Source organism: Patescibacteria group bacterium (assembly GCA_028716045.1).
Lineage (GTDB): Bacteria > Patescibacteriota > Patescibacteriia > JAQUQO01 > JAQUQO01 > JAQUQO01.
In genome coordinates this window covers 342,647-457,989 of sequence record JAQUQO010000001.1, presented here as the reverse complement: position 1 = coordinate 457,989, position 115,343 = coordinate 342,647, and the positions used below count along the sequence as shown (strand labels likewise).

The window sequence follows — 115,343 nt, the reverse complement described above, 5'->3', positions numbered from 1 at the left end:
CCCAAAGAAGCGCGCGAGCTTGCGGCGCTTATAAAAAAACCTTTACATCTCGTTAATCTTATCCCTTGTAATAAGACAGGAATGTTTAAACCGCCGACTAAAGAAAGGATTAGAAAATTTCGCGAAATTTTGGAAAAGAGCGGGGTGGCAGTCACCGAGCGATGGCGTTTCGGCCGGGAGATTGACGCCGCTTGCGGACAATTGGCAATAAAAAAATTAAACAATAAATTAAAATAAAATTATGGATTTTCAAGAATATCAGAAAAAATCAAGAGCCACGGCTTTTTATCCTAAAGTCGGCGAGAATTTTGTTTACCCGACGTTAGGGCTTTGCGGGGAAACCGGTGAAGTGGCTGAAAAGGTTAAAAAAATTTTTCGTGACAATGGCGGAGTCCTTGATGATAATCGCCGCCGGGAAATTGAAAAAGAGCTGGGAGATATCTTATGGTATATGGCGCAGGTGGCCACGGAAATGGGACTGGATTTGGGAAAAATCGCCGAGGATAATATCCAAAAATTATCATCCAGAAAAGAGAGAGGAACCTTGGGGGGCGATGGAGATGATAGATAAGGGCGCTTTACTTGGGGTTTTATCGGAGCTATTTCTGTGTTATAATTTACGTAGAGACAGAATTTTAATAAAGAGAATTTAGTTGAATTATGGCGCCAGCCAAAGAACAAAAATTATTTGACGATGCCTGGGTGGTTTCGGTTAATATGGGTTATGGTCATGACCGGGCCGCTTATCCTCTCAAGGATTTTGCCCGTGGCGGAATTATTATTGCCAACAATTACAAGGGTATCCCTAAAAAAGACGAAAAGATTTGGCGGGAAAGCCGGAAATTTTATGAGTTCATTTCCCGTTTCCGACATGTGCCCATAGTGGGGGAATATGCTTTCAGCTTATTTGATAAATGGCAGTCCATCCCGCCATTTTATCCCAGACGGGATTTGTCAGCTGCGAATTTCCAGACCAAACAAACATATTCTCTGATTCGCCGAAAAAAATGGGGTGAGGATTTGATTAAATTATTAAACAGGGAAAACGGCAGCCGGCCGCTGATTACTACTTTTTTTGTGGTGGCTTTTATGGCCGAATACTTTAATTACGGCGGAGATATTTATTGCCAGATTTGCGACGCGGACATCAGCCGCAATTGGGCGCCGCTTTATCCGCAAAAGAGCCGAATAAATTACCTGGCGCCAAATCGAAGAGTGGTGGAGAGATTAAAACTCTACGGAGTAAAAGAAGAACAAATTCATCTCACGGGTTTTCCTTTGCCCAAGGAAAATATCGGCGGTCCGGGGCTGGCGACGCTTAAAGAAGACATTGGTTATCGCATCTATAATCTGGACCCCCAAAAAAGATATGTCAGCCAGTTTCGCCATACTATAAAATTTCATTTAGGCGAGGATAATTTTCCCCAAAAATCCTCGCATCCGTTGACCGTTACCTTTGCCGTCGGCGGCGCTGGCGCTCAGCGCGAATTGGGTGCGGAAATTTTAGACAGTTTGAAAAATGACATAAAAAAAGAAAGAGTTAAGGTAAATCTAGTGGCGGGCATCCGCAACGAAGTTTTTCTTTATTTTAAAAAGGCGATTGCTTCCTGCGGTTTGGAAAAATGTTTTGGGGAATGCGTGGACATTATTTTTGACGTGGATAAATTTAAATATTTTCAGAAATTCAACGAGTCCTTGCGGAGCACTGATGTTCTGTGGACAAAGCCGTCGGAGCTTTCATTCTATACTGGTCTCGGCTTGCCGATTATTATGGCTCCGTCGGTCGGTTCGCAGGAGGATTTCAACAGAATTTGGCTTAAAAGCGTCGGCGGGGGAATTACGCAAAATAATCCTCGCTATGCCAATGAATGGCTCTTTGATTGGATTGAAAGCGGTTGGTTGGCTAGGGCGGCGATGGAAGGTTTTACGGACGCGCCCAAACTCGGAGCTTATAAAGTAGAGGAAACGGTTTTAAGAAAAACCGACAATTTAAAAGAGCCGCCCTTAGCCATTTAATAATTAAAATTAAATTATTATGATTGGAATTCGTTGCGAGGCCTGCGGTCTGCCCATGGATGATGAGACGCGTCGTTACTGCGAACATTGCGCTAAGGATGAGGCCGGGCAGGAACTTGGGGTTACCAAGGAGCAAGCCTTTGAAGGGATAAAAAACCATTATTTTATGGAAACGCTTGGTTTGTCCGAAGAGGAAGCGCGCGCTAAGACAGAGGAATTTATAAACACCCTGCCGGCTTGGCAGGAAGAATAGCCGAAGCCGCTCCCACAGCGGCTTTTGTAAATTCCCTTAAAATAGGTTATAATATTATTGTAATAAATAACGTCAAAGTTTATGAAAGCTAAAAATTTTTTAAAACTCGCCCTAGTGGGCGCGGCGCTCGCGGCCGGCACGGCCATGGTCGTTAATAAAAAACTTTCTCCGCAAACAAAAGCCCGGGCCAAAAAAACAGTCACCGAGCTTACCGGAAAAATTTTAAAGAGATTGCATCTCTTGAAGAGCGTCAGTAAAGCCAATTATGAAAAAGTGGTGGAAGCGGTGTTAGGCGAATATCAGGCCAGTAAAAAACTTTCCCGCGATACGGTCAAAGAGTTGCGCCAGGATTTAAAGTCGCAATGGAAAAATATCAGCAAAGAGCTGGGCGGTTCTAAAAAATAACAAAGAAAAATATTTTTTATGGTGATTAATTTTCGCTATAAGAATTTTACTCCCGAAGAAAAAGAGAGGTTTGAAAAATATTTTAATGAAAAATTACCGCGTTTAGAAGAGTGGTTAGGGGGGTTTGAAAGCAATGAAGCAAAATTGCGGGTGGCAGCGGAAAAATTTTCCAAAAAGGCGGCCTATAACCTGATTTTAGAGCTTAATCTCCCCAAAGATCATTTACGTTCATCGGAGGATGACCATACTATTACTGAAGTTATTGATTTGGCGCTGGACAAGCTAATTATTCAGTTAAGAAAACTTAATGACAGGGCCCCCCATCGCGTTAAAAATAAAAACGAGAAACGCAAATAAAATGGGAAAGCTAAATCGGAAAGAATTTTCGGCTTAGCTTTTTCTTATATAAACAGATGTTTAATTTTAACGGCAAAGCAAATAATGTCACGGTGGCGGCGATTATTGTTGGTGTCTCCGGACTGCTCAGCAGATTTCTCGGCATTTTTCGCGACCATATTTTAGCCGGACAATTCGGAGCAGGGGATACTTTAGATATTTATTATGCCGCTTTTCGCATCCCGGATTTAATTTATAATCTGCTTGTTTTGGGCGCGCTTTCCGCCGGTTTTATTCCCGTTTTTACTAAGTATTTAGGGTGGTTTAGCGAGAGGAGAGAAAAAATAAGCGGGGAGGCTGGGCATTTTATTAATTCTCTTTTTAACATAGTTTCCGTTGCGCTGATATTCATTTGTTCTTTGTTGGTGATTTTTTCTTCCCGGATTGTCCCTTGGATAACCCCGGGATTCTCCGGAGAAAAACTTGAGTTCACCATTGCTCTCACTCGCATTATGTTTCTTTCGCCGATTTTTTTGGGGCTGTCAAGTATTTTAGGTGGTATTTTACAAAGTTTTCGCCGGTTTTTTATCTATTCTTTGGCGCCGATAATGTATAATATCGGAATTATTTTTGGCGCTTTATTCTTCGTGCCCAAATTAGGGATTAGCGGCTTGGCTTGGGGTGTGGTGTTGGGCGCGGGCTTGCATTTTATCATCCAAATCCCAGCGGTGGCTTCGCTGGGCTGGAGTTATCGATGGGCTTTTGACATCTATCATTCCGGCGTGCGCCTCCTTGGCAAATTAATGATACCGCGGACTTTAGCGTTGGCCGTTACGCAAATTAATTTAGTCATCATTACTATTATCGCTTCCACTTTGGAAGAGGGGAGTTTGACGGTATTTAATTTAGCCAATAATTTACAAAGTTTTCCCATTGGCATTTTCGGCATTTCTTATGCCATTGCTGTTTTTCCTTTTCTTTCCGAATACGCGGTTAAAGATAAAAAAGAAGAATTGGTTAAAAGTTTTTCTTCCGCTTTGCGCCAGATAATATTTTTTGTGGTACCGGCGTCTGTTTTGTTTTTGCTTTTGCGTGCCCAGATCGTCCGTGTAATTTTGGGCAGCGGACAATTTGACTGGAATGACACCATCAGTACTGCTGACACTTTGGCTTTTTTCAGTTTCAGTTTATTTGCCCAAGCGATAATCCCGCTTTTGGCGCGCGTTTTTTACGCTTTTGAAAATACTTTTTATCCTTTTGTCATCGGTCTGATGAGCGCGGTTTTAAATATCTTCGCGAGTTTGCTGCTCGCGCCCCAGTATGGCGTGGCCGGTCTGGCCATGGCCTTTTCCGTGGCCAATATCTTTAATTTTGTTCTTTTGTGGGTGGCTTTGCGCATTAAAGTCGGCAATTTGGACGAAATCAATATCTTATATTCTTTGGTAAAAATCAGCGCCGCCGCCTTGGCTATGGCGGTAGTTGTGCAGTCAGCCAAATTTGTCGTGGCTCCGTTCGTCAATATGGATAAATTTTGGGGAATATTTTCACAAGGATTTATCGCGGGTGCGGGCGGGCTTATAATTTATCTTGGAATTTGTCTAGTTGTTAAATCTCCGGAGATGATTTCTTTTAAAGATTCTTTAGTTCGTAAATTATTTAAATCAAAATTGCCGCCGTCCAGCGCTGATGAGAGCAGGGGGATATAAATAAAATCAAAATTCAAAATTAAAATTGAAAAAAAGTAAAATTAAGAAGGTAAAAGCTAATTCAAATAACATTAAATAAAATACCCACGGGATTTACCCCGCGGGTTTGTTGTTTTGATTATTACTGGGCCTTAGGCCGGATAAATATCGCGCCAACGCAGATGACGACAAATATTACCAGCGCTGGGAGGGCCATTGCGCAAGCTATTACTCCTTCCATCTCTACTCCTTTTATCTTTGCTGCTCGACGTTGGAGAAACAATTACCGGTTGTTCCGGTATTATCGCGAAATTATCGCGACAGACGATAGGGGGTTGTTCGTTATTAATTTTTTGTTCTTTTTCTTCTCCTGCCCCCAAAATTATTCCCACTAGCGCCGCCAAGATTATTAACCATTTCATTCTTTGGTTCCTCCTTTTGGTTTATTTTTAGTATTTTTTCAATATAAAAAGTATATCATATTTCTACGGGGTTGTCAAGACGCTTATTGACAACAGCTTACCGACTACGGCCATTTCCCCCTTTTGGAATATAAAAATTTTGTAAGAGGCTGGATTTTAGTATGTTTTTTGAATTTTCAGAGGAATCAGTTGTTTTATTTTCCCTTGTTTGCCTTGATTTTTTGTGTTAATCTTAATCTAATATGGATAATTCGGATAATAAAATCCGCAATTTTTGCATCATTGCGCATATAGACCATGGGAAATCCACGCTGGCGGACCGGCTTTTGGAAATCACGGGAACCGTGAGTAAACGCGAAATGCGCGAACAAATTTTAGACCAAATGGATTTGGAGCAGGAAAGGGGCATTACCATCAAGCTGACGCCGGCGAGAATGGAGTGGCGGGGGTATGAATTAAACCTGATTGATACCCCGGGTCACGTTGATTTTAATTACGAAGTTTCCCGCTCGCTCGCCGCCGTGGAAGGAGCTTTGCTGTTAGTTGACGCCACTCAGGGAGTGCAGGCGCAGACCATCGGCAATTTGTATCTGGCATTAGAGCAGAACCTTACTATTATTCCGGTGGTTAATAAAATTGATTTGCCCGCAGCGCGCGTGGAAGAAGTGAGCCAGGAAATAATCGGACTGATGGGCTGCAAGAAGGAGGATATTTACTTAGCTTCGGGTAAGACGGGTGAAGGCGTGACGGAAATACTGGAGGCGATTATTAAGAAAGTGCCTTCTCCGACAGTCAGGGTCGGAGCGCCTTTGCGCGCGTTGATTTTTGATTCCAAATACGACGACTATCGCGGAGTGGTGGCTTACGTGAGAATTATTGACGGGCAGGTGAAGAAAGGCGATAAGATTTTTATGATTGGGGCGGAGAGCGAGAGCGAAGTTTTGGAGGTCGGATTTTTTAATCCCAAAATGCAGGAGAAAAAAGATCTGCTGGCTGGCGAGATCGGTTACGTTGTTACCGGGCTTAAAAATATTGCCAAGTGCCGCGTGGGCGATACCATCACTTTGGCGGGTTCCGGCGCCCGGCCGCTCACTGGCTATAAAGCAGTGAAGCCCATGGTGTTTGCCGGCATTTTTGCCAAAGAGGGCCATGAATATAACGACCTGCGCGAGGCGCTTTTGAAATTAAAATTAAACGACGCCGCTTTGACTTTTGAACCCGAGCGCTCCGTCGCTCTTGGTTTTGGATTCCGCGTTGGCCTTTTGGGACTGCTCCACTTGGAAATCGTTCAGGAAAGATTGAGAAGGGAATATGGTCTGGACTTGATTGTGACCGTGCCGAGCGTGGCGTATAAAATTTATAGAAATAATAACGAAGAAACAATTATCAAAAGTCCGCAAGATCTGCCCGACCCCAACCTTATTAAAAAAATAGAAGAGCCGTGGGTTGCCACTGACATTGTCACTCCGGAAGGATATATCGGCAATGTGATGCAATTGGTGCAAGAGAAAAGGGGGGTATATAAAAACACCGAGTACCTGTTTTCCAAAGGCAACGTGGAGAAAAGAGCGATACTTCACTATGATTTGCCGCTTTCCGCTATTTTGGTGGATTTTTATGATAATTTAAAAAGCGTTACTTCGGGGTATGCTTCTTTAAATTATGAATTTTTGGATTATCGCGAGGCAGAGGTGGAGCGTCTGGATATTTTAGTGGCGCAGGAACCGGTGGAAGCGTTGTCTTCAATCGTCTATAAAGACGCGGCCCAGTATGTCGGCAGAAGGGTGGTGGAATCGCTGAAAAAGACCCTGCCGCGGCAGATGTTTGAAGTAAAGATTCAGGCGGCCATCGGCAGTAAGATTATCGCTTCGGAAAAAATTCCGGCCATGCGTAAGGACGTTTTGGCTAAAATGTCTGGCGGCGACGCCACTCGCAAGAGCAAACTTTTGGAAAAACAGAAAAAAGGCAAGAAAAAAATGGCCAAGCTTGGCAAGGTGGATATTCCGCCCGAGGCCTTTTTGGCCGTGTTAAAAAAATAAATTTTAGAAACTCGCGCCACTGATTTGGCGCGCCAAATAATATTATGAAATTTAAAAAACAAAAAATTATAAAGGTTGCCTGGGCGATACTTTCTTTTATCGTGGTTTTCAGTATGGTCGCCTGGACTTTCGCGGCTTGGTTTTAAATTAAAAAGACGACGGGTTAGTCGTCTCGGCGGATTTATTTTTATGGTCAGCAAGTTAAATAAAAGGTGGCAATTAGCCGCCAAAATTACCGATGATTTTAAGGTCAAATTTCCCGAAATTAATCCGGTGATTTTACAGTTGCTTTATAACCGCGGTCTGACCGAACAAAAAACCATTGATGAATTTTTATTTGCCGATTACACCAGCAATCTGTATGACCCGTTTCTTTTTAAAGATATGGCTAAGGCAGTGGAGCGTATTTATCAAGCGATAGAATCGGGAGAAAAAATCACCGTCCACGGAGATTATGACGCTGACGGCGTTTCGGCGGCGGTGATTTTAGTCAGTACAATTCGGGCGCTCGGGGGCAAAGTCGGCGTTTATTTGCCGCATCGCGAAAAAGAGGGATATGGAGTGAATATGAAAACAATCCGTTTTTTGAAAAAAGAAAAAACATCCTTGATAATCACCTGTGATTGCGGCATCAGCAATTGGGAGGAAATTGAGGAGGCGAGTAAGTTGGGGATGGAAGTGATTATTACTGACCATCATCATGTTCCGGAAAAAATTCCCGCGGTTTTAGCCATCCTCCATCCGAAATTGCCGGCCAGCGGTTATCCCTATGAAAATTTGACCGGCGGAGGAGTGGCGTTCAAACTGGCGCAGGCCTTGTGTAAAAAAGATGCGAGGGGCAAAAAAGTTTTACCAGACGGGTTTGATAAATGGCTTTTGGACTTGGTAGCCATCAGCACCGTGGCGGATTTTGGCCCTTTGCAGGGGGAGAATAGAACGCTCGTTGAATATGGCCTGATTGTGCTTCAAAAAACCAAACGTTTGGGGTTGCTGAAACTTTACGAAAAAGCGGGGATTGACCGGCTCAAAATCAACAGCGAAACAATTGGTTGGCAGATTGCTCCGCGGATTAACGCCGCCGGCCGGTTGGACCATGCCAATGCCGCTTATGAACTTTTGATTTCCGAAGATAAAGACGAGGCAGAAAAATTGGCCGAGTCGCTGAACAAAAGCAACAATGAACGTCAGGCCTTGACGGAAAAAATCACCGCCGCGGCTCTGGCTTTTGTCGGTGAACCGAAAGATAAGATAGTTATTGCCGTAGGCAAGGATTGGCCGTTGGGCGTAATTGGGCTGGTTGCCGGAAAGTTAGCTAATAAGTTTCATCGGCCGGCGTTTGTTTTGGGCGATAGCGGCAAACAGATTGTCGGCTCGGCGCGTAGTCCCGTTAATTTTCATCTCACGGAAGCGCTGGATAAATTGAATAAACACTTGGCTCGTTATGGGGGGCACAGCGGAGCCGCCGGATTCACGGTAAAAAATAAAAAAGAATTGGAGCCGTTTATAGATGGTCTTAAATCTTTAGCCAACGCCCAAATTAAAGATGAAGATTTGATTAAAGATTTGCATATAGACGCGGAAATTTCCTTAGACGATGTAAATTGGGATTTTTTTGAGCAGTTGGAAAAATTTGAACCCTGCGGCGAAGCCAACCCTCGCCCGTTGTTTTTGGCGCGAGATTTGATTGTGGAGAATATCCAAGCCATTGGCAAAGACAGTAATCATTTACGGTTAATGATGCGGCATCGCGGGAATAAAATTTTTAAGATTATCGGTTTTTGTTTTGCCGATGAGGATAAGGTCGGAGAAAATTGGTGCGGGGTTTTAAAGAAAGGAGATAAGGCTGATGTTGTGCTGGATATCGGAGTGAATGAATGGAATGGCAATCGCGAATTGCAATTCAAGATGGTGGATATACAAAAAATATAATACGAAAGTATATGAAATTAAAAGTATATACCGATGGCGGGGCGCGAGGTAATCCGGGGCCGGCAGGAATTGGGGCGGTAATAAAAGATTTAAAAAAAGTCCTTTGGTCAGCGGGGAAATATATCGGAGAAACGACTAATAACCAAGCGGAATATAAAGCGCTGATTTTTGGTTTAGAAAAAGCCAAAGAATTAAAAGCCGTGGAAGTGGAATGTTTTTTGGACAGCGAATTGGTGGCTAAACAGATGAACAGGGAATATAAAGTAAAAGACAAAGATTTGGCACCGTTGTTTGTGAAAGTTTGGAATCTGACCATGGGCTTTAAAAAAGTCACCTTTAAGCATATCTATCGAGAAGATAACAAAGATGCTGATTTTTTGGTAAACGAAGCGATTGACAAAGCGTTAAAAAAGATATAAAATAGCAGCTGTCAGCCGTTGGTTATTTCTTCCGGAATCGTCCCTGGCCGCGTCCCGCGACCGCGGGCAGGCTAAATGTGGTAGGACAGCAGCCTTTTGCGCCTTCGGCGCACTCGTCTCTGGCGAGGAAGCGACCCATAAGATTGATATGTATCAAACCTACGTTTTAAAAAGTTTGAAAGATGGCAAACGTTATGTCGGGAGTGGAAAAGATGCCGGCGAGAGATTGCGGCGTCACAATAAGGGCGATTATAGATTTACTAAAGGACATCGTCCGTGGCAACTAATTTATAGAGAAGATTATCTAACGCGGGCAGAGGCCATGCAAAGAGAAAAATTTTTGAAGTCAGGGCAAGGGAGAAAATTTTTAGATCAAATTTTGAAATAATTGTCAGCACAGCTCCGGGATCGTCTAATGGTAGGACAGCAGCCTTTGAAGCTGCTTATCTTGGTTCGAATCCAAGTCCCGGAGCTGTGCTGACAAAGCCTTTTGCGCCCGAGGCGCACTCGCCTTTGGCGAGGAAGCTGCTTATCTTGGTTCGAATCCAAGTCCCGGAGCTGGAACGTACGAGTTCGAACAGGTATTATATAACCCTAAAATCGACTCGTTATTCTCGATGTTGCAAGAAAACGGTTTAAACACTGGGTTCGAAAAAAGTTGTGGCGGGGGAGCCATCCTTCACTAAGGTTATCCGTCGCTACTACGTAGCTATGAAATAGCGTAGTATAGCTACGGAGTGACTTGATCATTTTTAGCAATAGTTTATGTTTTATTTTTAAATAAATTTAATTATAAAAGGACCATATAAATAAAAAACCATATGAACAAAAAATTATTAATCGTCGTTTTGGCGATGTTAATCCTGGGCTTGGCCGGAGGAGGTTGTTTTTTGTGGATTAAATTTCACAAACCTTCCGTTACCAAACAAGCCGAACAAGCGGTTACGGATATTCAAGAAGCGGTCGAATCCATCAACCAAGGCGTGGCCAAGGGCGTTTTGCCGGACATGGACGCCGTAGTAATTAATCCGTTGGAAGATGTTCCCGACGCCAATCCGTATAAAAATACCAATCCTTTTTCAAATATAAAAACTAATCCTTTTGAATAAAAATATGAACAAAAATATTTTTAGAGTTTTAATCGTAGTTTCGTTTGCGATCATCTCCGTTTTTGTCATCGGCTCATTCGCAATGGCGCAAGAAGAGGTTAAAACAGAGACACCTCAAGCTCAAAATCAAACCGCCGTGGAAAGCGTTCAGTATCCCGTCAAGGAATTGGGAAATTGCAAAGACAGGGAAGATTGCAAAGTTTTTTGCAATGAGACGAAGAATACCGATGTCTGTCTCGCCTTCGGCGAAGACCACGGCTTAATGAAGGCGGAAGAGGTATCCGCGGCCAAAAAGTTCCAGGCCGTCGGCATGACCGGCCCCGGCGAATGCCAGGGAACGGACGCTTGCGAGGATTATTGCGATAACAAAGACAATCTGGAAACCTGCGTTGCTTTCGCGGAGAAAAACGAGTTACTGCCCGAAGAAGATTTACAAGAAGCTAAGAAGATTGTCACCGCCGTTAAAAGCGGCGTTAAGCCCTTAAGCTGCACCGGCCGGAAAGATTGTGAAAATTATTGCGCGTCCGCCAAAGGCATGGAAGCGTGCATAAACTTCGGCACCGAAGCCGGAATTTTGCCGGCCGCGGAGCAGGAAAACGCGCGAAAAGTTTTAACCGCCATAAAAAATGGCGCCGTGCCTCCGTGTCATGGTACTGAATGTGAAGTTTATTGTCGCGAAGGTTCGGAACACGCGGCCGAATGCGGAAGTTTTGCTACAACAGCGGGAATCCTATCTCCTCCAAAGATGAGACAATTGCAAAAAATGCTTAATGCCATGGAAGAAGGAGTCGAGCTCCCCGGCTGCGGCGAAGAGGGATGCCAGGATTATTGTTCTCAAGAGGCCCATTTTGAAGAATGCGTTAAATTTGCCGAGGCCACGGGAGCAATGACTACCGATGAAGCGCAAGCGGCCATGAAAACCGGCGGTGAAGGTCCCGGCGGATGTAAAACTAAGGAAGAATGCGACGCCTTTTGCAACGCCGCGGCCAATTCCGAAGTTTGTTTCAATTTTGCCAAAGACAATGGCATGATTTCCGAGGAAGACCAGAAGACCATGCAGGAAGGCCAACAAAAAATACAAGAATCTCTTAATAATATGCCGGCGGAAATTTCGGTTTGTCTGACTTCCTCTTTAGGCGCAGATACCATTGAAAAATTAAAAAGCGGAAGCGTGATGCCCAACCCAACCATCGGCACACAAATGAAAACTTGTTTTGAATCATTTACCCCAATTCCTCCGGCTCGTCCAGAGGGTCAAGATGGACAAAATCAAGGTAGTCAAGGTGATCGAGAGCAGGGACAAGGCGGCGGGGGCCAAGATGGTGGTCCGAGTAATAGCGGTCCCAATCAAGGCGAGGGTTTTAATCCGGGTTCTGGTCAAGGAGGAGGACAAGGTCAGAATACTAATCCCAATCCGGTGAAGTGTATTGAAGATTGTGAATTAACTGGAAGAGATTGTATCTCTGCACTAAGTGTGGAGACCGAGGCTTGCCGTTCACAAGGACAGTATTGCAGAGAAGTAACATGTGAGACCAAAGACGCTGAAGGTAACCGTTCGACAGCAGAAGTGATGCGTGCGTGTATTGCCAGGGTATGCGATTCAGCAGAGACCGCTTGTCACGCTCTAGTTACCGCGAAAAGCTCCGCCTGTACGACTAACAAGGATGTTTGTGTAATGAACTGTCAAAAGGCGGCCAAGCCCGTCAAACCGGAACAGACCACTCAACCCGTTCCATCCACAGAATCCGGTCAACCAACGCCACCGACTCCGCCCGAACAGCCCACTAAACCTAGTAAGCCCGCTAAACCGACGCAGTCCGGAGAGTCAGAGCAGCCCGCTAAACCCGCTAAGCCGACTCCGCCCAGCCAGCCAACATTACCGACCCAACCAACTCCGCCCGCCCAGCCCACGCCGCCAACTCAACCCACACAGCCCAGCCCGCCCGCGCCACCTAATCAGCCCCAACAACCGCCACAACCTAATCAGGGTAATTAGATCAACAACTAAATTGGCTTGGGCAGATTCAGATTTTAATATTGTTCACGATACGGGGAGATTTAATTTATGCTAAATATTATGCCCCTTTCCGGATTTTGTTCAGCGTTCGGAGTAAAGTTGATGGGATTAAGTAGGGGATAAACGAAAAAGTTGGAAAGAATTTGCGAACCTAAAGAGTTGGAAGATTGTTATTAAAATAAAATACAAACATGTCACACATTCACGATCTCATAGATTTTATAGTAAGTATATTTATTGTTCATGAAGATAAGGTGCTTTTAATATATCATAGGCAGCTTAATAGGTGGTTGCCTATAGGTGGGCACATTGAATTGAACGAAGATCTGGAAGAAGCCCTATTTAGAGAGACGAAAGAAGAATGCGGATTAGAAATAGAAGTTTTAAGCGAAAAACCAACCATTGAATCCAAGGGGACTAAATTTTTATATACTCCGTCATTTTTAGATATTCATAAAATTTCAGAAACCCATCAACACGTAGGGCTTGTATATTTTGCGAAAGCTAAATCAGATAAATTTATATTTAATGAAGTGGAGCACAAAGATATAAGATGGTTTAGCAAAGAAGATTTGGAGAAATCCGAATTTGATATTAGTCCCGCTGTTAAGTTTTATGCGAAAGAAGCGCTAGGCAGGTTTTAACATCGTCTATTATCCGCAGCAAAATTGATAGAAGTTGACAGAAGATAGAGAGAAAAGCTGACAAGAGTTTATAAAAAAGAAAAGTTTTTTCTCTCATAACTATGGAAGAAATTGCCGGGAAAATTAAAAAATCAGTTGACTATAAGGTTATTATTAAATCTAGGGAGGATTATTTTAACGTCGGGACGATTATTATTAGAACATATACGGGAGATATTTTATACATACCATCTACTAAGTTTATAGATAGCCAGAACGATGAAGTTAAAAAGGAGATAGATCACGTATCGTGGCATGCTAGTGGCCGTGTGAGTATAAAACACAAAAATAATGATGGCGAAAAATATATCATTGTTCAAAAATGCGGGGAGAGACAAAAAATATCAGAGATTGGTTTTCAGGAGATACTAAAAGATTTAATTAAAAACTTTAATGAATTGCCAAAATATCAGAAGCAAATAACCCCGCTTGATGTCGTTCTTAATGCAAATGATTATTTTGGCCTGATTTCATTTAATTTTTCGATTGTGTCAGGACGACTAATTGTTGCTAAATTTCGAGGACAGAAAGTGCCGATAAAGCCAGTGAATATTAAAGAAGAAAGAAACGGTCTTGATTCTACAACTAGAGCTTTGGGTCATCATTCAGGAAGTGGCGATGTGATCTTGCAATATTCATTAAGAAAGGCCGTAGCTGAGAATTTAAGAACTAATCGGCAGATTTTTATTCCACACGATATGAAGATATCAAAGCTTGGTGTGAAATTATGATACGATTGATAAATGATAAAACAAACAACCTAAAATGCTAACACCTTTAATTCTCGTAGCCAAATTGTATGTTAGAACGCTGTCTAGTCGCAAATATCCTAACATGATTATCGGTCAGATTTAAAAACGTGATATTGAGGAAGTATTTAAAGCCGCCCTCGGGTGGTTTTAAAATAGTCTTGATATTTTTTCCATTTTAATATATACTTATAGTTTAACCTCCTTTAGACATTTTATGGAAATAAGAAATATCGCAATTATCGCCCATGTTGACCACGGCAAAACCAAATTGACCGATGCTTTGATGCGCCAAACCGGCATGGTTAGCGATGATAGTATCAGCATGGATTCCAACGCTTTGGAGATGGAGCGCGGGATTACCATCTATTCCAAAAATACGTCCGTATTTTATAAGGGAACAAAGATTAATATCGTGGACACACCGGGCCATGCTGATTTTGGTTCGGAGGTGGAGCGGGTTTTACGTTCCATTGATTCGGTATTGCTGGTGGTTGACGCCCAGGAGGGTCCGATGCCGCAAACCAAGTTTGTTTTGAGAAAATCATTGGAACTAGGCCTTAAGCCCATTGTGGTTTTAAATAAAATTGACAAACCGGCGGCTCGGCCGGAGTGGGCGCAGGAAAAAGTTTTAGAGCTTTTTATGGATTTAGGTGCCAATGACGAACAGCTTAATTTCACCACAGTGTACACGATTGCCAAGCAAGGCATCGCTAAAATGAAGTTGCAGGACGAGTCCGAAAATTTGGTGCCGCTTTTAGACACGATTCTCGCCAAAGTCCCTCCGGTGAAGACAGATATAACTTTGCCGTTTGCTTTTCAGCCGTTTAATTTGGCTTATGATAATTATTTGGGGCGTTTGGGCATCGGCCGAGTTTATGACGGGCGGATTGGTGTCGGCGACAAAGTATTCATAAAAAAACATAGCGGCGAGATTATTCCCGGAGCCATTACTAAATTATTTACTTTTGAAGGCATTACAAGAAAAGAAATGCCGGAAGTTTTAGCCGGGGACATTGTGATGATGGCCGGCTTGCCGGATATTTACATCGGGGATACGGTTTGCTCGCAAGCTGACCAGGAATTATTGCCGGCGATTAAAATTGACGAGCCGACTATTTCCTTGAATTTTTTAGTGAACAATTCTCCTTTCGCCGGTCTGGAAGGAAAATATGTGACCAGCCGCCGACTTAAGGAGCGTTTAAAAAAAGAGCTGGAAGTGAATGTTGGTTTAAAAATAGATTTTTCTCCGGTGGAATATTACAAAGTTTATGGCCGTGGAGAATTGCATATCGCCATCTTGCTGGAAAATATGCGCCGCGAAGGATTTGAATTGCAGGTTTCCCAACCGCAAGTGATTATCAAAGAGATTGACGGCGTGCGGCATGAGCCGTTTGAGCAAGTCACCATTGATATTAATCAAAATGTTGCCGGTCCGGTTATAGAAAAGATGTCCAAAAGAAAAGGCCAGATGATAGAAATGCGCCCCGAACAAAATCACGCGCGGCTAATTTATAAAATACCCACTCGCGGCTTGCTCGGCTATCGCAACGAATTTATAGTGGACACTCGCGGGGAGGGAATTTTGTGCAGTGAATTTATTGGTTTTTACCCTTATGTCGGAGAAATTGAAAAGAGAGATGTCGGTTCCATGATTTCCGGCGAAACGGGCAAGGTGCTGGCTTACTCTCTTTCCAATCTTCAGGAAAGGGGTGTGCTTTATGTAGCCCCGAATGTGGAAGTATATGAAGGACAGGTTATCGGCAATACCGCCAAGGGGCAGGAATTGACGGTTAATCCAATCAAGGGTAAACATTTGACCAATATGCGTTCCTCTAACGCGGACATTGCCATTCAACTTACTCCGCCTTTGCCCCTGACCTTGGAGCGCGGTATGGAGGTAATGGCCGAGGATGAGTATCTGGAAATTACCCCCAAGAGCGTCCGTCTGCGCAAAAAACTTTTGACTGATATAGACAGAGTGAGATTTGCCAGACATAAAGAGTAGTCGATTTTGTCGAAAATCATCGCGCCCATTTTTTATTATTTTAGAGGAATGATTATGTTTCAAAAGTTTTTACTCCATACTTGTTGCGCGCCTTGCAGTATTGTTATTATTGAAGAGCTGAAAGAACGGTTTGACCTAACTGTTTTTTTCTATAATCCTAATATTTTTCCGGAAGAGGAATATCTAAAACGTAAAGCGGAGGTAGTGCGCGTTTGCCGCGAGTGGGGGATTCCAATGATTGACATGGATTACGAGCCGGCGGATTGGGAGGAGGCGATTCGTGGTTTGGAAAATGAGCCCGAGGGCGGAGCGCGGTGTGCGGCCTGTTTTAACCTGCGTTTGGAGAGAGCGGCGCGTTACGGCAAAGATAATAGTTTTGATTATTTTGGGACAAGTTTGACCAGCGGCCACAACAAAAAAGCCGAGGTGATAAATCCCATCGGTTTGGAGTTGGGTGAGAGATATGGCATTAAATTTTATGAAGCTGACTGGAAAACCGTCGGGCGGCAGGAAAGGGCGCAAAAAATGATTGCCGAAAGAAAAATCTACCGCCAAAACTATTGCGGCTGCCGGTATTCGCTACGGTCGGCGTAATTTTTATGGACGCTTGACATGTCGGTCGCAATCGACGTGTCTTGACCCGTCAGTCGCGACTGACGGGTCTTGACAGATTGGCAGATTTTTTATAGTATATTTAGTAAGCTCTTTTCAAAATCAAAAAATCAAGGAGGAACAAAATGGAAAAAAGACTTAGCTGGGCAAAGAGAAACAGGGGTATTTCCATTGCTATTATCATACTTGGAGTACTCGTATTTTTGGTCGGTTTATACGCTGGACAGGACCCTTATCTTTTTCTAGGAGTTTTGCTGGGCCATTTTTTATGGGCGTTTGTTGCTTATTATTACGTTATATTATGGGTATGGAAGACGCAAAGGTTGCTTCGCCCGGAATTTAAGCCCAATATTTTTAAGGCGTTTTGGAACCCTCGTATAACTTATGCCGCACTTTTGAAAAGTAGTGAACGCGATGGGGAAATAATAAAAGCGGCGCAGGAGGAGATAAGCCATCACGAGATGGAAGAAGAGCGTTTCAAAAGAGAAGTTGAAGCGAAAGAGAAACGAGCAAAAGAGGAAGCGAAGCGGCGGGCGGAAGAAAACTCGCGGAAGCTGGATGCCGCCGTGGAAGCGACGGAAAGACAAAAGAGAGAATACGAAGTATGGCAGGAACGCCGCGAATTACTGGAGAAGGAATTAGCCGGAAAAATAGGTTCGCTGGCCAAACGTTTATCCCCGGAAATTTTGTCTTGTGCTAAGAAAGATTTGGTAAGGGGCAAGGAAAGCAAAAATCCCGCCAGAGCCGTGAGGTTTTTTGAACACGGTTTGGAGGAATTAAAAAAATTTAATAAAATCGCCGCCTAGGCGATTTTTTGTTATACTGAATAAATATGGGAAATCTCTTACTAATGTCTTGGAACGTCAACGGTATCCGCGCGGCGGTGCGGAATGGTTTTGTTGATTTTTTAGATAAATACCAGCCGGATATTTTAGGAATTCAGGAAATAAAAATAACCAACGAGGCCCGACTCAAGGAAAAATTTGACTTTCGGGATTATGACGAGTATTGGAATCCGGCGGTCCGTCCGGGATACAGCGGCACGGCGGTTTTATTAAAAAAAGGAATAAAGCCGGTTGGCTATTTTGAGAAGATTGGCGTTAGGGAGTTTGACGTTGAGGGTAGAGTGCAGACCTTGGAATTTGAAAAATTTTATTTTTTGAACGTTTATTTTCCCAATGCCACTCACGAGTTGTCGCGACTTGGTTATAAAATTAATTTTAACAAAGGGGTTTTACAGTACGTTCGAAGATTGGAAAAGAAAAAGCCGGTGGTTATTTGCGGCGATTTCAATGTGGCGCACAGAGAAATTGATTTAAAAAATCCCGAGCCCAATAGGGGTAATGCTGGCTTTACTGACGAAGAGCGGAGCGGTATGGATGATTTTTTATCCGCCGGTTTTATTGATACCTTCCGCCATTTTTATCCGAAGAAAATCCAGTATTCGTGGTGGAGTTATAAATTCAACGCCCGACCGAGAAATATCGGCTGGCGCATTGATTATTTTTTGGCATCAGCAAAGTTAAAAAACAAATTAGCAGACGCTTTTATTTTAAATGAAGTTAAGGGCTCCGACCATTGCCCGGTGGGGATAAAAATTTTCATTTGACGTTTCGGCCGGGCAATTTTATAATTAACTAATATTATTAACTCAATAAGTTATGCTAAACAAAAAAGTTTTAGGTTTAGTTCTCCTGCTGCCGCTTTGCGCCGTATTATTTAGCGGTTGTGGTAAAACCACCGGCGAGCCGTCAATTTTAGACCAGTACAAAGCTACGCAAGAGTTGGGCGATTTAGGTAAGGCCTTAGGTGAAGGGGATACGGAAGACGCTGGTAAGGCCCTGGAAAATTTAGCCAAAGTAAGTCAGAAGTACGAGCTTTTGGAATTTGAGAAAGCCGAGTCCTTGGATTTGCCGGCAAAATTTCCCAAGGAGTTGGCCTATACTTCAGATAGCAAAGTGACCGGAGTTTCCGATAATTCCAGTGATTACGAATTAAGTTTTGACGTTACCGTTAAGACAACCGATGAATTTGCCAAGGCAAAGAGTTTTTATCAAAAGTTATTCGCCGACGGCTGGAAAATAACCAGCCAGTCAAGTGAAGGCAGTTCTTATTCCGTGGACGCGGAAAAAGACGGCGCTTCAGTTTCGGTCAGTGTTGACACCGAAGAGATGTTTTCTTCCTTAACCCAGATAAACATTAATTACAGCAAGAGTTTAGAATAATATAATTTAAAAGCTCCGGCGTCAGTTCGGGGCTTTTTGTTTTTATGTTTAGAATCACAATTTTAGCTGTCGGCAAAATTAAAGAAAAATATTGGAGCGATGCGATCTCGGAATATTTAAAGCGTTTGAAACCTTACGCGAAAATTAACGTGTGCGAATTAAAATCCGAGCCGTTTAAACGCGATTCGGACAAAGAGAAATCAAAGAAAGTAGAAGCAGAGAGGATTATGGATTTTTTAGAAAAATTTCCCGCGGAGGAAGTTATTATTCTAGATGAACGCGGGAAAGAATTTTCGTCCGTGGAATTCGCGGGATATTTGGAAAATAAAAACCGGCATTTTATTTTTGTCATCGGCGGAGCACTGGGGTTTGATAGCGCCGTTCTTACTCGCGTCGGCCAAAAAATGTCGCTCTCCAAAATGACTCTGCCGCACGAACTGGCGCGGGTGGTGCTTTTAGAACAACTCTACCGCGCCGTTATGATTTCCACCGGCAGGAGTTATCATTATTAATTTAAATTAAAAAAGACCCCTTCGTTGTCGGGGTCTTTTGTGTTCGTTGCGCAATTACATTTTTCTGTCTCAGAGTTGTTTTATTGCTTCTTTCAGTTCATCGTCAAGATTCATACCGAGAGAAAGCCCCATGTCCGCTAGAACTTCTTCTATCTCACGGAGTGATTTACGCCCGAAGTATCTGGTCTTGAGCAATTCTTTTTCCGTTTTTTGGACAAGTTCGCCGATATATTTAATGTCAGCATTTCTTAAACAGTTAGAGGCGCGGATTGAGAACTTTATCTCCTCTGTTGGTCTTAGAAGCATTGGTAACAGGGGGTATTTTTTTGATAAGGTTGTCATTTCAGCGATCCTTAGCGCCGCTTCTATTTCCCTTGTTTTTTCTTTAATCTCTTTTTCAAGAGTGCTGTGAAGCGGTCGTCCAAGATATTTAAGCCCCTTTGACGGATGGCGGAGTTTTCGGAGTGCTTTGCCCTCAATCTGGCGGATACGCTCTAGAGTAACACCAAGCTTTTGTCCAATTTCTTTCAAGGTGTGAGGAACGCCACCATCTTTTAAGCCAAACCGCAGGCGAATAATTCGCGCTTCGCGTTCAGTCAGAGTGCTCGAGATAATGGCGTCAATGTATTTGAGAGAAGTGTCAGTTAGGGTGGGCATAATTTGAGAACGATATTCAGCAAGATATTCTCTCATTAGGGGCGCTTTTGCTCCTGCGAGAGAATGGGGAGGCGGGATAGCGCCATCGGCGACTTCTTTCAAATATTTTTCCCACCGTTTAGCAATTTCATCGTCTATTTCTTCCTGCAAATACTTAAGAAGCATTTCATCATTCATAATTCCCGAAGAGAATATGCCTTGGTAAATTTTTTCGCCGAACACCACGCGGAGAAGATTGATGTACGCTTCACATCCGGGCGGGTAGAAAAGAATGGTAAGCTCTTGCAAAGTTTCAACAACGCCTTCAAAAAAATCGACAATGCGTTTTCTCTCAATCCCCAGCCATTTTCTCAAAATACAACAAAGTTCTTCCTCTTGCCTTGTTTTCAGTTCTGTCGTTTCTAGTTCAGCATAACGCCGAAACGCCAAACCGAAGGTTTCGGTTCTTTTTTGCTTATTTTTATTAACTTTACATTCTTTAAGAATGGCGTGAACCAGGGATTCGCTAAAATTGATGGCCTTGGCGATTTCCGGAGTGGTTAGCCCTAAATAACGAAGTTCTTTCACTAACCATTGGCGTCGTTCCTTTTCAAAACCAGTTAACTTTCTCATTTCAGTTTCTCCTTTATTTATAGTTTTTAAAAGACCAAAGATTATTAAAATTGTCCAAAAATTAGGACAATATGACACGATATCATTTTTATTTAAAGGTGTCAAACGTTTAGAAATAAATAACCGTCCCGAGTTTCGGGGCGGTTATTTTTATCATCGGTTCAGAGATAGGGCCGTATCTATAATGAGTTGGTCTTCCGGATATTTCTCTCGCAAAATTGTTTCCCAAGATTTGTCTCCCGGCGCGTCTTTCAGTATTGTCTGGCGGTGGGTGGCGGCGTCAATAAAGTCAGCCACGGAAATAATAGCAGAAATTTCCAGAACTTTTTTAATAGTATGGAGCCCCCACTTTTTCGGGAAGTCATCAATTTTTAGACCATAACCTCTCATATAAAGAGCATGGTGGAGCCCGGCGCAGAGCGCGGTAAAAGCGTGAAAATTTTTGAGGGCATTGAAGCCGGCGAGGGCGTGCTTTTTAATTTCTTCATATTCCTCTCCGGTTATGTCGTGCCCGTCAAATAATTTATAGGGGAATAATATTTTTCCTACGTCGTGGAGAAGCCCGCCAAAAAAAGCCGCTTTTTTATCTTTTTTCAATTTCCCCGCTATCGCTTCGGCCAGTAAGGCAACTCTTTCATTATGTTCCTTCACCTCCGGATGGTTAACGGAGCTAAGGGCTAAAAAAATTTTTGCCGTATGGCCAAGCCCGTTTTTTGTCTCGTATTTTTCTATCTTTCCTTGAACAAGATTTTCGATATTCATTTAAATTTCTCCTTTCTCAAAGAACGAAGTCGAATGGTCGGGCTGAGAGGACTTGTCAGGTCATTCGACCTGATCCGCCTTTGGCGGAAACCTCCGATCGCCCCAATAGAGCGGGACATTTTATTTTGTTAACTTTTGACCCAGTCGGGCTGAGAGGACTTGAACCTCCGGCCTCATCGTCCCGAACGATGCGCGCTACCAACTGCGCTACAGCCCGAAATAACTGATAATTAATAATGATTTAAGTTTATATTATTTTTTATATTTAGTCAATAAAAAAGAGGCGACCCAGCGCCTCTGTATTTTCTTGGGGGAATTTTAATGTTCGCAGTTTGGCGAACACCTGCCGCATTTCGGGCAAATAAAGTGTCCGCAACACGAACATTTTTTCGGCTTTTCGCGTTCGTCTATTACGCTTCCGCAATGATGGCATTCTGTCACGACCCATACTTTTTGGCACGGACAGCCGAAAAGAGTTATGGTGCGCCCATCTTTATCCTGTTCAGACACACTGTCGTTGGCGGGTTTGCCGCATTCACAAATATTAGCTCCCATTTTCTCTCCTTTTGTCGGGGGGTTGGTAGAAAAGAACAATTTTAAACTTTATAACATTTGCTAAATTTAGTCAAGTTTTATATTTTGACCGACTTTGGATTTTGTAGTAAAATATAAACGCTAAACATTATTTATATGAGCGATTTATTCCAATACCAAGGCGAGCAAGTTAGGTCCAAAAATGCCCCGTTGGCCGACCGGATGCGGTCGGAGAATTTTGATGAATTTTTTGGCCAAGAGCACATCGTTGGCAAAGGCAAAATGTTGCGGCGGATGGTTGAGAAAGACAGTTTGCCCTCGCTGATTTTTTGGGGCCCGCCCGGAGTGGGTAAAACCACTTTGGCCAATATCATTGCCAAAGAAACTGACTCCGATTTTATTGTGCTCTCCGGAGTGATGAGCGGTAAGGACGATTTAAAGGAGGCGGTTAAGCGGGCGGAAAAGAATTTAAATGAAGTCAGTCGGAGAACGATTTTATTTATTGATGAAATACATCGCTGGAACAAGGCCCAGCAGGATGCGCTTTTGCCGTACGTGGAGAAGGGGGTTATCACACTTATCGGCGCCACCACGGAAAATCCTTCTTTTGAAATTATCGGAGCGCTTTTGTCGCGTTCGCGGGTTTTTATTTTAAAACCGCTCGGGGATAAAGATATTATTAAAATTATAAAAAGGGCGTTGAGCGATAAAGAAAAAGGACTGGGCGATTATAAAATAAATATCAGCGCCGAAGTGCTGGAATGTTTAGCCGAGCTTTCCGGCGGAGACGCGCGCGTGGCCTTAAATGGGTTAGAGCTGGCTTTCAAGGCAAAATCCCGCGGCAAGGGGAATATTAAAATAGAAAAAGAAGATATTAAAGAAGCCCTGCAAAGGACGCATTTGATTTTTGATAAAAAAGGAGAGGAATTTTATAATCTGATTTCCGCTCTCCATAAATCCATGAGAGGTTCTGACCCTGACGCGGCTCTTTATTGGCTGGCGCGGATGCTGGAAGGCGGAGCTGACCCGCTTTATATCGCGCGGCGGGTGGTGCGCTTCGCGAGTGAGGATGTGGGTATGGCTAATAGCGAGGCCTTGGTTCAGGCCAACGCCGTTTACGACGCTTGCCATAAACTCGGTATGCCGGAATGCAGCGTGCATCTGGCGCAGGCGGTGGTTTATTGCGCTAAGTCGTCCAAATCAAATTTGCTTTACACTGCTTATAGTAAAGCCGCCGAGGACGCGCGCAATACTTCGCATCTCGGAGTGCCCTTACACCTCCGCAACGCCCCAACTAAGTTTATGAAAGAAATCGGCTACGGCAAGGATTACAAATATAATCCCGAGCATAATTACAAAGGCGATATTCAGGATTATCTGCCGCCGGAATTGAATGGGAGAAAGTATCTTAAGGGTGAACGTTAAAATCGTTTAAGCCGTTATGGTTAAGTAGGCGAGAATTCGAATTCTCGCCTACGATGAAACTTAAGACATGCCTTTTCTCCGAAATTATAGACGAGGTCGCGTTTATCTCGTTGAATAACCAGGACGACCTCGCCTACGAAAAATAATAAAAGAAGCACCGATTTATGTCGGTGCTTTTGCGATTGGATTACTTGGTTAGTAGATTCCATGCCTCACTAATTGCTTTTGCGGCCTGTTTATCCGCTTCTTCTAACTCGTGCCGATCTCTCAGCACTTCTTTTTTTAAATTTTCCCAGTAATTTTTAGGAGGTTTCCACCCTTCTCTTTTTTGAGGCTTTCTTTTTTTGTTTTTCCCCATAGTATTTTCCTTTCTAAATAAGGTTAAGGATTATGTCTTTTACAAGTCTATGGGGTAGCTAAACGAACAAAAACCAAGTATGCTCTACCATACCATATATTTAAAAATTTGTCAAGACCCGTCAGTCGCGACCGACGGGTCAGGCCCTTGTGCGTAGGCGAGAATTCGAATTCTCGCCTACAATTTTTAGGATGATGCCTCGCCTATTTTTTAAATTTGATTTTCCTCTTTATTTCTGCTATAATTATTTCGTATGCAAGATGAAAAATGGCAAAATTTAGTCGGCAGAGTTAAAGACGAATTTGAAGTTTTGGAATCAAAAAAAGAGGATTTGGGAGAAGAAAGTGGACCGGGGTTTGTGGAATTTATAGTTTTCAACGGGCCGCTCGGGAAAATCAAGCTGGAGCGTTTTAGCCGGCCGATTGTCTTAGATAAAAAAACCGTCGGCTCCAAAAGAATCGGCGGAGAAACGGCAGTCAAATATATTTATTCCGATTCCGAATTTTCCCATAAGTTCCGGGCGTATAAATGGAATGAAGCGAGAGGGGAATGGGAGGAAATGGAAGCCAGTAGTTTTGAATAATTCTAGATTTAAAAGTTAGAATGATTTTAACTTTTAGTAAAAAAAGAAGCGGATTTCATATTTCTTCGGAATCCGTAGATAGGCGCCTGATTTTAATTATGGCGACTATTTTTTTAGTGTCCGTTTTTGTGATTTTGAGATTATTTCAGTTACAGGTTTTACAGCATAGTTTTTATTCCGCCTTAGCTTCTGGCCAGCACGAGATTTATCAAAAATTATTTCCGGAGCGCGGCAAGATTTATACCCAAGATACGCGGGCGGGACGGGAAGAGCTTTTTCCCGCGGCCACCAACAAAGATTTTTATCTGGTTTACGCCGAACCAAAAAATGTTATTAACCCGGACCAAACCGCGGAACAGCTTATTGAAGTTTTGTATAATGATGATGAATTTTTATCCGGACCGAACGCTTACAACAAAAGCGTGGACAGCATCACTGATGAAAAAAAGTTGGCCGAGGCGCGACGGGTCGTGGCTTTAGCCAACATCAAAGAAGAATTGGTTGCCAAGCTTTCCAAGGCAGATGACCCTTATGAACCGATAAAAAGCATGGTGAGCGAGGAGTTAAAGAAAAAAGTTGAAGAGCTTGAGTCCCCGGGAATCAGATTTGCCAAAGAAAGTTGGAGATATTATCCGGAGAAAAATATCGGCAGCCATGTAATTGGTTTTTTAAGTTTAACTGGTGAGAAAAAAGTCGGCCATTACGGCATAGAGGGATATTTTAACAAAGAATTATCCGGCAGTCAGGGCTCTTTGCGCTCGGAAAGGGACGCGGCCGGGCGGTGGATTGCTTTAACCGAGAAAGAATTTACGCCGGCTGTTGATGGCGATGATATTGTCCTGACTATTGACCATAATATAGAATATTTCGCCTGCGCAAAATTAAACGAATACGCCTTGCGCCATGGGGCCGATTCCGGGTCAGTCGTCATTATGGACCCGGCCACCGGAGCGATTCTTGCCATGTGTTCTTACCCGGATTTTGACCCTAATAAATATTCGGAAGTAAAAAATATAGACTATTTTAATAATCAGGCGATTTTCGGACAATATGAGCCGGGTTCAATTTTTAAGTCAATCACCATGGCGGCGGCGATTGACCAGGAAAAAGTTGTGCCGAGTACTACTTACGTTGACGAGGGGTTTGTAAAAATCGGCGAATACACGATTAAGAATGCCGCTGATAAGGTTTATGGGCAAAGCGATATGATTGGGGTGCTTAATAATTCCATCAACACTGGAGCGATTTTTGTCGCCCGACAAATCGGTCCGAAACTTTTTCAAAAATACGTGGAAGATTTTGGTTTTGGCGCTCTGAGCGGTATTGAGCTGGAAACAGAAAGCACCAGCAATATCTCTTCGCTTAATAAGGACAGCGAAATTTACATGGCCACCGCTTCTTTTGGGCAGGGCATTACAGCCACCCCTCTTCAAATGACGGTGGCTTACGGCGCCATAGCCAATCAGGGTAAATTAATGTCTCCTTACATAGTTAAAAAAGTTGTCAGAAAGAGCGGCGAAGTTATTGAAACCAAACCGCAGGTTTTGCGGCAGGTTATTTCACCCCGCGCCGCCACTCTGGTATCCGGAATGCTTGTCTCCGTGGTGCGCGAAGGCCATCCGAAAAGAGCGGGCGTTAAGGGTTATTATATTGCCGGAAAGACCGGAACGGCGCAGGTAGCGGAGAAAGGAACAGGCAAATATGGCAGCCGCACCATCCATTCCTTTGTCGGTTTTGCACCAGTAGATAATCCGCGTTTTGTCGCGACGGTGCGTTTGGACGATCCCAAGTCCGTACCCTTTGCCGATTCTTCCGTGGCGCCGTTATTTGGCGAAATTGCCGATTTTGTGCTAAAATATTATCAGATACCACCGGACGAGAAAAGTGAATAAAAATAATTATGAAAAAAATTTTAGAGAATTGCCTGCGATTTTTTGCCAAAAGAATCATTAAAAAATACCAGCCAAAAATTATTGGCATTACGGGCTCGGTGGGGAAAAGCTCCACCAAGGAAGCTATTTTCGCCGTCCTTAAAACTAAATTCAGAACGCGCGCCAGTTCCGGAAATTACAATAATGAAATTGGTTTGCCTTTGTCCATAATCGGCGCGCCCTCGGGCAATAAATCCTTTTTCAAATGGCTGGGGATATTTTGGGCGGCAAAAAAATTGCTTATCAAGAGAAATAAAAATTATCCGGACGTGCTTGTTTTGGAAATGGGCGCTGATAAAAAAGGAGATATAAAGTATCTGACGGAAATCGCTCGGCCGAATATTGGGGTCGTTACGGCTATTGCGCCGGTGCACGTGGAATTTTTTGGAAGTTTAGAGGGGATTATCAAAGAAAAACAGATTTTAATCAACTCTTTACCCGCTGACGGAGCGGCTGTTTTGAATTATGATGACAAGAACGTTCTTAATATGAGCAAGGCCGCGAAATGCCGTTTCATGACTTTCGGTTTTGAGGACGGAGCTGACGTTAAGGCTTTGGAATTTTCGTCAAATTTAAGGAATGAAAACGGAGTGATAGATGGAGGTGTGAGTTTTAAAGTTTCTTTTTCCGGCAGCACCGTGCCAGTTTATTTGTCGGGAGTTTTGGGTCGGCAGCATATTTATTCCGCGATTGCCGCCATGGCTGTCGGAACTTCTTTCGGGATGAATCTGGTTGAAACAGCCGAAGCCCTGAAAAATTATAAAGCACCTCCGGGGAGAATGAATATAATTTCCGGAATTAAGCAGACCGTCTTGATTGACGATACGTATAATTCTTCTCCTTTGGCAACGTTAGCCGCTTTGGACGCGCTGCGCGACGTGAATATCGGAGAGCGCGCCAAAAGAATCGCCGTGTTGGGCGATATGCTGGAGCTCGGAGATTTTACGGAAGAGGGGCATAGAGCAGTTGGTCGGAGGTTGGCGGAAAATCATCTTGATTTTTTGATAACCGTCGGAGAACGCGCTCGGTTTATCGCCGAAGAGGCGAAAAAGATGGGTATGGAGGAGGGAAAAGTCGCTTCTTTTGATTTTGCCGAAGAGGCCGGAAGATATTTACAGGATTTGATGGAAAAAGGGGATGTGATTTTAATTAAGGGTTCACAGGGAATGAGAATGGAAAAAGTTACCAAGGAAGTGATGGCTGAACCGTTGCGCGCCAAAGAACTTTTAGTGAGGCAGGATGAAGCGTGGGAGAAAAAGTAATACTAGTTGCCAATTTATTACAAATATACAAATAACCCCCTTGACTAGCGGGTTATTTTTTTGTTAGTATGTTTATACGTTTGCCGCCATCGTCTAACGGTTAGGACGCCAGGTTCTCATCCTGGTAATCGGGGTTCAATTCCCCGTGGCGGTACCAATATCAAATTTTTTAAAATTACTGCGCAGACGCAATAAAGAGATTGGGCGATTTAATGTATCTCTCACTCTTTAAATATATGCTCACAAAGAATTTAAAATTAGCTTTTATTATATTGGTATTAATTTTAATTTTGTTATCACTATTTTTTGTAGTGACTTGTAAAAAAGAAGAATCAGTTAAAACTGGCATTTACTTAGAATGCCCCAAGGCAGAAATTATTCCGGACTTGCATGATGATGAAGATTTATTAGAACAAGCTTTAGAAGAGAGTGACCGACGGATTTGTTATGTTATTCATAATCATCCAAATGATAAAATATCTGTAGTCATATCATTCTCAAAATTATTAAGTGAGGAAGAAGTAAAAACCATCGTAAATAGATATGATTTAGTTCCTTTTATGTTAGATTCTAGACATGGTTCAGGAAGAATGAGGATCCAAGTTGTAGATTCATTAGAAGGGGCGTTAGAAAAGAGAAAAAATATGGCCAGAAGTTCATTACCCTCAATGGAAGAGATGACAAATCAAATTATTAACGATGCTCACCAGGGATTGAATAATACTGACGAAGAAGAAATTAAAAGACTTGAATTAGAGCTAAAAACTCTAAAAGATACAGAACCCACTTATTTAGCATTGGGTGTATATGTGGCAGCTAGTAAAATTACAGAATTAACTTATGATAACTATATTAACTATGTAGTTGCGACAAGTATGTATGGCGATGATCCTCGAGGGATTGACCCAGAAACAGGGTATTGGAAATAACTCGTATACTTAGATCGCAAAAAGGAGGTTGGGCGACTTAGCGCTAAATAAAAATAAAAAACCACTCACGAGTTGTGAGCGGTCTAGATTTTTTCCCCAATTTGTCTGGAGATGCAGTGTTATCCAAGACAGAGGATAATGATGCCGGCAATACCAGCTCCGGCAATGAGTCCGGAGGCCAGCGTCACGCCGCCTTCGTCCTGTTTGAAGAAACGGTCAAGCAGTCCACCCGTCTTCTTTTTAGCCAACTTTTGACCGAGCCAGAACAGCACGGCACCCAGGGCAATAGTAGCGCTATAGTTAAACGGCACCACAAAACCGAGAGAAAGACCAATCGGGCAAATAGGGAAGCGTTTTTTGTATTTGACTTTAAATTGGTCGTCAATCCACATCAGTGCCACGCCCACCAAGGCGCCGGCCAAAATAGCCCAACGTGCCGAGATTGGAATGGCCGACAGACCTTGGTTAAGCACCACGGCTAAACCCTGCCAAATTTTAGCGCTTGGCAAAGGCATAGTGTTACTGCCGAACTGGCTAACATCGCCTCCGAGGCGATTGAAGATAAGGTAATAGAAGAGAGTGGTCGCAGCCAGGGCGCCGGAAATAGCTCCCAGAATATGGGCAATTGCCTGAAGACGTGGCTTGGCGCCAAGCATAAAGCCGGCCTTGATATTCATAAGCAGGTTGCTGGCATTACTGGTTACCTCGGCAGTGATACTGCCGGTGGCCAAGTTAACCGGAGCATTGCCGGGCGATAGCAAGGCTGCGTAGAGTTGGGATAGTTTCGCCAACGCCCCGACTGGCGTAAAGGAAGTAAGAGCCGTGGAATTCACGGCTATAAGCGTGAAAATCGCGATAAGCAATATCGCGCCTACCCCCATTTCTATACTAATGCCGAAAAAGAAATATCCCAAGGCAATCACCACGATGCTTACTAGCGGAATTCCCACCCAAAACACCAATTTAGGCAGTTCAATTTCCCTAAGTACATCTTCTTCTTTCTTTCCTTTGCGTCGCAAACCAGCGAAGGCGCTTTTTATCATATCGAGTTTCGTGATGAAGGGATACAGCGAGGCCAAGGTAATCATGGCTATACCCAACCACATTGTCCAGGCGATGATGCTGCGGTAGTTGAGTTCTTCAAATGTTGTAAACACGCCGTACTTTACCAGCAGAGGCGGCAAAATCAAGAAGCTAATCAGTCCTCCTATAGCCCACGAAATAGCAGTACGAATGCCAATGATACCGCCTATCCCAATCATGGCCATATCAGTGCCGATATTTACCGACCATTTTTGTACTTCAACGCCTTTAATTGCTGGTATCCAGTTTAAGAGGTTTTCTCCGGCGGTGTAAGCTTTGTCTTTAATCATAAGCGCAATTTTTCCGTTTATGATGAATTGCCAGATTGCTGCGAAAATGCCGCCGTACGCCAAGATTTTGGCCTTAATTTTTTCCCCTACGTTGTCGCCGTGCAATCCGTCCATCACAATAGCCGCCGCCGTACCTTCGGGAAACGGATAGTCATTCCAATTAATAAACCGTTTCTTCCAGGGAAAAGCAAACAGCACGCCCAATATGGCGAGGGCAATGGCCCAGATAATAGCTTGCCATATCGGGAACACTACGCCCGTTACCAGCATGTACGCTGGCAATGAGGCAGTCAGTAATCCTGTCATATAGCCGGCGGCAGTAGCCGCGCTTTGCGCTATATTGTTTTCCAGCAGGGTAATTTGTTTGGCAATGCCAAGTTTGGATAGGATACCGAACGCCAAAAAGGCGAGTACCACGGCGGTTACACCCATTCCGACGGCGAACCCCGTCTTGATTCCAATATACAAGTTGACAAGCGAGAGTAGGGCCCCCACCACGGCACCCGTACAAGCGGCGCGCAGTGTGAGCTGGGGCATGTCCTCCTGGTAGACGTTATCGCGCCACCAGATGTCTTTCTCAATGTTGGTCATTTCTCCCCAATTTTGAGGTGGTTTTTTAATCATCCAATGTTCTCCTTTCGGGGTTTACCCCTCTATGAGCCAAAAAGCTCGTTAAATCTCCATTCAAAATAATTATCAATGTTCACGGTGGAAAATTAACATAATATAATATAAATGTCAACCCATTAGTAACCATGTCAGAATATCATCTGCCTGCTTGCCGTTCGCTCGTTTGACAAAAATCAATATTTGTTAAATAATTTAACCAGATGTTATTTTAAAACACAATATCTAAAAGGAGGAATAATAATGAAACTAACAAGAAAAATAGCAGATTTATGGGTTGACTATATATGGTGTTGGCTTTGCCATGTTTTAGCAGTCATTGTTGCCATCATCTTTCCCGGCGGTTTAATGTTATTAGCTATTCTTGCAAGCCATTGGCAGCCCGGAGGGCCGATTGGACCGTTTGATTATTTTCTGTTACTCATTTTTTCTGTTATTTTAATAATCCTGAATGTGATATGGACAATAGGAGAAGATTCCCACATATCGCCGTTAACAATTGGTTGTTTCCTTCTTGCTTTATTAATGATTGCCTATTTTTTAATCAGCCTTTTACTTAAGTTTTTGAGTTTAGTTTCGTAATTTTTATAGCCCTAATTTATATTAATAAACTAGGGCTATTTTATCTCGCGCAGGCCGAGCCCTAAAATAATATTATTAAGAAAAAATAAAAAACGGGCGGGGATAAATTTTATCATCTCGCGCCCGTAAGCATCTTCAATAGAAATTGAGTTACTCTTTGACTCGTATTTCAACTTCATTGTTGAAGTTGAGAATGACCTTTTTGGTCTTCACGTCGTAACGTAGAGGTAATGTGTCGCCGATTTTAGCCTGGCAGATGACGGATTGTTCATTTGGCACGTCAACAAAGATATACGTCACTGTTCTGTCATTGAAACCCCATTCTGGCAGGGCTACAAATGAGATTTTTAGCCAACATGTATCGGGGCTAGTCCACCCAACATACCTACCCTTTTCCTCCACCTCTCCTACCACCATCGGTAGGTTGGTGCAGTTAGGGGCGGGCTGTTCTTGACACACCGGACAAGGTTTTGACTCGGGGCAGGTAGTGGTTTGGGCGGTTGTTTCTGCATCTTCTAATACCAAAATTACGACGAGAGTAGCCACTAAACAACCTATAACGAAGCCCGTAATAAGGTTGACGACCGCAATATAGTTTTTTGTTTTTTCGTCCATCTTTTACCTCTTCTTTCCGCGGCAAAATTTTTGCCGCGGAAGTAACAAATAAATTGTAAATAGTGCGTAATTCTAGAACAATCCAGAATAAAGTAATTTATCATAAGTTAGCTAAGTTGTCAAGGGGGAATGGCAAGATAAAATTACGTTTTGGTTACTTATATACTTAGGTCGTAAAAATGATGCTGAGCAACAGCCGCTTGAACTTGTCTTGACAAATCCGTGGAGATGTGATAACATCTAAGGATGAGGTTTGTAAAATTAAGAGGAGGATTGAAAATGAAAGAGATTAAAAAGGTTCTTTTGGTTGAGGATAATGCTTTATCGCGTAGGGGTATTGTGAGCGTGATAAAGATTTTCGCCGGCGCTGAAGTTGAAGTTCTTGAAGCCGCTTCAGAAAGCGCAGCCAAGAGGTTGTTCAAAGATAATCCTGATGTTGACCTTATGCTTGTGGACGGTCGTCTGACTTCCGGAGGAACCGAGCCGGACACCATAGAACTCGTGAAGTTATTTCGGCGGGATTTCAGCGGACCGATGGTAGCCATTTCCGACCAGGATAGTTATAATAACCTTCTTCTGTCGGCTGGCTGTAGCCATGCGATAGTTAAATCGACATTTTTTGACAAATTTGAAGAATTTTTAGAAAACCTATGAATTAAAGCCCTGTCGTATTAAAGACAGGGCTTTTTTAATCGCCGATAACGGGACTTATTGATTTCTCCATATCAAAAGGATATAATAGAAGAAAGGTGAAATATAATAAATTATCTTAGATATTATGGCTAATCCCGAGTCTCCCGCCCTTCCCAAAATTAATAAAATTATCAAAATTTTGATTTTTTCCGATGTTTTAATACTTGGCTCTTTTGGATTTCTCAACCCCATTTTTGCCATTTTTATCAATGATAATATTATCGGAGGAAGTTTGGAGGTAGCCGGTATTGCTGCGGCAATTTATCTTTTGGTCAAGGCCTCGTTGCAGATTCCCATCGGCCGATATGTGGACAAAGACAGAAAGGACAAAAACGATTTTTGGTTTTTGGTGGTGGGGTCGCTTCTTATAGCCATTGTCCCCATCCTTTATTCTTTCAGCACTTTTCCTTGGCATATTTATTTATTGCAAGTGGTTTATGGAATTGGCGCGGCGATGTCTTTCACCACTTGGTTCGCGCTTTTCACGAGGCATATTGATAAATTTCACGAGGCCTATGAATGGGCGGTTTATGACACGGCTACCGGCATTACCGCCGGTATCTGCGCCGCCATCGGCGGACTTTTAGCCGAGCGTCTCGGATTTAATTTTATTTTTTATTTAACTTCCATTATCACGCTTAGCGGGTCCTTCTTGCTTTTAGCTATTTATAATCGTGTCTTATTATGGGACAGCGGCAGGAAGGAGCAAAATTAATAATATGGATAATATAATTGCGGGAACCCCGGGAAAGAAAAAAATCGGGGCAAAGAAAATTATCATCGTGGCCATTGCCGGATTTTTAGTTACGGCGGTTTCGGTTTTTGCTTTTACGAAAACCCGCGGACCGGATTTTGAATATACTACCGAGAAAGTAAAGCGGGGTAATCTGACCCAGACCGTGGAAGCCACGGGGTCGGTGAAGCCGGAAACAGATATGGATTTGAGTTTCAAAGTCACCGGCAAGTTATTTAAAAATCACGTCAAGGTTGGTGATAAGGTTGAAGCGGGCCAAATTTTGTCCGAATTGGACGCCACCGACGCTCTGTTGGAAGTGGAAAAAGCGCGTTCTTCTTTGGCTTCGGCCAATGCCAATCTGAATCTTAAAATTATTGGAGAAAGCCGCGAGTCAATTAAAGTTTACGAAGAAGACGTGGCTAAAGCCAAAAGCAATCTAAAAAAAGTACAGACGGATTTGGACAATACTAAAAAGTCCAATGAGGAAAGCGTCAGGGAGGCGGAGTTGAATGTTGCCAAATACGAGACGGCTTTAGCTTCCGCCAAAGCGGATTTGGAAAATTCTAAAAAGACAGACACTCAAGAAATAGGAAACGCTTACGAAGACGCCCGCACAACCTTATTGGGAAATTTAGTCGCCCTAAGCACGGCCATGAATGACATGGATAATATTTTGGGCATCGATAATCGGGGGATTAACGACGATTTTGAAAGTTTGTTGGGTATCTTAAGATTACAAACAAAGATTAACGCCGAGGACGCTTATAAGTTAACTGCCACCAAAAAGGAAACCGTGGAGCCGTGGGTAGGAGTTTTGGACGCAGACAGTTCTTACGATGAAATAAAAATCGTAGTCAGTAATATGAAAGATTTGCTTTCTTTGGCGAGCGACGCTTTGAGTAAAACGAGAACAATGCTTGACAGCACTATCACCGGCACCGGTTTAACACTTTCTTCTCTAAATACGCTTAAGACGACAATTAATACCGACCGGTCGTCTATCAACACGGAATCGACTTCATTGCAAACCAAAGAGCAGGCGATTCTGACGGCCGAGCTTAATTATAATAAGCACGTGGACACTTATACTTCGGCGGTGGAAACGGCTGAAGACAATTTAGCTTCCGCGGAGCAGAGTTTGACCACGGCTAAAGTTGATGCCGATAATGCTTACAAAGCGGCCGTTAATCAGGTGGAGATAATGCGTTCCGCTTTAGCGGCGGCGGAAGCGTCTTTGGCTTATAAAAAAGCTCCGCCACGGCAAGCAGACTTGGCTTCTCTTGAAGCGCAGGTGAGCGAAGCCCGCGCCGCTCTTAATCTGGCGGAACAAAATTTAGAAAATACTAAAATAAAAGCTCCGGCAGCGGGGGTAATTACTTCCGTGGAATATGAGGTTGGAGAACAAATCAGCTTAACTAAACCGGCTATTTCCATGGTTGGCAACGAAGGAGAATTAAAAGTAGAGGTTGATATTTCCGAGTCGGACATATCAAAAGTCAAATCCGGCAATGAAGTGAAAATTACTTTTGACGCTTTTGGCGAAGACCGGGTTTATTCCGGCAAGGTTACCTCGGTTGAACCGGCGGAAACAATTATTGACGACGTGGTTTATTACAGAGTGAATGTCAGTATTGATGGCGGGAAAGAAGAAATAAAACCGGGCATGACTGCCAATACGGATATTTTAACCGCTCGTCGGGATAATGTTTTATGTATTCCCGGGCGCGCCATTATCCGCCAGAATAATGAGCAGATGGTGCGAATACTTGAGAAGAAAGAAGTCAGAGAGATTCCGGTGCAAATTGGTTTGCGCGCCGATGAGGGCTTAGTAGAAGTTTTGTCCGGGTTGAAAGAGGGCGAAGAAGTTGTAGCTTATATAAAAGAGAAAAAATAATGGCCGAGACGTTAATCAGGGCGGAAAATTTAATAAAGAATTATTATAACGATGGCCTGGTAACTGAAGTGTTGCACGGCCTTAATTTTACTATTAATCAGGGCGAGTTTGTGGCCATCATGGGGCCGTCGGGTTCCGGCAAATCTACCTTGATGTATATTCTCGGATTTTTGGATACGCCTACCGGCGGAAAATTTTATTTTAAGGGTCAGGATGTGAGTCAGCTTTCGGATAAGGAAATGGCGGGTATCAGAAATTTTGACATCGGTTTTGTTTTTCAATCATTTAATCTTCTACCCCGCACCACCGTTTTGGAAAATGTTATGCTGCCGCTCGTTTACGCCAAGGGCGTTAAAAATCCGGAACCCATCGCCCGTGAAGCGTTAGAGGCCGTTGGTTTGACACACCGCACAGATTATTTGTCCAACCAGCTTTCGGGCGGAGAAAAGCAAAGAGTGGCGATTGCGCGGGCGCTGGTCAACAATCCGGCGCTGATTTTGGCGGACGAGCCAACGGGTAATTTGGACAGCAAATCCGGCCAGCAAATTATGGAAATCCTTGAGGATTTAAATGCCGAGGGGCATACTATAATTTTGGTTACTCATGAATCTTACACTGCCGAGCACGCTGACCGTATCATTAAAATCAAAGATGGAGAAATAGTCGGCGATTACAAAGTGGTGGAAAGGCGCAGCGCCAAGAATGGCGGATTTATAAAATAAAAATATGCTTGAAAAAGACCCAGCAATCCATTCTTAAATGAGGCTGGGTTTATAGTTAAAATATGCTCTCAGCTTACCTAAAAATTTCCTTGCGGTCATTAAGGTCAAAAAAGTCCCGGTCTTTTTTGACTATGCTCGGAGTGATTATCGGCATCGCGGCGGTGGTTATTGTTATGTCGGTGGGGGCGGGAGCGCAAAGTTTAATTTTAAACCAGATTAAAAGCGCCGGTGTCAATCTTATCGGCGTTTTGCCCGGAGCTTCGGAAGAGGAAGGCCCGCCGGCGTCGGTAATGGGTATTAGCATAACAACTCTGACTTACGATAATATTGAGGCGGTTTTAAAACCGGGACGGGCTTTACATATTGTAGCCGGGGCTTCCTATGTGCAGGGGACTGCCACTACTTCCTGGTATAATCGCAGTATAGATACAAATTTTACTGGTACTACCGCCAGTTATTTGTCAGTTGAGGAAACCGACGTGGTCAGGGGTAGATTTTTTACCCAAGAAGAAGAAAAGAATATGGCGCGGGTGGCAGTTCTTGGTTCGGAAGTTGTTGATAATCTTTTTTCCGGCGCTGACCCGATTGGTCAGACAATTAGAATTAAAAAAGAAAGTTTTCGGGTCATTGGATTAATGGAGTCAAGGGGCACGTCGGGGTTTCAAAATCTTGACAATCAGATTTATCTTCCTCTCTATACCGCTCAAAAGTTACTTTTAGGCATTAATCACATAACTTTGGCTCGGTTCAGAGTTGACAGCGCTGAAAACATAGACCAAAGCATGGAGGATATTAAAATAGTTTTAAGAGAGGAACATGATATCCCTGACCCGTCGCAGGACGATTTTACCGTCCGTTCCCAGCTTCAAGCCATGGATGCTCTAAATAACGTCACCAATGCTTTAAAATTTTTCCTAGCGGCTATTGCCGCAATTTCTCTGATTGTCGGAGGCGTGGGCGTGATGAATATCATGCTCGCTTCGGTGACCGAACGCACGCGCGAAATCGGTCTGCGCAAAGCGGTCGGCGCCACTAAAACCGATATTTTATCCCAGATTCTTCTAGAAACAATTGCCATAACTTTGGCCGGCGGGATAATCGGTTTTATTATCGGGACTTTATTTTCCGCTTTAGTGGCGGCGGTAATGCGCTATCTCGCCTACGAATGGGATTTTGTTATTTCTCTGTTGTCTATTGTTTTGGGTATCGGAGTATCTTTAGCGGTTGGTCTTGTGTTTGGACTTGCTCCGGCAAAAAGAGCGGCTGATTTACATCCGATTGAGGCCCTGCGCCACGAATAATTTTTATATGCTGAATATAATTTCCAATAATTTAAAGTTGGCGATAAATTCTCTCCGTATCAATAAGGGACGGGCGATTTTGACTATTTTAGGAATTGTCATTGGTATCGCGGCGGTGATTATCGTGATGTCCGCCGGCCAGGGCATAGAAAGATATATTGTCGGGCAGGTGGAGGCCTTCGGCTCCGATGCCATAGAAATAGAGGTGAAGACGCCTAACACCGCGCATACTTCTACGGAAAACGCGACGAGTATGGCTATGGGAGCGGTTATTACCACTTTAAAAATAGAAGATGCCGAGGCCATAGCCAAACATCCGAATATCAGCTATTGGTATGCCGGAGTTTTGTCGCAGGATTTGGTTTCAGTCGGGGGGGAAATTAAGAAAACTATGATTTTTGGAGTGTCGGCGGATTTTACAGAAATAGATACCGGGGAAGTTGAGTTCGGCAGATTTTTTACCGGGGAAGAAGATAAAAGTTTATCTCAAGTCGTTGTGCTTGGGCACAAGGTAAAAGAAAAACTTTTTGGAGACTCCGAAGCTTTGGGCGCGAATGTTAAAATCGGCGGGAAAAATTACAAAGTTGTCGGGGTGATGGAGGAAAGGGGAGTGGTTGCTTTTTTCGATTTTGATAATTTGATTTTTGTTCCCGTGCGCACTTTGCAGAAAAAAATTTCCGGCATAGATTATGTCAGTTTTATTATGGCAAAAATGAAAGACCCGGCGGCAGGAGATGTCACCGCTGAGGAGCTTACTGCCATTATGCGCGAACAACATGGAATTACCGACCCCGATAAAGACGACTTTGCGGTGATGACTATGGAGGAGGCAAAAGAGATGATGGATACGATTCTCGGCGGCATCACGATTTTGCTGGTGGTGCTCGCTTCCATTTCGCTTATCGTGGGCGGTGTCGGCATTATGAATATTATGTATGTGAACGTGGCCGAGCGCACTTATGAGATTGGTTTGCGCAAAGCCCTGGGGGCGACGCGGCAGGATGTTTTGTATCAGTTTTTATTGGAAGCAATCGTCGTTACGTTTTTTGGCGGGATTTTTGGCATTATTTTCGGGACCGTTGTCGCTCTACTCATTTCCTACGCGGCGGCGTTTAGCGGTTTTGACTGGGGGTTTAATGTTTCCTGGTTTTCCATATTTTTGTCAGTTAGTTTTTCCGTCGCCGTCGGGTTGATTTTTGGTTTATATCCCGCCCGCCGCGCGGCGAATTTAAATTCCATTGAGGCCTTGAGACATGAGTAGCGCTTGACATTTTTTAGCCGCTATGCTAAAATACGGCGAAAACTTGTTGTTTTAAAATTAACATTATTTACAATAGAGAAAGGGAGAAAAAATGGCAGATGTAGATAAAGATAAAAAACCCGTGGAGATTTTGGTATGTTCTATTTGTGACAACACTCTATCAGCTGATGGTTCTTGCGAAAATTGTCGAAAAAAAGCAGCGGAGGAAATTTCACCTGATACAGCCCTGAAGCCAAAAACTCCGGGGGAGGGCAACCCATTTAGCAATATTCCGGATGAAGAAGTCAATAATCTTTATGGTAACAGCAGTGAAGCGGCAACGGCGCCAAAAACCGAGCCCGACCGCCCGCCGCTGGTAAGTCAAAATCCTCCGCCACCGCTTCCAGGGAAAGAACCTCTGGTGGAAAGTACTTCCGCCCCGGCATCGATATTTAATGAAGAAGAGGGGGAAGAAGGATACAAAAAAGCAAGCGAAGCGGCGGAAAAAGAAAGAAAAAGCGAGAAGAGAAAAACAGCGCTAGTTGTTATCTTGGCTATAATTACATTTTCCATGTATTATGCCCTTGACACTATAAAAACGAAGGGTAAGATTGCCAGTTGCGAAGCGGACAAAATAGCAGCGGAGGCAGCGGAAATCAATCTTGAAACTGCCCTGCTGACGCCCAGGCAAACAGACAAAGCCGTTGGCTACCTTAACGAAGCAGTTACGCTTCAAAAAAAGCTTAAGGAAAATGGCTGTAAATAGCCATCGCTAATCTAAAAGATAAATCCCGTTTCCGGACAATTTCGGAGCGGGATTTTTTATTTGGGTAAGGGGAGGATTTAAATTTATGGGTGTTAGTTGCTGGGGATTGGGGTTCAGATTGCTTCGCTCCCCGCCAGCTGATGGGGCTAGCTGGCAGTTCACTCGCAAAGACAATATCTGAAATAGCCAATTTTAAACATTAATAACCAAGAAATTTCCCCTACTGCCAGAGGAGGGGTACTTCGCCCCGAGCTTGTCGAGGGGTGGGGTGGTGGGAGAAAAACTGATTCTTGACAAGCTTTTGGGCGGGGGGTATAATGAAATTAGCACTCATAGAGTGAGAGTGCTAAATAGAAATCTATGATTACCAACAGACAAAAAACTCTGCTCAATTTAATCATTGACGAATATGTCAGAACGGCTGAGCCGGTCGGGTCTAAAAGTTTGGCCTCACGGTCTAAGCTTAATTTCAGCCCCGCGACCCTGCGCAATGAAATGGCCGGGCTGGAGAAAGACGGCTATATCCATCAACCGCATACTTCCGCCGGCCGCGTGCCTACGGAAAAAGGTTTTAATTTTTATATCAAAAATTTTTTGCGGGAAATTGATTTAACTAAAGAAGAAAAAAAGACGGTGGAAAAAATCCTTCATGAAACCGGCCGCCCGCACTCCGAACTTCTCAAAGCCATGGCCAAGGCCTTGGCTGAACTTTCCGGCACGGCCGTCATCGTCGGGTTTGAGCCGCGCAATTTTTATTACACCGGCATCGCTAATCTTTTTTCCCAGCCGGAATTTCGCGATTACAATTTGGTTTGTGATATATCTTTAGTGATTGACCAATTGGACGAGGGTTTTGATAAAATATTTAAAGAGATTGACGATATCCATATTTTTCTCGGCAAAGAAAATCCTTTTGCCGAAAATTGCGGAAGCGTTTTAGCTAAATATAATTTAGATGACACGGAGGGCGTTCTCGGAATTTTGGGGCCGATGCGCATGAATTACAGCGCCAATTATTCGCTTTTAAAATACACGCGAGAACTCATCAATAATAAATAGATTTTAATTATGGCCGACGAAGATAAAAAAGGAGCCAAGCAGGATAACGCCAAAAGCGAGCTTGATGAATTGCGGGAGAAAGTTGTTAAATTGGAAAAACGGGCGGAAGAAAATTTGGACGGTTGGAAAAGAGCCAAAGCCGATTATATAAATTTGAAAAGAGAAGCCGAGGAGAAACAGAAAGAGCTCATTAAATTTGTGACAGCTAATATATTGTTCGGGCTTTTGCCTATTATTGACAGTTTTAAAAAGGCCATAACGCATATTCCCGAAGAGCAAAAAGACGTCGGTTGGGTGGCGGGAATTTTTCAGACAAAAAAACAGATTGATGATTTTTTGAAGGGGCTGGGGTTGGAGGAGATAAAAACAGTTGGAGAAAAGTTTAATCCCGAATGGCACGAAGCCGTTGGCAAGCGTAAAGAAGAAGGAAAAGAGCCGGATATTATTTTGGAAGAAGTAGGCAGTGGATATAAGATGGGCGATAAAGCGCTGATTCCGGCAAAAGTGGTCGTGGCAGAGTAGGGATTTTATAACTTATAGTTTATAACTTTTTTCTGTCTTTGCGAGGAGTCCCGAACGCTCGGGACGACGAAGCAATCTAAACGTATTAGAGATTGCTTCTCCCGCCAAGGCGGGATCGCAATGACAGCTTTGTTTAGAAACGGTAGTCGATAATCCCTTAGTTGTAATCTTTTTATAAATAATCTCGGCCAGACATTAAATGTCAGTCGAATCGAGGAGTTTTATATGTCACTCATTCCATGGAAACCATTTTTTGAGCCCTTTGAGGATTTTGAAGGGGCTTTTGGAGATGATGCTTTTTCTTTGGTCCCGGCTAAAGTCAAAGGATTTATTCCGGCCATTGATGTTTATGAAAAAGACGGAAATCTGATGGTGGAAACTCCGTTGGTGGGAGTTGACCCCAAAGACGTTGAAATTACCATTGAAAACGATGTGTTAACGATTAAGGGGAAGAGCGAGCACAAATCCGAGGTAGAGGAGAAAAATTTTTACCGTAAAGAGGTGCGTTATGGAAATTTTTACCGCACCGTGGCCCTGCCGGCCCATGTTGATGCTGATAAAGCCAAGGCAGTATCGGAGAACGGGCTTTTAAAAATCAGCATTCCCAAGGTTGGAGCGCCCAAAGAAGTCAAAAAAATTACAATTGCCAAAAAATCGGCTCCCGCTAAAAAAGCCGTGGCCAAAAAGAAAAAATAATTGTTAGCAAATATACCGCTCCGTTGGTAAATTTTCAGCGGGGCGGGAATTTGGAAATAATTAACAAATAACATTGAAATAATTTATGTCAAAAATTCTTGGAATTGATTTAGGGACAACCAATTCTTGCGCGGCTATCATTGAAGGAGGAGAGCCGAAAGTTTTGGAAAATAAGGAGGGGATGCGCACGACCCCATCCATTGTCGCTATCGGGAAAAGCGGCGAAAGATTGGTCGGGCAGATTGCCAAACGCCAAGCGGTGACCAATCCGTTTAATACGATTTTTTCCGTCAAACGTTTAATCGGCAGGCGTTTTAACGACCCGGAAGTGCAGAGGGATGAAAAATTAATGCCTTACAAAATAGTTAAATCCGGCGAAGGCGTTAAAGTCAAAATGGCGGATAAAGAATATTCGCCGCAGGAAATTTCAGCGATGATTTTACAGAAATTAAAAGCCGATGCTGAAGATAGATTAGGCGAAAAAATAGAGGAAGCGGTCATTACCGTGCCGGCTTATTTTGATGATTCCCAAAGACAGGCCACCAAAGACGCGGGAGAAATCGCTGGACTTAAAGTAAAAAGAATTATTAACGAGCCGACTGCCGCGGCCTTGGCTTATGGCTTTGATAGAAAAGTTGGTCAGCAGATTGCCATTTACGATTTGGGCGGCGGCACTTTTGATATTTCCATTTTGGATATTTCCGCTGATACCGTGGAGGTAAAATCCACCAACGGCGACACCCATCTGGGCGGTGACGATTTTGACCAGAGGATTATTGAATGGATTATCGCTGAATTTAAAAAATCCGAAGGCATTGACTTGGGCAAGGACCAGCTGGCTTTACAGCGGCTGAAAGAGGCCGCGGAAAAGGCCAAGATTGAATTATCTTCGGCGCAGGAAACGGAAATTAACCAGCCGTTTATTACTTCCGATGCCAACGGCCCTAAGCACTTGGTTTTGAAAATGAGCCGTGCCAAGTTAGAAGAGTTGATTGGCGATTTAGTGGAAAAAACTTTGGAACCATGCCGTAAGGCCTTGGCTGATGCCGGTTTTAAGACAAGCGAAATTGAAGAAGTGGTTTTAGTCGGAGGCATGACCAGAATGCCGTTGGTTCAGAAAACCGTAGAAAAGTTTTTTGGCCGCAAACCGAACGTTTCAGTTAATCCAGACGAAGTGGTGGCCTTGGGCGCGGCGGTTCAGGCCGGAGTTTTGCAGGGAGATGTCAAGGACGTTTTGCTTTTGGATGTGACGCCGCTCTCACTTGGCATTGAGACCTTGGGAGGCGTGGCTACTAAATTAATTAACCGCAACACCACTATTCCGACTTCCAAGTCGCAGATATTTTCCACTGCCGCTGATAATCAGACCTCGGTGGAGATTCACGTTTTACAAGGCGAGCGCGAAATGGCCTCAGATTGTAAAACGCTCGGGCGTTTTATTCTTTCCGGTATTCCGCCGTCGCCGCGCGGTATGCCGCAAGTGGAAGTGATTTTTGATATTGATGCCAACGGCATTTTGAATGTTACCGCTAAGGACAAGGCCACTAACAAAGAGCAGAAAATAACTATCACCGCCTCGTCCGGTCTTTCCAAAGATGAAATAGAAAAGATGAAAAAGGACGCGGAAATTCACGCTGATGAAGACAAGAAAAAGAAAGAAGCGATTGAAACCAAGAACCAAGCGGATTCCATGGTTTTCCAAACCGAAAAGACCTTGAAAGAATTCGCTGATAAAGTTCCAGCTGATGTTAAAAAGCAAGTGGAAGAAAAAGTTGAGGCCTTAAAAAAAGTCAAAGATGGCGAAGATATGGCGGCGATTAAAAAAGCTATTGAAGAATTGAATGAGACCGTTACCAAAATCGGGCAGAGTATGTATTCTCAAAATCAAAATGCTGCTGGCGCATCTGCCGACAGTAAAGATGATAACAAAAAGAAAGACGAAGGCCCGATTGAAGGGGAAGTGGAAGAAAAATAAGCTGTCATTGCGACCCCGAGCTTGACTTCGGCGAGCTCAGTCGAGTCGTCGAGGGGGAAGCAATCTCTAATACGTAGCTTTGGGCAAGGGCGCTGTATTAGAGATTGCTTCCTGCCTGCCGGCAGGCAGGCGTCGTCCCGCCACGGCGGGACTCCTCGCAAAGACAGTAAAAAAGGTCAATTGTCATTCTGATCCCGAGTTCTCGGGGCGAAGAATCTAGACAGAGATCCTTCGCTACGCTCAGGATGACAATGTTTCTTTCTACCCCAACCCCTCCCTGCCTGCCGGACTTTGGTGAGCTCAGTCGAACCGTAGGCAGGCTTGTTTAAGGAAGGGATTAAGTTTCAAATTTTAGGTTATATGTTTCAAGTTTTAAGTTACAAGTTGTGAGTTTCAAGTTATGTCCAAAGATTATTATAAAATTTTAGGAATAGAAAAAAGCGCTTCGGCTGAAGAGGTCAAGCGCGCTTTTAGGCAACTGGCGCATAAATACCATCCAGATAAAGAGGGCGGCGATGAGGCGAAGTTCAAAGAAATAAACGAGGCCTATCAGGTTTTGGGCAATTTGGAAAAAAGAAAACAGTATGACCAATTCGGCACCACCTTTGAAAATATGGGAGCCGGCGGATTTGGCGGAGGAAATCCGTTTGGCGGATTCCAAAGCGGCGGGTTTAACATTAACATGGATGATTTGGGTGATTTGTTTGGCGGACTTGGAGATATTTTTGGCGGTTCGTTCGGCGGGCAGAGAACCAAAACGGCCACCCGCGCCAAAGGACGCGATATAGAAGTTGATTTGCAGATTGATTTTCGCGAAGCGGTGTTCGGTGGTGAGAAAGAATTAGAGTTATATAAAAATATAATTTGTGAGCGTTGCGGCGGCAGTGGCGCGGAGCCGGGGAGTAAAATAATTTCTTGCGTCTCTTGCGGTGGAGCGGGCAGAGTTCGCAAAGTCCAGCGGACTTTTTTAGGCGCCATGGAAACATCTTCTGTTTGTCCGGAATGCCGCGGAGCGGGTAATAAGCCGGAGAAGCTCTGCTCGGAATGCCGCGGAGCGGGGATTAAAAAGGGGAACGAGAAGATAAAAGTCAAAATTCCGGCGGGGATAAATAGCGGCGACACTGTCAAATACTCGGGCAAGGGCGAAGCGGTTGGCCGCGATGGTTTAGCCGGCAATCTTTATGTTAATTTTAACGTTAAGCCGCATCCGGAATTTTCCCGTGACGCCTTTGATATTTTAAATACTATCACTATTTCTTTCCCGCAGGCGGCGTTAGGTGATAAGGTTGAAGTCAGCACCATTGACGGTTCGGTTAATTTAAAAATTCCGGCCGGCACGCAGTCAGGAACAATTTTCAGAATCAAGGGACGCGGGGTGCCGAAACTTCGCGGTTCGGGGCGCGGGGACCAGCTCGTAACCGTGAAAGTGGAAGTGCCGAAAAATCTCACCCGGAAACAAAAAAAGATGCTGGAGGAGTGGGGGAAAGAATAACTTAAAAATTGATTATTGTTTTTGGTCAGCGGTTGTTTACTATTGACATTTTCCCTGCTTTATTCTATAATAAATATCAATAAAAAAGTTCGTTTTGTAAACATTTTTAAAAGGAGGAACGATGGGTACGAAACAAGGTGAAATTGTCTTGCCGGATTACAGGATAGCTGACCGTTTCGCTGATTTTTTCAAACGGGTCGGCGAAATAATTTTGCGGGGGGCGGTTAAAATCCTGATATTATTTGTCATGTTGGCTACGCTTATAGTAAGCCACGGCAAAGACGAAGCCGAAACCGGTGAAGAATAATTTTTTACTTTCTACTTTTAAGCGCGGTTCGCCAATCGCGCTTTTTTATTTTGCTAAACCTTGACTTTCCCGTCTCTTTTGTTTATAATATAGGCGGAGAAAGAAACGTTATTTGACAATTAAAATAAACTTTTAGGAAAGAATTTTTGAAGAAAAGGAGAAATAATAATGGGTAATTTTGGTCCAAAAGATTCTAACATTAAACCGCCACCCGACCCTTTTAAACCCGCCGAAGGTCAAGGGTTAAATAAAGAGCCAAGATGGGATAGCCCGCCTATGGGAAATTTAGCTGCCAAACGCGTAGAGGAAAAAAAAGAAAAAAACTGGTCAGGCAGAGAAATTATGGGTTGTATTTTTGGCCTTCCTATTGCCGTTCTTGTAATAGCAACCATTGTGAAAATTGCTTCTTCACCTAAAGTCGACCTATCCGACCAGCCACTTTATGTTCAAATCGGGGTAATTATTATTGTTTTATCTGTATTGTCAAAGGGTTGCATGTAAAAGGGATGTTTAAAGTATGGGGGGATAAACGGTTTTTTGGTAATGGTTTTAGTTTTTTAGTAAGACACAGCTAATAGTTGTGTCTTTTATTGTTTTATTTTTTTTGCTATACTAAATACAGTAAGCATAAATTATCAACAGATGAATTTTGAGCCAATCGTTAAGTGGATAAGTTCGGTCAATTGGTCAAACCCAAGTTGGGACCTCCTTATTTTTGTGTTCTTTATAGTGGTTTCCCTGCTTTACGGGCTTTCTTTGGGCCGCGACAGGATAATCGTGATTTTAGTAAGTATTTACATGGCTTTGGCGGTCGTTAATACCGCCCCCTATATTAAGGGGCTTCAAGCGGAGATAAATATCAACAATTTTTTTGTTTTTAAAATAACCACCTTTTTAGGTGTTTTTTTGGTTCTCTTTTTTCTCTTGTCTCGCAGCGGGCTGATGGGAACAATCGCCAAATCCCGCGGCCTGGGCAAATGGTGGCAAGTGATTCTCTTCTCCTTTTTACACGTCGGCCTTTTAATCAGCGTGGTCTTGTCCTATTTAGCTCCCGAGGCGGTCAGCAAACTAGCGCCTTTAACCAAGGATGTGTTTACGGGAGACGCCGGGAGGTTTTTTTGGTTGGTAGCGCCGATTGTGGCCATTGTTCTCGCTAGAGACAAAGAGGAAGAAGGGGAATAGGTGGCGGTTTCAAGCCAGAAATTATAAGTTTTACATTCCATGTGCTATAATTATATAAATTATTGATAACATAAACCTATGCAAAAGCATATTCTTTTCGGGCTAAAAATTTTACTTGCTATTTTGGTCGGGGTTACCATCATTCTCGGGTTTGTCTACACGGGTTTTTATTTCGGCTATCAGGCGGGAGCAGATAAGGCCTGGTCTTTGGCCGGACAGGCGATTGATGAAACCGGGGTTTTTCCTGATGGAGAAGAAGCAGCTTTCAATTTAAAAGGCGAGATAACCAAGATTGATGTTGCTAATAAAAAAATATACTTTAACGCCGAACAGCCCAGTCAAAATCCACTGGCTCCGCGGGCGCCGGTTGAGAGAGTGGCGTCGCTTGATAAAAATTATTCAATTATAAAAGTCATTGAGAAGTCGGCTGACCAATTAGCCGCGGAAGAGTTGGCTTACGAAAAAAATAGGGAAGCCGCGCGGCAAGCCGGGACCGAGACGCCGCTCCGACAGAAAACTTTCACGGAAATGGTGTATCCGTTGGAATCCCTGAATGTCGGAGACAAGATTACTGTTTCCTCGGAAGCTGATATTTATTGGTCCGAGTCCTTTATCGCCAAAGAAATCAGAGTTTATTAAATATAATTATAAAATCGTATGTCCAAACTAACTAAATTAACCAAACTGTCAATTTTTGTGGCGGTGTTTATTTTTCTTTTTGTCGCCGGCGCTCTTTCGGTAAATTATCTTTATGCCTGGCAGGGCCCGACTGCCCCTCCGGCGGGGAACAACGTTGCCGCGCCGCTTAATGCCGGCAGTGATATCCAAACTAAAACCGGAAATTTAATTTTGGGCGGTCTCCAAATAAACGAAATAGCCAACAAGTGGCTTGGCGTCAGCTCGCCGATGTATATCAGGGCAGGGTATGATAATGTCGCCGGCGAATGGAGAACTGGCGATAATTCCACGCTTAATCTTGAGACCACGGGGAGCGCGAGTTTATATAGCAGGAATAGTTATGCCACCGTGAAAGGTCAGAGCGGGGTAAATATCTATTCCGGGGTTGGTTCAATCGCGCTTCAGAGCAATTATGGCGCTGGCGGAGAACTGGAATTACGCGATTATAGCGGCCGTGACGCAGTGAGAGTTGATGATTATCTTTGCCTTAATGCTTGGGATACGGATTTATCCGACGGTCGTGGTTGTATTGAGGACTGGGCGGATATCAGCACAATCCAGTGCGAGGATTTATCTTGTCAGACAGCCTGTTCAGACATTACTAATTGCGCCAATGGTTATTATTTAAAAAGAGCTGATGATTCGGTTACTGCCGATTACATAATAAATGGTGAGGTGACTCTAAATAAATTGACGTCTACTGGTCTTATTTATGGCACACAATTTCAAGATAAAGACAATTCCAGTTATTATTTAGACCCGGCCAATAGCAGTGATGCCGGTAATTTGGCGGGCAGGATAAAATTACCCTTTATTTTAGACACAGACAGTACTTATTATATAGATCCAAACGCTGAACCCAATGCCGCTTCTGTTTACGTAAAAGGTAATATCAACAGCACATTTGGTTCTATAACTACAAATAGCGGTTCTATCAATGCGGGTGGAGATTTAACAACTCAAGGTAATTTAAGTGCTTCGAGCAATACTCGCGATAACTGTGCCTGGACACCCATTCAGTTCGGCGTCGGGCAGTTTACTTGTCCTGAAAATAAATACGTTGCCGGTATTGAGAAAGACGCTAACAACGCGGTATTAAAGATGTATTGTTGCGCTTTATAGTTTTAGATTTTTTCAATAAACATAAAAGGGGCCTTTACGGCCCCTTTTTTATGCTTGATAAAAAATATCTGTTTTGTTAAGATGGGGCAGTAGGTTTATTTTAAATTAAAGCTCATTAAAAACTAAGAACCGTCAGTCGCGACTGACGGGATAAGCCCCACGCTAGATTATAGGGGAGGGAGGTAAAAATGAAAGTAGGTACTTACGGCAATATTTTTGCCGGTCGGCGGGGGGCGGAATTATATGGGATAACGCTGCAGGAATCGCCACCCTTTTTATATGTTCCCAAAAAAGAAAAAGCGATAAGAGGATTATTGGAAAAAATAAGGCGGGACAAGATTGACGTTTTATTTATCTATGGCGGCGATGGCACTCTTCACCGTTTTCTGACTGATTGGTTTAATTTTTTCGGCGAGGAAGCAGAAATTCCTTTGCTTGTCCCTCTTCATGGCGGGACAATGGATATTGCTGCCACCGCTTTGGGGATTCCCCATAATTCGGCTTACGCCGTGACAAAAATAATTTCTTTATTGCGGAAAGAAGAAAATGTGAAGAAATTTTGCCGCGGGCTATCTCTGCTTAAAGTATCCGGTTCCGAGTCGGAAAACTTGTACGGTTTAGAAGTGGCCTTGGGCCCGGCAGTGAATTTTTTGAAAGAATATGAAAACGGCCCCAAGGGATTATGGCAAGTCGCCAAGATATTTATTTTTTCTATTTTGGCGGTTTTAATCGGCTGGCCGGTAAGATTTCAAGAATTTTTGAGAAAATTGGAATGCTCGGCGGAGATTGACGGAGTTAAAATCGGGCGCAGAGAATTTACGGTTCTTTACTGTTCGGTTATCCATCGCGTCATTTTCGGCTTTCGCCCGTTCCGTGATACTCACGGTTTGCGGGGATTCAGATTCTTGGCTTACGCGGTTTCTCCGTTAGCTATCGTCAGCCGTCTTCCATTTTTGGCCTATGCGATAATCCCTAAAAGCGATAGGTATATCAATAGCTCGGCCGAAGAGATAACACTGGCTGGTTTTGAGAAGACGATGTTCACGGTGGACGGCGATATTTATGAAAGTCAAAACTCCGTTAAGGTAGAAGAAGGTCCCAGGGTTCGGTTTTTTTCTTTTAAAAAATTCAATTAGAAGGGCCTGTTCAAAACGGCCCTTTTTTGTTATGCTAAAAATATGCTGAATCTTTATAATACTTTAACCCGCAGTAAGGAAAAATTTAAGCCGCTAAATGACAATAAAGTCGGGATTTATACCTGTGGCCCGACTGTTTATAATTACGCTCACGTCGGCAATTTGCGTTCTTACGTTTTTGCCGATGTTTTGGTGCGCGTTTTGAAATACAACGGCTATAAAGTCAAACAAGTGATGAATATCACCGATGTCGGGCATCTCACTTCCGACGCCGATGAAGGCGAAGATAAGTTGGAGAAAGGCGCGGAGCGGGAAGGAAAATCGCCTCAAGAGATAGCTCGTTTTTACTCTGAGGCATTTTTAAAGGATTTAAAAAATCTTAATATCAATTTTCCCGATATTTTTTGCCGAGCCACAGACCACCTAGAAGAGCAAATCAAGCTGATAAAAAAATTGGAAAGCAAGGGCTATACTTATCGCACTAAAGATGGAATTTATTTTGACACTTCTAAAATTAAGGACTACGGGCGGCTGGCCGGGTTAGACGTTGAAGGATTGCGGGCGGGGGAGAGGGTAGAATTTTGCGATAAAAAAAATACCACCGATTTTGCTTTGTGGAAATTTTCTCCAGCGGGCAAGAAGCGCCAGCAAGAATGGGAAAGCCCTTGGGGGGTTGGGTTTCCCGGCTGGCATATTGAATGCTCGGCTATGTCTATGGAATATCTGGGCGAGGCCATTGATATTCATACCGGCGGCCGTGACCACATTCCCGTTCATCATACCAATGAGCGGGCGCAGAATATGGCGGCGACCGGCAAAGAGGTGGTTAAATTTTGGATACATAATGAGTTTGTAATTTTAAAGGGCGGAGAAAAGATGGCTAAGTCCGCGGAAAATTTTTTAACTTTAGGCGCGCTTCAAAAAAAAGGTTTTAACGCCTTGGCTTATCGTTACCTGCTTTTAAACACTCATTATCATAATCCAGTAGAATTTAGTTGGGAGTCGCTGGCGGGAGCCAAAAACGCGCTGGATAATTTGTATAAAAAAATAGCGGAGCTTGGCAGATTTTGGTTTGGCAAGGTGGACGAGAACTATGAGCGCCAATTTTGTGAAGCGATTAACGACGACCTAAATATCCCGCAGGCCTTGGCGGTGGCGTGGGAACTTTTGAAAGATGAAAAGATTTCCCGGCGCGCTAAAAAGAAAACACTCTTGAAGTTTGACGAAGTATTAGGATTGAACTTGGATGATGTCAGGAAAGAAAAAATTAAAATACCATCAAGAGTCAAAGAATTAATAGAAAAACGCGATAAAGCCCGTCAAAGTAAAGATTGGGCGGAATCCGACCGCTGGCGCGAGGAAATACAAAAATTGGGGTTTGAGGTGGAAGATACGGAGCAGGGGACAAAGGTGAAAAGATTAGAATAACAATCAACCCGCTTATCAATTGTCGTTGTTTTATTTTTTCTTTATAAAATGCTATAATATAGTGAATAAATTACCCTTTCCCGTTATTTATGCCAGAAGATGACAGTAAAAAAATAGAAACCGGAGAAGCGAATTTTTCAAAAGAAATAAAATCCGAGGAGTTTCCCAAAAAAGAAGTTGTCAAAGAAAACGCGCCCGAGAAAGCCCCAGAATTTTTACCGCAAGAAAAGGAAGAGGAGGGCGAGAAAAGAGAGGGAAAAGTGGAAATTCCGAGTGGTGCGCCGGTAACTCCGACGACTCCTTACAAAAGTCCGACGTTTTTGGAAATAGAAAACATACTCTCCGAGGATTTGGACGAGGTTTATTTTAGCTTGCCCCCGGAAAAGCGAAAACAGTTTAAAGAGCGCGGGGAGGAGACGGCTAGCAGGATAGAAAAAATGATTAAAGCAGTCAGAATTAATGCGCATAAAATTTTGAATCTTATAAAAAAATGGCTGAAGATTATTCCGGGAGTCAATCAATTTTTTCTGGAACAGGAGGCTAAAATCAAGGCCGACAAAATTTTAGATTTAAGCCAAAGAAAATAAAATGCTTTTAAGTTTTTGGCAAACGACTATTAATTTGGGCGGTAGCGAACTCACCCTAGAAACCGGAGAAGCGGTGTCTGTTTTGGATTTTCTTCTTTTGGCGCTTCTTGGTTTTTTTGTCTTATTTTTTATCATCTTTTGGATTAGAAATTTTTTGCGGCAGAAAGGTCAGACAATTTATGGATTTAAAAAAGTGGTGCTGGCGGTAAGAATGCCCAAAGATTTAGGCGGGGAAGAAAAAAAAGAACAGGCGGGATTGCAGAAAATTCAGGAGATGATTGCCGTGGCCGAGACGTTTTTCAGTGGCATCGGCGGGTTGCGCAGGGAAAAAGGTTGGAAAACCTGGTTTTTCGGCCGGCAAGACCAAATTGCCCTGGAGATTGTCGTTTGGCGCGGACTTATTTATTTTTACGTCGCCTGCCCGCTTTATTTGCGCGATTATTTGGAACAGCAGATACAGGCGCAGTATCCCGACTCGGTGATAGAAGAAGTTGAGGATTATAATATTTTTTCTCCGCAAGGCGTCATTCTTGGCACCTATCTTACTTTGACGCGTAAAAATGCTTTTCCCATTAAAACTTATCGCAAACTTGAATCCGACCCGCTTAATACTTTAACCAACTCTTTGTCGAAAATAGACGAAGAAAGCGGCGCGGCGATTCAGATTGTTCTTCGCCCGGCGGGGGTAGAGTGGCGTAAGGAAGGCGTGCATATTGCCACGGCCATGCAGCAGGGTAAAAAACTCTCGGCCGTGGAAAAGAAAAGCGCTTGGGGCGAGTTGGGCAAAACATTCAAAGCGGCGGCTTCCAGCGGGGCGGCTTCTAAACCCGGTCTTCCGCCAAAACAGAACGAACCTTATCGCCTTTCTCCTTTGGAAGAGGAAATGGTCAAGGGTCTGGAAGAGAAGAGCAGTAAAGCGGGGATGGAAGTGAATATCCGCGTAATGGCTTCGGCTAAGAGCCGCGAGGCCGGCAAAATAATTTTGGACAATATCGTCAATTCTTTTAATCAGTATAATATTTATCAATACGGCAATGGTTTTCGGCAGAGCGCGCCATCTAGTTTGAAAAAAATTATCAAAGAATTCATTTATCGCCATTTTAATGAAAATAAAAAAATTATTTTAAATACCGAGGAGATGGCGAGTATTTACCATTTTCCTCTGCCGACCATGGAAACGCCGCGCATCGCCTGGCTTCTTTCTCGCAGCGCGCCGGCGCCCAATAATATTCCTCGCGAGGGTCTGCTTTTAGGAGTCAATACTTATCGCGGGGTGAAAACAGAAGTAAGAATAAAAAGAGAGGATCGCCGCCGGCATCTTTATGTTATTGGTATGACGGGTACGGGCAAGTCGTGGTTTCAGGAAGGTCTGGCGGTGCGGGATATTAAAAACGGTGAGGGCGTTTGTTTTATTGACCCGCACGGCGATGCCATTGAACATATTTTAGAGCGTATCCCCAGAGAACGCGCGGAAGACGTGATTATTTTTGACCCGTCGGATTTTGAGCGGCCGCTGGCCATGAATATCCTTGAATATTATTCGGAAGACCAGAAAATTTTTGTCATCAATGAGCTTTTAGCTATTTTTGAAAAGTTGTACGACCTTAAAGCTACCGGCGGACCGATGTTTGAGCAATATATGCGCAACGCCCTGATGTTGATTATGGATGACCCCGAGTCCGGCTCCACGCTTTTGGAAGTGCCGAAAGTTTTAGCTGACGAAGAATTCAGAAAATTTAAACTTTCCAAATGCCGCACGCCGGTGGTGAAAGATTTTTGGGAGAAAGAAGCGCAGAAAGCTGGTGGAGAAGCGTCGCTGGCCAATATGGTTCCTTACATCACTTCCAAGCTCACGCCCTTCATCGCCAATGATCTCGTAAGGTTGATTATCGCCCAGCAGAAAAGCGCTTTTAATTTCCGCGAGGCCATGGATTCCCGTAAAATTATTTTGGTCAATCTGGCTAAGGGAAAGATCGGAGAAATCAACGCTAATCTGCTCGGCATGATTATCATCGGGAAAATTCTCATGGCGTCTTTGGGTAGGGCGGACATACCCGAAGAAGAGAGAAAGGATTTTTATCTCTACATTGACGAGTTTCAAAATTTTCTCACGGAAAGTGTTAATGTTATTCTTTCCGAAGCGCGCAAATATCGCCTCTGTCTGACCATCGGCCATCAATACATCAGTCAGTTGGTCAAAAATAATGATACGAGAATCCGTGATGCCATTTTCGGCAATGTCGGCACTAAGGTTTGTTTCCGTATCGGTGTGGAAGACGCCGAACATATGGTCAAAGAGTTCGCACCGATTTTTTCCGTTCGCGATTTTTTAAATATCCCTAAATATAACGCCTACGCTAAGCTTTTGATTGATAACGCCAATCCGCCGCCGTTCAATATGGCGACGATTTCGCTTGATGAGATTGCGCGGGCGGACGCGGAATTAGCAAAAAATATCAGAGAGTTGTCGCGTCTCAAATATGGGCGCAGCCGCAAAGTGGTGGAGATGGAGGTTTTGGAGAGGACGAGGGTGGTACAGAAAAAAACGCGAGAGGGAGAATAAAGTTTCCAAAATAAAAGAAAATTAAAAAATAAAAATATGAAAAGCAAAATTATAGAAGAAGACCTTGGTGACACGGAAGCCGAGGAAGAGGAAAATAAAAACAAAGAAAAAGAGGCCTTGACGAGCGCGGAAGTGATTAAAATAAAAAGCCGGCTGGAAAACATTAAAAGCTCTGTTTGCCAGATTTTGGACTTATTAGAAGAAAAGGGCGGGGATTTGCCGATGAGTTTGGATACCCGCGGCGAAACCCTGATTAAGCCAGCGGAAAAAGAAACGGGGATGACGGTAGAGGGGGTTTTTGACGGTCAGAACATGATAGGTCCCGACGGCAAGCAATATAGCGTGCCGGCGAATTATGCTTCCAAATCAAAATTAGTTGAAGGAGATATTTTAAAACTCACCATCACCGCGCGCGGCACCTTCATCTATAAACAAATCGGTCCGGTGGAAAGGGAACGGCTGGTGGGTCAACTTTTCGAGAACGACGATACCGGAGAATTTTCTGCCATTGTGGAAGATAGAAAATACAAACTTCTTAAAGCCAGCGTGTCGTATTTTAAGGGTGAAAAAGGAGATGATGTGGTGATTCTTGTTCCCAAAGACAAGAGCAGCGCCTGGGCGGCGGTGGAGAATGTGATAAAGAAATAAAGACTTATAACTTGTATCTCAAATTTATAACATAAAAAACGGCCGAGAGGCCGTTTTAAGTTAGGAGTTATAAGTTTCAGGTTATAAGCTATTTCTTCGATTTACTTGATATTATTTAGATAATAAGTTAATATATTTATACTAAGATATAACTATGTCTCAAACACTTTACCGAAAATACAGGCCGCAGAGTTTTTCCGACGTTATTAATCAAAACCACATTAAGATTACTTTGCAGCACGAAATAGAAACGGGCGATATCACCCACGCTTATTTATTTACCGGACCGCGCGGGGTGGGCAAAACCACCATGGCGCGTATTTTTGCCAAGGCCGTTAATTGCGAGCGCCGTCAAGAAGGGGAGTCCGAGCCCTGCAACGAGTGCGCCGCTTGCCGCGAGATTACCGAGGGTCGCGCGCTGGATATTGTTGAAATGGATGCGGCCACGCATACGCAGGTTGATAATGTCCGTGAAAACGTTATCCAAAACGCCCGCGTTTCGCCGTCGCGCCTCAAGTATAAAGTTTTTATTATTGATGAGGTGCACATGCTTTCCACGGCATCTTTTAACGCTCTTCTTAAAACTTTGGAAGAACCGCCGGCCCGAGTGATCTTTATTTTAGCCACAACTGAAGTTCACAAAATTCCCCTGACTATTGTTTCTCGTTGCCAGCGTTTTGATTTTAAAAAAATCGGCGCTGCCGAGTTAGTCGGGCGTTTAAGAATGATTTCCCAGAAAGAAAAAATTGATATTGAAGACGCAGTTTTGGAAAATATCGCCCGCCATAGCGATGGCTGTTTGCGCGACGCCGAGAGCTTGCTTGGGCAGATTTTTTCCCTGGGAGAAAAAAAGATAACTAAGGACGCGGCCGAACTCGTGATTCCGCGTTCGGAATTTAATCTGGTGGCGGAGCTGGTCGGATATTTGATTCTAGATAAGACTAAAGAGGCGCTGGAACTTGTTAATCGTCTTATAAATGAAGGGGTGGATTTTAATCAGTTTATCAAGGACGCGGTGGAATTTTTGCGCAAGATGCTTTTGGTGAAAATTAGCAATGACTTGGCGCAATTTGCCGAGGGTTTTGAAGAAAAAACCGAAAAAGAAATAAAGCATCTGCTCGCTTACGTTGAGGTAGTTGACCTTTTGAATATGATTAATGTCTTTATGGAGAAAATTCCGCTTTTGAAAAATGCGGATATCGTTCAACTGCCTTTAGAGTTAGCCATTTTTGAAATTAGCGCAGGCAAGAGTAAAAAAAAACTAAATAGCAACGAAAATGTAATCTCCGGAAGGATTGAATCCGTGGCGGTTGCCAGTCAATCTTCTGTTAAAGCGGAGGAGAAGGGTATGCGACAGGAGCCGGCAGAAGGAAAAGCTGAAGCGAAAAAAGAAGTGAAGAGAAAGAAAAAAATAAAAATAACCGCGGAAGAAATAAAATCCCGCTGGCCGGAATTTTTGGAAAAAATCAGCGCCAAGAATCATTCTCTGCCGTTTATTATGAAACTTAGCCAGCCCTTGGATTTTGACGAAGATAAGCTGCGTATCGGCTTTCAATACAAACTGCATCAAGAAAAAGCCGGTGAAGTCAAAATTAAGACGATTATAGAGGAAACTTTACAAGAAGTTTTTGGTGAAGAGATTATTATCACGCCGATAGTTGCCGATGTGGGGTTTAGGGCGGGGGAAGATGAAAAAACGGCGCAGGAGGGGATAGTCAGTGAGATACTTGAAGAATTCGGCGGGAAAGTGATAGAATAATTTTGTTTTTATTTTTCCGCCCGCCATCGCAAGCCGAGCTTGCGAGGCGTTGCGGGCGCGGTCCGGGATCGTCTAATGGTAGGACACATGCCTCTGGAGCATGTTATCTTGGTTCGAATCCAAGCCCCGGAGCCAAATTGACAAAATGGCTCCACGAGTGCTACTATATTTACATTCTTCAACAAAATCAGAAAGGTGGTGAGAAAGATGAGCGATAGGGGAAAGAAAGAATTCAGAGAATTGCAAAGTTCCATTGTAGAACTTGCAAAAGAACTCTCCTTGGGTCGGAAAAGTGGTAAGAAATCTCAGTATTCCAAAAAATGGCTTTTTCGCTATGCCGATCTAAAGCTGGAAATAGTGAGGTCAGCGGAGCGATTGACCGATCGGGAAATTATGAAGCTAATGAACCTTTGCTCTTTGATAGACATGGCTTACACAAATATTTTTGAGGTTGATAGAATGGAAACGTTTCGAAAAATAATAAGAAAAGGGTAAAGGATAGCGGAGCTTTCTAAGCTCCCACATTTGTGGGAGCTTTTTTATAAACACAAAAATATTCAACTCTTTAATATAAAAAACCGGCAGCTTAAGCTGCCGGTTTTGGCGTTACTAGAAATTCGTCGTAATGCGCGCTCCTTTTAATTTTACCCGGTTATGGTATATTTAAACAAAAGGATTAAATAATTATTGAATTATATGAAAAAAATTATCGTAGTTATTTTGATTATTTTAGCAGTCGGTTTAATAGCCATAGCCGGCGCAAGAATTTTTACCGGCGAGGATTCTTGGATTTGCGTGAACGGCGAATGGATAAAACACGGCCAGCCGTCAGCGGCTATGCCGGAGTCGGGCTGCGGCGAGGAGAAAAAAGAGAATTCAGTTTTATCCGAGGAAATCGTGGTGGAAAGTCCGGCGCGGGGAGCGGGAATCAAAAGTCCTTTGGAAATCAGCGGCCGGGCGCGCGGCAGTTGGTTTTTTGAGGCCTCATTTCCGGCGCGACTTTTAGATGACGCCGGCGAGGAAATCGCCCGCGGGAGCGTAGAGGCGGAGGGAGAGTGGATGACGGAGAAAATGGTGCCATTTAAGGGGAGTTTGATTTTTACGGCGTTAAAATCAGAGAACGGTACTTTGGTATTAATGAATGATAATCCCTCGGGTTTGCCGGAGAATGAGAAGAAAATTGAAATTCCGGTAGTGATTCAAAAATCGGAAACGTCTAAAATGAAATTATTTTTTGGCAATCAAAAGCTGGACCCGGAGGTTTTGGATTGCTCCAAAGTTTTCAGCGTGGAGCGGGAAATTCCCAGAACCGAGGCCATCGGCCGGGCGGCGCTGGAAGAATTGTTAAAAGGCCCGACGGAAGCGGAAAAATCAGCGGGGTATCTTTCTAACATCAATTCCGGCGTTAAGGTGAAAAATTTGACGATAAAAGACGGCGTGGCTACGGCGGAGTTTGATGAACAATTAGAATATCAAGTCGGCGGTTCCTGTCGTGTGGTGGCTATCCGCTCGCAAATTACCGAAACCCTCAAACAATTTCCGACAGTCAAAGAAGTGATTATTTCCGTTAACGGACGGGTAGAAGATGCTCTCCAACCGTAATAAATCAAATATAATTTTTTAAATACGAATAAAGAAACTATTTTAAAAAATAAATAACAATTTATGGAAGAGCCGATGAAACAAAATCAGCCGGAAACAAATCCGCCCCCCGCGCCGGGCAAAAAGCAGAATACGGCTATGGCAATTGTCGCCTACATTCTTTTCTTTATTCCGCTTTTGACCGACGCCAAGAACGACCCATTTGTGAAGTTTCACGTCAAGCAAGGTTTGTTGCTCTTTTTGTCCTGTTTGGTTGTTTGGGTAATCAGCGCCGTTCTGCCTTTTTACGTCTGGTGGAAGATTTATTGGATTTTTCATCTTGGCCTATTGGCGCTTTTCATTATCGGAGTGATAAACGCGGCCGGCGGCAAAGAGAAAGAGTTACCGTTGATTGGTAAACTCGCGAGCAAGTTCAAATTTTAATTTTCTTTCGGAAACGACAATTTTTTGGTATAATAATAGCGCTATGAAAAAGGCGCTATTATTATTTTTAATTTTTCTTTTCTGCCCAAGTTTTGTTTGGGCGGCCGAAAAAAAGGATTTGAGCCAAATTTTTGCCGGCCGAATTTTACTGCAGGTAGAAAGCTATGGCCGGGCCTGGTATGTCAATCCCGCCAGCGGCGAGAGATATTATCTGAAAGACGGCGCAGCCGCTTACGAAGCGATGCGGCGGCTGGGGTTGGGTATCACCAATAAAGATTTGGAGAAGATTCCCGAGAAAGCCGGAGAGACAATGGACAAAAAGTTGGTAGAGCGAGTTAAAGGTAAAATTTTAATTCAAGTGGAAAGCCGCGGCGAGGCCTGGTATGTTAATCCCGCGGACGGCTTGCGATATTATCTGAAAGACGGCCAGTCAGCTTTTGCCATTATGCGCCGTTTCGGCAAAGGGATTGCCAATAAAGATTTGGCGAAGATTCCGATGAATCGCGACCAAATAACCTCGGATTATACTTTTAATTCCGTGGCTTACGCCAAACTTACGGATGAGAGCGAAGCGGAAGGCAGTAATATTGATAAAATTTTGCCGCTGGCTTCGCTCACAAAATTAATGACCGCTTTAGTGCTGTTGGACTTAAATCTGGATTGGAATAAGGAAGTGATAATTACCGCCGCCGCGTTGAATTATCCCAAAGATAAAGTCGGGGAGGACGCGACCAGCGAAGTTGATTTGCAGGAAGGGGACAGGGTAAGCTTCCGCGATTTGTGGGTGGCCATGCTGGTGGCCTCGTCCAATCAGGCGGCGGTGGCTCTGGCAGATAGCGCCGGCCTGCCGCGCGAGGAGTTCGTGTATTTAATGAACGCTAAAGCCGAGAGCTTTGGGCTTAAAAAGACAAAATTTTTTGATATGACCGGCCTTGATTCTCATAATGTCAGTACGCCCAAGGAGATGGCGCTTTTGGCCAAAACCGCTTTTGCCTTTCCTGAAATAGCCGATACTTCCAAATCCACCGAGTATGTCATAAATACTCCCTCGCGGAGCATTAAGGTGAATAACAGGAATTACAGTTTGCTCGGCTTTAACCCTGACGGAGTTAAAACCGGATTTTTAGTGGAAGCGCAGAGAAATGTGGCGCTGAAAAAGGGCAAGGAAATAATTGTGGTTTTACACGCTCTAAGCATGAAGCAAAGAGATGATATTATTAAAAAACTTCTGGCGTTAAAATAAGGAACTTGACCCGTCAATCGCGACCGACGGGTCTTGACAGATTTTTAATAATCTGTTAAATTGCCAGCAGTGGATTTTTTGACAATCAAATAGTAAGGGAGAGAAAAGAATGGAAAATGAAATTTTAATGGCGGCTATTCGTAATCGCAACCTGAAACTTATTAAATACTACCTAGAGGGTGAGACAGAGGTAACGGTTAGGGCAGAGGAATTCAAGGAGGCCGTGCGACTCGACGCCCGTGATATTGTTGATTACTTTATTCAAAAGGGGGTCCTTGTCAATGTAACCCCGGACGAGCGGAGTGAGTGTTATATCATCTGCGCGGCTAAAGGGTATCTTGAAATGGCAGAAAAGCTTTTCGTCGCCTTTGATGATAGGAGCCTGAATCATCTTACTAAGAGCGGCGAGAGAGCCCTTCCGGTCGCGATTGAGGGTGGTATTTTAAAGATGGTAACATTCTTTTGCCAAAAAAGAGCCGCCCTTGTTAAGCTGGTTGGCGAAAAAGCAGCGCCGCTCCATATTGCCATTACCGTCCCCGCCACTGCTCAGAAAAATCAAATTTTTGAATATGTGGTAGAAGAAATGATAAAGCGGGAAATGTCGTTGGAGGTGGAGGACGATGAAGGCAACACTCCTCTTATGAAAGCGGTCTCAATATCCGATTTCGGATATGTAAAACATTTAAGAGAAAGGGGAGCGGCTCTGAATGTTATCAACAGATACGGCAAAAACGCTCTGCAGGAAGCCGTCCTGAAAGTGTCTTCTCCGACTGGTCCGGCGGTTGATATAGTTAACTTTCTGCATAAAGAAATGATAGAAGAGGGTGCGGAAGTTAACCTTGCGCAACTGGTCCATTCTGTTTATAAAGAGAATCACGACGATATGGACGGGCTTTAATTCCAAGAGCCGAAAATTACACCCGAACTTTATAAGTTCGGGTTTTTTATTTATCCACTTGCGCAGTTTAGACAGCACTTTTTAACTGTGCTATAATAAGCCAATAAATAAAGGGGTTTTAGAAATGGGGGTGTAAATTTTCTAAGAAAATTGTAAAAATTGCTAATTTTAGCCAAATTAACTAAAAATAATTAAAAATTAAGAGGAAATCTATGTCAAAAATGACAAAGAGCCAAATCTTGCAGGCGTTGGCCGAGAAAGCCGGCGTAAGCAAGAAGGATGTTGGCACGGTTCTTGAGAAGATGACCGAGCTGGCTTACAGCGAAGTCAAGAAAAGCGGGCAGTTTGTTGTTCCGGGAATCGGCAAATTGGTGAAGGTTAACCGCAAAGAGAGACAGGGCCGCAATCCGGCCACTGGCGCCACCATCACTATTCCCGCCAAGACCGTTGTGAAATTTCGCGTAGCCAAGGCCGCCAAAGAAGCCGTCCTCTAATTAGTTTTTCAAGCTTTTTCAAAAACCCTGATTTAGTCAGGGTTTTTGTTTTTAGGCAACAATTTTATTGATTTTTTAAAATTATAGTTGGGTATTGACAAAATCGCTAAAATATGTTATAATTATATTTGTAAATCAAGATAAATAATCCGCCAGCTGGCGGGAAGAGAGGAAAAATAATATGGATATTTTTAGAAAACTTTTCGGGAAAAAAGAAGAACTTCCTTCAGGGGAAGAGGTTGTGAATGCTATTAATTCTGCCAAAGCGGGAGAGATAGAACGCCACCGCGCTGAAAAGGATTTGGATTTAGAAATTGAAAAAGCCTTTGGAAAAGCCACGGCAGGAGAGTTAGAAAGAAAAGAGGCTTCCGCGGAGGAAATAGAATTACATGCTTGGGCGGAAAAGATGGTTGATAGTTATTTGGGAAGAAATTTAAGTTTTAAAAATATTTCTTTTATTAGTAAGATGAGGGGCGAAATGATTGAGAAGACGGTAGGGGAACTTCGTGGCAAGAAAAGTAATGAGTGGGAAGAAGTATTTAATAAAAGCATTACCCCGGAATTGGATACGTTAAATCCGGAAGCGTAAAGGCAATTAGACAAGATATTTAAAAAGAGCCGTTTGTTAAACGGCTCTTTTGTTTTGCCTTGAATTTTTCAGAAAAATTTTTTCTTTTTTGCGGCCCGTATTTCTTTGTTCGCTTCGTCTGTAATTTCATCAAAAACCCTAAAGACCTCGCCGTTTTCCGTTGAAAGGACATAAAAATAGACTCGCCTGTCCGTCTTTTGAAATTTTTTCAACTCCGTTTCCAGTTTTTTATAATTGGCATCAATTTTGTTTAGCGCTTGCGCTATTTTCAGCGCAGTTTCACTGCCGAATACATAGTGTTTTATTTTAGTTAAGAGCGGCGTTTTTAAACTCGGGTCACCGCAACTTTTTGAAAATTCTTCACTCGGCAAATCTTTCAATAATCTCTTCAAATCTTCCTTATGATTCCGGCGGACAAGAAAGGCGCTCATCAAAGTATCTTCTGTTCTTATCCGTTTGAGAAGCTTCTCAATACTTGGCGATTCTTTTTCTTTATAATCCTTTGTTTCTTTTGTCATCAACATTAAAACCTCCCAAGGTAGTGATATTTTTATTTTCAAGGTCCCAAATATAGGGAACGTTGCACTTTAACATAAGCCCAAAATAATGTCAAGCGATAAAAGCCGTAAAACACCCAGCGCGGAGCACATTTTCTCGGTGGAGTTATCCCCACATTTGATGGTTGCCAAATGGTTTAAAATGGTGTATAATGGTATTAGGTGGATAAAAGTGGGGATAAGATAGAAATTCTGTGGATAAGTCCATCAAAATATCAACAAATATGTTTATCGGAGAATATTCACATAACATAGACGAAAAAGGCCGTTTGGCCGTCCCAATCAAGTTTAGGGCAGATTTAACTAAGGGGGCGGTGATTTCCAAAGGTTTAGACGATTGTTTATTTATTCATACTTTGGAGGAGTGGCAAAAAGAGGCGGAAAATATTTCCAAACTTTCTATCAATCAGGCGAATAACAGAGCTTACGCCCGTCTCCGCCTTTCCGGAGCCATGGACGTGGAGATTGATAAGCAGGGGAGAATCGTTTTGCCGGAGTATTTGAGAAAATACGCGGGGCTTAATAAAAAAGTGATAGTGACCGGCCTCTATGACCATTTGGAAATTTGGGACGAAGGAAAATGGAATTCATATAAAGAGAAGACCGAAAAATCCATAGGCGAGATTGCCGAAAAATTAGGCCAGGCCGAAGTGTAGCTCCTTACATTTGTAAATTTTTTCCCGAAGCTGGACGGTTAAGTATTGGATGATTAAAATAAAAACAAAATCATCAAAAACCAAAAAATTTAACCGGACAGCGGAAGAGGAAAGTTTAGATATGTCCTATAGGAAAGAGGCGGATTCACTCTGCCTCTTTCCTATCTATACACATTTTCGTTTTGATAATATACAAAATAATTTGTTCCCCGAAAATTTACTATGGCAGGCCAATTTCATTATTCAGTTCTCAAGGAGGAAGTTCTTAGATATTTAAATCCTCAGCCGAACGAAAATTTTATTGACGGCACTTTGGGCGACGGGGGACACAGCGAAGCGATTTTAGAAAAAACCTCGCCGGCGGGAAAACTCCTCGGGATTGATTTAGACGAGCGGGCGCTTAAAAAAGCGGCCACCCGCCTTCAGCCATTCAAAAACAGAATAATTTTAGTCAGGGATAATTTTGCCAACTTAAAAAATATCGTTTATGCTAACAGATTTTCTAAATTTGACGGCTTATTACTTGACTTGGGCTTATCACGAGGTGAGCTCGACGATCCGGAGCGTGGCTTCTCTTTTTTAAGCGCTGGTCCGTTGGACATGCGTTTTGACAAGCGAAGCGAACTCAAGGCCGAGGACATTGTAAATAATTACAGCGAGCAGGAATTAGCGCGGATTTTGCGCGAATATGGAGAGGAACGGTTCGCGAAAAGCATCGCCCGCAGTTTAGTTCGGGAAAGGGCGAAGAAAAGGATAACCACAACCGCAGAGCTCGTGAAAATTATAGAACAGTCGGTCCCACCCAGATATCTACACAATAAAACCCATTTTGCCACCAGAACATTCCAGGCATTGCGGATAGAAGTTAATGGCGAGCTTGATAATTTGAAAAAAGTTTTGCCTGACGTTTTGGAACTTTTAGCGCCGGGCGGACGGGTGGCGGTTATTTCCTTCCATTCGCTGGAAGATAGAATAGTGAAAAATTTTTTAAAAGAGTCGGCGCGGGGATGTATTTGTCCGCCGAGATTTCCCCGCTGTGTCTGCGGCCACAAGCCATCATTAACAATATTAACCAAAAAAGCCGTTCAACCGGGCGAACGGGAGCTCAAAATTAATCCGGCGTCACGCAGCGCCAAGCTGCGGGTGGCGGTAAAAATATAAAAATAAAACAAAAACATGACCTGTTTTTTAAGACTCAAAAAAATTAAATACGAGTTGCGCCGACGGTCTTTTTGGAAAAGGATAAATGGTCTTAATTTTAATGTAATTATTTTGGTTCTTATTGTCGCAGCCGGACTTTTATATTTAGTTCAGATAAACAGCGTGGCGGCCAAAGGTTTTGAAATTAAGGATTTAGAAAAAAGGATAGAAACCCTGAAAGATGATAATAAAAATCTGGAATTAAAAATAGCGGAATTACAATCGCATAGTTATTTGGCGGAAAAAATTAAGGGATTAAATATGGTGGCCGTTTCCAAGGTGGATTATCTTATTCCCGGGAGCACAGCGGTTGCCTATAAATAAAACAAAAACAAAAGTTAAATTGGCAGTCCTGAAAATAATTTCTCTCTAAGCTTGTCGCGAGAGAAATTATTTTTTTTAAAATAAAAACCCCGTTAAGCGGGGTTTTAAGAAATTAAAAATCAAAATGGTCTTTTAAGCTGATAGCGGCCAGCAAAGTGGAGATAACAATTAGAGCTATTCCGGATTGGACGAGCCAGCCGTAGTTGACTCCGTGTCCGATGAGATAAGCGCCGATTCCGAAAAACTGGATATAAGATTTAATTTTTCCAGAAAGCCGTGCTTTAATTTCCGGTGAGCCGATTTCCCAGCCGAGTTTAGTAAGAATCCTTTTCAGTATCAAAAGCGATTCAATAACGGTAAGCGCCATAAGAATAATCAAACTTTCCAGCCCCTCTTTGTGAAAAGCAGCAGTCCAGAGCGGCAAGAGAATGACGAGTTTGTCCGCTAGGGGGTCTAAAAATTTTCCCAGCTCACTTTCCTGCTTAAACGTTCTGGCTACCGGACCGTCAAGTATATCCAGGATTCCGCCGCAGGCGATAAAGAATATTGCCAGGGCCCAATACTCTTTGCCCATTTGGATAAAAACAATAATGGGGATAAGTAGTGGGAAGCGGGCAATCGTGAGTAAGTTAGCGGTAAAATATCTGGGGCAGGGCCAGTGTTTTTTCATCCATTCTTGCCAGAGCTTGTCTCTCTCCGTAAGATAATCACTAAATTTTTTTGTGACCATTTTTCCTCCTTTTTAAATTGACAAAGAACGCAATTTCGGGTATTATAATAGAAATAATTTTTATAGTCAACCCCCGACTTCCCAATATAAATACTGGGGTTTGTTCAAAGGGCGGGGCAAAGCGCCGCCGAATAGACCAAGATGTTTAAGATAAACAAAAAATCAAAAAAATCTAAAGCCCGCTTAGGCGAAATTAAAACTCAACACGGAGTTATTCCAACCCCTTTCTTTATGCCCATTGCCACCAAGGGAACGGTGAAAACTTTGGACTCTTTAGATATGAAAAATCTGGGCGCGGAGATTTTGTTATCCAATACTTATCATTTGTATCTCCGGCCGGGGATGGAAATTATAAAAAAAGCTAAAGGGCTGCATAAATTTATGAATTGGCCGAGGCCGATTTTAACCGATAGCGGCGGCTACCAGGTTTTTTCGCTGGCCAAGATGCGCAAAATTTCCGATAAAGGCGTGAAATTCCGTTCACACATTGACGGCAGTGAACACCTGCTTACTCCGGAAAAATCCATAGAAATACAAATGAAGCTCGGCAGTGATATCATAATGGTTTTAGATGAATGCGCGCCTTATCCTTGCGGCTATGATTATGCCCGGAAATCAATGGAGATGACGACTCGCTGGGCAGAGCGGTGCAAAAAATTTTTGAAAAACAATCAGAGGAGAATTGAAATTAACCCCAGCCAGCAATTATTTGGCATAGTTCAGGGCAGTATTTATAGGGATTTGCGGTTGGCCAGCGCGCGGCAGCTTGGCCGGCTCAATTTAGACGGTTACGCCGTAGGGGGGTTGGCGGTGGGTGAACCGAGAAAAGAAATGTACAAAGTTTTGGATTATTTGGTGCCGGAATTGCCGGATAACAAGCCCCACTATCTCATGGGCGTGGGCAAGCCGGAGGAAATTATAGAAGCAGTAAAGCGGGGGATTGATATGTTTGATTGCGTGATTCCGACCCGCAATGCCCGACATGGCATGCTTTTTATTTGGGAGAAAGATGGCCTGGGAAAAAATTTTTACAAAACGATTCAGATAACCAATGAAAAATTCAAAAAAGATTTTTCGCCAGTAGATAAAAAATGCGGTTGTTATACTTGCCAAAATTTTAGCCGCGCTTATTTGAATCATTTATTTAAGACCAACGAAATGCTGGGGTATCGCCTTGCGACCATGCATAATGTTAAGTTTTATCTTGACTTGATGGAGAAAATCAGGTTAAATATAAAAAATGGCAAATTTTAAAATTAGATATAGGAGGAAGAAAAATGCTTTACGTTTGTGGTTTTTTAATCATTTTGGGCGTGGGGTTAATACTTTACCAGCAGTTTCAATTACCTAAAATGTTGCAGAGGGAAAGAGTGAGGACTAGGCAGGTTTGCGTCCGTCTTTTATACAGAAGTAACACACTCATTCCCTATGCTTTACAGGGATACAACGCCACCGCGGAGGAAAACGAGGAAATTTTGGAGGAGTCCTGATTGAAAATTTAGCAAGAAAATCATTTTAAACCGCTTTGATTTAATATCAGGGCGGTTTTTTAATAACTAAATTCTAAATACCGATAATATCATATTGTCTTTGCGAGCGAATCCCGCCACGGCGGGATGAGCGAAGTAATCTGGTGCGAGATTAGTGCCATTTTGACCACGTTTAGCAGGCCGAGGACGACAACCGTAGATTTTGCTTTATTCAGAATAACCACTCGGATCAGATTGCTTCGTCGTCCCGAATTCTCGGGACGCCTCGCAAAGACAAATTGCCAACGCAACGCGGTTTTTTATTTTCCCTAAAATATGCTAAAATAAAGTGTAAGAATTGTGAGTATTGTTTATATTTTGTCATTCCGACCGAAGTGGAGGGCCTCTCCTGAGCTTGCCGAAGGAAATCGCTTAAACTTCGGAGAAGCTAAAATTTTGTTCAATCCGTTTAACCGCGTATAAGGGATTCCTCGACTGCACTCATTCGCTATCGCTCATTCGTTCCGCTCGGAATGACAATAAATAAAAACAGAAAGTAAGGATTCTTTTTTAACGCCAAAATTCGGTAAGCAGTAGTTTATCTATAATTTAGCCCTATGCTTTTTTCTAAAAGAATTTTATCTATCATCGTCATTATTTTCGCACTTCAAATTTTGCTCACGGGTTTTGTTTTGGCCGCGGAGAAACCGCAGGTTAAAATTTCCGTGCCCATTCCCGGGATGAGTTATGATGAAGACACGATGATTGCGTCAATTGATATTGCCGATTACATCAACGTTATTTATAATTACGCCCTTTCCATAGTCGGCATCGTGGCAGTTGTGATGATAGTCGTCGGCGGAGTGATTTGGCTGACGGCCGGCGGCAGTCCGGATAGAGTGAAGAATGCCAAAGAATACATAGCCAGCGCGTTGATAGGACTATTTTTAGTATTTGGCTCATGGTTTATTTTAAATACAGTGAATCCCAATCTGACAAAATTGAAAGTGCCGGAAATCAGAACGATTACAGAAGTAGAAAAAGCCAAAACTATTTGCTGTAAACCCGTCTCCGGTGTTAATGCTAGCGGAGATAGAAATGACTATGTCGCGAGAGTGAATGAATGTTTGTCAGGAGAAACGGAAATAGTTTGCCCGTCCAAAGCGGAGCAAACATGTGACCTTAAAATTTCGGATTCTTGCCCCCGAGGACAAAAATGTATTGAAAATGCCGGCGGGGGAGGCACTGGCCTTTGCAGCGGCGGGGACAAGGGGTCTTCCTGCCTAACCGACGCCGACTGTCAGAAAGGATTTAAATGTGACGAGGAAGCTAACCCTAAAAAGGGGATAGGTTCTTGTGAGGGTTCTACTGGCCGGTCGGCGGGTAGTGATTGTTCCAATGCTTCGGAGTGCGAAAGCAAAATTTGCGAGAGTGGGCTTTGCTCAAATGGCATGGACGGCGCTCCATGCAATAATTCCCAAAAATGCGCGCCGGGGTTTACTTGCCGGCAGGAGGGGGCGGGGTATAATTGCAGAAAACAAGGGGAGGGCTGTTCCAGCCAAAATGATTGCGGAACCGGGCAGTGGTGCAATCTTGACACTCTTTTAGGATATACAATAAACAAATGTTATTCTAAATTATCACCCGGGGATTCTTGCGCCGAGGACTATCAATGCCCGGCTGGATACGAGTGTTCAGGTTTTCTTAATCCAACTTGCGAAAAATAATGCTCCTTATGTTGTGGTTAACGGTTTTTTCTTTTGTCATAAGTATTGTTCTTACTTTTTTTATCCGCCGTCTGGCTTTGCGTTTTAATGTTCTTGACCAGCCCACCGGCGGTAGGAAAATCCATCAGGAGCCGACCCCGCTTTTTGGCGGTCTGGCTCTTTTTTTGTCTTTTTTTATTGTTTTGGCGGTGATTTATTTTATAAACCCGGAAATGATTTTGGATAAGCAGTTAGTAGTCAAAAATTTAGCCGGTTTATTTTTTGGCGGGCTTGTTTTAATGATTGGCGGTTTTTTAGATGACAAATATAATTTAGCGCCGAAGTTTCAGATTATTTTTCCGATGGCCGCGGTAATTATTGTGATTGTTTCGGGTATTGGCATACATTATATCAATAATCCCTTTGGCGGACTTTTGGATTTTACTACCTATGAATGGATTTTATTTTGGCACAATGGAATAGCGTATAAATTTACTTTATTGGCTGATGTTTTCACTTTTTTATGGCTGATGGGGATGATGTATACCACAAAATTTTTGGACGGATTGGACGGATTGGTTTCCGGCATTACCATTATTGGCGCTTTGATTATCGCCGGTTTGAGTTTGCTGACTCGGTGGTACCAGCCGGAGGTGGCGGCGTTGGCTTTGATTTTAGCCGCCGTCTGCGCGGGTTTTTTAATTTTTAATTGGCATCCCGCTAAAATATTTTTGGGCGAGGGCGGAAGTCTATTTTGCGGTTTTATGCTTGGCGCTCTTGGTATTATTTCCGGCAGTAAAGTCGCCACCACGCTTCTTGTCGTCGGCATTCCGGTTTTGGATGTGCTGTGGGTGATTTTAAGAAGGATTTTTGTGGAAAAAAAATCGCCGTTTCGGGGAGATGCTAAGCATCTACATTTTCGTCTGCTAAATTTGGGGTTCTCACATCGCGGCGCGGTTTTATTTTTATATTTTTTATCAGTTTCTTTCGGCGCCGGCGCCCTGTTCTTGCAGAGCCGGAGCAAGCTTTGGGCTTTGGCAATTTTAGTTTTAGTGATGTTGGTTTTGGCGATTTTAGCGGTTAGAAAATCAAAATCAAGCGCGGGTCTATGAAAAAAGTGATAATTTTGGTGGCTATTTTATTTTTATGTTTTGGGGCGATAGTTATTGTTTTATGGGCAACATCAACGGCCAAAGCGCGGATTTCTTTAGACCAAGGCAAATTAGTTATTGAAGCGGAGTTAGCGGATTCCACTGCCGAAATATCCAGGGGACTTTCCGGACGCGAAGAAATAGGGGAGGGCGAGGGCATGTTGTTTATTTTTAAAAATGGCTCCACATTGCCATTTTGGATGAAGGGCATGAAGTTTGATATTGATATAATCTGGATTGCTGGTGGTGAAATTATAGGTATTGAACATAATGTTAGCCATCTTGACGAAACGGCCCTATATTATCCACCCCAGCCGGTTGATTATGTTTTGGAGATTAGGGGAGGATTGGCAGGGGAGGAGGGTGTTAAAAGAGGGGGTAAATTTGAGGTGTTGACAAAAAAAATTGATTAAGTTAATATAGATGTATATTTTTTATAAATAATTTTAGATATGGCTAATATCGCGGTTATTAAAACTGGCGGCAAGCAATACAAAGTTCAAGAGGGCAATACTCTTAAAATAGAAAAAATTGCCGGAGACAAGGGCGGCAAGATTATTTTTGATAAAGTTTTGCTTTTGGCTGATGAGGCGGGGAAATCCGTTGACCTCGGAATGCCGGAAATTAAAGGCGCCAAAGTTGAAGCGTCAATTTTGGAGCAGGGCAGAAACAGAAAAATTGCGGTGATAAAGTTTAAAAGCAAGGCCCGTTACCGCCGGCACGCCGGTCACAGGCAGTATTTTACCAAAATAAAAATTGAGAAGATTGGTAAGTAATATAAAAAAATTCTCCCAAAAAAGGAGAATTTTTTGTTTTTTATCACTATGAGCCGTAGTCCGTAAGCCATGAGCCGGTCCATCAGCCGTCAGCCGTTTTATATTTCCATCCTTCCCTTGAGCGCGTTGGAAATAGTAATTTCATCGGCGTATTCCAGATTACTGCCCATGGGCAGGCCCCGCGCCAAGCGGGTGATTTTTATTTTGTAGGGCTTTAAAATTTTAGAAAGATAAAGCGTGGTGGATTCGCCTTCAATGTCAGGATTGAGAGCTAGAATTATTTCCCGGAATCCGTTTTTAGATAGGCGCGCGAGCAGTTGTTTGATAGTCAATTCGTCCGGTGTGATGCCCTCAATCGGGTTCAGATTTCCGCCCAGGACGTGATACAGCCCGTTATATTCTCCGGTATTTTCTATGGCCAACAAATCGAAGATTTCCGCCACCACGCAAATTATGTTTTTATCTCTTTTTTTGTCGGAGCAAATTTCACAGGGGTTGGTTTCCGTGAAGTTATAGCATATTGAACAAACAGTGGTGGCGTTGGAAACTTTCTCCAGCGCTTCGGCAAATTCTTTCAGTTCTTCCCTCGGGCGTTTAAGCAGATAGAAAACCAGCCGCTCGGAGGTCTTGGGTCCAATGCCGGGCAGTTTATTGAATTGGTCAATTAAATTTTGGATGACTTTAGGAAACCGCATAATTGTTTCCCCATGATAAGGGGGATTAAGGGGGTTGTTTTAAAAAAGATTTCTTTCTTAACCCCCCGATCCCTCTTATCGGGGGGCAGTGATTTACATTCCGGGAATATTAAAATTGCCCAGCCCGCCCATATTTTTCATTTTTTCAGCCATGACACGCTGGACTTTTTTAGTGGCGTTATTTAACAATTCGCGAAGATATTTTTCCTGCGACTCTATGTCTAATCCCGGATTTAATTTTATTAATTCCACTTCCATATTGCCGTTCATAGTTAAATTGATGCCGTGGTTTTCCAGCGTCACGTGTTCTTCGGCTAAGCCGTTTTGTATTTTTTTAGCTTGGTCACGCAGTTCTTTGTATTGTTTTAACTTATTGAACATATGGGGTTTTATTATTTATAGATTGAATTTATTATATTACATTTCAGTATTATTTGGAATAGCCCCGCTTTTGGCTAAATCAAGCCTTTTTAATAGGGTCGCGGCTGACAGGTCTTGACAAAATTAGTAAAATGTACTATAATATAATCAACTCTTTTAAGGAGATTTATAATTTATTAACACGAAAAAAGGCGCTAAGGAGGTTTAAAATGCCATTTCTGTAGGATGGGATTTAGTAAATCGGCGCAAAAATTAGTGTTAACTCTACTACGAGGAGAAAAGGAGGTTTAGATGCCATTTCTTTAGCGGAGAGTTTAAAGACAAAATTAGCGTTCACCTGCTATAAAATGGTGACGTAAGGAGTCAGTGGCCCATTGTGAGGTCACCTTCCTTCTAAAAGGAAGCCTGCCGGGGAGCGTATATCCCATGTGGTATGAGCCTGGGGAAGCAGAGCCCTACGAGAGTTAACTAACTCTCGTTTTTTTGTTGTTTTTCTTGGGTTTTAGACGGTTATTAGTATCTCCCTTCCCCACACTCTTGACAGGTTTTAGCCATTATGTTATAATATAACCACGTTTGAAAATTATATATTGGCGTAAAGATTTAACCAGAATGGAGGTAAGAGGAGGTCCGCATTCTTTGTAGGGTTGACACCCCTGTTAAGCAGCGCATAAATCTGCCAGTAAAATGTCAGTAGTCGCTAACTTAGCAAAAGAATGACAGAAAGTTGGAAGAAACCAATTTGTGGAAAAAATCGCCGAAAAAAAATCGCCGAGTGAGGTGATCGCCCAGTTTACGGATACGACCATCTACACGGCAAAGTCACCAATACGAACAAAAACGGGAGAAATCGATTGGTCAGCGCATTCAGAATAAAGCGGGTTGACACCCCGGCCAATATATTTGGTAAAAATACCAAAATTGGTAAGAATGCCACAATGGTTGGATTGTTTGTTTTATCCGGCACATAGTGTGCGTTTATTAACCGACAACCCCAAAAGCAGGAGATAGAAAGATGAAGAGAGCACCTCCGAGCATGCGCGAAAGCGCAAATTTTAGAGAATAAGCCGACGACAACGGCGCGGGGTCCAGGGTAAGACCGCCGTTCATAAACTGCCCAACAACCAGCGGCCAAAAGAAGGCCGCAAAATATGTATCAAGCCCCTCGGAAAATTTATATCCGAGGGCTTTTAATTTTAGGAATTTTTTGGGCCTCCCCGCGCGGAGTGTCATTCTGACCCCGAGAACTCGGGAGAAGAATCTAAATTCAGATTCTTCATTTCGGTCAGCTTCGCTGACCTCGTTCAGAATGACAATTGGGGATTGGTTAAAAAACCATAGTGGTGTCGCCAGCGAGATAGTTTAATCTGTGGGTATCTAATTTTATTTTTTTGAGTTTGTGTGTTATTCTATAATCACTGTTGTAGTTTTGGGCGCAGAGGCGAAACTCTGAATTAAGGAGGTAAAGAAAAATGAATTACTCAACAGCAGGTCCTGTCGCGAACACCACGACGAAGAGTTCTCAAGAAAGTCTCCTTCAGTCCTCGCAAGAGGGAGGGAGCAATTGCGGAGAAAAGTAGCGCCACGCCACGGCCGCGACCTTTTCGGGGGCAGAGAAAGGTTTCTGCCCCCTTTATTTTGTTAAAAAATCCCGAGTACTCGGGATTAGATGTCTATATTTGTGAAGTTTTTTTAAAATTGTGGGTTAATTGTTGCTTCCGGCGGAGGACTAAAATGACCCATTTGCTTGTCCAGCGGTTTAAAGCTCACGCGGTTTTGGTCAAAAAATAAACGAATCAAGCCGGTAGGGCCGTTGCGGTGTTTGGCAATATGAATTTCGGCAATATGTTTTTCTTCCGGCGGAATTTCGTCAAGGCTATAATTTCTATCCGTGGCTTTGCGGTAAATGAACATTACCACATCGGCGTCCTGCTCAATGGAACCGGATTCGCGGAGGTGCGCCAGTTTCGGTATGGCCGGCCGGGACATTTCCACGGCGCGGGAAAGCTGGGAAAGGGCGAGCACCGGGATATTGAGTTCGCGGGCGATGGCTTTGAGGGAACGAGTGATTTCCGCCACTTCCTGCACGCGGTTTTCAATCCGGCTGCGCGATTCCATTAATTGTAAATAATCCACGACAATTAAACCTAAACCATGCTCGGCTTGCAGACGGCGCGCCTTGGTGCGGATTTCCATAATGTTGGCCGTGGCTGAATCGTCAATGAAAATCGGGGCCTCGGAAAGGGCGCCCATGGCATGGTTGATGCGGGGGAAATCCTGGTCATCGGGTCCGGTGGACAGGTTGCCGGTGCGCATTTTCCATAAATCAATACCGGCTTCGGCGCAGAGCATTCTATCCACTAATTGTTCTTTGGACATTTCCAAGCTGAAAATTCCCACGGGAATTTTTTCTTTCACGGCCACTTGGCGGGCGATATCCAAAGCCAAGCTGGTTTTGCCCACGCTCGGGCGGGCGGCCAGAACGATTAAATCGGATTTTTGCAGTCCGGCGAGAATATTATCCAGCTCTTTGAAGCCGGTCGGTATGCCGCGCAGTTTGCCTTTGTCTCTATGCAGTTCATCAATGCGCTCAAAGGCCTCCATTAAGACATTTTTTATCGGGATGAAAATTTGTTTGAGATATTTTTGGGAAACGTTAAAAAGTTTCTGTTCCGCTTTGTCCAGAAGTTTTTCCACGTCTTCTTCGTTCTCTTCATAAACCGATTCCACGATTTCACTGGCGGCGCTAAGCATGCGTCGCAGAGTAGCTTTCTTCTTGACGATGTTGGCATAGTGGACGACGTGGGACGAGGTCGGGACGGCGTTGGTGAGGTCCGCGACATAGCTTCGGCCGCCGATTTGTTCCAGTTGGCCTCTTTCTTCCAGCCGGCTGCCGACGCTTAAAATATCAATCGGTTCGTGGCGGGAGAATAAGTCGGCGATAGTTTCAAAAATAAGGCGATGGGATTCTTTATAAAAATCTTCCGCCGTGACAATGTCAGCAATTTTAACAATCGCGTCTCTGTCTATCAGGAGCGCTCCTAGAAGGGATTGCTCGGCCTCTAAATTTTGGGGTGGTAATTTTGCTAAATTATCAGCCATAGTTTTTATTGTTTCTCTATCTTACGATTTTGGATCAAATAAATCAAGAGGAGGGGATACACAGCTTTTCCACGCTCACCTTGACTTAAATTACCTCAAATGTTAAGCTGGTTTAATTTAGTTTTGTTCGTTAACAATGAAATAAACATAAAGAAAGGAAAAGAAAGATGTTAAACAGGTATGCAAAAAAAGAGATGGTAGATATTTGGTCGGAGGAACATAAGTGGCAAAAAATGCTTGAAGTTCTTTGCTCCGTGCTTGGGGCAAGAATGGATTCGGTAATAATCTCTTCTACCCCTCCCCCTATACAATCAGCTTTTTTCAAACTCATCCATTTAATGCTTACCGAAGAAGATGCACGGCAGATTGACGAGATAGAAAAAGTGACGCGGCACGATGTTAATGCTTTTTTAGACCATCTTATCAAGAGAGCCGAGCTGACCTCGGCCGAAGCGGCGGTTTATGCGCAGGATTTGACTTCTTATGACTTACAGGATACGGCTAATATCTTGCGTATCTGCGAAGCACACTTCCTTATAGACAAGTCCTTAGGAAAGTTGATAGATATTATAATAGCCAGAGCCGAAGAGCACAAATATTCTTATCAAATCGGCCGCACACATGGTGTTCATGCGGAGCCAATCACTTTCGGTTGGAAGTTGCTTGGTTGGAGGGATAGTTTAGAGAGAATTCAAGATAATTTAAACGAGGCCCTCAAACAACTATCTATGGGTAAAATTTCCGGAGCGGTGGGTATGTATTCTTTGCCGCCGGAAGTGGAACTTAAGGCCTGTCAAAAACTTGGTCTATCTCCGGCGTTACATTCAACGCAGATTCTGCCGCGCGATATGTTTTCCCATTATTTTTCCGTAATCGCGATTTTGATGGGAGAGTTGGAAAGATTCTCCATCGAAATCCGTAATCTCCAGCGTACGGAAACTTGCGAAGTGCAGGAATTTTTCAAAAAGGGAGAACAAAAGGGCAGTTCGGCTATGCCGCATAAACGTAATCCGATTATGGACGAGAATGTTTCCGGCGCGGCAAGGATGGTGCGAGGTTATGTTTTTGCTCTTCTGGAATCCCAAGCCACCTGGCATGAACGGGACCTTTCTAATTCCATCGTGGAAAGAGTAAATATACCGGACATTTTTCTCCTTACCCATTTTCAGCTGGAGCGGTTTTGCGGGGTGATGGAAAAACTCTTAGTTTATCCCGAACGGATGCTCAAAAATATTGAGTTGACTAACGGTGCCGTTTTTAGCCGTTGGTTGCGCACTGCCCTTGAAGACAAGGGCATGCCCCGCCAAGAGGCCTATAAACTCGTTCAGGACTTGGCTTTCGCGGCTTTTGAGCCAGAGAAGACGGAACAGGGCAAACATCTCCGCGACCTTGCTAAAGAAAATGAACGGGTCAGAGAATTTTTGACGGAGCAAGAGATTGAAGATTGTTTTAATCTCAAAAATGCCGTTAAACACGTTGACGACATTTTCGCTCGCTTTGTTCTTCCCTCTCCTTAGTGATTTCTAAAAGAGGAGACATAAAATATGTCTTCTCTTTTTTCTTGACTTTATTTTAGAATATGCTATATTAGTTAGTTGTTTGTATCTTGAAAATTAATAATAAAGAAGGAGACAAGAGATGGAAAAACAAAAAATAAGCGCCCGAAAATTGTTTTTGTTTAGAATAGTCCTTTTGGCCCTTTTGGCATTCGGTTTAGTTTGCGCTATTATAGTAGCCGATATGATTTATTCCCGTATCTATTTTTCCGGTGTTTATCACTTTCATTCTTTCTCCACCGAAACCGAGATACCATGGGTGTGGAAAGAAAAAGAGGATAGAACCAAAGAGTTTACAGTAGACCCTGAATTCGGTTTCCGACCAATCCTCGGTGTTAAACGTTATTCTGAAGCGGGGACTTTACGCAATTCCTATACCATGGAAAAACGTCCCGGCGTAGTTCGCCTCCTTTTTATCGGGGATTCAACTACGGAAATCGGGCGGGTTGTTAGAGCGTTGCGGTTTTGTTACGGTGAGGAGTTTGAATACTGGAACGCCGGTGTGTCGGCATTTGCCACGGTTCAGGAGGTCGCTTTTTATAAGCGATATAATCGTAAAATCGCCCCAGACCACGTAATCCTCGGTTTTCATAACAGCGATTTTAGAGTAACGGCAGCCGTTTTTTTTGACAACCAGAATCAGCTTGTTATTTACTACACACCGCAAATATCCATTCAAGGTGTCAGCCCGTGGCTCCTTCAAAATAGCTCTATCTACCGATTATATCTAGGATCGCTTTTGAATGAGGAGAAAGACAGGAGTGTTATTGAAAGCGAGGTTGAAGCGGCTTTATTAGAGTTGAAAAATCTCACGATGCAGGATGGAGCAAAATTGACGGTTTTGGTGCTACCCATCCTCAAGCCCTACCAAACATGGTCATATGAGGAAAAGGATAATCAAAAAGCCGCGCTAAAGATTCTTGAAAAACTAAATATTCGCCACTTTGACCTTTCGCCCATAGCGGAGCAAGCTATTAATGCGGGGATTGAAGTACAGGAAATTCCGGGGGACTCCTGGCACCCCAATGACGCGGCGGCTATTTTGTATGCCGATTTTCTAAAAGAAAATAACCTTTTGCCTTAAATCGCCAGTTCGAATTATTAAGAGAAGACATAAACTCGTGCCTTCTCTTTTTATTTAAAAATCTTTCCAGAAATGTTATAATTTATTAATTCGCTATTTGCCGTAAGCCATAAGCTATCAGCTAATTTATGTTAAATAAAAATAAGGAATTTTTTTTGGCGCTGTCGGTTTTAGTGGGAACGATTGTCGGAGTGGGAATGTTTGGCATCCCTTATGCCGTCTCAAAATCAGGCCTAGCGGCCGGCCTTATTTATTTAGTTGTTTTAAGTGTGGCCATGGTTTTTGTCCATTTGTTTTTCGGAGAAATTATTTTGAGGACCAAGGGCGACCATCGGATGGTCGGCTACGCGGAGAGATATTTTGGCGGCCGTGGCAAGATATTGTCCACTTTTTTTGTTTTATTTGATTTTTACGGAGCATTGCTGGCCTATTTGATTGTTTCCGGTGAATTTTTGAATAATATCTTCGGCGGGATTTTTGGCGGTGGTCCGGTTTTTTACAGCCTCATTTTTTTTATCATCGGCGGAGCTTTTATTTATTGGGGGATAAAACTCATTTCCGAAGGCGAATTGGTAATGACCATTCTTTTATTATTAACGGCCGCCATTATTATTTTAAAAGGTTTGTCTTGTGTAAGATTAGAGAATTTTTTGGATATAGGATTTATAAACTGGCGCGACACCTTTTTGCCTTATGGTGTTATTTGGTTTTCTTTGTCGGGAATGTCGGCAATCCCCGAGGTAGCAGGGATGTTGAAGAATAAAAAGACGTTAAAAAAGATACTAATAGTCGGAACTCTTTTGCCGGCTTTTATCTATTTAATTTTTACTTTTGTAGTATTGGGAGTTTCCGGAACTCACGTTTCCGAAGAGGCTATGGGCGGATTGGGCGGAGTTTTGGGGCCGGAGATAACTTTGATTGGTTCAATTTTTGGGTTTTTGGCCGTGGCTACGTCTTTTTTGGTGATTGGTTTGAATTTGAAAACCACCTTTATCCGAGATTATAAGCTAAATCACGCTCTGTCTTGGCTATTGACTATGGCCATTCCCTTGATTATTTTTATCTTCGGACCGAGAAGTTTTATTGGAGTAATCAGCTTAGTCGGAGCTTTAAGTGGCAGTGCGGTGGGCATTTTGACGATTTTAATTTATAAAAAGTCCAAAAAAACAGGGGATAGGGAGACGGAATTTTCAATTGGCCGATGGGGAGCGATAGGAAATTTTTTATTTATAATTTTTGTTTTAGCCATAATTTATGAACTTTGGAGGATTATCGCGTAGAATTTTTTAAGTTTACTGTTTGAAGTTTTTATCCACAGCGATATTTTTCAGGATTTATTGTATAATCCAATAATGGTTAGAGATTATATTTTATATGAAACGAGGGAAAGCCAATAAACTTTTTGGCCAGTATTTACATTTTTGCCGCGACCTTTTCGGCCTCAGAAAACTTTTTGGGTTTGTTTCGGTTTTAGCTATTATTTCTTTGGTATTGTCTTTGATTTACGGCATAAACTTGTGGACGGACAGAAACGCCAAAGCTACGGGGTACACTTTCATCGACAACCTTTCTACCGGCGCTAATTTGGACTTGGCGCATTCTACGGCCTCGTGGAATTCTTCGGCCGGCACGGTAACGTCTTTAGCAGGTGATGGTTTATGGGATATTTCAGGGAGCGGGTTTGATACGGCCAGCTCACCTGATACGCCCGCCTTAAGCCCTTCTTATAATGAAAATGAAGCGAATTGTGGAGCTAACCCGGCAAACTGCACGATGTTTGTCAGATTTAACGGCGGTTTATATAAAAGTGAGGACAAGGGTGCGACTTGGACCGATACTTTAGCGGGCGGTGGTTGGTCTATTGATAACGCCACTAAAATAGTCAGCGGGAAAGTTGTTAGTTTGTATGCTCTGTCGCCTGATTATGATAATGATTCAACTATTTTTGTTCTGGTCTTGGATTACACGACCCTTACTTATGGCAATTATAAAAGTACTGACGGTGGTTCAACTTGGGCTAGTTTTACAGCCCCCGTTGCTTTAGCTTTAATGCCTGCCACTTCTTATAGTGATACTACGGCCGATTGCGTCACGACGCCAACTGGCTGCACTCTTTTCGGTTCCACCGGCCAAGCTATTTATAAAAGCCATGACAAGGGTGTCACCTGGGATAATGGTAACGCGGCAGTAGCTTCCACCGCTGCGGGGGATATTACTGTTTTAAAAGTTTCTCCGGCATACGCTACTGACGGCACGATTATTGTAGGAACTGAAGGCAGCGGATTTTTTGGTTCCGGCGATTGTACAGCCGCGGCCGCCACCTGCACTTTGACGGAGATAAATACTGGCGTAACCCTCCCGACTCCTGGGGGTGAAGGATATATTAATGATATAGAATTTTCTCCGGCTTATAATACTGACAATACGATTTTAGCCGTTTCCGGCGGAAGCGCGCCGACTTATACGGGCCAAACGTTTAAGACCACTACTTGTAATGACCCAAATGTTTCGGCTTGCGCTTGGTCTAAAAATATAGCAGCCATGGCGCAGGACGGTTTAGAAATTTCTCCGGCGTATAATAGCGCCGCTTACAGTGCCGAAGATGAGATTTATTATTTCAACCAACATTGGGAAATACAAAACTGGGGTTCTTGGCAGTGTGTTGATGATGGGGGGGGTCTGGCTTTGGGCGTGGAATGTTCGCAAATAGCTGACCTTACAACCGATGGAACAATGAGGAAAGTGACCGATGGAGACATGTCACCTAATTATACTACTGATGGCACTATAATAATGAGCACCCTTGGGCAGGGGTTGCAAAAAGCCGTTAATAGCGGAGGAGTATGGACAGTTTCTTATCTAACTGGTCTATCGCTCGGGGATTTAATAGATGTTCAAGTATCTCCGAATTTTGCCAGTGACAACACGATATTTGCCTGCTCCCAAGAGGGTGATGTGGCCGGAGAAAATATCTGCAATGGTTTTATTTATAAATCAACCGATGGCGGAATAACTTGGACGAGAATCACCGCCGCCACTTCTTATATTTCCGCTTATCAACTTTCTCCTAATTATATTACTGATAGTACTATTTACGCCGGTGAATGGGGAATCAACGCCACTGCCTGTAAATTTTATAAAAGCACTGATGGCGGTGCTACTTGGGCCCAGACGGCCTCCACTATTTCCTGTGCTCCCGTTGGCACAACGTATGATCGCATTACTGTCATTGCTATTTCCCCGGCAAATTCCGCAAATTTATTTTTAGGCACGGCCGGCGGTAAAATTTACGAATCCATCGATTCCGGAGCCACTTTTGACGCGGGAACAAATGTGGTAAATGAAGTGACAGATATAAAAATATCCCCAAACTTCGCAACTGATAGCGAGGTTCTTGCCACCACTACCGGCGCCCGTCTAGTAACAATAGATGGTGGTACTAGCTGGGCGGTGATTCCCGGAGGGAGCTGGGACCATTTGTTATTAGCTCCGCAATTTGATGGAACCGCTAATTGCGTTGCCAATCCGGAAAAATGCGTGGCTTGGGTTTGGAGCAACACCACTGTCAGTTTATATATGACAGTGGACCGTTTTGAAGGGGGAGCTTCAGATATAACGCCGACAGGAATGACAGAGATCCTGCGGACTATAGCCATTTCCCCAGATTATAATTATAGCGGCAGTGACAAACGTATTTGGGCAGGTTTTAATGATACTCCGCAAATATATGTGAGTTCTAATAGCGGCACGGCTAAGAATTGGAATTTAATGCCCAGCGCTTTTGGCTCTTCTTACGCGGAGCAAAAGAGAGGGGTTAATTTGGGCGATATTAACGGTGACGGTTTGGAGGATTTGGCTAATGCCACGAGTATATTTTTAAATGCCACCGCCGGAATTGATAACACGGCAGATTACACGCTTAATAATATCTATGCCGGAGGCGATATTAACGGTGATGGTTATGCGGATGTGCTAGATAAAAACGGCGCCAATCTTGAAGTATTATTGGGCGGCAGTACGTTTAATACAGTGGTTGATTATACGTTAGACGATGTGGATGTTACGGCTGAAACAATCAGTGATAATGGCGTGACTATTGCCGATATCAATGGCGATGGTTTTAAAGATATTATTGTAGGTATATATACCTACAATAATGGAGAGGGAGCTAATCAGGGCGGAGTGGTGATTTATTTTGGGGGAAAACTTTTTAATGACGTGTATGATTATGCTTTGTCCGGCGCGGCGGCTGGCGACCTTTTTGGAGCGGCGGTGAGTGCCGGTGATGTTAATGGCGACGGGTTTGATGATTTGGCGATTAGCGCGCCCAGTTACAGCGCTAATACCGGGCGGGTTTATATTTATTACGGCGGAAAATCTTTTGATACAACGGCTGACGTCACCTTAACCGGTGATGCTGGTGATGTTTTTGGCATAGATTTATCCCTTGCCGGTGATGTGAATGGCGATGGGTATAACGATATTGTGGTGGGAGCTTCTCGTGCTGCTGGCGACGGCGATGGGCGTGTTTATGTTTTTAACGGCAGCGCTTCACTGGCATCCACTCTGACAACCGTTTCTGCCAATAGCACTATCAATGATTCTGCTGACGATAGCGGCAGCGATTTTGGCGAATTAGTAGAAGCAGCCGATGTAGATAAAGATGGTTATGATGATGTCGTCGTGGCGGCTCCGGATTATCGGGCGTCAGCGGGAGAAACTTTTCATCGCGGAAAGTTTTATGCCTATTATGGAGCCCCTACTTTTAACACTACCGCGGATTACACCTATGACCCGGGCGAGCCAGCCAGTGATTACGGTCCGGACGCAAGCATCTGTCTTATCGATATGGATAATAATGGTTATCTGGATTTGCGCGGAGTTTCCCACAACAGTTCGGACACTATTTTTACCGACGATACTTCAATTGATTTAATTTGGAAAAGCAGAAGCTCTCTGGCTGACGTTAATTATAAGTCCTTAGTTGTCTCTCCTAATTATGACGTTGATAAAAAAATATTTTTGAGCGGTTATGGCGAATTAGAGCAGAGCTTTTCTTATAAATATAATAACAGCACAATACTATCCAAGATAGTTGATAGCACGGTGGAAAATATAAATGTGGCTACTCTTACAGCCACGGCCACTACTCCGACCAACACTTCTGTCACTTATTATTTATCCAACAATGGCGGCAGAACTTGGGAGGCGGCCACTTCCGGAGTAGCGCATACTTTTACAACCACTGGTTCAGATTTAAGATGGAAGGCGATATTAGCCACCACGGATGTCGCTTATTCGGCGTCAATTTCTGATATTTCCATAACTTACGGCAACACCAACCCCGGGACACCCTCTTTAACCGCGCCGGCTGACGGAGCGACCGGAGTTTCTTTAAACCCCACTTTTGAATTTTCCACTACGGATACGGATAGTGATACTCTGCATTATATTTTGGAAATCGCCGCGGATTCATCGTTTAACAAAGATGTTTTAACTTTTTACCAAAAAGAAGACAATATCTGGTATGTCAAAGATGATTCTCTGGGATGGTCGCAGGTCAATTTTTATAATTCCGGAGATACGGCTTCTTTCACCTTACCCGCGAAATATACTTTAACCCCCAAGACGACTTATTATTGGAGGGTGGCGGGCGTTGATGAAAACGGCGGCACAGCTTATAGCGCCACTTTTTCTTTTACCGCCATCAGGGGAAGCATTACTGATACTTTTGACACCACAGTTTGGCGCGATAGCGCCACCACTACGACCGAATGGAGCGCTGTCGGAGAGGTGATTCGGGCGCCAGCGACCAATACTTTCGCTGTCGGCAGCGCCGCTTTAAGTCCGGCGGCCGCGGCCAATGACACCTCCTTTATTCTGTCCGTTGATATTGATACTGATGGAGATCAGGATATTGTAGCGGGCAATTATGGCAACCCAATGTATTTATACAAGAACAATGGCAGCGGAACTTTTACAGAATCAACTCCTTTTCCCGACGGCGGCACGAGCAGAAATACCAATACGCTTTTAGCCGTGGATTTAGACGAGGATGGTGATAAGGATATTATTCAAGGCAACAATGGTCAAAATTATTATTATTTGAATAATGGCAGCGGAACTTTTGGCGCGGCCAGCGAATACTCGGGATTTGGTGCCAGCAATACCCAATCTTTGGACGCGGCCGATGTTAATAAGGACGGCGATGTTGATATCTTGGAAGGAACCGCCGCGCAGGATAAACTCTGGCTCAATGACGGTGATGGCACGTTCACTTCCAGTGACACTTTCAACGCTGGCGACACTCGGACCATTAAAGCCGTTGACGTTGACGTTGACGGAGACATGGACGTCATTGTTTGCGATAACGGCGTTGGCGCGAAAATTTATACTAATGATGGGACGGGCGCCTTTACTTTGGCGAGCACTTTGGCTTATGCGGCCGGTAGCGGCAACGATAGTTTGGTGGTTAATGATTTTGATAATGACGGAGATGAGGACATCATTGCTTCAAATGGCGCGAGTTTATTTTTATATCAAAATAACGGGCAAGGAACTTTTACGGCCAATGCCGCTTTTAGTTTTAATTACGCCAAAATGATTGACGTTGACGCCGATTTGGACGGTGATATGGATTTGGCGGTCATAGCGAGCGGCGTGGGCATCAACGGCCTGTTGCGCAATAAGGGCAGCGGGACTTTTACGGAAGAAACCGGATATTTCGCCAGTGGGTCAGCTAATGTTGATAAGGCGGATAACTTGGCGGCTGCGGATATAGATAAAGACGGCGATGAGGATATCATTCATTATTTTTCTTGTATCGGCGGAACTTGCGCCGATGCCGATGACCAAAATTATATTTATGAAAATAATCTTCATAATAATGACGCCGATGGCGGTTGGGCGCAACTTTACGGCGGAGCCAATTTCCCCGCGCAGACTTCAAAAATAATGCCTTTGGGGGATGTGAATTATGATGGTTATGAAGATTTGGCGGTGCTGTCCGGAGCCGATGCCGCCACCAGCAGTAAAATCTATCTGGGCGATGGTGGTGGGGGATTTACGGCCACCGCTCCCTTTACCAATGTTTCTTGCGCCAATAATGATATTGATGGCGCGGCTGATTTTAACGGCGACGGGTATCTGGATATTTTAGTGGGGGCTGATAACGGCTGGGATTGCGTTTATTTCAATGACGGCGCGGGCAATTTCAGCACTATAACCCAAATAGTAAGTATTGGTAATGAAAGACAGCTTTGGCCGGCGGACGTGGAAGGGGATGGCGACCAGGATATTATTATTTTTGAAAACGGCCAGAATTTTATTTTTAGAAACAACGGCGATGGTTCAACTTTTATTCAGGAAGATTTGGGTTTGGCGTGGGAGAACACGCTTCAGGGATACACGGATGACATAGATAATGACGGAGACGTGGATATTTTGGTGGGTGATAGAGTAAGCCAGCAGAATTTTTTATACAGGAATAATGGCAGCGGAACATTTATACGGGAAAGCCAATTCGGAGAAGGCAGCACAGATAATATAGTTTCCGCCGATTTAAACGGCGATAGCTGGAAAGACGTCGTCGTTTCTAATTCCGATATAAACTCCGCCATCTATTGGAATAATGGCCAAGGCTCATTTACTAAACAGTCATTGGGCACGACGGGAATTTTCCGGGGCGATGATTTGGATAATGACGGAGATGTTGATTTATATTTAGTTGGTGGCGCCGCAGGAACATATATTTACCGGAACGACGGTCGGGGCGATTTTACCGTGGAATTATTAAGCGCCGCACCTTCCTCCGCGGTTTTCGCCCATGACATTAATCGCGACTCCATGAAAGAACTGCTGGTCGCTTATTCTTCGGGCGATTCCTTTATTTTCACTCCGCAATTAACTCAAACCGCCGGCACTTATATCGCTCAATCCGTTGCCATGGCCAATCCTGGGAGAAATATCTTAAGAGCCACCTTAACGGCCGAACATTATCTGCCGGGCGCTTCCACTATTGCCTATTATTTAAGCAATGATGGCGGGACCACTTGGGTGGCGGTGACGAATGGGGTGGAATACGTTTTTGCCACCAGCGGAAGCGATTTGAGATGGAAGGCCGTATTAACGCCGGATACGGATACGCCCATAATTTATAATGTCACTTTAAATTATGCCGAAGATATCGCGGCCGGGTTTATGGTTAACGCGACCAATTGCCGCGGCTTCGGAGGATTTGACGCCAGTTCTTATGGGGGCAGAGAAGGGCATGCTATTATTTGGGTGGTGGATTTTCCCATTGATTTTTTGAACGAATCCGACAGGGATAATCTGGAATTTGTTCCTTTTGTGACCTCTGACAAAATGGTGGATGTGGTTTCTTCCGGGTACACCACTCCTTGGTCCGGATATTTGACGGCTGTTTACAATACCGACCAGTATTTAAAGTCCTGGATTCCGGCGAAGGAGTCCACTGTTTATGCGTATTTTACGCAGGAATATTTTGGCTTTTACGAGGAGAGTTCGAAGGAAGGATTAAAATATAATACTAAACTTGATGGCCGCAAGGTTTGCGTAAAAAATAAAATAACCAATGCTTATTCGGGAGATTGCGCGGTTTGTCCCGCTGTTTGGACTTTAGCTGAACCGCCGTCTAAGCCGACCTTGCAGGCGGCGCTCACTACTTCTTTATGGGCGAGCGTGGATAATTATTCTTTCCCGGTCGGGACGGATTGGGAGCAAGCGGGAGTGACTTTTGAAATCTACGAGGGAGATAGAATTCCGGAAGACGGAACACCGCTGGCTTCGGAATTCGCCGCCGGACAAAATAGTTTTACCTTTGGCAATTTAAAACCCGACACTTCTTATACTATTCGCGCCAGGGGACGAAATGGCGGAGGAGTTGACACGCCCTGGTCAGAAGCGCTCACGGCCAAAACCTTGCCCCCGTCTTTCACGCTTATTAAAACAGCGGTCATTAAGGAACCGGGGCAGGGAGAAGTGAAGGGCTCCGCGGTTTTAAGCTCCTCTTTAAATATCGGAACAAAAATCCAGCCGCTGGAGAATCTAAAGTATCTTAGAAATTTTTCAGCGGTGATGTCTTTTTTTATTTTGATTTCTTTGGTTATTTTAAGCTATCATCTGGTTTTGTGGAATCGAGCCGCGCGTTCCATGGTGAGAATAAGATTTGAGAGAAAGGCCTATTCCACTTTAGCAATGGCAGTTGTTTTGGGAATAGTGAAAGTGGCGATGATGGCTACCATGGCCGGATTAAATGATGCTTCAATAAAAGTGGAAAATTACGCCGGCAATGGCGTGGCAGTGCAGCCGGAAGACAGTATTGTTTATCAGATTGATTATATCAATCAAACGAAAGACGATCTGAAAAACGTAGTTATAAAAGATAAAATAGATTCAGTTATTTTTGACGACGGTTATTTGAAGAAAAATAGCGAGTCGGTTGGCCGGTTGGAAGATTTTCTAAAATGTGCAGGGGAAGAGGAGACCAGCTCTTGCGAAATAATATTTAATTTGGGAGAAGTAAAAGCCGGTCAGTCAGGTTATCTGACATTACCCTTTAAAGTTTCGCCTGATGAGGTAAAGCAAAGTGTGCCCCATACTATTTCTAATGTGGCTAAAGCCGAATATACGCAAAACGGAGAAAATAAATCTGCTACCTCCAACACCCTTTTAAATCCGGTCAGCGCCGGCGCCATTGATATTTTTACTTTTTTTGACGGCAACAATAATGGCCAATATGACAAGGGCGAGAAGGGTGTGCAAGGAATCAGAACGCTCGTTTATTATGATTTGAATGGAGACGGGGCTTTGAGTGGTCCGCAGGAAACAGAAGTTAATGTGTATTCCGTGAGTTCCGTGGCAGGGGGGCATTCTACGGTGGATGGCAGAAGAGCGGGAAAACATTTTGTTAAAATCGGAAAGATAGAAAAAGGGAAATATTCTCTGGTTTTGCCTTCCGGATACACTCTGACTACTTCGGAAATGGTAACCGTGGATTTGGAACGCGGCGGCAAGGGTTCGGCGTATTTTGGATTATATAAAAAAGCAGAACAAAAACCACCGGTTATCACATATCCCGGGGACAATTCCGAAATTACTGACACAGCGCCGACTATCAGGGGTAACGCTTATGTCAGCAACGGCGCAGTGGATATTTATTTGGACGGAGAATATCTGGACAGCACGAAAGCTAACAGCGAAGGTTTTTTCAGCTATACTTTAACGGATGAATTATTATTTGGGGCGCATACTTTAAGAGTGAAAGTGGGAGAAGTTTATTCTTCTTTGTTTGAGTTTAAAGTAACAGAGAAAACAGCGGAAGAAATAAAAGAGGAGCAGGAAGAAGAAATCGGCGAGAAAATAAGAGATACGATAATAAGAGTGACTATTGGTGAAATAAATATCAAAGAAATAGCCGCTCGCTTGGAGGGAGTTAAACTTAGTGAGGTGCGGCAAGGCAAAGTGTCCGCGGAAAGCAAATTAATGGATGCTGGCATTACCGTTATTATGCATAATGCCGAAATTGGCAAAACATATGAATTAGTCGTGGAGAGCGAGATTTACAAGTATGAATTTACGCCGCAGAACGAGGAATGGGCGGAAAATATAAAAATTTCTTTGCCTCCGGGAGCGCATAAATCTTACGTCAGAGTTTATGATGAGATAGCCAAGGAATACAAAATAATCTCCAACGTAGAAGAATTCACCGTTTCTCTCCCTGCTTGTTTTGACGGGGCGGATAATGATGGAGATGGTCAGACGGATTATCCGGCTGACGCGGGGTGTTTGAGTATTGATGACAATAACGAAGAGGACATAGTGGAATCACCGGTTGCGGATTTCCTCAATTCCCTTGTGGGAACAGTTGAAGTTATAGTTAATACCGTGGGAGAGCTGGCTGATGACCCGCAGGTGGAAAAAGCCGCTCAAAATTACGTCGCCCCGACTTTAGTGGCGGTGGTGGCGGTTAATGCTTCCACGGCTATCTCTTTTGTGTATCTCATTCCTTATTTACAGTTTATTTTCACCGAACCTTTTAGATTATTATCGCGTCGCAAGAGGAAGGGCTGGGGGACGGTGTATAATTCTATTTCCAAGGAGCCGATTGATTTGGCTATTGTCCGCTTGATTAATGTCCAAAACGGAACTTTAGTTCAGACGCAAATTACCGACAAACAAGGGCGTTATAATCTGATAATTAAAGAAGCGGGGACTTATCGGATAGAGGTGAAAAAAGTGGAATTTAAATATCCCACGTCATTGTTGGGAGAGAAAAAAGAGGATATGGCGTTCCTTGATTTATACCACGGGGAAAACATAAAAGTAGAAGCAAGCGGAGCTGTTATTACCGCCAATATCCCGCTTGACCCGGTGAAAGAAGACAAGCCGAACAGAAAGATTTTAGCTTTGGCCGTCGGTCGTCGGGTGCAAAATGGCATTTCGCTTTCCGGATTGGGCTTGTCAATTGTCACCTTTGCCATTGTGCCTAAACTACTGATGGGAATTTTGGTGGCGCTTCATTTTATGCTTTATTTCTTGTTCCGCCGCTTGGCTTATCCTTCAAAACCAAAGGGTTGGGGTATTGTTTATGATAAGGGGACGAAAAAACCTTTGGGCAAAGCCGTGGTTCGCATTTTTGATATTCAATTCAATAAATTACTAGCGGCTCAAGTTACTGATTCCGCCGGCCGATACGGGTTCTTGGTTGGCCCGAACGTTTATTATCTTACTTCCGAAAGAGAGGATTACAAATCATATAAATCTTCACCGATTGATTTAGCCAAAGAAAAAGCCGGCGCGATTACCCTGGATATGCCCTTAGAGAAATCAACAGAAGGAATGGGGATTTCAGCCCCGCCAGCCCCGGAAGTTCCACTATCAAGACCGGCAGCGAGTCCAGAAATAAAAAAAGAAATTCCCCCGGCTCCAGCAGAGATTAAAGATGCTCAGCAAGAACCGAAAGTAGATTCGGGAGAAAAAGGCAAGGATATTATGGATGATATAGATACGGGATTTTATTAAAATATAAAAAATTATAAAGATTAAAAAAGCCGTGTTATTTACACGGCTTTGCAATCTTAGATTTAGGAGTTCGTTTTTTTTATTATTATTTCTTTCTCGCATTTAGGATTTGTCTCTAGAGCCAACCCAACTGGTAGTAAAAGAGACATACAGGCCATTATTAGCGGTACCATATCTTCTTCGTTTACAGAATAAAAGCGCATTCTAGTTTTTATTATACATTTTTTCGGTTTTTTGTTTTGTGGGTTTATTTTTATATAGATACGTTTCTTTCCTCTGAATAGATGTATCTCTTCTGAACGGTAAGTAAAGACCCTAATTCGGTCATTATGGGTTAATTCCGTTGATTTAAATTCGCCTTTTTCTTTGATATAAAATTGGGGTTTTGTCGTTGTGTTTTCTTTCATTTTCTACTCCTTCCAGTATTTTTTGTTTTCAAAGTATTTTGTTTATTGATAGATAAATTTAATGCGCCCATTTCAGCAAAAGTACCACCAGGAATACAAATTATATATTAATTAATTATCTAATAGTTGTCAACCCTTTTGGCAATTTCCAAAGTATTATATAAAAGCATGGCCACGGTCATGGGCCCCACTCCGCCCTTCAACTTAGTTCAGGGCGTCGTTCGTTTTTCTTTTTGAGTTGTTGGCTATTTTCAATGTGTTTTGTAATAACATAGCTACCGTTACGGGCCCCACTCCGCCCGGCACGGGCGTGATAAAGCCAGGGGTATCTTTGACGCTGGCAAAATCCACATCGCCGACTACGCCTTCTTCCGTACGGTTGGTTCCGACATCAATTATAATGGCGCCGGTTTTTATCATTTCTTTGCCGACAAAGTTCGGACGGCCTATGGCCACGACCAAAATATCCGCTTTTTTAGTTTTTTCTTGAAGTTGGATATCATCGGGGTTGGCGTGGCTGGCAATAATTTTGTCTGCAGCCAAAACTCGTTCAATGGGTTCGGCAAAGACACCACTATTACAAACAATCAATGCTTTTTTATTTTCAAGATTCACTTCGGTAGCTTCTATCAATTTCCTAATACCAAGTGCTAATCCGGGCAAAATATACGGCTGGCCCTCCGCCAATTTTTTCAAATTATCAGGATGAAAACCATCAACGTCTTTTCGCGGGTCTATTGAACCGATTATTTTATTCGTATCCAGATGTTCCGGCAGGGGGAGTTGGACAAGTATTCCGTGAATGTCAGTGCGCTGGCTTAATTCTTTAATTTTTTCAATTATTTCTTTTTCGGGGACAGAAGCGAAATAAAGATAAACTTCGTTTTTGATTCCCGCTTTTTCCGCGGCCTTTTGTTTTAATTTGACATAAAGATGGGAAGCCGGGTCAGAGCCAACTAAAATAGTGGCGAGCCCTGGCGTGAATCCAAGATTCTTTACTTCTTTTTTTATATCAGCCCTTATTTTTTTGGCTATTTCTTTCCCGTCAATTATGTTCATGGTTTTTATAAATAACTTAAATCCGGATAAATCGGATATTTTTCCGTAATCTCCTTGACTTGGTTTCTAACTTCCGTTTTAATCGCCTCGTCATTGGGATTTTTAATAATTTTTGCCATCATTTCGCCGATTATTTCCATTTCACTTTCTTTCAATCCCCGCGTAGTTAGGGCGGCTGTTCCCACTCGCAGTCCCGACGGGTCCATGGGTTTGCGGGTGTCATAAGGTATCATATTTTTATTGGTATAAATTCCTACTGCGTCCAGCGCGGTTTCAGCTTCTTTTCCAGAGACGCCGGTTTTAGTAAGGTCAAGCAGAAGCAAATGGTTATCGGTTCCGCCGGAAACAAGGTCAATGCCTTGGCCGAGGAGCGCTTGTCCGAGAGCTTGAGCGTTTTTGACTATTTGCTTTTGATAAATTTTAAATTCCGATTCCAACGCTTCTTTAAAAGCCACGGCCTTGGCGGCGATGGCGTGCTCCAAGGGTCCGCCCTGGAGTCCGGGGAAAACGGCGCTGTCTATCTTTTGCGCCAGATTTTTTTTATCTTTGGGATTTAAGCGGTCTTCAATTTTACATAAAATCATCGCCCCGCGAGGGCCGCACAAAGTTTTGTGAGTGGTGGTGGTAATCACATCGGCATAGGGGATAGGGTCTGGATGGATTTTAGCGGCTACCAGACCGGCAATATGCGCCATATCCACCATAAAATAAGCTCCGACTTCATCGGCAATTTCTCGGAATTTTTTAAAGTCAATTTTTCTCGGATAAGCGGTCGCTCCGGCGAGAATTAGTTTTGGTTTTTCTTTCAAGGCAATCTCGCGGACTTCCTCCATATCAATTAACTGGTTATCGCGCCTGACACCGTAGGCAATTATTTGATAATACCGGCCGGAAAAATTTACCGGATTGCCGTGCGTCAGATGTCCGCCGTGCGCCAGATTCATAGCCATTAGTTTGTCGCCCGGAGCAAGCAAGGCAAAGTAAGCAGCCATATTGGCCTGCGAGCCGGCATGCGGCTGGACATTGGCGTGTTCCGCGCCGAAAAGTTCTTTGGCTCTTTGTATGGCTAAATTTTCGCAAACATCAATAAATTCGTTTCCGCCGTAGTATCTTTTATTCGGATACCCCTCCGAATATTTATTGGTTAAAACCGAACCCAGGGCCTCCAGTACCGCCCGCGAGACGATATTTTCCGAAGCAATCATTTCCAAGCCGTGCCGTTGGCGGTTTAATTCATTTTCCAGCCCGCCGGCGATTTCCGAATCAAATTTTGATAGATAAGACATAGTTTTAAAATAAGTTGATGAGTTGTTTTTAGTATACGAGTTTTTATTATTAATTTCAAGAAATAAAACTTTAATGTCATTGCGACCCCGAGCTTGACTTCGGCGAGCTCTGGCCGAGCCGTCGAGGGGGAAGCAATCTCTGATACGTAGCTTTGGGCAAGGGCGCTGTATTAGAGATTGCTTCGTCGTCGTCCCGAGTTTTCGGGACTCCTCCTCGCAAAGACAAAAAGAGAATAAGAAAAATAAAAATCCCGCCTTGGTTTAGATTGCCTAAGGCGGGATTAAACTTAAAAATTTTTTGCGAGCATGGCTTTGGCCACGCTTTTTTCAATAATATGGATTTCGCTGATATGTCGGGCGTGGAGTGTAATTTTTTCTCTTTTTTCGCTGATTTCCTCCACTATAATAACCCCTGTTTGGTTTTCATCGCTCAATTTTTTTTCAAAATAGCATAAAATATCATCGGGCTTTTCCTCAATTAATTTGGAAAATAATTCCCGATTAGTTTCCTTTTCAACTTCTTCCGAGTTTATTTTGATAAATAAAAGGGTATTTACAGGGCATTTTTTTAGCATTTTATTTAATTCTTCAGTACTCATTTTCCCTCCGGTTTCTTGTTGTTAAGGAGCTTCTATTGTTTTTTTATCAGAATATCAGATTTTTGTCAAGTGTTTAATCATATAAGTTCCTTTTAATTTATACCCCAGTTTTTTGTAATAACCCCGCACGCCCACGCCGGCAATAACGGCGATTTTTTTAAACCCTTCTTTGACAGCAATCTTTTCCGCTTGCGCCATCAGCATTTTGCCAAAACCCTGATGTTGAATTTTTGTTTTTAGATTTTTTTCGGAACGCAGGGGCATAAGCTGGCCATAAGTGTGCAATTCGCGAATCAGGGCGCAATCTTTTATTTCCGGAATAAATCTAAATATGTCATTCTGACCCCGCTTAGCGGGGGAAGAATCTGAACCCGAATTTTTTTTCAAATCGGGCTTAGAATAATAAAAAGATGGCAAGCGCAGGCGGACAAAAGCGTAAAGAATGGTGCGGTCTTTATTTTCATAACTCAAAAAGTATTCTATTCCACCGGAGGCGGGGTATTTTTCTATAAATAATTTCGCTTGTTTAAGGTTGGCGGTTTTATTGCGGGCTTCGCGACAGCGGATACATTTGCAACGCAGGCCTCGTTCTTTTATTCTTTTTTGTAAATACTCGCGCAGGTTGGTGATTTTATTTCCCGCTTCAATGCTTTCCTTGGGAATATCGCGCACGAGGCGATTCAAACGAACATAGTAGGGGATAAGCGCTTTGATTTTAATCAGCAGGTCTGAAAGTTCCTTATCGCTGTACGGCTTAAATTTCCCTTGTTTAAACCATTGATAAAGCAAAGAATATTTATTGACAATACAGGGATAAATTTTAAGTTGGTCCGGTTGGAAGACAGAATTGGAGAACAGTTGCCTAAACATTTCCAAATCTTTTTTAGGATTAGAACCCGGTAGGTTGGGCATCAGGTGATAGTCAACTTTAAAACCGGCATCTTTAAAAAGTTTAGTCGCTTTAATTACTTCTTGGATTCCATGCCCGCGTTTGTTCAATTTTAAAATGCTGTCATAGATTGATTGGACGCCAAGCTGAATACGTGTACAACCAAGTTCGCGCAGGTGAGCGATTTCTTTGGGCGTTACATAGTCAGCGCGGGTTTCCAAAGACAGGCCGATGATGCGGTGTTTGGCCGTTTCATTTTTCTTTTGCAATTCTTTTAAGCTTTTTTTGGCCGAAGATTTATTGAATTTGGGATAATCATTGGCGGCGGCAAAAGAGGATTTAATAAATGATTCACGGTATTTTTTGGGATAATAAGACCAAGTGCCGCCGAGGACAATCAATTCAATTTTATCTGTATCGTGGCCGTTGGCTTCCAGCGCTTTAATGCGGTAATGGACCTGTTTATAGGGGTCAAATTTGTTTAAAACCGCGCGCATGGCCGCTGGTTCGTTGGAAAGGTAGCTTTTGGGCATATTGGGCTCCGAGGGGCAATAGGCGCAAGTTCCTGGGCAAGGATAGGGCTTGGTGAGCAAGGTAACGGGAGCTACACCGGAGAGGGTGCGAATGGAGCGTTTTTTGATTAAATCTTCAAATTGTTTATCCGGTTTAATCTTATTTTTAGCTAATAGTTCATGATAATATTTTAAAACTTCCGAATTGGGAACAATAGGAATACCAAAACGCTTGGCTAGGCGCCTTTTTATTTTAGACATCCGGTTGGGAGTCCGGGGTTTTAATTTTATGATTTCTTTGATAAACTGTTCTTGCATGGAATACGAATTACGAATAATTTACAAATATACAAATGAAAGAAGAAATTGCGCAAAAATTATTAAAAAAAGTTAAGGAAAGTTATAACATAATCAGTGGGGACTTTTCCGCTACCCGCGGTTATATTTGGCCGGACTTGGAAATTTTTGGCAAATATATTAAAGCGGGGGATAAGGTTTTGGATTTGGGCTGTGGCAATGGCAGATTATACGATTTTTTGAAAAATAAATCAATAAATTATTTTGGCGTTGATAATTCGGAGGCCCTTATAAATGAAGCGAAAAAGAAATATCCGGAAATTGCCGATAAATTCCAAGTCGGAGATGCGCTGGATTTAAATTTCCCCGACAACCATTTTGACGCGGTAATGATGGTAGCAGTATTAAATCATCTTCCATCAAAAGAGCTTCGACTCCAAGTTTTAAATAATGTGAAGCGGGTTTTAAAGCCCGATGGATATTTATTGATGACTAATTGGAATCTATATCAAAAGAAATACAGGCCGCTTATTATTAAGTATAGCTTGTTAAAGCTTATCGGTAAATCTCCGCTGGATTTCGGTGATTGTTTAGTTCCTTTTGGTCAAGAAAAAGTGAAGAGATATTATCATTCTTTTACTAAAAAAGAAATTCAAAAATTAGCCGTTCTTTCTGGTTTGACAATTTTAGAGAATTATTATAGTTTAAAAGGAACAAAAGGTCATTGGTTTACTGGTAAAAATTTAGTAAGCATTTTACAAAAATAGAAGTTTGAAAACTGAATAGGAGGCATCGAAATGAAGCAGGAGTCTAAAAAGAGAATGAAGCGAGCGGCGATCATGTCAGGTTTATTTTTTCTTTTGACCATTGCGTTAATTTTTTGGGTGATTACTTATCCGATTATCACCGGTCTTTCGTTACTTTTAGAGAAGGGCGTTGATGTGTATGAAGAAAATCGTGATTTTTTATAGCACAACAGAAAAAGACCAAAAACGATTAAGTAACAAATTTCCGCAAACAGCCGTTAATTAGCGGTTGTTTTTTATTTTATCGCCGAAACATTCCTCCCGTAGAAACGCGATTAATCGTTTTTCTACAAAATACACCCCCTTGAACCCCCGTCTTTTTGGTGCTAATATGTAATAATATGCTAAAAGAATTGATTACCAACCCAATCATTTTGAGTTGTCTTTTTTCTGACCTCATTTCCCAGGCAATAAAGGCGATTATTTATTCCCGCAAAAATGCCGGGTTCCATTGGCGTTACCTTTTGATGGCCGCCGGCATGCCTTCCACACATACGGCGGTGGTTACATCCCTGACTTTGGGAATTTTTCTTTACGAAGGTATTACCACCTTGTTTATAGCCTCTTTGGTGTTTTCTTTAATAGTCATCCGCGACGTTATCGGCGACCGCGTTTTTGCCCAGCATCAGGAAGATATTGTCAACAAAATTTTTGCCAAAATTTTCCATGGCAGTTTTGAGGGCATTGAATGGAAAAATCTCATTGGTCATAATCTAAGAGAAGTATTTTGGGGGATAATTTTGGGCCTCTTTATAACCTCAATAATTTTCATTATATGGTGGAGTTAGGAAAAATTAAAAAAATTCACTTTATCGGAGTGGGCGGAATCGGCATTTCGGCTCTGGCTAAACTTTTTGCCAAACAGGGGAAAAAAGTTTCCGGTTCGGACCTGGAAGAAACGGCCATCACCGAGGATTTAAAAAAATATCAGATAAATTTTTTTAGCAAACACAAAAGCGGCAATCTTGACCCCAAGACCGAGCTGGTCGTTTATTCCGCGGCCGTGCCCGAGAAAAATCCGGAGAGAAAAAAAGCGCGGGAGTTTGACATCCCGCAATTAAGTTATCCGGAAGTACTGGGATTAATCAGTAAAGAAAAAGATACTATCGCCATCTGTGGAACTAACGGCAAAACAACTACCACTTCTATGGCTGGCTTGCTTTTGGAAGCCGGCAAGTTTGACCCGCTGGTGGTTGTGGGCAGTAAGGTGGAAAATTTTACGGATGGTAATTTAAGATTTGGCAAGGGGGAAAATTTTGTCGTAGAGGCCTGCGAATATCGGGCTCACATGCTGAACCTTGAACCTAAAATAATTCTGCTCACTAACATTGAAGAAGACCATTTGGATTTTTATACCGGCATAGACCATATTAAATCAACCTTCCAGTCATTCATAGATAAATTGCCGGAGCAGGGAGTTTTTATCTGCAATGCCGATGACGCCAATTCCATGGAAATAAAAACGATGAGAAGCCGGATTACGTACGGAATAGACAATTTAGCCAATGTCACGGCTAAAGACATTTACAGCGAGAACGGCAAACAATATTTTGACGTTTATCATAACGGTAAAAAAATTGACACTTTTTCTTTGAATATCCCGGGACGGCACAATGTTTATAATGCTTTGGCAGTCATTGCTTTGGGGTTTCACTTAAAAATCAGCGTTAAGAGAATTAAAAAAGCGTTAGAAAATTATCAGGGGGCTTGGCGGAGGTTTGAAAAAATCGGCGAGAAAGATGGCGCGATTTTTATTTCCGATTATGCCCATCATCCCACGTCTTTGCGCGCGGTTTTGAGAGCGGCTAAGGATTTTTATCCGCATCGGCGCGTGGTGGCGGTTTTCCAGCCCCATCAGCATAATCGCACCAAGAATTTATTTGTAAATTTTGTAAAATCTCTGGACGAAGCCGATTTGGTTATTATTAATGAAATATACGATGTGGCCGGTCGTGAGGAAAAAGACGATGAGGATGTAAATTCGCAAAAACTGGTGGAAGCCATAAAAAGGCATGACAAATCAAATAATCGCGAGAGGGAGGTGATTTATACGCCGGATATAGATTATACTGAAAGGGAAATCGCGCGTGTCCTTGACCAAACAGACGTGATTTTGCTTTTGGGGGCAGGGGATATGCCAGTGAAGATAATTCAGAAATTAAAACTCGCAACTCGTAACTTATAACTTGTAACTCCTAACTCCTAACTCCTAATTCCTAATTCATAATTTTTGCTTCGTATCTCTCAACTTGTTAATTCGTTGTATGTCAGAATTAAATAAATTACAAAATATAAAAATAGACGAACCTTTAGCGCCATACACCACTTTTAAAATCGGCGGACCGGCCAGATATTTTCTGGAGGTAAAAGACATTGAGGAATTAAAAAGCGCGATAAGAGCGGCAGGGGAAGACAATCTTCCCGTTTTTGTTTTGAGCGGGGGAAGCAATATCCTTGTTGCGGATGAGGGATTTGCCGGTTTGGTTATTAAGATTGATTTTGACGAACTTAAAATATCCGCTGATAAAATCACGGCCGGAGCGGGAGTTAATTTAAATAAATTATTGATGTTTTCAGTGAATAATAATTTAAGCGGATTGGAATGGGCGGCGGGGATTCCCGGAACTTTGGGCGGAGCGATTCGCGGCAATGCCGGCGCGTGGGGCGGGGAAATTAAAGACATAGTGGAAAGCGTGGAAGTTTTACGAAACGGAGAAATAGTTATTTTGGATAATAAAAGTTGCGGTTTTTCTTATCGACACAGCGATTTTAAAAATAATGGAGATATAATTTTGCGGGCCGTGCTTAATCTAAAACCGGGCGATAAGGAAGCCAGCAATCGGAAGATTCAGGAATATCTGACAAAAAAGACGCAAGGTCAGGACGTTTCGCATCCAACGGCCGGCTGTATGTTTAAAAATGTTTATTTGGATAAATTAGACGGGAAAGAAAAAGAAAGAGTCAGCGCAATCGTTCGGGAAGAATTTTCGTTAAAAGGGATAATTCCCGCCGGTTGGCTTATAGAGCAGTGCGGATTAAAAGGACAGATAATCGGCGGAGCGCGAGTTTCCATAAAGCACGCCAATTTTATTTTAAATCAGAATAAGGCCACGGCTAAAGATATTTTAAATTTAACCAACTTGATTAAAGAAAAAGTTTTTGCTAAGTTTGGTTTGAGATTAGAGGAGGAAGTGCAATTTATAGGATTTTAGTTATGGGATTTCAAAATCAAACAAATCTGACTCTTATTTTGGGGCCGATGAAAAGCGGCAAATCTTTGCATTTGATAAATCATTTTAACTCCCTGAAAGATAACGGAACAAAATTTTTAATGTTTCATTCAATAAAAAATGTCCGCGACGAAAAAATTTGGTCGCGGGCAGGGTTGGAACTGGACGCTAAAAAAGTGGAAAATTTAACCGAAGTTCTGGACAGCGATGTTCCGATTATCGGGGTTGATGAACTGCATATGTTTGAAGAATCAGAAGCGGAGATTATAAGGAAAATTTTAGAGCGGGGGATAGAAGTGGTGGCCGCCGGACTTAATATAGATTATCGCGGAGAAACGTTTCGGCTGGTTCAAAATTTATTGGAGTTAAACCCCAAAAATGTTTTTTATAAAAAGGCGATTTGCGAAGATTGCGGCAATCTGGAAGCGGAATATACGCAAGTGTTTAAAAACTCGGAGCCGTTGCTTAGCGGCCTGCCGCCGGTTATTCCCGAAGATGGCACCTATACTTATAAATCCGTCTGCGAGAAATGTTTTATTAGGGGATAGTATTATTTTAAAATAAAAAATCCTCGCCACATTTAGATGTGCGGGGATTTTATGTTTTGGAGCTATTTCCCATTTTTCATTTTAATCGTCACAATTCTAGCTTTGATTTCAAGTGGTTTTAGACAGATCGGTTCTAGTATTATCATAGGCATTTCCGCGGCTTTTTTTGACATAACTCCTTCGGCAATTATTTTTTTGTGTCCTTTCTTTTTAATTTTTTCTCTGTATTTTTGGTCAAACTCCCTCTTGCTTGCGTATTCTGTCCAGCTAATCCTCCCGGCATAAAGACCAGCTTTTTCTGTGTACTGGAATACGACGATATAGCCGTTTGATTTCTTTTCAGACATTTTTAACTCCCTGTTTTTTGTTTATGAAAGAACTCATTGCTTAATAATAACCTTTTTAAAATTTTTGTCAATATCTTGCTTTAAATCCATATTTAAGATACAATGAAAGCAATCTAATTGTATAAAATATTTTAAAATATGTCGTTTTTAACAAAGATTTTCGGCGACCCGAATGAAAAAGTTCTAAAAAAAGTCAGGCCGATTATTGAAAAAATAAACCTTTTGGAAAATAAATTCCGGCCAATGTCTGATGAGGAATTAAAATCGCAAACAGCGAGATTTAAAGCGGAGCTGGCGCAGGGGAAAACACTTGATGATATTTTACCTGAAGCGTTTGCGGTGGTCCGTGAAGCCGCCCGCCGTACTCTCGGTCAGCGGCATTATGATGTTCAGCTTATTGGCGGCATAGTTTTACATTGGGGGCAGATTGCTGAAATGAAAACCGGTGAAGGAAAAACTTTGGTGGCAACCCTGCCGTCGTATCTCAACGCTTTAACCGGCGCGGGTGTGCACGTGGTGACAGTCAATGATTATTTGTCGCGTCGCGATGCCGTTTGGATGGGGCAAGTTCATAATTTTTTAGGGCTTTCAGTCGGCTGTATCCAGCACGAAAGCTCTTTTGTTTATGACGCCTCTTTCGCCAGCGCGGAGGAAGATGAAAAGAGAGATATTGAAGGCGGATTTAAAGTGCGCCAGGATTTTTTGCGGCCGGTGTCGCGCCGCGAGGCCTACGCCTGCGATATCCTTTACGGGACCAATAATGAATTTGGTTTTGATTATCTGCGCGACAATATGGCGATTAATTTAGAGCAGGTTTCCCAGCGGGAATTAAATTACGCTATCGTGGATGAAGTTGACAGTATCTTGATTGATGAAGCGCGCACGCCGTTGATTATTTCTGCTCCGGCCGAAGAATCAACGGAACAGTATTATCAATTTGCCAATTTGGTAAGCCAGCTCAAAGAAAATGAGGATTATAACATTGACGAAAAAATGCGCACCGCCACTTTAAGCGCCGAGGGTATTTCCAAAATGGAAAAATGGCTGGGCGTGGACAATATCTACACCAGCGGCGGGATTTCCACCGTCCATCACATAGAGCAGGCGTTGAAAGCCCATACTTTATTTAAAATAGACCGAGATTACGTGGTTAAGGACGGCGAGATTTTGATTGTTGATGAATTCACCGGACGCTTGATGTACGGACGGCGTTACAGCGAGGGCTTGCATCAGGCGATTGAAGCCAAAGAAGGCGTGGAGATTAAACGCGAGAGCCAGACCATGGCCACCATTACTTTTCAAAATTTATTCCGTTTGTATAAAAAATTATCCGGCATGACTGGCACGGCCGTCACCGAAGCAGAAGAGTTCTCAAAAATTTATAAACTGGAAGTTTCAGCCATCCCAACCAATAAACCCATGATTCGCCGCGATTATTCCGATAAGATTTATAAAACGGAAATGGGAAAATTTACGGCCGTGGCCAAAGAAATTAAAGAGCGTCATACTAAGGGTCAGCCGGTGCTGGTGGGCACGATTTCCATAGAAAAAAATGAAATGCTAAGTGAAATTTTGGAAAGGGAAGGCGTGCCGCATCAGGTTTTGAACGCCAAGCACCACGAGAAAGAGGCGGAGATTATCGCGCAAGCCGGCAGATTGGGCGCGGTGACCATTGCCACTAATATGGCCGGCCGCGGCGTGGATATAGTTTTGGGTGGGAATCCGCCGAATGCCGAGGAAGCGAAAAAAGTTTGCGAGCTGGGTGGGCTTTGCGTTATCGGCACCGAACGGCATGAGTCGCGGCGCATAGATAATCAGTTGCGCGGTCGCGCCGGCCGTCAGGGCGATCCGGGCGCGACGCAATTTTATCTTTCTTTGGAAGACGATTTGATGCGCATTTTTGGTTCCGACCGCCTAAAATCCATTATGACGACCTTAAAAGTTCCGGAGGACATGCCGATTCAAAACGGACTGGTTTCTAAATCCATTGAATCAGCCCAAACCAAAGTTGAAGGCCATCATTTTGATATTCGCAAACACTTGGTTGAATATGACGACGTTTTAAATAAGCAAAGAGAAGCGATTTACCGCCGCCGGCGGGAGGTTTTACAATCTGATAAAGAAAGGGAAACAATCTTAGCGATGGTTAAAAAGGAAATTGAACAGATTGTTCTTTTTCATACCGCTCATGATGAAGAAAAAAATTGGGACTTGGAAGAAATAAAAGAGGCGGTGAGTACTATTTTCCCGTTGCCGGATGACGTTCGTTTGAAGCTTGATGATTTAAGAGAAAAGGCCGGCGGGAAAGAACAGGACGCGCAGGCGCGCGATGTGATTATTAATTATCTTTACGATTTGGCACTCGCCAGTTATAAAAAAATGGCCGCTAATTTTTCCGACCCGGCGTTATTCGTAATGATAGAAAAGAACATTTTGCTTCGCGCCATTGATTCTTTGTGGGTGGAACATTTGGACGCTATGAGTTATATGCGCACCGGCATCGGCTTGCGTGGTTATGGCCAGCGCGACCCTTTGGTAGAATATAAAAAGGAGTCATTTAGAATGTACAACGAACTGGTGGCGATGATTGAGAAAGAAGTTGTTTACAGTATTTATAAAGTCGGTTTGGCACAGGCGGCGTTAGCGGCGAGTCCGTTCACTAAAAACCTTATAATGAGCGCGCCGGCGAAGACGAGCGAAAGAACCACAAAAAATGAAGAGGGTGTGGAAAAGGTAAAAAAAGTCGGTCGCAACGACCCGTGCCCGTGCGGAGCGACCAAACCCGATGGCACGCCGAAAAAGTATAAACATTGTTGCGGGAAAAATAGTTAATAATTTTAACCGAGTAGAGTCCCATTGAATGACGGGGCGGGAGTGGGAAGAAATATAAGAAGTGTCACGGCAGATAAAAGAAAAAAGCCGTCGTATCGCGATTACGACGGCAACCCGATTTAAGTGAATATTTCACATTGTGGGATTACCACAATGAAGATCGGGGCGGGTCCCTCCCTTCACCACTAGCTCAAGTCTACCAAGGTCGTATGGTAAAGTCAAGAGGTATAAAAAGTGTTATAAAAAATAATATGAATTTTGAACAGCGCAAGACAAATAAATACGAGATAAAAAAGGAAAATATTATTGCTCTAGATGATTTGCCTCAAAATTTTTCTAAAAAATTAAGGTCTTTGAATTGGCCCTTAGAAGTACAGGGAACGGGAAGAATTTTAGAGGATAGCAGAAATTTCGAAATTAGATACCCCCGGGGCGATTTGTTTTATTCCTGGGCGGTGATAATTCATGAACTTGGGCATTTGCGACAGGATGAGTTTAACAAAGACATTAGAAGAGAAAAAAATGAGACAGAAAAAAATTTAAAAAAAGAGAAAGACGCTTTTACTAGAGGCATGGGAAGAGTTAAAAAGTATTATCCCGACATTTTAGATAAATTAGAAGCAGAGTTTAAAAATTTTAAGGAAAATAATAAAATTCCGGCTTTTAATTCATTTATGGATTTGTACAACGATTTTAGTAATGTTATTAAAATTAATGAGGCCATGGGGTCAGGAGAGAATGACGATTTAAAGTACAGAAGGTTAAAAGCAATTAATATAACGGAATTTTTTAAGAACATAGAAAATAATAAAGTAGGTGTTAAAATTGACACTTCGGAAGCCGAAAATGTTATTTTAAAAGTAACTAATGAAATAGCAGGGGAATAGGTTCGTTTAACGGAGTAATTATCTATTAAATAAGTGTCACTGTGAGGTCTAAAATTTATGAAAAAACATCGTCCCTATTGGTTAGTTAAATATGACCCAATCTGGCCTCGGCAATTTGCGGAAAAGAAAAAACTGATTTTAGACGTCCTTGGCAATGAGGTGTTAGCAATCCATCATATCGGCAGCACTTCAATCCCGGGCATGGTCGCCAAACCGCAAATTGATATTTTAGTAGTGGTTAAGGATTTGCGAAAAGTACATGAAAAAGCAACTAAGATGGCAGACTGGGGATTTATACCTCGCGGCGATTATACGGGTATTGGCGAAGAATATTTTACGGAAGACGATGCGGAGGGCGAAAGATTAACCAGCGTCCATATTCTTCCCGAAGGTCATCCAGAAATTAAAAATATCTTGGCCTTTCGTGATTATTTATTGGAAAATAAAAAAGATAGAGAGTTGTATAGTGCGGCGAAAAAAGAATTATATCGTAAGTATGCTGACAATTATCCCAAATATGGCGCCGGAAAGAAAACGATTATTACGGAAATATGCAAGCGTGTTAAAAAGTGCCGTAGTAAATAATATGCTCAAATTAGGAAAATATAGACATTACAAGGGTAATGAATACGAAGTGATTGTTGTCGCCAAACACAGCGAAACATTAGAGGAATTAGTGGTATATCATGCCCTTTATGGAAATCATGATTTATGGGCGTGACCGTTGAAAATGTTTACCGAAGAAGCTGAGGTTAACGGAAAGAAAATTTCGAGATTTGAATATATTGGTAAATAATGCCCCTGAACATAGAAATAAAATCAAAAATCCCTCATTGTCATTGCGAGGAGGAGTCCCAAGTTTTTGGGACGACGACGAAGCAATCCCTGATATTTAGCTTTGAGCAGGAGTCTTGTATTAGAGATTGCTTCCCCCGCCAAGGCGGGGTCGCAAAGACAATAGTAGTTTAGCACAATTATGCAACACGAGTATTATTTTGTTTATATAATGGCTAATAAGACCAATACTACTTTATATACGGGAGTGACTGGTAATTTGCCGCGTAGAATTTATGAGCATAAAGAAAAGATAACAAAGGGGTTTACGGCAAGATATAACATAAATAAATTAATATATTTTGAACCATTTGATAGTATAGAGGAAGCAATAAAAAGAGAGAAGCAAATTAAGGGCGGTTCTAGACAGAAGAAAATAGAACTTATCGAAAAAGATAATCCTAATTGGAAAGATTTGTATGACAATTTATTTTAAGATTATTTTCCCTTGCCAACCCGGGGTTGCAAATAAGAAAATGTTATGAAAAATAAAAATATAAAAATTTGTAGCGCTTGTTTATTGGGGATAAAATGCCGCTATGACGGCAGAGGAAAAAGAAACAAAAAAGTTATTAACCTTTTCAAAAAAGAAATTTTAATTCCCGTTTGTCCTGAACAATTGGGCGGTTTGACAACGCCCAGAGAACCGGCAGAACAAAAAGGTAAGAAAGTGTTTACAAAGTCAGGGAAAAATATTTCAGAAAATTTTACCAAGGGCGCAAAGGAGGTTTTAAGGATAGCAAAACTCTATGGCGTGAAGGAAGCGATTTTGAAACAAAAAAGCCCTTCCTGCGGTTGCGGTAAGATTTACGATGGCACTTTTTCCGGTAAAACCATCAAGGGCGACGGAGTAACCGCCGCTTTATTAAAAAAGAGTGGGGTTAAGGTAATAGCAGAGGAGGATTTGTAAACTGCAATAATAAAAAATATAAATATGGAAAACGATAAACCAAAGGTCGGAGTTGGGGTTATGATTTTTAAGGATGGGAAAATTTTACTTCATAAAAGAAAGGGTTCGCATGGAGAAGGGGAGTACTCATTTCCCGGAGGTCATCTTGAATATATGGAATCATTCAAGGATTGTGCAAAACGGGAAACAAGGGAAGAAAGCGGGATAGAAATTAAAAATATCAAATTTCAATATCTGGCGAATGTTAAAAAATACGCCCCCAAACATTATGTGCATATTGGGGTTATCGCGGATTGGGAAAATGGTGAGCCGAAGGTGATGGAACCGGAAAAATCTATCGGGGAATGGGATTGGTATGAGATTGATAATTCCCCGGAGCCCTTGTTTGAGATGTGTAAACTGGCAGTAGAAAGTTATAAAACCAAAAGAAATTATTTTGATTTATAATTTTATTAGTTAAGTTCTGCGGTCGATTATGGCAAAGAAGATTTTGACCCTTTCCATTATTTACAAAAATAACAAAATTCTTCTCGGGATGAAGAAGCGCGGATTTGGCGAAGGGAGATGGAATGGATTCGGCGGGAAGGTGGAAGATAAGGAAGATATAAAAGAAGCGGCGCGGCGGGAATTGCGGGAAGAGGCCGGTATTTTTGCTAAAGAATTGGAAGAAGTCGGTATTATTAATTTTGAGTTTAAGAATAACCCCGAAATTTTAGAAGTTCATTTTTTTAAAGCCGATAATTTTGAGGGTGAGCCATTGGAAACAGAGGAAATGAAACCGCGCTGGTTTAGGGTTAAGGAAATTCCATTTGAAGAAATGTGGCCGGATGATAAATACTGGATTCCGTTATTTTTAGACAATAAAAGATTTAAAGGAAAATTTTTATTTCGAGACATGGACAAAATCGTAGATTTTTCCCTCAAAGAAGTGACAGTTTTGTGATTTTCCGTTAAACTTGCCAAATGCAACGGTTTTAGCTAAAATATAGAAAGTTTATCTTTTATCCACAATTAAGTTTTAAACTATGAAGAAATTCTTTACCAAACTGTTTAGCGTGATTTTCAAGCCCACCCCGCGGGGGAAAGTCAGATGGGCGGTATTTTTTATTTTAGTTTTAGCTATTTTGGCCGTGGCGTTGGATGCGCCGATGTATTGGGATAAAGGAGCCGATTGGGTTGAGGATAGTCTAAAAATAGATGTTCCCCATTTTTATAATCTGCCTTTTCGTTTAGGTTTGGATTTACTCGGCGGTACGCACTTGGTTTATGAAGCGGATATGGCAAATATCCCGTCAGCCGAAAGAAGCGACGCTGTCGCCGGCGCGCGCGATGTTATTGAAAGGCGCGTTAACGCTTTCGGCGTTTCCGAGCCGGTGATTCAGACCACCAAAACCGGAGACAGCTGGCGAGTAGTGGTGGAATTAGCCGGAATCAAAGATGTTCACAAAGCCATTGAAATGATAGGCGAAACTCCGATGCTGGAATTTAAGGAGCAAAACAAAGATGTGCGCGAGCTCACCGCCGAAGAAAAAAGTCAATTGGAAAAAAATAATAAGGAAGTAAAAATTAAGGCGGAAGAGGTTTTAATTCAAGCGCTTGGAGCCGATGAAGCCGGTTTTGATAAATTAATTGAAGAAAAAACCGAGGGTACGGTTTTACCGATGATGGTGAGTGAGCGTTTGTTCTCACCGATTTTTGAAGCGGCTAAAAAAGCCGAGCTGAACGCGGTTTATAATAAATTGGTTGAGATGACCAGCGGTTATTACATTATTAAACCCATTGACCGTATTGAAGAAGAAAAAGAAGTGGAAGCCAGCCATATCTTGATTTGCTATAAGGGCGCGTCCAATTGTCCCACGGAATTAACCAAAGACGAGGCCTTGGCGAAGATTAACGAGGTTAAGAGCCAGGTCACGCCGGAGAATTTTGCCGTTCTTGCTAAAACGTATTCCAATGACACGGGTACTTCTTCTGAAGGCGGCGGGCTGGGATTTTTTGGGAAAGGCAAAATGGTCCCACCGTTTGAGGAAAAAGTTTTTGCTATGGCAACGGGGGAAATTTCTGAACCCGTAGAAACGGATTTTGGCTATCATCTTATTTATAAATCCGACGAGCGGTCGCTGGTTGAATATCAGGTAAAAAATATCTTTTTAAAAAAGCAAACCGAGCAGGATATCTTGGGACCGCAAGACCCCTGGAAAGTTACCGGTTTGACCGGTGTTCAATTAAAAAAATCAATGGTTCAGTTTGACCAAAATACCGGCGCGGCGGAAGTCGGGTTGGAATTCAATGATGAGGGTAAAAAGCTTTTTGGAGAAATTACTGAAAGAAATGTCGGAGAGCCGGTGGCAATTTTTTTGGACGGCGAAGCCCTAAGTATCCCAAGGGTTAATGAACCTATCCGCGATGGCAAAGCGGTTATTACCGGTGATTTTAACATTGACGAGGCCAAAACTCTTTCTCGCCGTTTGAACGCGGGCGCTTTGCCGGTACCCATTAAATTAGTCAGCCAACAGACAGTCGGAGCCACGCTTGGCAACCAATCGGTCAATGATAGTTTGACGGCGGGGCTTATTGGTATTCTTTTGGTTATGATTTTTATGATAATTTACTATCGCTTGCCGGGATTTTGGTCTTCTTTGGCATTGATTGTTTACGGCGCCATTGTTTTAGCCCTGTTTAAAATTATTCCCGTGACATTAACACTTTCCGGTATTGCGGGTTTTATTCTTTCTATTGGCATGGCCATTGACGCTAACGTGCTTATTTTTGAAAGATTGAAAGAAGAATTAAAAAGCGGGAAATCCTTGGGGTCAGCCATTGACGATGGATTTAAGCGCGCCTGGCCTTCAATACGCGATAGCAACGTCACCACCCTCATATCTTGTGTTATTTTGGCGACCTTTACCACTAGTATTGTTAAAGGATTTGCCATTACTCTTGGCGTTGGTGTTATTGTCAGTATGTTTTCCGCCATCACCGTTAGCAGAATATTCCTTAAGTTAGGGTCTAACCGGTTCAGTAAAAATTGGTGGTATGGAGTTAAAAATAAAATTGAATAATATGCAAATAATCAAAACAAGGAAAATTTGGTTTACTATTGCCGGTATTTTGGCGCTCGCGAGTATCCTCGCTTTAATCACTTGGGGGTTGAAACCGAGCATTGATTTTACTGGTGGCACTCTTTGGGAATTGTCATTTATTGAACGTCCTGATAATGTTGCCATAGAGAATGCCTTGCAAGAATTTAATTTAGGTACTTTAACTATTCAGCCGGTGGGAGACCAAGGAGTTATTATTAAATCCAAGGAATTGAATGAAAATTTGCACAGCCAGATATTTGATAAATTAATAAAAAATTTTGAAGGCGTGAGCGAAGTGCGTTTTGAATCCGTAGGGTCGCTTATTGGCAAGGAATTAAGGAACAAAGCTGTTTATTCTATTCTCCTCGTTCTATTAGCTATTATTGCTTACATCGCTTATGCTTTTAGGCAGGTTTCTAAACCGGTACAGTCATGGAAGTATGGCGTGATTTCTGTCGTAATGCTTCTTCATGATATTTTAATTGTAGCCGGTATTTTCGCTTTTCTTGGCCATTATTATAATGTGGAGATTGATTTGACTTTTGTCGCCGCGCTTTTAACCATTCTCGGTTTTTCTGTTAATAATACCATTATTGTTTTTGACAGAACGAGGGAAAATTTATACAAACTCGAAGGTTCTTTTGAAGAAATTGTTAATAAGAGCGTCCTTCAAAGTATAGCGCGTTCGGTTAACACCTCTCTCACGGTTCTTTTGACTCTCGGGGCGATTTATCTTTTTGGCGGAGAGAGCATTAAACATTTTTCTTTAGCGCTTATTATCGGTGTGGCTATCGGGATGTTTTCTTCAATTTTTATCACCAGTCCTTTGCTGGTTGAATGGTATAGGTTAGGTAAAAGTTCTTAAACAATTAAATAAAATTTAGGAGGAGAAAAATGGACCTGAAGGTAGTTAAAGAGTGGGGAAAATCTTTGCCGGAAGACATTGATGAGATTCTCGTGGGGAGGGTATTAGATGATTCGGAAAAATGGATTGATAATAATACCGGCCTTTCCGATGAAGATAAAAAAGAGTATAGGGCCGAGCTAAAAAAGTGGGAGGCGGAGGAAAGGGAAAAAATAGAAAAGAAAAAGAAGCTTTTAAAAGAGATACAACAGTGGGTAGAATCACGCTCGGATTTTGATGAACAGATGTTGAGGGCTGCCATTAAACGGATGATTCGTAAAAGCGGATTCTCTTTTTCTGACGGAGAAATAGAAAAGATAGTAGATGAAAGAATGAAAAAACATTAAGAAAAAGTCTTATTCTCTTGACAAAACCCCCGTTTTGTGCTACAATTAAAATTGTAGCTAAAAAAATAAACCGTGCTTAAGTAATACTTTTGAGAAAGCGCGGTTTTTTGTTGTTTAAGGCGTAAAAATGTGCTATAATACTAAAAAGATATGTTTAGCGTGGATATCTCCGGAATAATCAACTCTCTGGCCCAATTAGGAGGTCATCACCCATTGTATATAATGGGCTATATTTTTATACACGGGGGTTGGATTATTTATGTTATAGCTCTTGCTTGGATGAGCAAAGTGCTGTGGTTAAAATATCTGCAGACAAAATTTGATAATAATAGAAAGTGGGTCCTTTTGTCCATTAGTGTGCCCAAAGAGAATGAGCAGGGCCCCAAGGCGGTGGAAAATATTTTTAGCCATTTAGCCGGGGCTCACGGAAGTTTAAATTGGTATGACAGGTATGTTGAAGGGAAGACGCAGGATTGGTTTAGTTTGGAAATCGTAAGTATAAATGGGTATATTCAATTTTTAGTCAGAACAGTTACCAAATTTCGTGATTTAGTGGAGGCCGCTATCTACGCCCAATATCCGGACGCGGAAATAGCGGAAGTTCCCGATTACACCACTGATTTGCCGAGTAAATTTCCCAACGATGACTATGACTTGTGGGGGGCTGAATTTATTTTAGTAAACAAAGAGTGCTATCCTTTGCGCACCTATACTTTTTTTGAAGACGCCACCTCTAAGGATTATAAATTTAAGGACCCGATGGCGGCGATGCTGGAGAATTTTAGTCGTTTGGGTAAAGGTGAGCAGGCCTGGTTTCAGATTATCGTGACGCCGATTGAACAAAAGGAGTGGAGGGAAAAGGGAGAAAAGGAAGTGCGAAGATTGGCCGGCATAAAAACTGGTTCCAAAAAAGGAACCACGGATATACTTATGGACCTTCCTCTTAAAGCGATTGAAGGAATGGGGACAGCTGTCTCATTGGGTTTTGGCGGTGAAACACCAGTTCCAAAAAGAGAAGAGAGGAAAGATGCTTCCCTAATGCTTTATCTCACCCCGGGGCAAAGAGGAGTAATTGAGGGGGTGGAGCGTAAGATTTCCAAAATCGGTTTCACGGTTAAGATTCGCGGAATTTATGTGGCTCGTCATGAAGTTTTTGAAAAATCCCGCGCCGCCCATCCAATGGTCGGAGCCGTCAAACAATTTAACACGATTGATATGAATGCTCTAAAGCCGGATTACAAAAAAACTGGTACCGGTGGTTTGATATTTTTCAGGAAGTACAGGTTAAAAGAACGAAAGAAGAAATTAATGTTCGCTTATAAAGCGCGCAGTAATTGGCGAGGTTATAGCGCCGGTTACGTTTTAAATATAGAAGAACTGGCCTCTATTTATCATTTTCCGATGTTGGGAGTTAAGGCCCCGCTTTTAAAGAAGACCGAAGCAAAGAAGGGTGAACCGCCGGCGGGTTTGCCGTTTGAAGAAGAAAATTTATTCAAAGAAAAAGGCGGGGGAGATGAGTCAGCCGGGGAAACGCCGGATAATTTACCAATAGAGATTGAATAATATGGCCGAAAAGATAAATTTTTTTGCCACAACTAATTTTCGCAATAAAAAGGTCAGATTTGGCATAAGAACCGACGACCGCCGACGGCATATGTATGTAATTGGTAAAACCGGCATGGGCAAAACGACTTTAATTGAAAATATGGTGGTGCAGGACATAATGAGTGGCCAAGGCGTGGCGGTTGTTGACCCGCATGGTGATATGGCCGAAAAAATTTTGGATTTTATTCCGCCCACCAGGATAAACGATGTGATTTATTTCAATCCGGCGGATATGGAATATCCGATTGCTTTTAATGTTTTGGAGAAAGTTGACGTGGCCCAACAGCATTTAATCGCTTCGGGGCTTATCGGAATTTTCAAAAAGATTTGGGCTGATTCCTGGGGACCACGCTTGGAGTATATTTTGAGAAATGCCATTTTGGCATTGCTGGATTATCCGGGAAGCACTTTGCTCGGCGTAATGAGAATTTTAACCGACAAATCTTTCCGCAAAAAAGTCATCAATAATATTACCGACCCCGTGGTCAGGTCTTTTTGGGTTGATGAGTATTCCAAATGGAATGAAAGGGTTTTACAGGAAGTTATTTCTCCGATTCAAAATAAGGTCGGGCAGTTTTTATCTAGCCCTTTGATTCGCAATGTCGTCGGCCAGGTGAAATCCACCATTGACATCCGCGATATTATGGATAACCGGAAAATTTTAATTTTGAATGTTTCCAAGGGCAGAATGGGTGAGGATAATTCTTCTTTGCTCGGCGCGATGATGATTACCAAAATTCAGTTGGCGGCCATGGAAAGAATTGATATGCCGGAAGAGGACCGGCCGGATTTTTATCTTTATATTGACGAGTTCCAGAATTTTTCCACCGAATCTTTCGCCAATGTTCTGTCGGAAGCCCGCAAATATCATTTGAATTTAATAGTCGGTCATCAGTATATTGAACAGCTTGATGAAAAGGTTCAGGCCGCGGTTTTTGGCAACGTCGGCACGCTGGTCTGTTTTCGCGTCGGCGCCGCCGATGCCGAGGTCTTGGAAAAAGAGTTCGCTCCACAATTCACCGAACAGGATTTGGTTAACCTGACAAAATACGATGTTTATCTAAAACTGATGGTTGACGGCGTGGCTACCATGCCTTTTTCCGCCACCACCTTGCCGCCGATTGCCAAGCGCCAGGAGAATAGGGAAAAGATTATTAAAGTTTCCAGAGAACGTTATACCAAACCGCGGTCGGTAGTGGAAGAAAAAATTATGCGTTGGAGTATTAGTGAAGAAGCGAAAGAAAATATCAGAAGAGAAAAGGAGGGCGAAGGAGGAGAGGGCGGAAGAATAGAGAAAAAAGACATTGTCCAATATCCAGCAAAATGTGCCGAATGTGGGGCGGAGATAATGGTAAATTTCAAGCCCGACGGCGTGCGTCCGGTTTATTGCCGGGAATGTTTAGCTAAAGCCAGAAGTCGGCGGGATAAAACTCAATTATTAAGGGAACAACTGGCGTCTTTGGAACGCGAAGACAAAAAACCCTTACCGGCCCAAAAAACCTACAAAGTGGAGCCGATATTAAAAGTTGATGATAACGCAGAGGAAATTTCGCTGAATTCTCTGCGTCACCGGCGTGAACAATAAGATTATTTAAGATATTTCTACCCTTCGTTTTTAAAAAAGCGAGGGATAAATTATAAATAATAATAAAATTATGTGCACAAAACTGGTTCAAAAACCCATGTGGGGCGGGTTACTTTCGGCTATTGTAACCCTTTTATATTGTGCGTTAATGGCTTTTTTTATGAATTGGATGGGCAAAAATGTTGCCGGCGATTCCATTCTTAACATTGTTTTGGTATTAGGACTCTTGGTTTTTTCTGTTTCTGTGTGCGGAGTGCTGGTTTTTGGCATTCCGGCGTATTTATTTTTTAAAAAAGATGTTAAGGAAGGATTTATTTATTTGGGCCATACCATGATTTGGATGTTTTTGCTGGTATTGATTTTGGTGATGGCTATCTTGCTGATATAAAATTATGGTTATAGAAAAAAAGATTTGGCCGAGATATTTTGAAGACGTAGTAAGTGGCAGTAAAAAATTTGAACTTCGTTTAGGCGATTTTACGGTTAATGAAGGTGACGAACTTTTGCTTCGTGAATGGAATCCGGAAACAAGGGAATATACCGGCAGAGAAATCAAGAAAAAAGTTTCTTGTGTTTTAAGAACTAAGGATGTTAATTTTTGGAGCAAAGAGGACGTTGATAAATATGGTTACCAAATTATCCAAATCGAATAAAGGAAAAAAGGTTTTCGTCGGCTTATCTGGCGGGGTGGATTCCTCGGTGGCGGCGTTATTGCTAAAAAAACAAGGTTATGACGTCACCGGCGTTTTTATGAAAAATTGGTCCAACACTAAAAAATTAGGTGGAGAATGTAATTGGGTGGCGGAGAGGCAGGACGCGATGCGCGTGGCGGCCAAACTTGGCATACCGTTTAAGACCTACGATTTTGAGAGGGAGTATAGAAAAAAGGTTTTGAAGTATCTTATTCGGGAATATAAACATGGCCGAACGCCCAATCCGGATATAATGTGCAATAAGGAAGTGAAGTTTAAATTATTTTTAAAAAAAGCGATAAAAGATGGAGCGGATTTAATTGCCACCGGTCATTATGCTAAAGTCGGCAAACAGCAAATGGTAAATGAGCTGCAGTATCGCCTAATGATTCCCAAAGATAAAGAAAAAGACCAAACATATTTTATTCACATTCTTAATCAAAAGATTTTAAGCAAGACATTGTTTCCGCTGGGGAATTTAACCAAACCGGAAGTGCGTAATATCGCAAGATGCTATGGGTTTATTACCGCGGAGAAAAAAGACAGCGTGGGTATTTGTTTTGTCGGTGAAGTAAATATGCGGGAATTTTTGAAAAAGTATTTAAAATTTACTCGCGGTGATATCGTTGACATTAAGGGTAAGGTTTTAGGCAAACACGACGGTTTAGAATATTTTACCATCGGACAGCGCGCGGGATTGAATATCGGTGGCAGTGGACCATATTTTGTGGTAAGTAAAAATTTTAAATCAAAAAAGTTGATTGTGACCAGTAATCCCAAGGACACTTTGCTTTTTAGCCGCCAAGCAAGAATAAAGGAAATGCATTGGATAAGTGGCGCGATGCCTAAAATTCCATTGTCAGTATTAACTCGAGCAAGGCATAGGCAAAGATTAGAGAAAGCGATTTTAAAAAAAGATAAAAAAGATTTTAAAGTTATATTCGCTCGTCCGCAAAGAGCTTTAACTCCCGGCCAGTCGCTGGTGATTTATAAAAATGGCGAATGTTTGGGCGGGGGAGTGATAAAAAGTCAATAAATACTGGCTCTTGCACATACAGGTCGCAAAAAGGAGGTTGTGCGACCAAAATAAATGAAATACCCACCCCGCAAATAGCGGCTGGGCTGGGAATTCAAGAAAATTCAGTCCAGCAGAATGATTAAGTTGAATACAATAAAGCCCGTTGAAATCTCAGTTCGAGAACAGCGGGCTTTTTTATTTTTAATATCAGCTGATTTTTGGCTAAAAATGAAAGAAAAGCGGCTTAACTCCTTGAAATACTTGACAAATTATGAAGGATATGCTATAATGATAAAAAATGAAAAAAGGGTTGACTTAAAGGAATTTTTCTGTAAATCTAAACTAAGATTTACAAAAGGGGGGATAAAAGAAAGGACCGAGCTTTTTGACCGCCTTATCGCCCTGCCAAAACAAGAAAGGGAGGCAGTACTCAAGGCAGTTAGCTACTATGAAGCTCACAACCATGAAGGGAGATTTCCAGATTGGTGTACGTAAATAAGAGTTCGTTCATAAATTATTAACCACCCGATAACGGGCATTTTTCCTGCCCAAAATTGGATGAAAAGACTGAGAAGGAGCAACAATGAGTCGAAGAAATGAAAAGCTAAGCCATACTCGTACTTCTGAAGAAGTTGAAAAATGGGCTCGAAAACAGGCGATCAGAGCAGAAAAAGAAACAACCGGAATTCATAAGAAGAGTAGCAAGCGGTACTGGTTAGAAATCGAAAAAAGGGAAAAATAATATCACCGACGGTTATCTTTGTAGTAATGTTATACTTAATTCACCGATAGCCAAGCTCCAGAATACAGCGTATCGGCTTTGTTGCCTCTGCATGGGGTAAACCCCTCAATGAAAAATCATTGAGGGGTCCTTTTATGAATGGCATTGACAAAACCGTCAACGTTTGTTATAATAAATTGAACTATTAATTTTACAGGAGGTTTAAAATTGGAACATTTACAATTGGCTAATACTGCCGCTGATAACAGAATCGCCGTTTTGATCGTCGCGATTGTATTTATGTTGATAGCCCTTTCAAAAGGTTGCCAGTACTTGGGCATTAAAAGTCCCTTGCCTGGAGTTTTTGCGGGCCTAGCTTTTCTACTTGTATTTCCCTTTAAACTATTACTAAAACCGTTTATTGACGAAATTAGAATAAGATATGAGGAATATCTAAGAGAAAGGCGGAGAAGAATTAGAGAAAGATACCGAGCCAATAGACCACCGTAAAACGGTGGTTTTTTCTTAACATGGCGTTCGTGAATGCCATGTCTTACTCAGAAGGACAAAATTTGCTTATAAATTTACAAATGGTATACTATACATAAGGAAGGAGGGTAGAATTATGGATAAAAAGAAGTTTGAAGAATTAAGGAAACCCCTGAAAAGTACTTTTTTACCAGTTCCTCAAAGTCAAAAGCTCGCAACTCAATGCGAAGAAGCTGATAAAAGATTTGACCAGGCAGTGTTAGAAAAGTACAAGGAGTTTAAGCGCGGAGTAAAGAATTAAGAGGAATAAGCAGAAAAATACCAAGAAAAAACCAGGAGAAATTACTTCTGGTTTTTTTAAAAAAATAAAAAGCCCGCTCTAGTTTGTCTCTCCGCATTGCACGATAGCGAAGGATACCTAGGTAGCGGGCAAGGGTTCCCCCACAAAGCCTGTAATAGGTTATGCAGCACTTATAACGGCCATTAAATAATAGCGTGCTTTATAAAATGACCACAGCGCTGGGGACCACAACAGGCACGAACAAAATAATATCTTGTGGTGTTACTTTAGCATATCCTTAAAAATCTGTCAATAGGCGACCT

At 42.7% G+C, this 115,343-nt stretch carries 110 protein-coding genes, 4 tRNA genes and 5 pseudogenes (1 of these 119 cut by a window edge); 98 read left to right on the top strand and 21 right to left on the bottom strand.

Going from position 1 to position 115,343, the window contains the following annotated elements:
• The 7 genes from rlmN to murJ all read left to right on the top strand — a co-directional run.
• Positions 1-237 carry the 3' end of a 23S rRNA (adenine(2503)-C(2))-methyltransferase RlmN gene (gene rlmN / locus PHG22_02360; GenBank protein MDD5490615.1) on the top strand. It extends 777 nt beyond the left edge of the window, so the window shows 237 of its 1,014 coding nt (coding positions 778-1,014); the start codon falls outside the window, past its left edge; its stop codon occupies positions 235-237.
• 4 nt (positions 238-241) lie between these two features.
• Entirely contained in the window at positions 242-571 is a 330-nt protein-coding gene (locus tag PHG22_02355) for a nucleoside triphosphate pyrophosphohydrolase family protein (protein MDD5490614.1), read from the top strand.
• 89 nt (positions 572-660) lie between these two features.
• Positions 661-2,016, top strand: a complete 1,356-nt coding sequence (locus tag PHG22_02350) for a hypothetical protein (GenBank protein MDD5490613.1) — start codon at positions 661-663, stop codon at positions 2,014-2,016.
• 19 nt (positions 2,017-2,035) lie between these two features.
• Positions 2,036-2,269: a zinc ribbon domain-containing protein gene (locus PHG22_02345; protein ID MDD5490612.1), complete on the top strand. Its 234-nt coding sequence runs from the start codon at positions 2,036-2,038 to the stop codon at positions 2,267-2,269.
• 81 nt (positions 2,270-2,350) lie between these two features.
• Complete coding sequence (locus PHG22_02340; protein MDD5490611.1) at positions 2,351-2,674, top strand: hypothetical protein; 324 nt, start codon at positions 2,351-2,353, stop codon at positions 2,672-2,674.
• A gap of 18 nt (positions 2,675-2,692) precedes the next feature.
• Positions 2,693-3,031 (top strand): HPF/RaiA family ribosome-associated protein, encoded by a 339-nt coding sequence (locus PHG22_02335; protein MDD5490610.1) that lies wholly within the window; start codon positions 2,693-2,695, stop codon positions 3,029-3,031.
• Positions 3,032-3,087: 56 nt separating this feature from the next.
• Complete coding sequence (gene murJ, locus PHG22_02330; protein MDD5490609.1) at positions 3,088-4,716, top strand: murein biosynthesis integral membrane protein MurJ; 1,629 nt, start codon at positions 3,088-3,090, stop codon at positions 4,714-4,716.
• A gap of 131 nt (positions 4,717-4,847) precedes the next feature.
• Here murJ and PHG22_02325 read toward each other — a convergent pair whose 3' ends face one another.
• Positions 4,848-5,117, bottom strand: a complete 270-nt coding sequence (locus PHG22_02325; GenBank protein MDD5490608.1) for a hypothetical protein — start codon at positions 5,115-5,117, stop codon at positions 4,848-4,850.
• Between the two features lie 242 nt (positions 5,118-5,359).
• Between PHG22_02325 and lepA the strand changes: the two genes are divergently transcribed.
• From lepA to PHG22_02250, 15 genes are all read left to right on the top strand, one after another.
• A complete protein-coding gene (lepA, locus tag PHG22_02320; protein ID MDD5490607.1) occupies positions 5,360-7,156 on the top strand; it encodes a translation elongation factor 4 in 1,797 nt (598 codons plus the stop codon).
• 189 nt (positions 7,157-7,345) lie between these two features.
• Positions 7,346-9,085 carry a single-stranded-DNA-specific exonuclease RecJ gene (gene recJ / locus PHG22_02315; protein ID MDD5490606.1) on the top strand — a complete coding sequence of 580 codons (1,740 nt, stop codon included), beginning with the start codon at positions 7,346-7,348 and terminating at the stop codon, positions 9,083-9,085.
• Positions 9,086-9,096: 11 nt separating this feature from the next.
• Positions 9,097-9,504 (top strand): ribonuclease HI family protein, encoded by a 408-nt coding sequence (locus PHG22_02310; protein MDD5490605.1) that lies wholly within the window; start codon positions 9,097-9,099, stop codon positions 9,502-9,504.
• A 148-nt stretch (positions 9,505-9,652) separates the two neighbouring features.
• Positions 9,653-9,892, top strand: a complete 240-nt coding sequence (locus PHG22_02305) for a GIY-YIG nuclease family protein (GenBank protein ID MDD5490604.1) — start codon at positions 9,653-9,655, stop codon at positions 9,890-9,892.
• 13 nt (positions 9,893-9,905) lie between these two features.
• Positions 9,906-9,976 (top strand) — tRNA-Gln (locus PHG22_02300).
• A 349-nt stretch (positions 9,977-10,325) separates the two neighbouring features.
• Positions 10,326-10,613, top strand: a complete 288-nt coding sequence (locus PHG22_02295) for a hypothetical protein (GenBank protein ID MDD5490603.1) — start codon at positions 10,326-10,328, stop codon at positions 10,611-10,613.
• A 4-nt stretch (positions 10,614-10,617) separates the two neighbouring features.
• On the top strand, positions 10,618-12,609 hold the full coding sequence (locus PHG22_02290; GenBank protein MDD5490602.1) for a hypothetical protein: 1,992 nt from the start codon (positions 10,618-10,620) through the stop codon (positions 12,607-12,609).
• A gap of 212 nt (positions 12,610-12,821) precedes the next feature.
• A complete protein-coding gene (locus tag PHG22_02285; GenBank protein MDD5490601.1) occupies positions 12,822-13,274 on the top strand; it encodes an NUDIX domain-containing protein in 453 nt (150 codons plus the stop codon).
• 101 nt (positions 13,275-13,375) lie between these two features.
• The gene (locus tag PHG22_02280; protein MDD5490600.1) at positions 13,376-14,044 is read left to right on the top strand and encodes a hypothetical protein; all 669 of its coding nucleotides are present in this window, start codon (positions 13,376-13,378) and stop codon (positions 14,042-14,044) included.
• A gap of 235 nt (positions 14,045-14,279) precedes the next feature.
• On the top strand, positions 14,280-16,070 hold the full coding sequence (gene typA, locus PHG22_02275) for a translational GTPase TypA (protein ID MDD5490599.1): 1,791 nt from the start codon (positions 14,280-14,282) through the stop codon (positions 16,068-16,070).
• Positions 16,071-16,124: 54 nt separating this feature from the next.
• The gene (locus PHG22_02270; GenBank protein ID MDD5490598.1) at positions 16,125-16,664 is read left to right on the top strand and encodes an epoxyqueuosine reductase QueH; all 540 of its coding nucleotides are present in this window, start codon (positions 16,125-16,127) and stop codon (positions 16,662-16,664) included.
• Between the two features lie 143 nt (positions 16,665-16,807).
• Positions 16,808-17,488, top strand: a complete 681-nt coding sequence (locus PHG22_02265; protein ID MDD5490597.1) for a hypothetical protein — start codon at positions 16,808-16,810, stop codon at positions 17,486-17,488.
• Positions 17,489-17,514: 26 nt separating this feature from the next.
• Complete coding sequence (locus PHG22_02260) at positions 17,515-18,291, top strand: exodeoxyribonuclease III (protein MDD5490596.1); 777 nt, start codon at positions 17,515-17,517, stop codon at positions 18,289-18,291.
• Positions 18,292-18,343: 52 nt separating this feature from the next.
• Positions 18,344-18,907 carry a hypothetical protein gene (locus tag PHG22_02255; protein MDD5490595.1) on the top strand — a complete coding sequence of 188 codons (564 nt, stop codon included), beginning with the start codon at positions 18,344-18,346 and terminating at the stop codon, positions 18,905-18,907.
• A gap of 44 nt (positions 18,908-18,951) precedes the next feature.
• Entirely contained in the window at positions 18,952-19,419 is a 468-nt protein-coding gene (locus PHG22_02250) for a 23S rRNA (pseudouridine(1915)-N(3))-methyltransferase RlmH (GenBank protein ID MDD5490594.1), read from the top strand.
• A gap of 69 nt (positions 19,420-19,488) precedes the next feature.
• Here PHG22_02250 and PHG22_02245 read toward each other — a convergent pair.
• From PHG22_02245 to PHG22_02225, 5 genes and pseudogenes are all read right to left on the bottom strand, one after another.
• A pseudogene (locus PHG22_02245) lies at positions 19,489-19,728 on the bottom strand (DNA-directed RNA polymerase subunit alpha C-terminal domain-containing protein).
• Between the two features lie 150 nt (positions 19,729-19,878).
• A pseudogene (locus PHG22_02240) lies at positions 19,879-20,076 on the bottom strand (sigma factor-like helix-turn-helix DNA-binding protein).
• 765 nt (positions 20,077-20,841) lie between these two features.
• Positions 20,842-21,450 (bottom strand): HD domain-containing protein, encoded by a 609-nt coding sequence (locus PHG22_02235; protein MDD5490593.1) that lies wholly within the window; start codon positions 21,448-21,450, stop codon positions 20,842-20,844.
• Between the two features lie 144 nt (positions 21,451-21,594).
• A tRNA-Pro gene (locus PHG22_02230) sits at positions 21,595-21,667 on the bottom strand.
• A 101-nt stretch (positions 21,668-21,768) separates the two neighbouring features.
• A complete protein-coding gene (locus PHG22_02225) occupies positions 21,769-22,005 on the bottom strand; it encodes a hypothetical protein (protein MDD5490592.1) in 237 nt (78 codons plus the stop codon).
• 135 nt (positions 22,006-22,140) lie between these two features.
• Between PHG22_02225 and PHG22_02220 the strand changes: the two genes are divergently transcribed.
• The gene (locus PHG22_02220) at positions 22,141-23,409 is read left to right on the top strand and encodes a replication-associated recombination protein A (protein ID MDD5490591.1); all 1,269 of its coding nucleotides are present in this window, start codon (positions 22,141-22,143) and stop codon (positions 23,407-23,409) included.
• A gap of 187 nt (positions 23,410-23,596) precedes the next feature.
• Here PHG22_02220 and PHG22_02215 read toward each other — a convergent pair whose 3' ends face one another.
• Positions 23,597-23,767, bottom strand: a complete 171-nt coding sequence (locus PHG22_02215; protein ID MDD5490590.1) for a hypothetical protein — start codon at positions 23,765-23,767, stop codon at positions 23,597-23,599.
• 253 nt (positions 23,768-24,020) lie between these two features.
• On the opposite strand from PHG22_02215, the gene PHG22_02210 reads away from it, so the two are divergent.
• The 5 genes from PHG22_02210 (at position 24,021) to PHG22_02190 (ending at position 28,472) form a co-directional block, all read left to right on the top strand.
• A complete protein-coding gene (locus tag PHG22_02210; protein MDD5490589.1) occupies positions 24,021-24,350 on the top strand; it encodes a hypothetical protein in 330 nt (109 codons plus the stop codon).
• A 20-nt stretch (positions 24,351-24,370) separates the two neighbouring features.
• Positions 24,371-26,242 (top strand): penicillin-binding protein 2, encoded by a 1,872-nt coding sequence (locus tag PHG22_02205; protein MDD5490588.1) that lies wholly within the window; start codon positions 24,371-24,373, stop codon positions 26,240-26,242.
• A gap of 8 nt (positions 26,243-26,250) precedes the next feature.
• Positions 26,251-27,543, top strand: coding sequence for a UDP-N-acetylmuramoyl-tripeptide--D-alanyl-D-alanine ligase (locus PHG22_02200; GenBank protein MDD5490587.1), 1,293 nt, complete (start codon positions 26,251-26,253; stop codon positions 27,541-27,543).
• Positions 27,544-27,625: 82 nt separating this feature from the next.
• Positions 27,626-27,700 (top strand) — tRNA-Glu (locus tag PHG22_02195).
• 79 nt (positions 27,701-27,779) lie between these two features.
• Positions 27,780-28,472: a hypothetical protein gene (locus PHG22_02190; protein ID MDD5490586.1), complete on the top strand. Its 693-nt coding sequence runs from the start codon at positions 27,780-27,782 to the stop codon at positions 28,470-28,472.
• 119 nt (positions 28,473-28,591) lie between these two features.
• Here the strand turns inward: PHG22_02190 and PHG22_02185 are convergent, their stop codons facing one another.
• On the bottom strand, positions 28,592-30,469 hold the full coding sequence (locus tag PHG22_02185; protein ID MDD5490585.1) for an OPT/YSL family transporter: 1,878 nt from the start codon (positions 30,467-30,469) through the stop codon (positions 28,592-28,594).
• 246 nt (positions 30,470-30,715) lie between these two features.
• Between PHG22_02185 and PHG22_02180 the strand changes: the two genes are divergently transcribed.
• Positions 30,716-31,054, top strand: coding sequence for a hypothetical protein (locus PHG22_02180; protein MDD5490584.1), 339 nt, complete (start codon positions 30,716-30,718; stop codon positions 31,052-31,054).
• Between the two features lie 150 nt (positions 31,055-31,204).
• Here the strand turns inward: PHG22_02180 and PHG22_02175 are convergent, their stop codons facing one another.
• The gene (locus PHG22_02175; GenBank protein ID MDD5490583.1) at positions 31,205-31,600 is read right to left on the bottom strand and encodes a hypothetical protein; all 396 of its coding nucleotides are present in this window, start codon (positions 31,598-31,600) and stop codon (positions 31,205-31,207) included.
• 348 nt (positions 31,601-31,948) lie between these two features.
• Between PHG22_02175 and PHG22_02170 the strand changes: the two genes are divergently transcribed.
• The 31 genes from PHG22_02170 (at position 31,949) to PHG22_02020 (ending at position 61,424) form a co-directional block, all read left to right on the top strand.
• On the top strand, positions 31,949-32,323 hold the full coding sequence (locus PHG22_02170; protein ID MDD5490582.1) for a hypothetical protein: 375 nt from the start codon (positions 31,949-31,951) through the stop codon (positions 32,321-32,323).
• A gap of 124 nt (positions 32,324-32,447) precedes the next feature.
• Positions 32,448-33,077, top strand: a complete 630-nt coding sequence (locus PHG22_02165) for an MFS transporter (GenBank protein MDD5490581.1) — start codon at positions 32,448-32,450, stop codon at positions 33,075-33,077.
• A 4-nt stretch (positions 33,078-33,081) separates the two neighbouring features.
• The gene (locus PHG22_02160; protein MDD5490580.1) at positions 33,082-34,992 is read left to right on the top strand and encodes an efflux RND transporter periplasmic adaptor subunit; all 1,911 of its coding nucleotides are present in this window, start codon (positions 33,082-33,084) and stop codon (positions 34,990-34,992) included.
• The gene (locus tag PHG22_02155; GenBank protein ID MDD5490579.1) at positions 34,992-35,714 is read left to right on the top strand and encodes an ABC transporter ATP-binding protein; all 723 of its coding nucleotides are present in this window, start codon (positions 34,992-34,994) and stop codon (positions 35,712-35,714) included. The genes PHG22_02160 and PHG22_02155 overlap by 1 nt, the downstream gene beginning before the upstream one ends.
• Before the next feature lie 131 nt (positions 35,715-35,845).
• Complete coding sequence (locus PHG22_02150) at positions 35,846-37,015, top strand: ABC transporter permease (protein MDD5490578.1); 1,170 nt, start codon at positions 35,846-35,848, stop codon at positions 37,013-37,015.
• 7 nt (positions 37,016-37,022) lie between these two features.
• A complete protein-coding gene (locus PHG22_02145) occupies positions 37,023-38,276 on the top strand; it encodes an ABC transporter permease (protein ID MDD5490577.1) in 1,254 nt (417 codons plus the stop codon).
• A gap of 91 nt (positions 38,277-38,367) precedes the next feature.
• Entirely contained in the window at positions 38,368-39,021 is a 654-nt protein-coding gene (locus PHG22_02140; GenBank protein MDD5490576.1) for a hypothetical protein, read from the top strand.
• A gap of 360 nt (positions 39,022-39,381) precedes the next feature.
• The gene (locus PHG22_02135) at positions 39,382-40,080 is read left to right on the top strand and encodes a hypothetical protein (protein ID MDD5490575.1); all 699 of its coding nucleotides are present in this window, start codon (positions 39,382-39,384) and stop codon (positions 40,078-40,080) included.
• Between the two features lie 9 nt (positions 40,081-40,089).
• On the top strand, positions 40,090-40,602 hold the full coding sequence (locus PHG22_02130; GenBank protein MDD5490574.1) for a nucleotide exchange factor GrpE: 513 nt from the start codon (positions 40,090-40,092) through the stop codon (positions 40,600-40,602).
• 225 nt (positions 40,603-40,827) lie between these two features.
• Positions 40,828-41,298 carry an Hsp20/alpha crystallin family protein gene (locus PHG22_02125; GenBank protein ID MDD5490573.1) on the top strand — a complete coding sequence of 157 codons (471 nt, stop codon included), beginning with the start codon at positions 40,828-40,830 and terminating at the stop codon, positions 41,296-41,298.
• A gap of 85 nt (positions 41,299-41,383) precedes the next feature.
• Positions 41,384-43,273, top strand: a complete 1,890-nt coding sequence (gene dnaK, locus PHG22_02120) for a molecular chaperone DnaK (protein MDD5490572.1) — start codon at positions 41,384-41,386, stop codon at positions 43,271-43,273.
• Positions 43,274-43,673: 400 nt separating this feature from the next.
• Positions 43,674-44,765 carry a molecular chaperone DnaJ gene (gene dnaJ, locus PHG22_02115; protein ID MDD5490571.1) on the top strand — a complete coding sequence of 364 codons (1,092 nt, stop codon included), beginning with the start codon at positions 43,674-43,676 and terminating at the stop codon, positions 44,763-44,765.
• A gap of 121 nt (positions 44,766-44,886) precedes the next feature.
• Positions 44,887-45,072, top strand: a complete 186-nt coding sequence (locus PHG22_02110; GenBank protein ID MDD5490570.1) for a hypothetical protein — start codon at positions 44,887-44,889, stop codon at positions 45,070-45,072.
• A gap of 276 nt (positions 45,073-45,348) precedes the next feature.
• A complete protein-coding gene (locus PHG22_02105; protein MDD5490569.1) occupies positions 45,349-45,573 on the top strand; it encodes a hypothetical protein in 225 nt (74 codons plus the stop codon).
• A gap of 141 nt (positions 45,574-45,714) precedes the next feature.
• Entirely contained in the window at positions 45,715-46,254 is a 540-nt protein-coding gene (locus PHG22_02100; GenBank protein ID MDD5490568.1) for a hypothetical protein, read from the top strand.
• A 78-nt stretch (positions 46,255-46,332) separates the two neighbouring features.
• On the top strand, positions 46,333-46,893 hold the full coding sequence (locus PHG22_02095; protein ID MDD5490567.1) for a hypothetical protein: 561 nt from the start codon (positions 46,333-46,335) through the stop codon (positions 46,891-46,893).
• Positions 46,894-46,911: 18 nt separating this feature from the next.
• The gene (locus PHG22_02090; protein ID MDD5490566.1) at positions 46,912-48,054 is read left to right on the top strand and encodes a hypothetical protein; all 1,143 of its coding nucleotides are present in this window, start codon (positions 46,912-46,914) and stop codon (positions 48,052-48,054) included.
• 188 nt (positions 48,055-48,242) lie between these two features.
• Complete coding sequence (locus PHG22_02085; protein MDD5490565.1) at positions 48,243-49,190, top strand: diacylglycerol kinase family protein; 948 nt, start codon at positions 48,243-48,245, stop codon at positions 49,188-49,190.
• Between the two features lie 42 nt (positions 49,191-49,232).
• Positions 49,233-50,618 carry a cysteine--tRNA ligase gene (gene cysS, locus PHG22_02080; protein ID MDD5490564.1) on the top strand — a complete coding sequence of 462 codons (1,386 nt, stop codon included), beginning with the start codon at positions 49,233-49,235 and terminating at the stop codon, positions 50,616-50,618.
• An 89-nt stretch (positions 50,619-50,707) separates the two neighbouring features.
• Entirely contained in the window at positions 50,708-51,205 is a 498-nt protein-coding gene (locus PHG22_02075) for a hypothetical protein (protein ID MDD5490563.1), read from the top strand.
• 1 nt (position 51,206) lies between these two features.
• Positions 51,207-53,768, top strand: coding sequence for a type IV secretion system DNA-binding domain-containing protein (locus PHG22_02070; GenBank protein MDD5490562.1), 2,562 nt, complete (start codon positions 51,207-51,209; stop codon positions 53,766-53,768).
• 36 nt (positions 53,769-53,804) lie between these two features.
• Positions 53,805-54,416 carry a hypothetical protein gene (locus PHG22_02065; protein ID MDD5490561.1) on the top strand — a complete coding sequence of 204 codons (612 nt, stop codon included), beginning with the start codon at positions 53,805-53,807 and terminating at the stop codon, positions 54,414-54,416.
• A 154-nt stretch (positions 54,417-54,570) separates the two neighbouring features.
• Entirely contained in the window at positions 54,571-56,175 is a 1,605-nt protein-coding gene (gene dnaX / locus PHG22_02060; GenBank protein MDD5490560.1) for a DNA polymerase III subunit gamma/tau, read from the top strand.
• A 61-nt stretch (positions 56,176-56,236) separates the two neighbouring features.
• A tRNA-Gln gene (locus PHG22_02055) sits at positions 56,237-56,310 on the top strand.
• 72 nt (positions 56,311-56,382) lie between these two features.
• Positions 56,383-56,670, top strand: a complete 288-nt coding sequence (locus PHG22_02050; protein ID MDD5490559.1) for a hypothetical protein — start codon at positions 56,383-56,385, stop codon at positions 56,668-56,670.
• 201 nt (positions 56,671-56,871) lie between these two features.
• A complete protein-coding gene (locus tag PHG22_02045) occupies positions 56,872-57,777 on the top strand; it encodes a Gmad2 immunoglobulin-like domain-containing protein (protein ID MDD5490558.1) in 906 nt (301 codons plus the stop codon).
• Positions 57,778-57,840: 63 nt separating this feature from the next.
• Positions 57,841-58,200 carry a hypothetical protein gene (locus PHG22_02040; GenBank protein ID MDD5490557.1) on the top strand — a complete coding sequence of 120 codons (360 nt, stop codon included), beginning with the start codon at positions 57,841-57,843 and terminating at the stop codon, positions 58,198-58,200.
• Between the two features lie 43 nt (positions 58,201-58,243).
• Entirely contained in the window at positions 58,244-59,443 is a 1,200-nt protein-coding gene (locus tag PHG22_02035; GenBank protein ID MDD5490556.1) for a serine hydrolase, read from the top strand.
• A gap of 109 nt (positions 59,444-59,552) precedes the next feature.
• A complete protein-coding gene (locus PHG22_02030; GenBank protein MDD5490555.1) occupies positions 59,553-60,341 on the top strand; it encodes a hypothetical protein in 789 nt (262 codons plus the stop codon).
• Positions 60,342-60,553: 212 nt separating this feature from the next.
• Entirely contained in the window at positions 60,554-60,835 is a 282-nt protein-coding gene (locus PHG22_02025) for an HU family DNA-binding protein (protein MDD5490554.1), read from the top strand.
• A 181-nt stretch (positions 60,836-61,016) separates the two neighbouring features.
• Positions 61,017-61,424 carry a hypothetical protein gene (locus PHG22_02020; GenBank protein MDD5490553.1) on the top strand — a complete coding sequence of 136 codons (408 nt, stop codon included), beginning with the start codon at positions 61,017-61,019 and terminating at the stop codon, positions 61,422-61,424.
• Between the two features lie 68 nt (positions 61,425-61,492).
• Here PHG22_02020 and PHG22_02015 read toward each other — a convergent pair whose 3' ends face one another.
• On the bottom strand, positions 61,493-61,942 hold the full coding sequence (locus tag PHG22_02015; GenBank protein ID MDD5490552.1) for a hypothetical protein: 450 nt from the start codon (positions 61,940-61,942) through the stop codon (positions 61,493-61,495).
• Positions 61,943-62,205: 263 nt separating this feature from the next.
• Here PHG22_02015 and mraZ point away from each other — a divergent pair, with 263 nt between their 5' ends.
• From mraZ to PHG22_02000, 3 genes are all read left to right on the top strand, one after another.
• The gene (gene mraZ, locus PHG22_02010; protein ID MDD5490551.1) at positions 62,206-62,637 is read left to right on the top strand and encodes a division/cell wall cluster transcriptional repressor MraZ; all 432 of its coding nucleotides are present in this window, start codon (positions 62,206-62,208) and stop codon (positions 62,635-62,637) included.
• Between the two features lie 222 nt (positions 62,638-62,859).
• Complete coding sequence (rsmH, locus tag PHG22_02005; protein ID MDD5490550.1) at positions 62,860-63,798, top strand: 16S rRNA (cytosine(1402)-N(4))-methyltransferase RsmH; 939 nt, start codon at positions 62,860-62,862, stop codon at positions 63,796-63,798.
• A 15-nt stretch (positions 63,799-63,813) separates the two neighbouring features.
• Positions 63,814-64,161 (top strand): septum formation initiator family protein, encoded by a 348-nt coding sequence (locus tag PHG22_02000; protein MDD5490549.1) that lies wholly within the window; start codon positions 63,814-63,816, stop codon positions 64,159-64,161.
• Between the two features lie 112 nt (positions 64,162-64,273).
• On the opposite strand, the gene PHG22_01995 is transcribed toward PHG22_02000, so the two are convergent.
• Entirely contained in the window at positions 64,274-64,891 is a 618-nt protein-coding gene (locus PHG22_01995) for a CDP-alcohol phosphatidyltransferase family protein (protein MDD5490548.1), read from the bottom strand.
• Between the two features lie 141 nt (positions 64,892-65,032).
• Here PHG22_01995 and tgt point away from each other — a divergent pair, with 141 nt between their 5' ends.
• From tgt to rplU, 6 genes are all read left to right on the top strand, one after another.
• On the top strand, positions 65,033-66,145 hold the full coding sequence (gene tgt / locus PHG22_01990) for a tRNA guanosine(34) transglycosylase Tgt (protein MDD5490547.1): 1,113 nt from the start codon (positions 65,033-65,035) through the stop codon (positions 66,143-66,145).
• Between the two features lie 23 nt (positions 66,146-66,168).
• Positions 66,169-66,381, top strand: coding sequence for a hypothetical protein (locus PHG22_01985; GenBank protein MDD5490546.1), 213 nt, complete (start codon positions 66,169-66,171; stop codon positions 66,379-66,381).
• 596 nt (positions 66,382-66,977) lie between these two features.
• Positions 66,978-68,087, top strand: a complete 1,110-nt coding sequence (locus PHG22_01980; GenBank protein ID MDD5490545.1) for a hypothetical protein — start codon at positions 66,978-66,980, stop codon at positions 68,085-68,087.
• Between the two features lie 8 nt (positions 68,088-68,095).
• Positions 68,096-69,178 (top strand): MraY family glycosyltransferase, encoded by a 1,083-nt coding sequence (locus PHG22_01975; GenBank protein ID MDD5490544.1) that lies wholly within the window; start codon positions 68,096-68,098, stop codon positions 69,176-69,178.
• Entirely contained in the window at positions 69,175-69,630 is a 456-nt protein-coding gene (locus tag PHG22_01970) for a DUF192 domain-containing protein (protein ID MDD5490543.1), read from the top strand. Before PHG22_01975 ends, PHG22_01970 begins: the two co-directional genes overlap by 4 nt.
• A gap of 39 nt (positions 69,631-69,669) precedes the next feature.
• A complete protein-coding gene (gene rplU / locus PHG22_01965; protein ID MDD5490542.1) occupies positions 69,670-69,993 on the top strand; it encodes a 50S ribosomal protein L21 in 324 nt (107 codons plus the stop codon).
• Positions 69,994-70,091: 98 nt separating this feature from the next.
• Here rplU and recR read toward each other — a convergent pair whose 3' ends face one another.
• The 3 genes from recR to dnaB form a co-directional block, all read right to left on the bottom strand.
• The gene (recR, locus tag PHG22_01960; protein MDD5490541.1) at positions 70,092-70,688 is read right to left on the bottom strand and encodes a recombination mediator RecR; all 597 of its coding nucleotides are present in this window, start codon (positions 70,686-70,688) and stop codon (positions 70,092-70,094) included.
• A gap of 93 nt (positions 70,689-70,781) precedes the next feature.
• The gene (locus PHG22_01955) at positions 70,782-71,069 is read right to left on the bottom strand and encodes a YbaB/EbfC family nucleoid-associated protein (GenBank protein MDD5490540.1); all 288 of its coding nucleotides are present in this window, start codon (positions 71,067-71,069) and stop codon (positions 70,782-70,784) included.
• Positions 71,070-72,761: 1,692 nt separating this feature from the next.
• Entirely contained in the window at positions 72,762-74,171 is a 1,410-nt protein-coding gene (gene dnaB, locus PHG22_01950; protein MDD5490539.1) for a replicative DNA helicase, read from the bottom strand.
• Between the two features lie 167 nt (positions 74,172-74,338).
• Here dnaB and purB point away from each other — a divergent pair, with 167 nt between their 5' ends.
• The 4 genes from purB to PHG22_01930 all read left to right on the top strand — a co-directional run bounded on the left by purB (position 74,339) and on the right by PHG22_01930 (position 88,853).
• Positions 74,339-75,688, top strand: coding sequence for an adenylosuccinate lyase (gene purB / locus PHG22_01945; GenBank protein ID MDD5490538.1), 1,350 nt, complete (start codon positions 74,339-74,341; stop codon positions 75,686-75,688).
• Between the two features lie 121 nt (positions 75,689-75,809).
• Complete coding sequence (locus PHG22_01940; protein ID MDD5490537.1) at positions 75,810-76,811, top strand: hypothetical protein; 1,002 nt, start codon at positions 75,810-75,812, stop codon at positions 76,809-76,811.
• A 128-nt stretch (positions 76,812-76,939) separates the two neighbouring features.
• The gene (locus PHG22_01935; GenBank protein MDD5490536.1) at positions 76,940-78,091 is read left to right on the top strand and encodes an aromatic amino acid transport family protein; all 1,152 of its coding nucleotides are present in this window, start codon (positions 76,940-76,942) and stop codon (positions 78,089-78,091) included.
• Between the two features lie 94 nt (positions 78,092-78,185).
• Positions 78,186-88,853 carry an FG-GAP-like repeat-containing protein gene (locus tag PHG22_01930; protein MDD5490535.1) on the top strand — a complete coding sequence of 3,556 codons (10,668 nt, stop codon included), beginning with the start codon at positions 78,186-78,188 and terminating at the stop codon, positions 88,851-88,853.
• A 62-nt stretch (positions 88,854-88,915) separates the two neighbouring features.
• Here PHG22_01930 and PHG22_01925 read toward each other — a convergent pair whose 3' ends face one another.
• From PHG22_01925 to PHG22_01900, 6 genes and pseudogenes are all read right to left on the bottom strand, one after another.
• Positions 88,916-89,260 carry a hypothetical protein gene (locus PHG22_01925; GenBank protein MDD5490534.1) on the bottom strand — a complete coding sequence of 115 codons (345 nt, stop codon included), beginning with the start codon at positions 89,258-89,260 and terminating at the stop codon, positions 88,916-88,918.
• A gap of 119 nt (positions 89,261-89,379) precedes the next feature.
• A pseudogene (locus PHG22_01920) lies at positions 89,380-89,487 on the bottom strand (bifunctional 5,10-methylene-tetrahydrofolate dehydrogenase/5,10-methylene-tetrahydrofolate cyclohydrolase).
• An 88-nt stretch (positions 89,488-89,575) separates the two neighbouring features.
• Positions 89,576-90,319, bottom strand: a pseudogene (locus tag PHG22_01915) (bifunctional 5,10-methylenetetrahydrofolate dehydrogenase/5,10-methenyltetrahydrofolate cyclohydrolase).
• A gap of 5 nt (positions 90,320-90,324) precedes the next feature.
• Positions 90,325-91,605 carry a serine hydroxymethyltransferase gene (locus tag PHG22_01910; protein MDD5490533.1) on the bottom strand — a complete coding sequence of 427 codons (1,281 nt, stop codon included), beginning with the start codon at positions 91,603-91,605 and terminating at the stop codon, positions 90,325-90,327.
• A gap of 287 nt (positions 91,606-91,892) precedes the next feature.
• A complete protein-coding gene (locus PHG22_01905) occupies positions 91,893-92,204 on the bottom strand; it encodes a hypothetical protein (GenBank protein ID MDD5490532.1) in 312 nt (103 codons plus the stop codon).
• Positions 92,205-92,258: 54 nt separating this feature from the next.
• Positions 92,259-93,923, bottom strand: a complete 1,665-nt coding sequence (locus PHG22_01900; protein MDD5490531.1) for a tRNA uridine(34) 5-carboxymethylaminomethyl modification radical SAM/GNAT enzyme Elp3 — start codon at positions 93,921-93,923, stop codon at positions 92,259-92,261.
• Positions 93,924-93,958: 35 nt separating this feature from the next.
• Here PHG22_01900 and PHG22_01895 point away from each other — a divergent pair, with 35 nt between their 5' ends.
• The 6 genes from PHG22_01895 (at position 93,959) to PHG22_01870 (ending at position 98,486) form a co-directional block, all read left to right on the top strand.
• On the top strand, positions 93,959-94,669 hold the full coding sequence (locus tag PHG22_01895) for a class I SAM-dependent methyltransferase (GenBank protein MDD5490530.1): 711 nt from the start codon (positions 93,959-93,961) through the stop codon (positions 94,667-94,669).
• A gap of 72 nt (positions 94,670-94,741) precedes the next feature.
• Positions 94,742-94,873 (top strand): hypothetical protein, encoded by a 132-nt coding sequence (locus PHG22_01890; GenBank protein MDD5490529.1) that lies wholly within the window; start codon positions 94,742-94,744, stop codon positions 94,871-94,873.
• A gap of 176 nt (positions 94,874-95,049) precedes the next feature.
• A complete protein-coding gene (locus tag PHG22_01885) occupies positions 95,050-95,496 on the top strand; it encodes a divergent PAP2 family protein (GenBank protein ID MDD5490528.1) in 447 nt (148 codons plus the stop codon).
• Positions 95,484-96,893, top strand: a complete 1,410-nt coding sequence (murC, locus tag PHG22_01880) for a UDP-N-acetylmuramate--L-alanine ligase (GenBank protein MDD5490527.1) — start codon at positions 95,484-95,486, stop codon at positions 96,891-96,893. Before PHG22_01885 ends, murC begins: the two co-directional genes overlap by 13 nt.
• A 79-nt stretch (positions 96,894-96,972) precedes the next feature.
• The gene (murB, locus tag PHG22_01875) at positions 96,973-97,920 is read left to right on the top strand and encodes a UDP-N-acetylmuramate dehydrogenase (GenBank protein ID MDD5490526.1); all 948 of its coding nucleotides are present in this window, start codon (positions 96,973-96,975) and stop codon (positions 97,918-97,920) included.
• Positions 97,921-97,922: 2 nt separating this feature from the next.
• Entirely contained in the window at positions 97,923-98,486 is a 564-nt protein-coding gene (locus tag PHG22_01870; protein MDD5490525.1) for a thymidine kinase, read from the top strand.
• A 62-nt stretch (positions 98,487-98,548) separates the two neighbouring features.
• On the opposite strand, the gene PHG22_01865 is transcribed toward PHG22_01870, so the two are convergent.
• The gene (locus PHG22_01865; GenBank protein MDD5490524.1) at positions 98,549-98,833 is read right to left on the bottom strand and encodes a hypothetical protein; all 285 of its coding nucleotides are present in this window, start codon (positions 98,831-98,833) and stop codon (positions 98,549-98,551) included.
• Between the two features lie 138 nt (positions 98,834-98,971).
• On the opposite strand from PHG22_01865, the gene secA reads away from it, so the two are divergent.
• From secA to PHG22_01770, 19 genes and pseudogenes are all read left to right on the top strand, one after another.
• Positions 98,972-101,665 carry a preprotein translocase subunit SecA gene (gene secA, locus PHG22_01860; protein ID MDD5490523.1) on the top strand — a complete coding sequence of 898 codons (2,694 nt, stop codon included), beginning with the start codon at positions 98,972-98,974 and terminating at the stop codon, positions 101,663-101,665.
• Between the two features lie 251 nt (positions 101,666-101,916).
• Positions 101,917-102,552, top strand: coding sequence for a hypothetical protein (locus tag PHG22_01855; GenBank protein MDD5490522.1), 636 nt, complete (start codon positions 101,917-101,919; stop codon positions 102,550-102,552).
• A 57-nt stretch (positions 102,553-102,609) separates the two neighbouring features.
• Positions 102,610-103,137, top strand: coding sequence for a GrpB family protein (locus PHG22_01850; GenBank protein ID MDD5490521.1), 528 nt, complete (start codon positions 102,610-102,612; stop codon positions 103,135-103,137).
• 1 nt (position 103,138) lies between these two features.
• Positions 103,139-103,348: pseudogene (locus tag PHG22_01845) on the top strand (DUF1653 domain-containing protein).
• 180 nt (positions 103,349-103,528) lie between these two features.
• Entirely contained in the window at positions 103,529-103,822 is a 294-nt protein-coding gene (locus tag PHG22_01840) for a GIY-YIG nuclease family protein (protein MDD5490520.1), read from the top strand.
• 60 nt (positions 103,823-103,882) lie between these two features.
• On the top strand, positions 103,883-104,296 hold the full coding sequence (locus tag PHG22_01835; protein ID MDD5490519.1) for a DUF523 domain-containing protein: 414 nt from the start codon (positions 103,883-103,885) through the stop codon (positions 104,294-104,296).
• Between the two features lie 24 nt (positions 104,297-104,320).
• On the top strand, positions 104,321-104,743 hold the full coding sequence (locus PHG22_01830) for an NUDIX domain-containing protein (GenBank protein ID MDD5490518.1): 423 nt from the start codon (positions 104,321-104,323) through the stop codon (positions 104,741-104,743).
• Between the two features lie 28 nt (positions 104,744-104,771).
• Positions 104,772-105,239, top strand: coding sequence for an 8-oxo-dGTP diphosphatase (locus PHG22_01825; GenBank protein MDD5490517.1), 468 nt, complete (start codon positions 104,772-104,774; stop codon positions 105,237-105,239).
• Between the two features lie 82 nt (positions 105,240-105,321).
• On the top strand, positions 105,322-107,358 hold the full coding sequence (gene secD, locus PHG22_01820) for a protein translocase subunit SecD (protein MDD5490516.1): 2,037 nt from the start codon (positions 105,322-105,324) through the stop codon (positions 107,356-107,358).
• The gene (gene secF, locus PHG22_01815) at positions 107,333-108,244 is read left to right on the top strand and encodes a protein translocase subunit SecF (protein MDD5490515.1); all 912 of its coding nucleotides are present in this window, start codon (positions 107,333-107,335) and stop codon (positions 108,242-108,244) included. The genes secD and secF overlap by 26 nt, the downstream gene beginning before the upstream one ends.
• A gap of 29 nt (positions 108,245-108,273) precedes the next feature.
• Positions 108,274-108,630 (top strand): hypothetical protein, encoded by a 357-nt coding sequence (locus PHG22_01810; protein MDD5490514.1) that lies wholly within the window; start codon positions 108,274-108,276, stop codon positions 108,628-108,630.
• 150 nt (positions 108,631-108,780) lie between these two features.
• On the top strand, positions 108,781-110,193 hold the full coding sequence (locus PHG22_01805; GenBank protein MDD5490513.1) for a hypothetical protein: 1,413 nt from the start codon (positions 108,781-108,783) through the stop codon (positions 110,191-110,193).
• A 1-nt stretch (position 110,194) separates the two neighbouring features.
• The gene (locus PHG22_01800) at positions 110,195-111,820 is read left to right on the top strand and encodes a type IV secretion system DNA-binding domain-containing protein (GenBank protein MDD5490512.1); all 1,626 of its coding nucleotides are present in this window, start codon (positions 110,195-110,197) and stop codon (positions 111,818-111,820) included.
• Between the two features lie 70 nt (positions 111,821-111,890).
• Positions 111,891-112,208, top strand: coding sequence for a hypothetical protein (locus PHG22_01795; protein MDD5490511.1), 318 nt, complete (start codon positions 111,891-111,893; stop codon positions 112,206-112,208).
• Positions 112,209-112,212: 4 nt separating this feature from the next.
• A complete protein-coding gene (locus PHG22_01790; protein MDD5490510.1) occupies positions 112,213-112,473 on the top strand; it encodes a DUF3850 domain-containing protein in 261 nt (86 codons plus the stop codon).
• Positions 112,445-113,548 (top strand): tRNA 2-thiouridine(34) synthase MnmA, encoded by a 1,104-nt coding sequence (gene mnmA, locus PHG22_01785; GenBank protein MDD5490509.1) that lies wholly within the window; start codon positions 112,445-112,447, stop codon positions 113,546-113,548. Before PHG22_01790 ends, mnmA begins: the two co-directional genes overlap by 29 nt.
• 117 nt (positions 113,549-113,665) lie before the next feature.
• Positions 113,666-114,025: a hypothetical protein gene (locus tag PHG22_01780; protein MDD5490508.1), complete on the top strand. Its 360-nt coding sequence runs from the start codon at positions 113,666-113,668 to the stop codon at positions 114,023-114,025.
• Positions 114,026-114,113: 88 nt separating this feature from the next.
• On the top strand, positions 114,114-114,272 hold the full coding sequence (locus tag PHG22_01775) for a hypothetical protein (GenBank protein MDD5490507.1): 159 nt from the start codon (positions 114,114-114,116) through the stop codon (positions 114,270-114,272).
• A 604-nt stretch (positions 114,273-114,876) separates the two neighbouring features.
• Complete coding sequence (locus tag PHG22_01770; GenBank protein MDD5490506.1) at positions 114,877-115,041, top strand: hypothetical protein; 165 nt, start codon at positions 114,877-114,879, stop codon at positions 115,039-115,041.
• The last annotated feature ends 302 nt before the right edge of the window (positions 115,042-115,343 follow it).

Coding starts and splice junctions, on each gene's coding strand:
- PHG22_02140 (MDD5490576.1), top strand. CDS start 38,368: ATGGCAGATGTAGATAAAGATAAAAAACCCGTGGAGATTTTGGTATGT.
- PHG22_01790 (MDD5490510.1), top strand. CDS start 112,213: ATGGTTATAGAAAAAAAGATTTGGCCGAGATATTTTGAAGACGTAGTA.
- PHG22_02280 (MDD5490600.1), top strand. CDS start 13,376: ATGGAAGAAATTGCCGGGAAAATTAAAAAATCAGTTGACTATAAGGTT.
- PHG22_01870 (MDD5490525.1), top strand. CDS start 97,923: ATGGGATTTCAAAATCAAACAAATCTGACTCTTATTTTGGGGCCGATG.
- secD (MDD5490516.1), top strand. CDS start 105,322: ATGAAGAAATTCTTTACCAAACTGTTTAGCGTGATTTTCAAGCCCACC.
- PHG22_02065 (MDD5490561.1), top strand. CDS start 53,805: ATGAAAAGCAAAATTATAGAAGAAGACCTTGGTGACACGGAAGCCGAG.
- purB (MDD5490538.1), top strand. CDS start 74,339: ATGTTAAACAGGTATGCAAAAAAAGAGATGGTAGATATTTGGTCGGAG.
- PHG22_01900 (MDD5490531.1), bottom strand. CDS start 93,923: ATGCAAGAACAGTTTATCAAAGAAATCATAAAATTAAAACCCCGGACT.
- tgt (MDD5490547.1), top strand. CDS start 65,033: ATGTTTAAGATAAACAAAAAATCAAAAAAATCTAAAGCCCGCTTAGGC.
- PHG22_02090 (MDD5490566.1), top strand. CDS start 46,912: ATGTCCAAACTAACTAAATTAACCAAACTGTCAATTTTTGTGGCGGTG.
- PHG22_01985 (MDD5490546.1), top strand. CDS start 66,169: ATGCTTTACGTTTGTGGTTTTTTAATCATTTTGGGCGTGGGGTTAATA.
- PHG22_02285 (MDD5490601.1), top strand. CDS start 12,822: ATGTCACACATTCACGATCTCATAGATTTTATAGTAAGTATATTTATT.
- PHG22_02310 (MDD5490605.1), top strand. CDS start 9,097: ATGAAATTAAAAGTATATACCGATGGCGGGGCGCGAGGTAATCCGGGG.
- rplU (MDD5490542.1), top strand. CDS start 69,670: ATGGCTAATATCGCGGTTATTAAAACTGGCGGCAAGCAATACAAAGTT.
- PHG22_02220 (MDD5490591.1), top strand. CDS start 22,141: ATGAGCGATTTATTCCAATACCAAGGCGAGCAAGTTAGGTCCAAAAAT.
- PHG22_02290 (MDD5490602.1), top strand. CDS start 10,618: ATGAACAAAAATATTTTTAGAGTTTTAATCGTAGTTTCGTTTGCGATC.
- PHG22_01895 (MDD5490530.1), top strand. CDS start 93,959: ATGAAAGAAGAAATTGCGCAAAAATTATTAAAAAAAGTTAAGGAAAGT.
- mraZ (MDD5490551.1), top strand. CDS start 62,206: ATGTTTATCGGAGAATATTCACATAACATAGACGAAAAAGGCCGTTTG.
- PHG22_01940 (MDD5490537.1), top strand. CDS start 75,810: ATGGAAAAACAAAAAATAAGCGCCCGAAAATTGTTTTTGTTTAGAATA.
- recR (MDD5490541.1), bottom strand. CDS start 70,688: ATGCGGTTTCCTAAAGTCATCCAAAATTTAATTGACCAATTCAATAAA.
- PHG22_02225 (MDD5490592.1), bottom strand. CDS start 22,005: ATGGGAGCTAATATTTGTGAATGCGGCAAACCCGCCAACGACAGTGTG.
- PHG22_02265 (MDD5490597.1), top strand. CDS start 16,808: ATGGAAAAAAGACTTAGCTGGGCAAAGAGAAACAGGGGTATTTCCATT.
- recJ (MDD5490606.1), top strand. CDS start 7,346: ATGGTCAGCAAGTTAAATAAAAGGTGGCAATTAGCCGCCAAAATTACC.
- PHG22_02210 (MDD5490589.1), top strand. CDS start 24,021: ATGCAAGATGAAAAATGGCAAAATTTAGTCGGCAGAGTTAAAGACGAA.
- PHG22_01935 (MDD5490536.1), top strand. CDS start 76,940: ATGTTAAATAAAAATAAGGAATTTTTTTTGGCGCTGTCGGTTTTAGTG.
- mnmA (MDD5490509.1), top strand. CDS start 112,445: ATGGTTACCAAATTATCCAAATCGAATAAAGGAAAAAAGGTTTTCGTC.
- PHG22_02180 (MDD5490584.1), top strand. CDS start 30,716: ATGAAACTAACAAGAAAAATAGCAGATTTATGGGTTGACTATATATGG.
- PHG22_02305 (MDD5490604.1), top strand. CDS start 9,653: ATGTATCAAACCTACGTTTTAAAAAGTTTGAAAGATGGCAAACGTTAT.
- PHG22_02345 (MDD5490612.1), top strand. CDS start 2,036: ATGATTGGAATTCGTTGCGAGGCCTGCGGTCTGCCCATGGATGATGAG.
- PHG22_01830 (MDD5490518.1), top strand. CDS start 104,321: ATGGAAAACGATAAACCAAAGGTCGGAGTTGGGGTTATGATTTTTAAG.
- typA (MDD5490599.1), top strand. CDS start 14,280: ATGGAAATAAGAAATATCGCAATTATCGCCCATGTTGACCACGGCAAA.
- PHG22_01775 (MDD5490507.1), top strand. CDS start 114,114: ATGAGTCGAAGAAATGAAAAGCTAAGCCATACTCGTACTTCTGAAGAA.
- PHG22_01905 (MDD5490532.1), bottom strand. CDS start 92,204: ATGAGTACTGAAGAATTAAATAAAATGCTAAAAAAATGCCCTGTAAAT.
- PHG22_02200 (MDD5490587.1), top strand. CDS start 26,251: ATGAAAAAAATTTTAGAGAATTGCCTGCGATTTTTTGCCAAAAGAATC.
- dnaJ (MDD5490571.1), top strand. CDS start 43,674: ATGTCCAAAGATTATTATAAAATTTTAGGAATAGAAAAAAGCGCTTCG.
- PHG22_02130 (MDD5490574.1), top strand. CDS start 40,090: ATGGCCGACGAAGATAAAAAAGGAGCCAAGCAGGATAACGCCAAAAGC.
- PHG22_01805 (MDD5490513.1), top strand. CDS start 108,781: ATGTTTAGCGTGGATATCTCCGGAATAATCAACTCTCTGGCCCAATTA.
- PHG22_01955 (MDD5490540.1), bottom strand. CDS start 71,069: ATGTTCAATAAGTTAAAACAATACAAAGAACTGCGTGACCAAGCTAAA.
- PHG22_01855 (MDD5490522.1), top strand. CDS start 101,917: ATGAATTTTGAACAGCGCAAGACAAATAAATACGAGATAAAAAAGGAA.
- PHG22_01925 (MDD5490534.1), bottom strand. CDS start 89,260: ATGAAAGAAAACACAACGACAAAACCCCAATTTTATATCAAAGAAAAA.
- rsmH (MDD5490550.1), top strand. CDS start 62,860: ATGGCAGGCCAATTTCATTATTCAGTTCTCAAGGAGGAAGTTCTTAGA.
- PHG22_02325 (MDD5490608.1), bottom strand. CDS start 5,117: ATGAAATGGTTAATAATCTTGGCGGCGCTAGTGGGAATAATTTTGGGG.
- PHG22_01970 (MDD5490543.1), top strand. CDS start 69,175: ATGAAAAAAGTGATAATTTTGGTGGCTATTTTATTTTTATGTTTTGGG.
- PHG22_02135 (MDD5490575.1), top strand. CDS start 39,382: ATGATTACCAACAGACAAAAAACTCTGCTCAATTTAATCATTGACGAA.
- PHG22_02105 (MDD5490569.1), top strand. CDS start 45,349: ATGGGAAATTTAGCTGCCAAACGCGTAGAGGAAAAAAAAGAAAAAAAC.
- PHG22_02270 (MDD5490598.1), top strand. CDS start 16,125: ATGTTTCAAAAGTTTTTACTCCATACTTGTTGCGCGCCTTGCAGTATT.
- PHG22_01770 (MDD5490506.1), top strand. CDS start 114,877: ATGGATAAAAAGAAGTTTGAAGAATTAAGGAAACCCCTGAAAAGTACT.
- PHG22_02205 (MDD5490588.1), top strand. CDS start 24,371: ATGATTTTAACTTTTAGTAAAAAAAGAAGCGGATTTCATATTTCTTCG.
- PHG22_01865 (MDD5490524.1), bottom strand. CDS start 98,833: ATGTCTGAAAAGAAATCAAACGGCTATATCGTCGTATTCCAGTACACA.
- PHG22_01795 (MDD5490511.1), top strand. CDS start 111,891: ATGTGCACAAAACTGGTTCAAAAACCCATGTGGGGCGGGTTACTTTCG.
- PHG22_02125 (MDD5490573.1), top strand. CDS start 40,828: ATGTCACTCATTCCATGGAAACCATTTTTTGAGCCCTTTGAGGATTTT.
- PHG22_02070 (MDD5490562.1), top strand. CDS start 51,207: ATGCTTTTAAGTTTTTGGCAAACGACTATTAATTTGGGCGGTAGCGAA.
- lepA (MDD5490607.1), top strand. CDS start 5,360: ATGGATAATTCGGATAATAAAATCCGCAATTTTTGCATCATTGCGCAT.
- PHG22_02100 (MDD5490568.1), top strand. CDS start 45,715: ATGAATTTTGAGCCAATCGTTAAGTGGATAAGTTCGGTCAATTGGTCA.
- PHG22_02165 (MDD5490581.1), top strand. CDS start 32,448: ATGGCTAATCCCGAGTCTCCCGCCCTTCCCAAAATTAATAAAATTATC.
- PHG22_01800 (MDD5490512.1), top strand. CDS start 110,195: ATGGCCGAAAAGATAAATTTTTTTGCCACAACTAATTTTCGCAATAAA.
- secA (MDD5490523.1), top strand. CDS start 98,972: ATGTCGTTTTTAACAAAGATTTTCGGCGACCCGAATGAAAAAGTTCTA.
- PHG22_02110 (MDD5490570.1), top strand. CDS start 44,887: ATGGGTACGAAACAAGGTGAAATTGTCTTGCCGGATTACAGGATAGCT.
- murJ (MDD5490609.1), top strand. CDS start 3,088: ATGTTTAATTTTAACGGCAAAGCAAATAATGTCACGGTGGCGGCGATT.
- PHG22_02020 (MDD5490553.1), top strand. CDS start 61,017: ATGGATATTTTTAGAAAACTTTTCGGGAAAAAAGAAGAACTTCCTTCA.
- PHG22_02235 (MDD5490593.1), bottom strand. CDS start 21,450: ATGAATATCGAAAATCTTGTTCAAGGAAAGATAGAAAAATACGAGACA.
- PHG22_02250 (MDD5490594.1), top strand. CDS start 18,952: ATGTTTAGAATCACAATTTTAGCTGTCGGCAAAATTAAAGAAAAATAT.
- PHG22_02015 (MDD5490552.1), bottom strand. CDS start 61,942: ATGACAAAAGAAACAAAGGATTATAAAGAAAAAGAATCGCCAAGTATT.
- PHG22_02340 (MDD5490611.1), top strand. CDS start 2,351: ATGAAAGCTAAAAATTTTTTAAAACTCGCCCTAGTGGGCGCGGCGCTC.
- PHG22_02025 (MDD5490554.1), top strand. CDS start 60,554: ATGTCAAAAATGACAAAGAGCCAAATCTTGCAGGCGTTGGCCGAGAAA.
- PHG22_02350 (MDD5490613.1), top strand. CDS start 661: ATGGCGCCAGCCAAAGAACAAAAATTATTTGACGATGCCTGGGTGGTT.
- PHG22_01930 (MDD5490535.1), top strand. CDS start 78,186: ATGAAACGAGGGAAAGCCAATAAACTTTTTGGCCAGTATTTACATTTT.
- PHG22_02255 (MDD5490595.1), top strand. CDS start 18,344: ATGCTAAACAAAAAAGTTTTAGGTTTAGTTCTCCTGCTGCCGCTTTGC.
- PHG22_01850 (MDD5490521.1), top strand. CDS start 102,610: ATGAAAAAACATCGTCCCTATTGGTTAGTTAAATATGACCCAATCTGG.
- PHG22_02335 (MDD5490610.1), top strand. CDS start 2,693: ATGGTGATTAATTTTCGCTATAAGAATTTTACTCCCGAAGAAAAAGAG.
- PHG22_02215 (MDD5490590.1), bottom strand. CDS start 23,767: ATGGGGAAAAACAAAAAAAGAAAGCCTCAAAAAAGAGAAGGGTGGAAA.
- PHG22_01780 (MDD5490508.1), top strand. CDS start 113,666: ATGATTAAGTTGAATACAATAAAGCCCGTTGAAATCTCAGTTCGAGAA.
- cysS (MDD5490564.1), top strand. CDS start 49,233: ATGCTGAATCTTTATAATACTTTAACCCGCAGTAAGGAAAAATTTAAG.
- PHG22_02035 (MDD5490556.1), top strand. CDS start 58,244: ATGAAAAAGGCGCTATTATTATTTTTAATTTTTCTTTTCTGCCCAAGT.
- dnaX (MDD5490560.1), top strand. CDS start 54,571: ATGTCTCAAACACTTTACCGAAAATACAGGCCGCAGAGTTTTTCCGAC.
- secF (MDD5490515.1), top strand. CDS start 107,333: ATGGAGTTAAAAATAAAATTGAATAATATGCAAATAATCAAAACAAGG.
- PHG22_01980 (MDD5490545.1), top strand. CDS start 66,978: ATGCTTTTTTCTAAAAGAATTTTATCTATCATCGTCATTATTTTCGCA.
- dnaK (MDD5490572.1), top strand. CDS start 41,384: ATGTCAAAAATTCTTGGAATTGATTTAGGGACAACCAATTCTTGCGCG.
- PHG22_02095 (MDD5490567.1), top strand. CDS start 46,333: ATGCAAAAGCATATTCTTTTCGGGCTAAAAATTTTACTTGCTATTTTG.
- PHG22_02170 (MDD5490582.1), top strand. CDS start 31,949: ATGAAAGAGATTAAAAAGGTTCTTTTGGTTGAGGATAATGCTTTATCG.
- PHG22_02295 (MDD5490603.1), top strand. CDS start 10,326: ATGAACAAAAAATTATTAATCGTCGTTTTGGCGATGTTAATCCTGGGC.
- PHG22_01890 (MDD5490529.1), top strand. CDS start 94,742: ATGTCAGGTTTATTTTTTCTTTTGACCATTGCGTTAATTTTTTGGGTG.
- PHG22_01810 (MDD5490514.1), top strand. CDS start 108,274: ATGGACCTGAAGGTAGTTAAAGAGTGGGGAAAATCTTTGCCGGAAGAC.
- PHG22_02190 (MDD5490586.1), top strand. CDS start 27,780: ATGCTCACAAAGAATTTAAAATTAGCTTTTATTATATTGGTATTAATT.
- PHG22_01885 (MDD5490528.1), top strand. CDS start 95,050: ATGCTAAAAGAATTGATTACCAACCCAATCATTTTGAGTTGTCTTTTT.
- PHG22_02155 (MDD5490579.1), top strand. CDS start 34,992: ATGGCCGAGACGTTAATCAGGGCGGAAAATTTAATAAAGAATTATTAT.
- PHG22_02085 (MDD5490565.1), top strand. CDS start 48,243: ATGAAAGTAGGTACTTACGGCAATATTTTTGCCGGTCGGCGGGGGGCG.
- PHG22_02150 (MDD5490578.1), top strand. CDS start 35,846: ATGCTCGGAGTGATTATCGGCATCGCGGCGGTGGTTATTGTTATGTCG.
- murB (MDD5490526.1), top strand. CDS start 96,973: ATGTCAGAATTAAATAAATTACAAAATATAAAAATAGACGAACCTTTA.
- PHG22_02045 (MDD5490558.1), top strand. CDS start 56,872: ATGAAAAAAATTATCGTAGTTATTTTGATTATTTTAGCAGTCGGTTTA.
- PHG22_01995 (MDD5490548.1), bottom strand. CDS start 64,891: ATGGTCACAAAAAAATTTAGTGATTATCTTACGGAGAGAGACAAGCTC.
- PHG22_01975 (MDD5490544.1), top strand. CDS start 68,096: ATGTTGTGGTTAACGGTTTTTTCTTTTGTCATAAGTATTGTTCTTACT.
- murC (MDD5490527.1), top strand. CDS start 95,484: ATGGTGGAGTTAGGAAAAATTAAAAAAATTCACTTTATCGGAGTGGGC.
- PHG22_02355 (MDD5490614.1), top strand. CDS start 242: ATGGATTTTCAAGAATATCAGAAAAAATCAAGAGCCACGGCTTTTTAT.
- PHG22_02145 (MDD5490577.1), top strand. CDS start 37,023: ATGCTGAATATAATTTCCAATAATTTAAAGTTGGCGATAAATTCTCTC.
- PHG22_02050 (MDD5490559.1), top strand. CDS start 56,383: ATGAGCGATAGGGGAAAGAAAGAATTCAGAGAATTGCAAAGTTCCATT.
- PHG22_02030 (MDD5490555.1), top strand. CDS start 59,553: ATGGAAAATGAAATTTTAATGGCGGCTATTCGTAATCGCAACCTGAAA.
- PHG22_01825 (MDD5490517.1), top strand. CDS start 104,772: ATGGCAAAGAAGATTTTGACCCTTTCCATTATTTACAAAAATAACAAA.
- PHG22_02160 (MDD5490580.1), top strand. CDS start 33,082: ATGGATAATATAATTGCGGGAACCCCGGGAAAGAAAAAAATCGGGGCA.
- PHG22_02040 (MDD5490557.1), top strand. CDS start 57,841: ATGGAAGAGCCGATGAAACAAAATCAGCCGGAAACAAATCCGCCCCCC.
- PHG22_02000 (MDD5490549.1), top strand. CDS start 63,814: ATGACCTGTTTTTTAAGACTCAAAAAAATTAAATACGAGTTGCGCCGA.
- dnaB (MDD5490539.1), bottom strand. CDS start 74,171: ATGGCTGATAATTTAGCAAAATTACCACCCCAAAATTTAGAGGCCGAG.
- PHG22_01910 (MDD5490533.1), bottom strand. CDS start 91,605: ATGTCTTATCTATCAAAATTTGATTCGGAAATCGCCGGCGGGCTGGAA.
- PHG22_02075 (MDD5490563.1), top strand. CDS start 50,708: ATGCCAGAAGATGACAGTAAAAAAATAGAAACCGGAGAAGCGAATTTT.
- PHG22_02185 (MDD5490585.1), bottom strand. CDS start 30,469: ATGATTAAAAAACCACCTCAAAATTGGGGAGAAATGACCAACATTGAG.
- PHG22_02260 (MDD5490596.1), top strand. CDS start 17,515: ATGGGAAATCTCTTACTAATGTCTTGGAACGTCAACGGTATCCGCGCG.
- PHG22_01840 (MDD5490520.1), top strand. CDS start 103,529: ATGCAACACGAGTATTATTTTGTTTATATAATGGCTAATAAGACCAAT.